Here is a 115,343-nt window from a genome sequence, read left to right as displayed (position 1 = left end):
CAGCTGCTCGGGGCGAACCTTGGACGGGCCACAGCCGAAGCGTCCGTCGGCGGGCAGGAGATCGGCGGGAATGATCGGCAATTCGGCCATGGAGTAGCGCGTCCTAGCGTCGATGGAATATGGCACTGGACAGGGTAGTCGGGTGCCATACCAGCTTCGACTACCGGATCAGGTCCCAGCCTTCGACGGACTCGGGAGACCGCGGTTCGGGGCCGGTATAAAGGGCAGCAGGTCGGACGAGCTTGCCCAGTCGCTTCTGCTCCAGGATGTGCGCGCACCAGCCCGCGGTCCGTCCACAGGTGAACATGGCGGGCATCATGTGCGCCGGCACCTCGGCGAAGTCGAGGATGACCGCGGCCCAGAACTCGACGTTGGTTTCGATAGCTCGATCGGGGCGGCGTTCGCGCAGTTCGGTCAGTGCCGCTTGCTCGAGCGCCGCGGCGACCTCGTAACGCGGTGCGTTCAGTCTCTTGGCCGTGGCGCGCAGAACACGGGCCCGAGGGTCCTCGGCGCGGTAGACGCGGTGCCCGAAGCCCATGAGCTTCTCTTTTCGGTCCAAGATTCCGGTGATGAGAGCGCGTGCGTCACCGGTTCTCTCGACCTCCTCGATCATCGGCAGGACGCGGGCGGGCGCGCCGCCGTGCAGGGGCCCGGACATCGCACCGATGGCACCGGACAGGCAGGCGGCGACGTCGGCTCCGGTGGAGGCGATGACGCGCGCGGTGAACGTCGAGGCGTTCATGCCGTGCTCGGCGGCCGAGACCCAGTACGCGTCGATGGCAGCCACGTGAGCGGGATCCGGTTCGCCCTTCCACCGGACCATGAACCGCTCGGTGACGGTTGCGGCCTGATCGATGCGCGTCTGCGGGACCGCGGGCTGATAGATGCCACGGGCGGACTGGGCGACATAGGACAGTGCCATCACCGACGCGCGGGCGAGGTTGTCGCGAGCGGTCGTGTCGTCGATGTCCAGGACGGGTTGGTAGCCCCAGATGGGAGCGAGCATCGCCAGGCCGGCTTGCACGTCGACACGAACGTCACCGGTGTGGATGGGCAGCGGGAAGGGTTCGGCCGGTGGTAGTCCTCGACCGAACTCGCCGTCGACGAGCAGGGCCCAGACATCACCGAAAGTGACGTTCTGCGCGACGAGTTCCTCGATGTCGACGCCGCGATACCGCAGTGCGCCACCGTCCTTGTCGGGCTCGGCGATGTCGGAGGTGAACGCGACGACACCTTCGAGGCCGGAGACGAAATCCTCGGGAACTTCTTGAACAGCCATGGCCTGTGGACTCCCTCGTCGCAACTGCACCCGGCTCTGCGCCGCATCCGGGCGTACTTCGTCAGAACGATAGTCGGGTTCTACGCGGGAGTAGCGTCTGGGCTTGTGTCTGCAGATGAACAGCGCCTGGCGAACATGCGGGTGGACTACGGAGCGCCCGAGGACCTCGACGTCGATGCCTTGGGCGGCGGGTGGTGTTCGCTGGCGCAGCAGTGGTTGTCCGACGCGATAGCCGCGAATCTGCCCGAGCCCAACGCCATCGTGTTGGGGACGGTCGACGAGGCAGGTAGACCCGCCACCCGCACCGTGTTGTGCAAGGACTTCGACGCATCCGGGGTGGTGTTCTACACCAACTACGACTCGGACAAGGGCCGTGCGCTCACCGCGACGCCGTATGCGTCGATCACGTTCCCGTGGATCGGAATTGCCCGCCAGCTCACCGTCCGCGGCCCGGTGGTCAAGGTCGATGCCGAGACCACCGAAGCGTATTGGCGTACGCGGCCCCGCGGCTCCCAGCTGGGGGCATGGGCGTCCGAACAGTCGCGCCCGATCGGCTCGCGGAAGGATCTGGCTGCGCGACTGGCCGAGGTCACCGCGACGTTCGACGGAATCGAGGTGCCGGTTCCGCCGAACTGGGGTGGCTTTCGCGTCGAACCGGAGACCGTCGAATTCTGGCAGGGCCGAACGAGCCGCATGCACAACCGAATTCGCCTGACGGTGGCAAGCGGTGTGATCGAGCGTCTGCAACCGTGAGCGGGTTGCGCGGCATTCTTGCCGACACGACTCCGCTGAAGACTCCGGCCTACAAGCGGTTGTGGTTGGCGAACATCGTCACCGTCATCGGGGCGCAGCTGTCCATCGTCGCTGTACCGCAACAGGTTTTCCAGATCACGCTGAGTTCGGCCTACGTGGGCCTCACCGGTGTCTTCGCGCTGGTGCCGCTCATCGTGTTCGGTCTGTGGGGCGGGGCGCTGGCCGATGTGATGGACCGACGCACCCTGTTGATGATCACCACCTGCGGCCTGATCGGAACGTCGGCGCTGTTCTGGTTGCAGGCGTTCCTCGACCTGAACAATGTGTGGATCATCCTGGTGCTGTTGGCTGTTCAGCAGGCATTCTTCGCGGTGAATCAGCCGACGCGCAGCGCGATTCTCCCGCGAATCCTGCCTGGCGAGCAGCTGCCCGCCGCGAACTCGCTGAACATGACGGTGATGAACTTCGGCGCCATCGCCGGACCGCTCAGCGCCGGCATTCTCATCTACTACATCGGGCTCGAGACCCTTTATCTCATCGACACCATCGCACTGTTCGCCACTCTGTGGGCAGTGATCCGGCTGCCGGGGATTCCGCCTGCGAAGTCGGGTCAGCGCGCCGGATTGCGTTCGGTGTTCGACGGTTTCGCCTACCTCGCGACGCAGAAGGTGTTGCTGGCCTCGTTCGTCGTCGACATCATCGCGATGGTGTTCGGGATGCCCCGCGCGCTCTTCCCACAGATCGCGCACGAGAGCTTCGGCGATCCGGCGTCGGGCGGTCCGGTGTTGGGCATGCTGTTCGCAGCGATGTCCGCGGGCGCTGTGGTCGGTGGAGTGTTCTCCGGCTGGCTGCCCCGAGTGCGCAGGCAGGGCCTGGCGGTGCTGATCTGCATCGTCGTGTGGGGCGTGGCGATGATCGGCTTCGGTCTGGCCGTCGGCGCGGCCACCGACGGGGCCACCACCTTCGCCCTGTGGTTCGCACTGGCGTTCCTGGCCCTCGGCGGCGGAGCCGACATGATCTCCGCGGCCTTCCGCAGCACGATGCTGCAGCAGGTCGCCACCGACGAGATGCGCGGTCGCCTGCAGGGTGTCTTCATCGTCGTGGTCGCCGGTGGCCCGCGCGTCGGGGATGTACTGCACGGCGCAGCGGCCGCATCCGTCGGTACGGCGGCCGCAGCGGCGGGCGGTGGAGTGCTGGTCGTCATCGGGGTCTCGATCGCCGCGCTGGCACTTCCGGCGTTCATCCGCTACCGAGTGGGTGCGGTGGTAAAGAATGGCTCTCATGGCTGACGCGCAGACGTATTCGTTGACGAGCGGCAAGTATCGGGCAGACATCGCTGCCGTCGGAGCGGGCCTTCGGGCGCTCGAGTACGACGGCGCACCGCTCACCGAGACGTGGGAGGCGGGCTCGAAGCCGCCGCTGTCGGCGGGACTGGTGTTGGCCCCGTGGCCCAACAGGACGGCCGACGGCACGTTCACCTTCGAAGGCGTCGAGCATCGGTTGGAGATCACCGAGCCCGCTCGAAACAACGCCAGTCACGGATTCGTCCGACGCGTGGCGTGGACTCTCGTGGAGCACACCGACAGTCGCGTCGAGCAGAGTGTGGACATCGGTACGCATCAGGGTTGGCCGTTCTCGGTGACCGTCACCGTGGTGCACGAGCTGTCGGCGGACGGTCTCAACGTCACCGCGTCGGCGAAGAACACCGGTGATTCGCCCGCGCCCTACGGGATGGGTTTTCACACATTCGTCAGGGTGGGGGACGTGCCGCTCGACGAGTGCACGCTCGAGCTCTCGGCCGGGACGCGACTGCCGCTGGACTCGGTTCGTAATCTGCCCGTGGGCAATTCGGTGCCGACGGCCGATACCGAGTACGACTTCCGGCAGCCGCGAACGCTGCAGGGCGTGCAGCTGGACACTCCGTTCAGCGCGTCGCTTCCGGAGGCCGACGGCCGCGCGAACCATGTTCTTCGTGGCCCCGACGGCACCGCGACCGTGCTGTGGACCGACAGCAGCTTCGGTTGGGTTCAGGTGTTCACTGCCGATCCCGCCAACGATCAGGCCTATCCCGAGCGGGGACGGGCGTTGGCGATCGAGCCGATGACGTGCCCGCCCGATGCGTTGAATTCCGAAATCGATCTGATCGTGCTGGATCCGGGGCAACCCTGGTCCGGCACCTGGGGAATGAGGTACGAGAAGTGACCATTCTGGTGTGCGGCGAGGCGTTGGTCGATCTGGTCCCGGTGCACGAGGGGCCGCTGCTCTCGCCCAAACTCGGCGGCGGCCCGTTCAATGTCGCCGTCGCGATAGGTCGACTGGGTTCGCCCGTCGCATATCTCTCGCGGATCTCTCGCGACCCGTTCGGCGAGCAGATCCTGGCGAGTCTGCGCGACGCGGGAGTGGACACCACATGGGTGCAGCGCGGCGACGAGCCGACGACGTTGGCGATGACCACCCTCGCCGAGGACGGCAGCGCCGAGTACTCGTTCTACGCCGACGGCACGGCCGACCGCCTCGTCGCCGATCCCGGCGATCTGCCCGACGAGATCAGCGTGCTCTCGTTCGGCACACTGTCGCTGCTCTACGAGCCGGGCGCGTCGATGTACGCGGGCCTGCTGCACCGGGCCCGGGCGGCGGGCAAGCTCACGATGCTCGACCCGAACATCCGGCCGGCTGCGATCGACAGCACCAGCGGCGATATCACCGCCGACGGATTCCGTGACCGCTTCCGCTCGTGGTTGCCCAGCATCGACATTCTCAAGGTGTCCGAAGACGACGCGTACTGGTTGGGGCTCGGAACACAGGGCACCACCGTCGACGACTGGCTCGCGGCGGGGGTCACCGCAGTGGTCATGACTCGTGGCGGCGACGGAATTTCCGTGTTCACGGCACCCGCGGAGGCGTCGGGTACGGGAATTGTCACAGCCGAGGAGATCTCGGTGCCGGGTGTCGCGGTCGACGTCGTCGATACGATCGGCGCAGGTGACACGGTGCATGGTGCTCTACTGAGCTTTTTGCAGAAGGAGAGCATTATCACATCGAACGCGGTGAAAGAGATGAGCAAGCAAGATTGGCAAGAAGCGCTCGATTTCGCCGCAAAAGCAGCGGCAATCACGGTTTCTCGACCCGGTGCCGACCCTCCCTGGGCGTCCGAGGCGTCGAGAGACTAGTTTCACTATCGACGTTAGAACTGTCCGCTTCAAGTACGTGTCCGTTACACGAGTTCGAGAGGGACCATTCGTGCCCGCTGAGAATGATGCCAAAGCCACCCTCACCTATCCCGGTGGCGAGTACTCCATGTCGATTGCCGAGGCCTCCGAGGGCAACAACGGCATCGAGCTGGGAAAGTTGCTGGCCACCACCGGCTACACGACGTTGGACGGCGGGTTCGTCAACACCGCGTCGACCAAGTCGGCCATCACCTACATCGACGGTGACGCAGGCATCCTGCGCTACCGCGGTTACCCGATCGAACAGCTCGCGGGCAAGTCGTCGTTCATCGAGGTCAGCTACCTGCTGATCTACGGTGAGCTGCCGTCCGAGGATCAGCTCGAGAAGTTCACCGACAAGATCCGTCGGCACACTCTGCTGCACGAGGACCTCAAGCGGTTCTTCGACGGCTTCCCCCGTAACGCGCACCCGATGCCGGTGCTGTCGAGCGCCGTCAACGCGCTGTCTGCGTACTACCAGGATTCGCTCGACCCCAACGACCCGGAGCAGGTCGAACTCTCGACCATCCGCTTGCTGGCCAAGCTGCCGACCATCGCGGCGTACGCCTACAAGAAGTCCGTCGGTCAGCCGTTCCTGTACCCGGACAACTCCAAGAGCCTGGTCGAGAACTTCCTGCGTCTGACGTTCGGCTTCCCGGCCGAGCCGTACGAGGTCGATCCCGAGATCGTCAAGGCACTGGACATGCTGCTCATCCTGCATGCCGACCACGAGCAGAACTGCTCGACGTCGACGGTCCGCCTCGTCGGATCCTCGCAGGCCAACCTGTTCACCTCGATCTCCGGCGGCATCAACGCGCTGTGGGGCCCGCTGCACGGCGGTGCCAACCAGGCCGTGCTCGAGATGCTGGACAAGATCAAGGCCGAGGGCGGCGACGCTTCCGAGTTCCTGCGTCGCGTCAAGAACAAGGAAGACGGCGTCAAGCTCATGGGCTTCGGACACCGTGTGTACAAGAACTTCGACCCGCGCGCGACGCTGGTCAAGGAAACTGCGCACACGATCCTCGGCAAGCTGGGCAACGGCGACGAGCTGCTCGAGATTGCGCTCAAGCTCGAGGAGACCGCGCTCACCGACGATTACTTCGTCGAGCGCAAGCTCTACCCCAACGTCGACTTCTACACCGGTCTGATCTACCGCGCGATGGGCTTCCCGCCGCGCATGTTCACGGTGTTGTTCGCGATGGGTCGCCTCCCGGGCTGGATCGCGCACTGGCGCGAGCAGAACGAGGACACGACCGGCAAGATCGGCCGTCCGCGTCAGATCTACACCGGCTACACCGAGCGCGACTACCAGGACGTCAGCTCGCGCTAGATCTCGCTGTACCCAACGCCGCCGACTCCCATCAGGGTCCGGCGGCGTTGTCGTTTCTTGCGAACTCGAAGTTAGGGACGAGATTCGGTCGAATTCCGTCCATAACTTCGAGTTCGCGGCCCCGTCAGGCGTCGAAGTGCTTGCGGTTCTTCAACACCGGCAGAGTTTTGCGCACGGCGTCGACCAACTCGGTGTGGATGTCGATGGTCAGCATTCCTGGCGTCGTGTCGAGTTGACCGAGAATCTCGCCGGTGGGGGAGCAGACGATGCTGTGCCCGACGCCCAATGGCGCATTACCCACGGCAGCAGCGGGTTCGGCTTGATCGCAGGCTGCGATGAAGGTGGTCGAATCCAGGGCACGGGCGCGAGCGAGCAGGGTCCACTGATCGACTTTGCCGTCCCCCGATCCCCACGATGCCGGAACCACAACGAGTTCCGCGCCGAGGTCGCCGAGTTTCTGGAACAGCGAGGGGAAGCGGATGTCGTAGCAGGTGGCGAAGCCGACTCGAACTCCGGCGATGTCGACCACGAGAGGCTCCGAACCCGGTGCGACGGTATCGGATTCGGCGAATCCGAAGGCGTCGAACAGGTGAATCTTGTCGTAGCTCGCGTCGATTCCGGGGCCGGTGACGAGCAGGGTGTTCGTCACCCTGTCTTCTGCAGCGGGCGTGAACATTCCGGCGACGACGGTGATGCCGGCGGCGGACGCGATGTCACGCACCGCGTTCGCCCAGTCGCCGTCGAGGGGCTCGGCGAACTTGCGTATCGGCCCGCCGAAACACCGCATGGTCGCCTCCGGAAACACCACGAGGTCCGAGCCGGCGTGTGCCGCGGCACGGGCATGAGTGTCGATGAGTTCGAGGTTCTCGGCGGGGTGTTCGCCACTGGTGATCTGGGCGAGACTGACGCGGATCGTGTCGCTCATGCACTACATCGTATGCCCCGAGCTGCAGATGGTCCTGACCAGCGGATACGTGTCTTTTTCGGGTGCCAGCGCCCGTCGGCACCCGTCTACGACGTAGAGTCGAAGTGCTCAACGTCCAGACCATATCCATTCAGAGCACAACAGCCGGCGTCGGCGGGCCGGCGCAACCGCAGGAGACTTCAGTGACGAAGCCAGTAATCGAATTTCAGGCCGGACCCCCACCCGTGGACCTGGTGACGGTCGACCTCGTCGAGGGTGACGGCGCAGAAGCAGTGGCTGGAGGAAACGTCGAGGTGCACTACGTCGGCGTCGAGTTCGACTCGGGCGAAGAGTTCGACTCGTCCTGGAACCGTGGCGAATCCATCCAGTTCCCGCTGCGCGGACTCATCCAGGGCTGGCAGGACGGCATTCCCGGAATGAAGGTCGGCGGACGCCGTCAGCTCACCATTCCGCCGGAGCTCGCCTACGGCCCCGCAGGCGCAGGTCACCGCCTGTCCGGCAAGACGCTCGTGTTCGTGATCGATCTGCTCGACGTCAAATAACGGCGTTGCGTACCCGCTCGGCTTCGCGGGTTGCCGAGGCATTGGCAGTTCCCCCTCGGGAACCCGCGAGCTTGGCGTGAATGTGCTCGGCCACGGTGACCGGTTCGTACCGGGCCACGTCGCCGGGCTCGATGCAGGACGGCAGTGGCGCGATCACCGCGTCGAGGTTGCCGTCGTGGAAGAAGGCGGCCGAACGCCTGCGCTGGCTCGTCCCGTCGGTGATCGGCGGACGCACTCGATGCAGCGTCGACATCCAGCGATCGTTGGTCAGTCGGGCCGTCAGATCGCCCAGGTTCACCAGCATCGCTCCCTCGACGGGTTGCACGTCGTGCCACCGTCGGTCCGTGCCGAGAACCTGCAGACCGGGCACACGATCGGCCCACAACACCGTCACCAAGCCGTAGTCGGTGTGCTCGCTCATCCCCGTGAGCTCGGTGTCCGGCACATGCAAGCCGGGTTCGAGCGCGTAGTTGTTCATCCGCAGAGTGTCCAGCGATCGATCGGTGATGTCGGGGAACATGTTCGGTGATACCCCGAGTGCATCGGCGAACACGCTGGTCAGCGTCCGGGCTACGCGTGCTGCCTCGGCGAAATACTCTTCGACGGCGCGCTGGAACCCCTCAGAGTGGGGCCAGATGTTCGGCTCGCCCGTCCCGACGTTGAAGGCCTCGAACCAGTCGTTCATGCCCGTCGCCGATTCGACTCCCAGGCTCAGGCTCAGCGATTCGCTCTTGGGGGCGGTGTACCCGCGATTGCGTTCGGGTGGGCAGATGTAGGCCCGCTTAGCCGCCGAGTCGAGCCCGAAGAACGAATCCATCGCCGACGCGAGTCCGGCCACGGTGTCCTCGGGAACGCCGTGCCCGAGGATCTGCATGAATCCGACTGTGCTGCAGGCGTAATCGACGTCAGCTGCGAGGCTGCGCCGGCCGGTCCCGTCGGCCGCCGAGGTGGAATCACCGAAAACGTACGGCGAGATGTCGATGGTGGGGACGAAGAAATCCGACGACGTGTGCATGGGGTACATGATCGTCGGTTCGGATGGACCCGTAGGTTTCTCCCGCGTAAAGACTGCCGTACTTCAGCTGTCCTGCAGCTCCAGCACCAATCGGGCTCCGCCCAGCGGACTGTCGGTGAACCAGGCCCGCCCGCCGTGCAATTGGGCTTGCTGAGCCACCAGTGCCAGGCCGAGCCCGGAGCCGCCCTTGGCTGCTCGGGTGCCGCGCTCGAACCGGCCGAACACCGTCTCGCGTTCGTCGAGGGGAACGCCGGATCCGTTGTCGTCGATCAGGACACGTACCGTCGTACCCTCGCGCTCGGCGGTGATGACGATCGACGTCGCGTTGCCGTGCCGAACGGCGTTGCCGATCACGTTGTCGACGGCCAGTCGAAGGCCGGTCGGCAGTGCGCGCATCGTGATCTCGGAGTCGGCGGCATACTCCACGCGTATGTCGAGTCCCGGATGCAGTCGTTGCGCATCCTGGGCTGCGACGTCGCAGATGTCGATGATGTCGGTCTCGACTCTGTCGCCCTCACTGGACAATTCGCCCGAGGCCAGTCGTTCCAGGGCGGTCAGCGTGGTCTCCACTCGCCCCTGCGTCCGCTCGAGATCTCCCAGAATTTCCTGCTGCTGCGCAGGCTCGAGGTCGAGTGTTCGAAGCACCTCGATGTCGGTGCGCATCGCAGTCAGTGGGGTCCGCAGCTCGTGGGCGGAGACGGCCGCGAAGTCGCGTGCGGTGTCGAGCGCGGCGTTGGTGCGGTCCTGTGCCTCGTTCAGTCTGGTCAGCATGCCGCCGATCGCGACTGCGAGCGCATCGGCTTCGGTGACACCGGTGCGGGTTTCGGGTGCGGTCGGAGGTTGCGCGCTGACCTGCCGGGTCAACGTCACCAACGGTCTGACGGCTCTACCGCCGAAGAGCCAGCCCAGTCCGGTGGACACCGCGATCGCGGCCAGACCGAGCAGGATCACCTGCTTCTGTTGCTCGTCGGTGACCTGTTGCGCTTCGATGGCCGGCACGCCGATGGAAATCGAGATGGACGACACCGCTGTCGATACGGCGGTGTAGACCCGGAAGCGTTGCCCGTCGACGTCCACGGTCTGCGACCCGGTGTCGAGCGCGGGCAGCCGTGTCGGTGTGGACGCGACGACGATGTCGCCGCTGCGGATGGTGACGGCGAACGCGCCGGAGAGCTGATCGAGGAAGGCCTCGAGTGTCGTCGACGTCGGGACCAGCACCTGAGATGCCGTCGTCAACCGCTCGTCGAGCTGATTGACGTTGTTGCGCGAGATGGCGACCGAGGTGACCACCGAGAGCGCGGCGACCACGAGGGTGGCGCCGAGGGTCGTGGCGGCGGCCACTCGGGCGCGCAGCGAGAAGCTCATGCGGCGTCCCGGACGACGAAGCCGACGCCGCGGACCGTGTGCAGGATGCGCGGCGACCCGTCGGCCTCTAGTTTGCGTCGCAGATATCCGACGAACACGTCGACGACGTTGGTGTCGGCGACGAAGTCGTAGCCCCAGACCAGTTCGAGCAGTCGTTCACGCGTGAGAACGACGCCCTTGTTGCGGGCCAGGATGGCCAGCAACTCGAATTCTCGCTTGGTCAGGTCGATGTCGGCTCCGCCGCGGTGGACGCGATAGCCGGGGATGTCGACCACCAGGGTTCCGACGGCGACGGCGGAGTTCGGTGCGCCCGAATCTGCTACCGGCACAACCGGACCGGTGCCGCGTCGACGCAGCATGGCTCGGATCCGTGCGACGAGCTCGGCCAACACGAACGGCTTGGTGAGGTAGTCGTCGGCACCGGATTCGAGTCCGGCGATGCGATCGTCCACCGAACTGCGGGCGCTGAGAACACAGATCGGAATGTCGTTTCCCATGGCACGCAACGCGGTCACCACGCTGGCACCGTCGAGCACCGGCATGTTGATGTCGAGCACGATGGCGTCGGGCACCGACCGCGACACCACGCCGAGCGCCTCCGCGCCGTCCGATGCGGTGATGACGGTGAACCCGGACAGGCGCAGTCCGCGTTGCAGCGACGACAACACGTCTGCGTCGTCGTCGACGACGAGAACGGTGGCGGGGGTGCTCGGCGATTCGGTCACCGGACCAATGCTATGCAACCCAGCTGTCGACGGTGGTGCGGCGTTCCTCGGGCGTCTTGGCGAAGAAGTCCTCGAGGGCACTGCGGCGGCCGGTGTCGGCGTCGAGTGACCAGGCGAGAGCGGGTGCCTTGGCGTAGAGCTGCTCGTAGTACTTCTCGAACGTGCAGGTGCTGTCGATCAGGGAGAGGGCACCGGGGAAGGGGCGGGTGTTCGTCATGATGTTCTCCTTGTCTGTTCGGTATAACCCAAGGTAGAGGTCGTTGTTGCGGCCTTGGTGAGTCGTCGTTGGCGGTTCTCTGAGAATCGAACGGTCAAGGGCGGGGATTGCTCGGAGCGGGGGTGGGTAAGACTGGAAGCATGTCGATCGTCTGGTTTCGCCGTGATCTCCGTCTGGGGGATCTGCCCACAATCACCGCCGCTGCCGAGTCGGGAGATCCGGTGCTCGGGCTCTTCGTGCTCGACGACCGTCTGCTGAAGCCGTCCGGCGGGCCGCGTAAGGACTTCCTGTTCCGCTCGCTCGAAGCTCTCGACGAGCAACTCGGCGGACGGCTGATGGTCGTGCACGGTGACCCCGAGACGGTGGTCCCGAAGGTGGCGAAGGCGATCGGGGCCGAGGACGTACACATCAGTGCCGACTACGGCCCGTACGGGCGCGAGCGAGACAAGCGGGTGGGCGAGAAGGTGACCCTGGTCGAGACCGGGTCACCGTATGCGGTCGCCCCCGGGCGGATCGTCAAGAACGACGGGGAACCGTACAAGGTGTTCACGCCGTACTCACGCCAGTGGATGGAACACGGGTGGCGCGGTCCAGCGGACACCTCGGCCGACTCCGCCGACTGGATCGACCCGGACGAGGTGAAAGGCGTTCGGCGCGTGAAGATTCCCTCCGAGAATGAGGCGTCCGACGCGGCAGCGGGTGAGGCGGCCGCCTCGAAGCAGTGGAAGGAGTTCCTCGACGAGGTTTCTGCGTACGACGACGAACGCAACCGTCCCGACCTCGACTCGACGAGTCGGATGTCGGTACATCTGAAGTACGGCACCATTCACCCGCGAACGATGTTGGCCGACCTGGGAAAGCTCCGCAACGAGGGCGCGGCGTCGTATCGCCGACAGATCTGCTGGCGAGACTTCTACGGCGACATCCTCTTTCAGCGTCCCGACAGTGCGCGTGAGAACTACGTCAAGAAGTTCGATGCGATCGAACTGGACTCGGGCAAGCATGCCGACGAGTTGTTCGACGCCTGGTGCAAGGGGGAGACGGGCTTCCCGATCGTCGATGCCGGTATGCGGCAGCTGAACTCCGAGAAGTGGATGCACAATCGGGTCCGGATGATTGTCGCGTCGTTCCTGGTCAAGGATCTGCATCTGCCGTGGTGGCGGGGCGCGCGATACTTCATGCAGCATCTCGTGGACGGAGATCTGGCCAGCAATCAGCACGGCTGGCAGTGGACCGCGGGAACGGGGACCGACGCGTCGCCGTACTTCCGAGTGTTCAATCCCATCACCCAGGGCGAGAAATTCGATCCCACCGGCGAGTACGTGCGGCGTTGGGTGCCGGAACTACGCGGTGAAGAAGGAAAAGCCGTGCACACGTTGAAGTTCGGCCGGCCCAAGGAGTACCCGGAGCCGATCGTCGACCACAAGCACGAGCGGGAAGTGGCGATCGCGCGGTTCAAGGCCTTGTAAGAGCTCAACGCTCGAACGGAGCCTGCGGAGTGACCCCTATCTTCTGCGGGACAACCCGACTCCCACCAGGCAGATCACTCCGCCGACCACGGCGAGGTAGTGCGGAACCTCGCCCAGCAGCAGCCAGGCCAGAACGATCGTGATCGGTGGGACCGCGTACGTGGTGATCCCGAGCTTGCCCGCGTTCATTCGCGTCAACGCGTAGGCCCAGGTGCTGAAGGCCAGTGCAGTCGGGACGAGACCGAGGTAGATCAATCCGCCTGTGGCACCGGCAGAAGCGGACCCGAGGTCGTCGAGCAGAGCCGGTGCGAACGGCAGCGTGCAGACCACGCCGATGGTGCATGCCATCCACGTGACCTGAAGTCCGGGGATGGTGCGCAGCACGGGCTTCTGGCTGAGCACCCCGATCGCGTAGGTCACCGCGGATACCAGACACAGTGCGATGCCGAGGAAGTCGGCGTCGGTCTTGGTCGTGGACGTGGTGGTCACCGCCGTGACGACGCCTACCATGACCGCTCCGGCGAACGCGATACCTGCGCCGATCACCAGCCCCCTCGGGAAGCCTTCGCCCAGAAGCAGACCCGCGAACAATGCGACCAGAATCGGACCGATCTGAATGATCATCGACGTCGTACCGGCATCGACGCGTTGCTCGGCGGCATTGAGGGCGACGTTGTAGATGCCGAACCAGAACACGCCGATACTGACGATCTGCAGCCACTGCGTGCGGTTGGGCTTGACCCATTGTCTTTTGGCCAGAACTATCGCGCCGAGTGCCACAGATCCGATCAGCAACCGGCCGAGCGCGAGCGGGCCTGCCCCGAAGGATTCGCCGACACCACGGATGGCCACGAATGCCGATGCCCACGAGATCACCGTGATGGTGACGGCTCCGAGCGCAAGCCAATCGACGGCTGGACGTGTGTCGAGATCTGTCATGAGCACGACGCTATCGCGCGCGAACGACCCCTGGCGCGCGGATTTCGGCCATCGTTGCTCGAATTAGCGTCTCGCTACCTGCCGAGCAACTTCTCCAGCGCATCGAGTACCGCCGGATCCTCGATGGTCGACGGCACGCCGTATTCCTCACCGGCGACGATCTGCCGCATCGTCTTCCGTAGGATCTTCCCCGAGCGGGTCTTCGGCAGCGCGCCGACGATCGTCACGTCGCGGAACGTCGCGAGTGCGCCGATCTGATCGCGCACCATGGCCACCAGTTCGGTACGCAGCTGCTCCTCGGTGATGGTCTCCCCGGCCTTGAGCACCACGTAGCCGCTGGGGCGCTGGCCCTTGAGGTCGTCGTGGATCCCGATGACTGCGCATTCGGCAACCGCGGGGTGACCGGCCAGTACCGCCTCCATCGATCCGGTGGAGAGGCGGTGTCCGGCCACGTTGATGACGTCGTCGCTGCGGCCGAGGACGTAGACGTAGCCATCGGCGTCGATGTACCCGGAATCTCCGGTCAGGTAGTAGCCCGGGAAGGTGTCCAGATACGAACGCTGGAAACGTGATTCGTCGTGCCACAGTCCCACCAGGGCCCCCGGTGGCAGTGGCAGCTTCACGACGATGTTGCCCTCGGTGCCGGCCTCGACCGGGTTGCCCGAGGCGTCGAGGATGCCGACCTGGAACCCGGGAACCGGTACCGTCGGCGATCCCGATTTGATCGGAAGTGGTTCGAGGCCGCGAAGATTGGCGCAGATAGCCCAGCCGGTTTCGGTTTGCCACCAGTGATCGACCACGGGGCGGTCCAGTGTTCGCGAAATCCACTCGTAGGTATCGGGATCGAGGCGCTCACCCGCGACGAACAGTGTCTGCAGGGACTTCACGTCGTACTTATCGAGCTCGGCGGCGTGCGGGTCCACCTTGCGGATGGCACGCAATGCCGTCGGCGCGGTGAACAACGCGCGGACGCCGTGATCCTGGATCACCCGCCAGAATGCGCCCGCATCGGGAGTTCCGACGGGCTTGCCCTCGTAGAGAACCGTTGTGGCACCTGCGAACAGCGGTCCGTAGACGATGTACGAGTGCCCGACGACCCAGCCGACATCGGACGCCGTCCACATCACCTGACCGGCACCCACGTCGTAGATGTTGCGCATCGACCACGTCAACGCGACGGCATGACCGCCGTTGTCACGCACCACACCCTTGGGCTTTCCGGTCGTGCCCGAGGTGTAGAGGATGTACAGCGGATCCGTTGCCTGCACCGAAACCGGTTGGGCTGCGGTGGCGTCGGCGATGAGGGTGTCCCAGTCCAGCCAGTCGTGGCTGCCGGGGACGCCGTCGCGGGTTTTCACGATCACTGCGGGTTGTTTCGCTGTCGTCAGCGTCAGAGCCCGCTTCACCAAGGGGAGGTATTCGATGACGCGGCCCGGCTCGAACCCGCCGCTGGCGGTGATCAGCAGGACCGGCTCGGCGTCGTCGATTCTCGCCGCGAGCTCCTTGGCCGCGAAACCGCCGAATACCACCGAGTGCACTGCGCCGAGCCTGGCGCACGCGAGCATGGCGATGACGGCCTCGGGAATCATCGGTAGGTAGATCACCACGCGGTCGCCTGAGGAGACGCCGTTGAAGCTGAGCACCCCGGCGAAACGAGCGACCTGATCGAGCAGTTCGGCGTACGTGTAGCTGCGGGTGACTCCGAGCATCGCCGAGTCGTAGATCAGCGCGGTCCGATCGCCGAGCCCGGCGTCGACGTGTCGGTCGAGTGCGTTGAAACAGGTGTTCAGTCGGGCCCCGGGAAACCACTGCGAGCCGTCGAACGCGGTGGTGGGAGGCGTGTCCCAGTCGACTCCTGCCGCGGCATCGAGCCAGAACTGCTCACGGTTGTCGACACTGTCGTCGAAGGCCTGCAGATACTCGCCACTCATGTCACCGAGCCTAGTTGGGCGCGTGCTGCCGTTTCGGGTTATCGACAACGGGGCGCGTGCGTAGCGTCCGGAGTATTTCGCGGCCGCCGTAGAACGCCGCGCTGGCCGCGAACATGCCAGCCACCAACAGCAGCCATCGCATCGCGTACGGCTCTTGCGTCTGACCCGTGGCGGCCTCGTACGTCTCGCTCCCGTGGGCGAAGATCCCCGGTGCGAAGAGCAGCAGGCTCAGTCCCGCACCGAGCGCAGGGATGCGAACCGCGTTGACGAACCTGCCGAGTCGAGCAACCAGAGTTCTGTCGAGCACGGCGTACAGCGGAAACAGGATCGCATCGTGAACTACGGCCGCGCCGACGAACCAGAGCCCGATGGACTGCCACCACGCGTCGGTGTTCCACAGGGCCGGAAAGCCGATCGTCAGGACCACCGCGCCGGACAGGGCGAGACAGAAGGCCGTGACCGCGAGATGCATCGGGCCTGCGCCGTACCTCGCCCGAAACGTACTCATGCTCCCTCCCCGAAGAATTCGACGGATTCGATCCATTTGGTGGCATGCACTCCGGGTATCGCCGGCATCATGATCCGAGCGGGATAGCCATGATCGAGGGACAGGTCGGCCCCGTTCACCTTCAGTGCGAGAAGCGAATCGGGATGCATCATCTGGTGTCCCCCGAAGGTGACTCGGTTGAACGACCCGACGGGTTCGAGCGAGCGCACCTCACCGGTATCGGCGGTATCGATGCCCACGAGCACTGCCAAATCGCGCAGCGGAACACCGGTCCACGTCTGTACCGTCGACCAGCCTTCGACGCAGGAGATCGGGAGTTCGACGGTATGCAGGTTCATCTGCTCGAGTTGAGCTCGACTGAGTACTACCTCGGTACCGCCGGCCATCACGGTCAGCCGCCACGCATCCGACGTCATCGCCTCGGTGACGCCCGCGGACTGCGCGGTGCGGTTGATCTGGAAGTCGTTGGGTCCGTCGCCGTACGAACGCCCTCGGGGGAGCAGGAGTGCCGCCCCTCGCAGTGGTCCGCCCGTGGTCTGCCCGACGCTGAGGACTGCGACGAACAACGCGCTGCCGCCCACCAGAGTGAGGGCTCCGCGTCTGCTGATCGTCGCCGGAGCGGCATCGGTTGCAGCAAGGCCTGATTCATCGTCGGCGTCGGGCACCGTGTCGGCCACCTTGATGCGCATCAGTTCCAGGAACGGTCGGGTTCGGAGCGCCGTCACCATTGTCGGAAATTTCAGCACCACGTGGGCGACGAAGCCGGCGACGAACACCCAGGCTCCCCAGTAGTGCGCGGTGTAGAAACTGAATCCGAAGATGTAGTCGTACTGAATGTTCAGCACACCGGTGATGATCTCGAAGAGAATGCCGCCGACCAACGCCAGCAACGACAGCCGCTCGAGCAGGTGCGCAACACTGCGTACCGGTGGCATCTCGATCAGCTTTGGAATCACCGACCACAGCTTGGCCAGCACTATCGGCACCATGACGAGCCCGAGTCCCACATGGAGGCCCTGGGTGAGCCGGTAGAGCCAGGCGGGTTCTGTCGGCCAGTCGAACGCCGGTATCCGTAGCCACCCGACGTCGCCCGGCATGGCCTGGCCGAACTGAGGACCGTAGGCGGCCCAGGAAATGAATCCGGTGATCGTCACGATCGGCAGAACGACGAGCAGGACGGATGCGAGGACCGACGTGAACCAGACGCCGCGGATCGGGCTTCGGAACGTGGGAATTCGTTGCATTCTGGTTCCCGTCTCCAACTTTGTACCCAGTAGTACAAACTGTGAGTTCGAGGTTAGCGCACCGGGGGTCCTTCCGCCAGGGTTCGTCCGGCGCCGGTTCTCAGGTTGCGCGCCTACGCAATGTGGCAACTGCTGCGTCCAGCGTGTCGCGCAGCGGTCGCACATCGCCCGCGATGCGGGCGATCAGCATGCCGCCTTGCAGTGAGGCGATCAAGGTGGCGGCCGCGGCGGCCGGATCGGTCGCGACGTCGAGTTCGCCTCGGTCGATCATGCGCCGAAGTCCCTGCTCCAGCGGTTGCTCCCAGCGCCGGAACGCGGCATGAAGGCTGGGAACGAACGCTGCATCGTTCTTCAGTTCTGCAGCAAGTGAGCCGAGGGGACACGAGAACGGCCCACCTGGTTGTTCGTGATTTCGAACGATCTCAGCGGCCCAGGCGTCGATGTCGTCGAGGCTGTCGATATGGGCCAGGCGTGGCTGGGCGGCGAGGACGCGCTCGAGCTGACGTGCGATAACGGCCTCGACCAGGTCCGACTTGTCGGAAAAGTAGTGGTACAGCTGCGACTTCCCGGTCTCGGAGGCAGCGAGGACGTCGTCGAGAGTGGTTCCCGCTACACCGTGGTCGTACATCATCGATGCTGCGGCGTCGACGATCGCAGCTCTGGTTCGCCTGCCCTTGGCCGTTCTCGGCAGCTCCTTGCTCACGGGTCCTCGGCTCCTCGGTCGATGCTGTGAACAGCGAGTTCGGTGAACACTCGGCCGTTCGACTCGATTGTTCGGCGGACTCGAAGGCCCGCAGTCACCGCCAGCGCGTACAGCGCACTCGCGCCGACGCTGGCCCAAGTGAACCATTCGCCCACCGAATCGCCGGTCTCCCATCGAACCATTCGGTTCCGATCGTCCACCTCGGACGTGGGCTCGACTTCCACGATGGCGGTCCCGCTCTCGTGCAGCAGTCTTCGTACGGTCGTCAACAGTGCGGCAGGATCGCCGCCGATGCCGATGTTCCCGTCCGCGAGTAGTACGTGGGACCACTGGCCTGCACCCGGTATCGCAGAGAAGATGTCGCGCTGCATCGCGAGCCCGCCGCGATGGTTGGTCATCTCCACGGCTACCGAGGACGTGTCGACCCCCAGTGCGGGAACGCCGGCTCGGGTGAGCGCTTCGGTCAAACGCCCTGGTCCACAGCCGAGATCGAGGGTGGGGCCGGTGCAGAAGGCAATGGAGGCTTCGTCCGCTCGGATGTCTTCGACCGTCGAATGGGTTCCGCCCATCCAGCGCGCGATCGGCAGTTCGGTGCGGCGGCCGTCGTAGTCGGAGATCCACGAGGGTAGGCCTGCTCGGCCGCGTCGATAGACGTCGTCTGCAATCACCCGGTCGAATGTACCAGCGAGTACAGGGTGCGGCTTGGCATCAATTTTCGATGCATTGCCGTCAAGATTGCGTCAACACCTCTGCCCGACGCCTCCGCGCGACGCAAGACTACTTCTCATGACACTTCTCGACATGCTTCCGTCCCTCGGTGCCGCATACGTTTCGCGGTGCGATCCAGCGCTCTGGCCTGCAGAGACGCACTGCGTCTGCGGCCGCATCACCGTCGACGGCGTCGCGCTGGAGGATCTGGCCGATGCGCAGGGCACTCCGGTGCAGTGGGGCTCGATTCTGGTCACTCGGGTGCGTTCGGTGATCGCGGGCGAGGTGGGCGTCGACGCCGAGTTCGCAGATCTGCTGCAGGCTGTGGTGGTCAATCGGCATTCGGTGGGTGCTGTGGTCAAGGTCGATGTGCACAGCCCAGGGCGCAGTTGCGTGAGTCCGGTCGAGTTGCCGGCCGACCTGCGTGCCGGTGATGTGCTGGCGCTCGTGACCTCGCAGGTGCACGAAAACTCGTAGTGGGGGGTCGAGGTTCCGCTCACGACGTGACTCCCAGCTTTCGGTAGCGGCCGAGTCTGGACCGCGTCCTGCTGGCAGCGTCGACGGTCGACAGCGCGTGTAATTCTCGGACAATGGCATCGGCGATGCGACCGGAAAATGCGGCCGGCTCGTCGGCGGCGTCGGGGAGTTCGGGGACGATCGCGTCGACGATGCCGTCGCGCAGCAGGTCGACCGAGCGGATGCCTTGCGCCTCGGCCATATCCGGCGCGTGAGCGGTGTCCCGGTGCACGATGGCACTGGCACCCTCGGGCGGAAGCGGTGCGAGCCAGGCATTCTGGGCACACAGCACGCGATCGGCTGGCAGCAGTGCGAGCGCTCCTCCGCCGGTGCCCTGGCCGAGCAGCACCGACACCGTCGGGGTATCGATGGTCACCAGGTCGGAGATCGAGCGCGCGATCTCGGGTGCCAGACCGCCCTCCTCGGCTTCTTTGGACAGCGCAGCGCCGAAGGTGTCGATCACCAGCACCAGCGGGATGCGAAGTTCCTCGGCCAGGCGCATGCCGCGTCGTGCCTCTCGCAATGCTGCCGGACCCATGGTGGCGGTGGCGGTGCTGCTGCTTCGGTCGTTGCCGAACAGGACACAGGAGATCCCTCGGATTCGGCACAGCGACAACAGAATCGACGTGTCGGCCTCGCCCTGACCGGTGCCGCTGAGTGGAACGTGCTCGCTGGCAGCGTGTTCGATGAGTTGCCGAATTCCGGGGCGATCCGCGCGACGCGACGACTGCACCGAATGCCACGCCGACTGCTCCGGTATCTCGGTCGACTCATCGACCGTGAGATCGGGCCACACGGTGGCGTCGACTATCACTCGAAGCGCGCGAACCAGCAAGTGGCGCAGTTGATCGACCGGCACCACACCGTCGATCACGCCGTGCTGGTAGAGGTTCTCGGCGGTCTGGACGCCCTCGGGAAATGGCTTGTCGTACAACGCCTGATAGACGCGTGGTCCGAGGAACCCGATGAGGGCTCCGGGTTCGGCGACCGTGACGTGAGCGAGCGATCCCCAGGATGCGAACACGCCGCCGGTGGTCGGATTGCGGAGGTACACCAGGTACGGCAGGTGCGCCGCCTTGTGCGCTGTGACGGCCGAGGCGATCTTGACCATCTGCACGAAGGCCAACGTTCCCTCCTGCATACGCGTGCCGCCGGAGGTGGGGGAGGCGATCAGCGGCAGCTTCTCGGCCGTGGCGCGTTCGATCGCGGAGGTGATGCGCTCGGCCGCGGCAACGCCGATCGATCCGGCGAGAAAGGCGAACTCGCAGGCGATGATCACCACGCGTCGACCCTCGATGGTGCCCTCGCCCGTCAGCACCGACTCGTCGACGCCGCTCTTCTCCCGAGCCTTGGTCAGGTCCCTCAGATAGGACTCCCCAGGATTGACGTCCACCGGCGTGGCGTCCCAGGACACGAACGATCCGCCGTCGAGAACGGAATCGAGAATCTCGGCGGCGGACGTCCGTGGGTTCATGGAAGAACCCTAGCGAGCAAACGCTTCCTTCCACGAGACGGTCTTGCCGATCCGAAGAATGGAACGCTGGTAGATCTTCGCCGCGCCCATGGCCAGGATTGCTGTGGTGATGACCATCAGGACTGCCGAGCCGACGATCTGCACTGGCGAGGTGACCCCGGCCGCGATACGCAGCGGCATCATGATCGCGGAGAACGGAGGAATCCAGCTCAGAGTGTTGGCGAGGGTGCTCTCCGGATCACTGACGGAATAGAAGGCCGCGAAGAACATCGCCATGATCAGGATGAGTAGCGGCATGGTGGTCGAGTTGACGTCCTCCTGCCGCGAGACCATCGAGCCGCCCGCCGCGTAGAGCACCGCGAAGAAGGCAAAGCCCAAGATGAACCAGGCCAACGTGGCAGCGAAGACACTGACGGCGGCACCGGTGACGGTGAGGACGCCTGTGCCCAATCCTGCACCCACACCGGCTATTCCGTACAAGGCAAGCTGCAGGATGCCGACCGCGCCGATACCGAGGATCTTTCCCCAGAGCAACTGCAGGGGGCGGACGGTGGAGAGCAGCAGTTCGACCACGCGAGACGACTTTTCTTCGACGACGCCCATCGCGACGTACATGCCGAAGCCGATGATCTGGGCGTAGAGCAGGAACACTGCGGACAACGCCAGAGCTGTCCTCTGGCCGGCCTCGGGATCCGGCGGATCGATAGCGTCGACGGTGACTCTTGCGGCACTTGTCGCTACCCCGAGCTCGTTCTGATCGACACCCTGTTGCGCCAGTGCGAGATTGGTTGCCTGCGTTGCAACACTGCCTTCGACGACGGCGCGCAACGTGCCGGTCAGGTCGGACTCGGTGACGGCGGTGTAAGCACCGTCGGTTCCGTCCGGAACCAACGCCACGTCGAGATCTCCCGATTCGACGCCGCTGCGTGCGGCCGCCGCGTCGGCGATCTCGCGCACCTCGACCGGAGACCCGACGGCGTCGCCGGTCGCTTCCACGACGGCCGCTATGGACTGGTCTCCGGCGATGCCGACGACGTCACGCTCTTCGTCACCGCTGCCGGAGAAGATCGAGAACGCGATGATGCCGCCGACGATGACGGCCAGGATGATCACGTTGCTGATGACGAAGCTCTTCTTCATCACCTGAACGGTGAACTCGCGCTTGGCTATCAAGGACACTGCGCTGAAGGAGTTCAGTTGGGAGCTCATGCCACTACCGCCTCTCGGAACAGGTCGCTCAGGGAAGGTTTCTGGATGGAGAATTCGTGTACCGGACCGGTTGCCAGTGCGGCCCGCAGGATCTCCTGATCGTCGGCCCCGGGTGCCAAGCCCAGGACGGTGACGCCGTCACTGTGGCCGAGCGTGCTCACCCCGGCGATGCCCGACGCCCATCCGGGGGCAGCGTTCGGTGCATGGACGCGTAGTTGCGCATCTCCCGAACCGCGTAGCTCGTCGACCGTCCCGACGGCCTTCATCGAGCCGGCGGCGATGATGCCGACGCGGTCGCACAGGCGTTGCACCAGATCGAGCTGGTGGCTCGAGAACACCACCGGCACTCCGGCAGCGGCCTTTTCGCGCAGTACCTCGCTCATCACGTCGACGGCAATCGGGTCGAGTCCGGAGAACGGCTCGTCCAGAACCAGAACTGCGGGGTCGTGCACCAGCGCGGCCGCCAACTGCACGCGCTGCTGGTTGCCCAGGCTCAGTGCGTCGACGGTGTCGTTGACGCGCTGATCGATACCGAGACGTTCGGTCCAGCGGATCACGGCTGCCTTCGCGTCCTTGGACGACAGGCCGTGCAGCTCGGCCATGTACGCAAGTTGCGGACCGACTTTCATCTTGGGGTAGAGGCCGCGCTCCTCGGGCATGTAGCCGATGGTGCGACGGACGTCGAGGTCGACGGGCTTGCCGCCCAACAGAACCTGGCCGGAATCTGCCGACAGGACTCCCAGCGCGATGCGCATCGTGGTGGTCTTGCCCGCGCCGTTGCTGCCGACGAAGCCGAACAGCTCGCCCGGGCGGACGTCGAAGCTGAGGTTGTCGAGGGCGATCTTGTCGCCGTACCTCTTGGAGACGGAGTCGATCGTGAGGGTGCTCATGGTGCCCTTTCGGTCTCTGTTTCGGGATCGAAATCTTCGGTGTCTTCGAGTTCGGGGTCGGGAGTGATCCAGGCGAGAATGACTGCGGGTGCGCACCCGCCGGCCAGCAGCGCAGCGAGAGTCCACAAACCTCCGGCGTAAGCGAGGTTCTCGTTGTCGTACGCTCCCGACAGCACGATCAGGACCAGGATTGCCACCATCACCAGCGCCTGGCTGACCGTGAGGCCGATCGAGCGTGCTTCGTTGCGCTGCTGCACTTCCCATTCGTCGAGTGCGCCCACCGGTGCATCGCTGTGGCGACGGGACACTGTTTGCAGCATCGTCCACGTGACGAGAAACAGCACGGTGGCCGGGATCCATGCGATCGGTGCCCACCTGGAGAACAGTGACCAAACCGCAATCACCAACAGGGTGAGCAAGGACGCCATCAGCAAGACTGCGAGTATGCGTCGACGTTTCTGCGTGCGCCAATTCGGAAGCCAGTGACGGGTTTTCGCGTCGTTCTCCATGAAGCGCCGCGTGCGATGCGCCTGGTAGCGGGTGAGGATGTCGGAGCTGGGCGTGTTCATCGATCCTTCTCCCTTCGGAAGAGTTCGGCCGAGAGTGGTCCGAGTTCGGTGCGCGAGAACACTGCTTCGATCGGCAGATCGAAGACGTCGCAGATGCGCATCGCGAGGTCGAGGCTCGGGTAGTGGTCGCCTCGTTCGAGGGCGCCCACTGTCTGGGGATTCACTTCGACGAGTTCGGCCAGTTGCGCGCGGCTCATCTTTCGTTCTGCCCGCAGAACACCCACCCTGTTGAAGATCGGGAGCGCGGTACCGCGCTTGACTGGGCTCATGACAATGAAGTGTTGTATAAACCCAACGATCTGTCAACGGGTAATAACGGATTGCTTGAGCCGGCTACGTTTCCTGTTGCTCCCGGGCGTCGGCGACGATGGCGCGCATGGTCGTCAGAAACTCGTCGATCGTCGCCCGCTGCTCGGGTGTGAAGCGTGCGAGTTCGTCGACGGCCCGACCGATGACGGGGCCGAAGAAGCTCGTGCCGAGTTCGGCTGCATGTGCGGTGACACGTAGCAGGACTCTCCGGCGATCGGCTGGGTCGGATTCACGTGATACCAACTTGCGCTTGGCTATTCGATCGACCAGGGCGGTGACCGACGCGGATTCCAGGCCCAGCTGTCCGCCGAGCCAGCCGGGTGTGGCGCGCGTCCCGGCTCGGTCCGCATCCAGTAGGCAGATCAGCGCGCGGATGTCTGTCGGGTGAAGTGAGTGCTTCTGGGCGAAGTCTGCGCCGAGGAGATCGAGCTCGACGGTCAGTGCTCGCAGCTGATGCACGGCGGCGACAGGTTCGGTCATGTGCTGATCCCTCGGGAGATGCTGGACGAGAAGTCTCTCCATTGTCTATTATCTCGACCATCGAGAGAATAGAGGGTTGCAGTGACGCTGGAAAAATTCTTCTCCGCCTACGACCGAGTGCTGCAGCAGTGGCCGGCTGATACCCAGGCCATCGACGTGAATACGGTGCACGGCACCACACGAATCAACGCCTGCGGACCCGTCGACGGCCCGGCTCTGGTCCTGTTGCCCGGGGCCGGTGCGACGTCGACCGTGTGGTTCGCCAACGTTGCGGCGCTCTCGCAGCGATATCGGGTGTACGCGGTCGACCTCATGGGCGACGTCGGGCGCAGCGTTCCAGGCAAACAGTCCATCGACTCGGTGGACGAGCTGCTGAATTGGTTGACGGCGGTGCTGGATGAGCTCGATCAGCCCACCGCGGCGCTCTGCGGACATTCCTACGGCGCAATGATCGCTCTGGCCTACGCCCTGCGCAACGAAAGCCGCGTCGACGCGCTCACCTTGCTCGATCCCAACGCCTGCTTCGGCTCCATGAGTCCGCGGTACCTGCTGCATGCCCTGCCGATCCTGCTCGCTCCCAACGCGAAACGGCAGCGGCGCTTCGTAGCGTGGGAGACCGATGGCCTGGCTTTGGATTCCGACTGGCTCGACGTGCTCGCGCTCGGTGCCGCACATTTCCCGACGGCGAAGACCATCGTTCCGAAGCGGCCGAAGCCTGCTGCGTTCGAGAACTTCGATGTGCACACCACCGTGGTCCTGGCCGGGAAGGGGAAGGTGCACAACGCCGCTGGCATCGAAGCGGCTGTGCATGCCGTTCTGCCGAGTGCGAGGACGGTGATACTCGAGAACGCCACGCACCACGGGCTGCCGATGAATCCCGCCGCCGAGGTGAACGAAATTCTGCTTAGTTGAGATGAATCGGGTGCAGCTGACCGCGCTGACCGCGGTCAGCTGCACCCGATTTCGACCCCGCGACTACAGTTCCGACAGCTGTCCGTCGGCCATGGTCCAGTGGCGAGTGCTGCGGACCGTGTCGAGCATTCTGCGGTCGTGGGTCACCAGCAGCAGTGTGCCCTCGAAGTTCTCCATCGCGCGTTCGAGTTGTTCGATGGCAGGTAGGTCGAGGTGGTTGGTCGGCTCGTCGAGCACCAGCAGATTGACTCCGCGGGCCTGCAGCAGTGCGAGTGCCGCTCGGGTTCGTTCACCGGGCGAGAGGGAGGATGCAGGCCGCAGTGCATCGTCGCCGCGTAGACCGAACTTGGCCAGCAGGGTGCGGACTTCGGCGTCCGGCCACTCAGGGACTGCGGCACTGAGGGCGTCGGACACTGTGCCCTCGCCGACGAAATATGCTCGCGCCTGGTCGATTTCACCGACGGCGACTCCGGAACCGAGAGAGGCCGTGCCCTCGTCCGGGCTGAGCCTGCCCAGCAGAACCGACAGCAACGTCGTCTTGCCGGAGCCGTTTGGCCCCGTGATCAGAATTCGATCGCCCCAGTCGATCTGCGTCGTCACCGGGCCGAACGTGAACCCGGATCGCCGTACGAGAGCACCGTCCAACACCGAGACGACGGTGCCGCTACGGGGAGCCGCGGCGATCTCCATCCGCAGTTCCCACTCCTTGCGGGGCTCTTCCACCACCTCGAGGCGCTCGATGCGGCGCTGTGTCTGACGGGCTTTCGCGGCCTGCTTCTCGGTCGATTCGGCGCGCGTCTTGCGGGCGATCTTGTCGTTGTCGGTGGCCTTGCGTCGCGCATTACGTACCCCCGACTCCATCCAGTTCCGCTGCATCTGCGCCCGAGACTCCAACGCGGACTTGGTGTCTGCGAACTCGTCGTACTTCTCCCTGGCATGCTGGCGCGCGATTTCCCGCTCCGCCAGATACGACTGATAGCTGCCGTCGTACACATCGATGCGCCGCTGCGCCCGATCGAGCTCGACGACACCCGTCACCGTCCGCGCCAGAAACTCACGATCGTGACTGACGACGACGATCGCCGCCCGCGTGGCGACGACGAACTGCTCCAGTTGCTCGAGGCCTGCCAGGTCGAGATCGTTGGTGGGCTCGTCGAGCAGCAGGATGTCGTAGCGAGCGAGCAGAATCGCGGCGAGCCCGGCTCGGGCGGCCTGACCGCCCGACAGATCCGTCATCAGTGCCGATCCGTCGACCTCGAGACCGAGATCCGCGAGCACCTTCGCCGTTCGCTCCGCCAGATCGGCGCCGCCGAGGGCGAGCCATCGCTCCAGCGCCGGGGTGTAGAGGTCCTCGTCACTCGAACCGAGAGCCTCGGCGGCGGCGTTCATCGTGGACTCTGCCGCCGTGACCCCGGTGCGCCGACCGAGGAAATCCAGCACGGTCTCCCCGGCGATCCGCTCGGGCTCCTGAGCCAGATAGCCGACGGTCGCGTCGGGCGGACTGGTGTAGATCTCACCCTCGTGATCAGCCGTGCCGACCCCCGCGAGCAGCGTCAACAAGGTTGATTTACCTGCACCGTTGGCCCCGACGAGCCCGATCACATCACCCTCGGCCACCGTCAGATCGAGGCCGGAGAACAGGGTTCGATCGCCGTGAAATGCGGCGAGATCATCGATACGAAGCGTGGCAGTCACCGAACAAGTATCTCCGGCGGGATGGGAACAGATTCACCGTGCCGCCCGTTGCCATTCGTATGACGTATTCAGCCGAGACCAGTACTGTCCCGACCATCGTGCTCAACGACGGCACGTCCATTCCCCAGCTGGGGTTCGGTGTGTGGCAGGTGCCCGACGACGGTGCCCAGGCCGCAGTGACCGAGGCATTGAAGGTCGGCTACCGCAGCATCGACACCGCCAAGGTGTACGAGAACGAAACCGGCACCGGCCGGGCCATCGCAGAATCCGGCATCGCCCGTGACGAGCTGTTCGTGACCACCAAGCTGTGGAACGACGACCAGGGCTACGACTCCACCTTGAAGGCATTCGACGCCAGCATGGATCGCCTCGGGCTCGAGTACCTCGACCTGTACCTCATTCACTGGCAGCAGCTCGACCGCGACAAGTACATCGACACCTTCAAGGCGTTCCAGAAGCTCAAGGCAGACGGCCGCATCGGTTCCATCGGTGTCTCGAACTTCACCATCCCCACCCTGGAGAAGCTGATCGACGCCGTCGGCGAGACGCCGTCGGTCAACCAGATCGAGCTGCATCCGCGGCTGATCCAGGAAGAGCTGCGCGCGTTCCACACCTCGAAGGGCATCGCCACCGAGGCCTGGAGCCCACTGGGATCGGGCACCATCCTCGACGAGCCGGTGTTCGCGAAGATCGCCGACGCACACGGTGTCACCCCGGCCCAGGTCATCCTGCGCTGGCACATCCAGCTCGGCAACGTGGTGATCCCCAAGTCGGTGACCCCGAAGCGCATCGCCAGCAACTTCGACGTGTTCGGCTTCGAGCTCAGCAACGACGAAATTCAGCAGATCAACGCGCTGGACTCCGCAGACGGCCGCACCGGCCCGGACCCGGACAAGTTCAGCAGCTGATGTGAGCGGAACTTCGTAGCGGGCTACGAAGTCCGGAGTAGAGCCTGCGGAACGACCACAGGCACAGCGCTCACATATGGGGCCTAGTCTGTACCCATGTCCGATTCGCTCGACGGCAAGACCGTTGCCCTCACCGCCGAGCGGCGTGCAGACGAATTGGCCACCATGCTCGAACGCCGCGGCGCGAACATCGTTCACGCCGCGGCGATTCACGTTCTGCCTCTGATCGACGATTCCGAGTTGAAGTCCGCCACCGAGGGCATCGTCGAACGACCGCCGCAGATCGTGGTGATCAGCACCGGTATCGGTTTTCGGGGCTGGCTCGACGCGGCTGCCGACTGGGGTATTCGTGATGATCTCGTTGCCGCGCTGGGTCGTTCGCGAATCATTGCCCGAGGGCCCAAGGCGCGCGGTGCAATTCGCGGTGCGGGGCTGCGGGACGAGTGGTCCCCGGCCACCGAGGCCTCCCAGGAAGTGTCCGATCATCTCGAGGCCGAAGGTGTTGCCGGGGTGGACATCGCGGTTCAGCTGCACGGGGTGATCACCGAGTGGGAACCGACGATTCATCTCAACGACGCACTGAGCGAACTCGGGGCACACGTGCGGCCGGTTCCGGTGTATCGGTGGATCCGCCCCGTGGATCAGGCTCCGCTGATCGACCTGTTGGGGCAGATCATCGACCGTCGCGTGGATGCGGTCACGTTCACCAGCGCGCCCGCGGTGGCATCTCTGCTGTCGACCGCAAAGGACAACGGCCTGCTCGACGCCTTCCTCGACGCACTTCGCGGCCCTGTCGCCGCGATCTGCGTCGGGCCGGTGACGTCGGCGCCGTTGGATGCGTTGGGCGTTCCGACCTCCATGCCGAGCCGGGCGCGATTGGGTGCGCTCGCGAAGTTCGTCGCCGAGCAGCTCGGCTAATCCAGAGTCTCGAGCAGTTCCGTCACCGCGGCTCGCCCGGCTCGGTTCGCCCCGATCGTGCTGGCGGACGGCCCGTATCCCAGCAGGTGGACGCGATGGTTCGCGGCCACGCGGGTGGTGAGCCGGCCGTCCATGACGATTCCGCCGCCGTGCCCGCGCAGGCGCAGCGGAGCGAGGTGATCGAGGGCGCTGCGAAAGCCGGTGGCCCACAGAATCACATCGGCGTGCTGACTCGACCCGTCCTCCCACACCACCGAATCTTTCGTGATGGACGAGAACATCGGCTTCCGGTCGAGGGCGCCGCGGTGCTGAGCAGCAGCCAACGACGGCGTCAGCAGCAGTCCGGTCACCGAGACCACCGAACCGGGCGGCAGGCCCGCCCGCACCCGCTCCTCGACCATTGCGACGGCCTTGCGTCCGGCATCGTGATCGAACTCGCTGTCTCGGAACACCGGTGGTCGACGCGTCACCCAGGTCGTGGACGTGACCTGCGAAACCTCGTCGAGCAGTTGGACGGCCGAGATGCCGCCGCCCACCACGACGACGTGCTTGCCCGCGAACTCGTCGGCAGTCCGGTAATCCTTGGTGTGCAGTTGCCTGCCAGCGAACGTCTCGGCTCCGTCGTAGTGCGGAACGAACGGCTTCTCCCACGTCCCGGTCGCATTGATCAGTCCCTCGGCCATGACGACGGTCTCGCCGGCCTCGACCCGGAACAAGGGTTCGCGGTCGCACACGACGGTCACCGTGACGGGGCGTCGAACATGCAGTTCGAAGCGTTCCTCGTACTCGCGGTAGTAGCGGGGGACGGCATCGGCTGCCGCGACGCTCTCGGCGGGCTCGTCTCCGAGCGTGTCCGCAAAGGCCATACCGGGCAGGTCGTGCACCCCGTTGACAGCGCTCAACGTCAGCGAGGGCCAGCAGAACTGCCATGCGCCGCCCGGGCCGGGGGAGCGGTCCAGCATCACGAACCCCTCACCGGCGGTCAGGCCCGCGCGATGCAGGTGATAGCCGGCCGAGAGTCCGGCCTGGCCGGCGCCGATGACGGCGACCCGAGTGTCGATCATGGAGACCAGTAGATCAGGCCCCGCACTGTCAATTCCCGTACCGGTCGGTAACCTCTGCTCTCGTGATCGGACTCTCTCGTGACGGCGACGTCGTCACCATCGAACTGCAGCGCCCGGATCGACGGAACGCGTTGAACTCCGAGCTGTGCCTTGCGGTGCATCGCGGCGTCGAACAGGCCGAGCGTGACGGCGCGCGGGTCGTGGTCATCACCGGCCAGGGAACCAGCTTCTGCGCGGGCGCGGATCTGACCGGCGATGCGTTTCCCGAGCATTTCGGTCAGATCCTCGAGGAGATGCTGACGGCAATCGAACGTGTCTCGATTCCGGTCGTGGCTGCGATCAACGGCCCAGCCGTGGGGGCAGGCACCCAGTTGGCGATCGCCTGCGATCTGCGGGTCGTTGCGCCGGGCAGCTTCTTCGAGATTCCGTCGACGAGGCTCGGTATCGCGGTGAGCAACTGGACCATCCGGCGCTTGGCCGCGCTCGCCGGCGGCGGCGTCGCACGCACGATTCTGATCGGCGGGGAACGGGTGCACGCCGATCAGGCGCATGCGTGCGGGCTGGCCAACAAACTCGGCGACGTCGACGCGGCGACGCAATGGGCGCAGGCGATCACCGAGCTCGCTCCGTTGGCGCTGCGTCACCTCAAGCTCGTCTTCAACGACGATGGAGCACATGATGTTCCGACGCCGGAGCAGACCGCAGCATTCGAGGCCGCGTGGAGCAGTGAGGACATGAAGGAAGCGCGCCGCGCACGGGCAGAGAAGCGCACGCCGAAGTTCGTGGGCAGGTGATCGACGGCGGGGGTCTTTTCGGTAGGAAGAGACAACCCGCGCGTGTCGTTTACGAACCATTGGGACTTCGAAAGTCGTTCTGTCCCTTATGAGTCGATGCGTCGCATCGTTGTTCGGATCGACCCCGTTCGTTCATCTTCGGTTCGCCTGACCCGCTTGTTCCACCCATAGTTTTTCGCTGCTCGCATCGAGTGATGGACACGACGAAAGACTGAGGAACATGAAGCTGACTCGATTCGCGGCAACGTCCGCATTGGTCATTGCAGCGATGACGACCGCCATGGGAACTGCCTACGCCGATCCGGCTCCGGCGCTCGCCGCTCCGGTCGGTTGGAACGTCACCCAGGCCGGCAACCAGGTCATCGTCGACACGTCGGCGGGCACCCTGAGCAACGAAGACAACCACCTCGTCGTCCGCGACGCCAACGGTGCGCTGGTCGATTCCGTGCCACTGGCCATCGCCGTCGACGGATACTCGCACCCTGTCGCCGCCGTCATCGACGGAAACCACGCCACCTTGACCGCCGATGCCTCGCCTGCCGCGGCAACCCCGGTCTCCGCCTCTCTTCCGGGTCTGCAGCAGGTCGACCTGCCCGCCGCAGTCTCCGGCGTCAAGGACAACATCAGCCTCTCCGCATCGGTCGGCGGATTCCTCGGAGCCGCAACCGGTCTGGTCACCGGCTGCTTTCTCGGAGCCATCGCTGCCGGTACCGTCTCCGCACCTGCACTGCTGCTCTTCGGTGCCGCACCGGTGGCCGGATGCGTCGGCGGCGCACTGCTTCTGGGCTCTGGTGCATCGCTCGCCGGTACCGCCATCGGCGGTCTCGGTGCCATCGCAGGCAACGCAGGGCAGTTCATCCAGCTCCTCAACGCTCCCCCCGCCGTCAAGAAGTAATTCTCTTACAGCAGTGCTGTGGCCCGCATCGGATTCCGGTGCGGGCCACGGTCGTCGGCACGTTCCGAGTTGCTAGCGAGCCAGCGCGAGATCTCCCACGTGTGCACGTCGAGCGGCCGTCACGAGTTCGACGATGGCCTCGGCCACCTCGTGGGCTCGTTCCAGAATCACCATGTGCCCGGCCTGCGCGACGCGTACCAGGCGAGCGTCGGGCAGATGTGCGGCAAGGGTTTCCGAGTGTCGCATGGGTGTCATCATGTCGTCGGAGCCGCAGAGGACGAGGGTGGGAATCGAGGCGAGAGCGGCCAGGCCGGCCACCTCGTCGAGCCCTCGGAACGCCCCGAGGAAGCCGGCCATCGTCACGATGGACGTCTCACCCAGCATCGCCGTCGCCAGCGTCACCACCCTCGGACTGACTCTTCGGGATCCGCATCCCGCTGTCCTGACGATGGGTGCACAGACGCCGCGACTGAGTCTCTTGGCACCCGACATCAGCCGAGGGGCCCGTCGAACAGCGGCCTGGAATACCGACACCGCGGGATGCGCGAGGCAACTGCCGAGTCCGTCGTCGGTGATCCCGCCCGCCGACGTCGCGATCAAACCGACTCCGATCAGGCGCGTGCCGATGGCCTCCGGGTTCTGGCGGGCGTAGGACAGCGCCGTCATTCCCCCCATCGAATGGCCGACGACGACGAACGGTCCCGACGGAACCACTGCGCGGATCACGTCGGCCAGGTCCTCGCCGAGTCGGTCGATGGTGCAACTCTCCGACGCGGCCGGACTCGATTCGCCGTGCCCGCGGTGGTCGTACATCACGATCCGCACGTCGTCTCCCCAGGTGTGCTCGACCTGTCGACGCAGGTCGGTCCACGACTGCATCCGCAGGCAGTGTCCGTGCACGAACACCGCGGTCAGCGGCGCATTCGGATGCCCGAACTCGCGAACCGCCAGCGCGGTGCCGTCGCCGGCAGCGACGGTGCTGCGGCGACCGACCTGATGGGTCTGCTCGCTGATGATCATGGGGCGCTCCGCGGGTGTGAGTGTCACGTGCTGCGACGACGGTGTTGCCCGGTACTTCGCTTCCTCGACACGCCGTGTTACCTGAATCACAATTTTCTGTCGGTGTGGTACCCGCTCGGACCAAGCCGGGTGGGAATCGGCACCGAAGTACTGGTGAGCGTTCAGGAGAGGACGCGCGTTGCCAGTGAGGAGATCGGCCATGGGTTTCGGCATGGACAGGCTCGAGGATGTTGTGCCCCGCGCCGTAGCGGGAGATCGACTCGCCCTCGAACAGGTGCTGGTGCTGATCCAGCCACCGGTTCGCCGATACTGCTCCGCCCGGATCGGAAATCTCGACGTCGCCGCGGACGATGTGGTGCAGGAGGTCTGCCTCGCACTGGTCACCGCCATTCCCAAGTACCGCGACATGGGCAAGCCCTTCATGGCATTCGTGTACGGGATCGCCGCGCACAAGCTGGCCGACGCCGGTCGCAAATCGGTTCTGCGGCAGTCGTTCTCGATCGACGAGATGCCCGAGGAGCAATCCACCGATGCCGGGCCGGAACAGCTCGCGCTCGGCGACGAACTGCGTAGCCACACCCAGGCATTGATGGACACCCTGCCGACGAAGTACCGCAAGATCATTCTGATGCGAGTCGTGTGGGGCATGACGGCACCACAAACCGGTGAAGCACTCGGAATGACGGCCGGAGCCGTGCGAGTGGCCCAGCATCGGGCGATGAACATGCTTCGCGCCGAGCTGTCGAACTTCTCGCTGCTGGCGGCGCGCGCAGTCGCCTGACGTTCCCGCCGCGACGCGTATCGCGCCGGATGTCCGAATCGTCGGAGTGAGTAACAGTAGCTACATCTTTCCAAGACACCCCGGCAACGTGGCGGTTCTACGTTGTTGACCCATGACCGCCGTACAGCCAGCGCCGACAGACACCGCGCTCAAAGAGACGCTCGAGGACTACACGCTGCGCTTTGCGCCGCGTAGCTACCGAAAATGGGGAACCGGTGTTGTCGCGACGTCCGCACTCGGCGGAATCGCGTACCTCGCGGACTTCGCCATCGGTGCCAACATCGGAATCTCGTACGGAACCGGCAACGCACTCTGGGGAATCCTGGTGTTCGCCGTCGTGATCTTCCTGACCGGGCTCCCACTCGCCTACTATGCCGCCCGCTACAACATCGATCTCGATTTGATCACGCGCGGAAGCGGATTCGGCTACTACGGGTCGGTGGTCACCAACGTCATCTTTGCGACGTTCACGTTCATCTTCTTCGCGCTCGAAGGTTCGATCATGGCGCAGGGACTCGAACTCGGCTTGGGCATCCCGTTGCCCATCGGGTACGCGGTGTCCACGATCATGGTGATTCCTCTGGTCATCTACGGCATGAAAGCCCTTGCCAAGCTCCAGGTCTGGACCACCCCGCTGTGGCTGGTGCTGATGGTGCTCCCGTTCGTATATCTGGTGATCAGCAATCCTGATTCGGTCGGGGAGTTCCTCGCCTACGGCGGTCAGGACGGTGCCGACGGTAAGGGCGTCAACATCGGATCGGTGATGCTCGCGGCGGGCGTGTGTCTGTCGTTGATCGCGCAGATCGCCGAGCAGATCGACTACCTGCGGTTCATGCCGCCCAAGACTCCCGAGAACTCCCGACGCTGGTGGACTGCAGTGCTTCTCGCGGGACCGGGCTGGGTCATCTTCGGTGCACTCAAGCAGGTCGTCGGTCTCTTCCTTGCCGTGTACCTGATCGCCAACGTCGTCGACGGTTCGACCATCGCCAACGAGCCTGTGCACCAGTTCCTGGAAATCTACGAGAACTTCATGCCGGGCTGGCTCGCGATGACCCTCGCGGTGATCCTGGTCGTCATCAGCCAGATCAAGATCAACGTCACCAACGCATACTCCGGGTCGCTGGCGTGGACCAACTCCTACACCCGCCTCACCAAGACGTATCCCGGACGCATGGTGTTCGTGCTGTTCAACCTTGCCATCGCACTTATCCTGATGGAAGCCAACATGTTCGACTTCCTCAACAGCATCCTCGGCTTCTACGCCAACTGCGGTATCGCGTGGATTGCCGTGGTGGCGTCGACATCGTATTCAACAAGTACATCCTGAAGCTCTCGCCCAAGGTGCCCGAGTTCCGACGCGGCATGCTCTACAACATCAATCCGGTCGGCTTCGGGTCGATGGCGGCGTCGGCGATCCTGTCGATCCTCGTCTTCTTCGGGGCATTCGGATCTGCGATCAAACCGTATTCGCCCATCGTGGCTCTCGTTCTCGCACTGGTTCTTCCGCCCATTCTGGCGGTGGCAACCAAGGGCAGGTACTACCTGCGACGCACGGACGACGGTATCGATCTGCCGATGTTCGACGAGCACGGCAACCCGTCCGACGCGCTCGTGATGTGCCACGTCAGCGGCATGGAATTCGAGCGACCCGACATGATCGCGTCCAACGTGCCCGGGCCGAACGGAGAGAAGCAGTACATCAGTTCACTCTCGCTCAGCACCGACAAGACGGGGGAGCACATCCTGCCTCCGCAGTAAGTGCGGCTGCGCCGCAGTGGTGTGATTATGTGCCGCCCAGGGCACATAATCACACCACTGCCGCAGGCACTCAGATGGTCCGCGTCAACCGATCCGCCAGCAATCGGGAGAACTTCGCCGGGTCCTTGAGCTCGGTGCCCTCGGCGAGAAGTGCCGTCGCATAGAGCAATTCGGCGGTCTCGGCGAGGTGCGGATCGTCACTGCGATCCTCGCGGGCCTTCTTCAGTCCCGTCACCAGATCGTGGGTCGGGTTGAGTTCGAGGATGCGCTTGGAGGTCGGAACGAACTGTCCCGACGCCTTGTACATCTTCTCTAGCTGCGGGGAGAAGCTGAACTCGTCGCCGACGACGCAAGCCGGTGACGTCGTCAGACGCGTCGACAGGCGCACCTCCTTGACGTCCTCACCGAGTGTCTCGGTCAGCCACGTGAGTAGGTCCGCGAACTCCTTGTCCTGCTCCTCGCGCTTGGCCTCGGACTCCTTCTTCTCCTCTTCGGTGTCGAGGTCCACCTCGCCCTTGGCGATGGACTGGAACGACTTTCCGTCGAAGTCGGTCACGTTGCCGACCCACACCTCGTCGACGGAATCGGTGAGGAGAAGCACCTCGAGGCCGCGGGCCTTGAAGGCCTCCATGTGCGGCGAGCTCTCGATCTGCTGACGGGATTCGCCCGTCATGTAGTAGATCTGCTGCTGGCCGTCCTTCATCCGGTCCACGTACTCGGCGAGGGTGGTCACGCCCTCCTCGGAGTTGGTGGACGCGAACGACGCGATGCCCAAGAGGGTTTCGCGGTTGTCGCTGTCGGAGATCAGGCCCTCCTTGAGGACCGTTCCGAACTGCGACCACAGCGTCTTGTACTTGTCGGGCTGCTCGCTCTGCAGTTCCTTGACCGTGGAGAGCACCTTCTTGGTGAGGCGTCGACGGATCGCGCGGATCTGTCGGTCCTGCTGCAGGATCTCACGAGAGACGTTGAGCGAGAGGTCCGCTGCGTCGACGACACCCTTGACGAAACGCAGGTACTCGGGCAGCAGTTCCTGCGAGTCGTCCATGATGAACACGCGCTTGACGTACAGGTGCACGCCCGCCTTGCTCTCGCGCATGAACAGGTCGAACGGTGCCTGCGACGGAATGAACAGCAGCGCTTGGTATTCGAACGTTCCCTCGGCCTTGAACGGGATGACCTCGAGCGGCTCGTCCCAGGCGTGGCTGACGTGCTTGTAGAACTCCTTGTACTCCTCCTCGGACACCTCGTCCTTGGAGCGGGTCCACAGCGCCTTCTGCGAGTTGATCGTCTCCGTCTCGATCGTGACGGTGTCCTCGCCGCCTTCCTCTTCACTCTCGACGCGCTTCTCGACGTCGATGCGAATGGGCCAGGCGATGAAGTCGGAGTACTTCTTGACCAGTTCCTTGATCTTGCGCTCGGACGCGTAGTCGTGGAGGTGGTCCTCTTCGTCGGCGGGCTTGAGTGCCAGCGTCACCGACGAGCCCTGCGGGGCGTCGTCGACGTCGGTGATCTCGTAGGTGCCCTCGCCGGTGGACTCCCAGCGGGTAGCCGTGCTCTCGCCGGCCTTGCGGGTGAGCAGCGTGACCTTCTCGGCCACCATGAACGTGGAGTAGAAGCCGATGCCGAACTGGCCGATCAGCTCCTCGGAAGCAGCTGCATCCTTGGCTTCCTTGAGCTTCTTGCGGACCTCGGCGGTGCCGGACTTGGCGAGCGTGCCGATGAGGTCGATGACCTCCGAACGCGACATGCCGATGCCGTTGTCGCGGATGGTCAGCGTGCGGGCTGCGGCGTCGATGTCGATCTCGATGTGCAGATCCGAGACGTCGACGTCCAGGTCCTTGTTGCGGTACGACTCCAGGCGCAGCTTGTCCAACGCGTCCGAGGAGTTGGAGATCAGTTCACGGAGAAAGCTGTCCTTGTTGGAGTAGATGGAGTGCACCATCAGATCCAGGAGCTGACGCGTCTCCGCCTGGAATTCGAGCTGTTCGGTACTCAATGTCTCCCCTTCTAGCAGCAAAACCGACGCGAATATTCTACGGCAAGGCTACGGGTGAGCTGCGAAGACGTCGACGCCGCCTACTCTGGGGCCCGTGACGAAGACGAAGTTCGTACTGGGAGCCACCGCAATGCTGAGCGGTGCATGGTTGGCGCGTGCGACGTGGGGCCTGCCGTCGGCGATCGGTGCCAGACGTGTGCACATCACTCCCTACGCGGCCGGGTCGCCGCGCTATCGCGATCGCCGATTCCACAACTCCGACCCGAGTTCGAGTTACGTGCCGGGTCGCGGCGAGAAGGGACAGCAGAACATGTTCGTCTCGCTCGTCACCGAACGAGGCAAGGGCAAGCCGCAACGGCCGATTCCGCTGGCCCCGCCGATCGCTCCGGTGGATGCGGGTGAGCTCGCGGTCACCTGGTACGGACATTCGAGTGTGCTCGTGGAGGTCGACGGCTATCGCGTCCTCGCCGATCCCGTGTGGAGCAATCGCGTCTCGCCGTCCTCGGTGGTGGGGCCCGCGCGCCTGCATCCGACGCCGGTCGAGCTGACCGATCTGCCGCAGGTCGACGCCATCGTCATCTCCCACGACCACTACGACCACCTGGACAAGGCGACGGTGCAGAAGCTGGCCGCCGCGCAGTCGGCCCCGTTCGTCGTGCCGCTCGGCATCGGTGCTCACCTGCGCAAGTGGCGGGTGCCCGAGGACCGCATCATCGAACTGGACTGGGACGAGCAGACGAACATCGGGGGCCTCACCGTCACGTGCACCGAGGCTCGGCACTTCTCCGGCCGCGGTCTGACCCGGGACTCGACGCAGTGGGCGTCCTGGGCGTTCGCCGGTCCGGTTCGACGCGTCTTCTTCGGCGGCGACACCGGCTACACACCGAAGTTCGCCGAGATCGGCAGAAACTACGGACCCTTCGATCTGACGCTGCTGCCCGTCGGGGCCTACGACGTGCGGTGGCCGGACATCCACATGAATCCCGAGGAAGCGGTCACGGCGCACATCGATCTGACGGCGTCGGGCATCTTCGTCCCGATTCACTGGGCGACGTTCAACCTCGCTTTCCACCCCTGGTCCGAGCCGATAGTGCGACTGCACGCCGCCGCCCAGGACGTCGGAGTTCAGGTGGCGGTGCCGATGCCGGGGCAACGAATAGACGGCACACGAACGCTGCACGACGATCGTTGGTGGGCTCGGCTGGGCTGATCGGACCGGGTTTAAGCTGCACGCATGTCTATCGAGGCCGATGCGCAGCGTGACACCGGGCTGACCGAGGCGGACGTCGCCAGGCTCAGGGCCGAGGGTAAGTCGAACGACGTTCCGGCCCGAGCTTCTCGGTCGGTTCGCGACATCGTCCGCGGCAACGTGTTCACCCGGATCAACGCCATTCTCGGTGTGTTGTTGATCATCGTGCTCTCCACGGGGTCGGTGATCGACGGCATGTTCGGGCTGTTGATCGTCGCGAACAGTGGCATCGGCATCGTGCAGGAGATTCGCGCGAAGCGCACATTGGATCGGTTGGCCATCGTCGGGCAGAACAAGCCCCAGGTGCGACGCGACGGCACCTCGAAGCAGATCCCGCCCGACGAGGTCGTGCTCGGCGACATCGTCGAACTCGGACCAGGGGATCAGATCGTCGTCGACGGTGAGGTGATCGAGACCGAGAGCCTCGAGATCGACGAGTCGTTGCTCACCGGCGAGGCCGACACGGTGCACAAACTTCAGGCGGCGCAGGTGCTTTCGGGCAGTTTCGTCGTTTCGGGCAGTGGTGCGTATCGCGCGACGAAGGTGGGGCGCGACGCCTACGCAGCCAAGCTCGCCGAGGAGGCCAGCAAGTTCACGCTGGTCAAGTCCGAACTGCGCAGCGGTATCGACAAGATCCTCAAATTCATCACGTACCTGATGATTCCGGCCGGTGCGCTGATCATCTACAACCAATTGTTCTCCAGCGGGCAGGCTTTGGGTCCTGCGCTCAACGGCATGGTCGCCGCGCTCGTTCCGATGGTCCCCGAGGGCCTGGTGCTGATGACGTCGATCGCGTTCGCGGTGGGCGTGGTCCGGCTCGGTCAACGGCAGTGCCTGGTGCAGGAGCTGCCTGCGATCGAAGGCCTCGCCCGGGTCGACGTGGTGTGTGCGGACAAGACCGGCACCCTCACCGAGAACGGCATGCGGCTGTCCGAGTTGGTGCTGATCGACAGCCGCGATTCCGATTCGGTCACACAGGCTCTCGCGTCCCTGGCCCACGACGACCCGCGGCCGAACGCCAGTGTGCAGGCCGTCGGCGAGGCATATCCGGACGCGCCCGGGTGGACGCAGACGGCGGTGGCCCCGTTCTCCTCGGCCAAGAAGTGGAGCGGACTGTCCTACGGCGAGCACGGGCACTGGCTGCTCGGTGCCCCGGACGTGCTGCTCGACGCCTCCTCCGACATCGCTCGTCGCGCCGAAGAGGCCGGCTCGCGTGGCCTACGGGTGTTGCTTCTCGCCAGCTCCGACGCTGCCGTCGACGACGCGAACGCGCCCGGTGTCGTCACCCCGCGTGCACTGGTGATTCTCGAGCAGAAGGTGCGCGAGGATGCCCGAGAGACGCTGGAGTACTTTGCAAGCCAGCACGTCGAGGTCAAGGTCATCTCCGGCGACAATGCCGTCTCGGTCGGCGCAGTTGCCGGTTCACTCGGCCTACCCGGCGGCGACGCCCCGATCGATGCGCGTGATCTGCCCGAGGACTCCGAGAAGCTGGCCGACGCTCTGGCACACTCCACCACGTTCGGCCGCGTCCGGCCCGATCAGAAGCGGGCGATGGTGGGCGCGTTGCAGTCTCGCGGTCACACGGTCGCGATGACCGGCGACGGCGTCAACGACGTGCTCGCGCTCAAGGACGCCGATATCGGCGTCTCGATGGGCTCGGGAAGTGCGGCTACGCGAGCCGTCGCGCAGATCGTGTTGTTGGACAACAAGTTCGCCACGCTGCCCTACGTCGTGGGGGAGGGGCGACGCGTCATCGGCAACATCGAACGTGTCTCCAATCTGTTCCTCACCAAGACGGTGTACTCGGTACTGCTGGCGTTCCTCATCGGGCTCTCGGGCGTGGCATCGCAGATCTTCCACTTCGAGCCGATTCCTTATCCGTTCCTGCCACGGCACGTGACGATCGCGGCGTGGTTCACCATCGGCATCCCCGCGTTCGTTCTCTCGCTCGCGCCCAACAACGAGCGGGCGCGCAGTGGATTCGTCTCGCGGGTGATGCGGCTGGCCGTCCCGTCCGGTCTGATCGTCGGCTCGTGCACGTTCGTCTCCTACCTGCTGGTCTACGCCGGCCCGAACGCCACCGAGACCCAGGTGACGCAGGCCAGTACCACCGCGTTGATCACCCTGATCATGATCGCGCTGTGGGTGTTGGCCGTCGTCGCGCGACCCTACAACTGGTGGAAGATCCTGCTGCTCGGTGGGTCGGTCGGTGGCTACCTGCTGCTGTTCGCGATCCCGTTCTGCCGCACCTTCTTCAAGCTCGATCCGTCCAACGTCGGAGCCACCAGCAGTGCATTGATCATCGGCGGTATCGGCATCGCGCTCGTCGAGGTTGCCCATCGATTCGGATCGGCTCTACGCAACAGACAGTACAAAACGTAAGCTGCCAGGTGTTCGATCACTCTAGCGACAGGAGAGAGTCATGGGCTTCGCAGACAATTTGAAGGGCATGGTCGACAAGGGCAAGGACCTTGCGGCCGAGAACTCGGACAAGATCGACGACGTCGTGGAGAAGGCGGGGGACTTCATCGACAGCAAGACCGACGGCAAGTACTCCGACAAGGTCGACAAGGTTCAGGACGCAGTCAAGAAGGCAATTCCGGACAAGTAGGACCTTCCGGTCTCCTCGCGTCGATGATCGTGGCCGTCGGTCGTACCCCAGGGTGCGGCTGACGGCACAATCGTCGGGGTGGACGGACCGATTCTTCTTCTCGTAGTCATCTTCGCGATCTCGGTCGCTGGTTTCGCCAGGCGCATCGATCTGCAGGTCCCGCTCGTCCTGGTCACCGTAGGATCCATCGCCTCGTTCGTTCCCGGAGTGCCGCACGTCAGCCTGTCGCCGCAGCTGATCCTCGGCGTGGTGCTCCCGCCGCTGCTGTACTCCGCCGCGTTGGATTTCTCGTTCGTCAGTTTCCGGCGCAATCTCGGCCAGATTCTCCGACTCGGTCTGATCATGGTGATCGTGACGACGCTCGCCGTCGGCTGGTTCGCCAATCTGTTGATCCCAGAGCTCACTCGCGGCGCGGCCCTGGTGCTCGGTGCCGTCGTCGCCCCGCCCGACGCGGTGTCCGCGATCGCCGTCGGCCGCAAGCTCGGTCTGCCCGCGCGGATGATGGCCATCCTCACCGGCGAGTCCCTGGTGAACGACGCGGCCGCGCTGACTCTGTTCACCCTGGCCGTCGCGTCGGTGACGGGCAGTCGGATCGAATTGGGCTCACCGGTGCTGTTCTTTCTGTACGAGATCGTGGGCGGCGTGCTGGTGGGGTTGGTCCTGGCTCGCATCGTGCGCTTCGTCCGCAATCGCATCGCGGACTCGGCGCTGGAAACCGTGCTCGGTCTGGTGCTGCCGTTCACGGCCTATCTGGCGGCCGAGGAGCTGCATGCCTCCGGTGTGCTGGCCGTCGTCACCGCCGGTTTCGTGTTGGGCCGCGTCACCGCCGACGTCTCGGTCTCCACTCGGGTTCAGGAACGGCAGGTGTGGCCGACGCTGGATCTTCTGCTCGAAGCATTCGTGTTCGCCTACATGGGTTTACAGCTGAAGTTCGTCATCGAGGAGGTGCAGCGTGAGGGGCTGCCGGTCCACCACGTGTTCGCCTATGCCCTGCTGGTTCTCGTGGTCGTCATGGCCGTTCGGCCGGCGTGGATCTTCGTCAATTCCGGTCGAAACGTGTTGTTTCGCAAGCTGTTCCGGCGATCATCGCCGGGCGAGGCGGGTCTGACGTGGCAGCAGAACCTGGTACTCTCGTGGGCGGGTATGCGTGGGGTGGTCACGCTCGCTGCGGCGGCCGGTGTACCGCTGACCACGGTGCTCGGCGACGAATTCCCCGGGCGCGCAGTGATTCAGGCCGTGGCCTTCGTCGTCGCCGTCGGTACGTTGCTGCTGCAGGGTCTGACGCTTCCACTGTTGATCCGCCGCCTCGACGTCGCCGATCCACTCGAGCAGCAGCGCAACGACAATCAGCGGCTGCTCTCGCAGGCCATTGCCCGTACGGCGGCAGAGGACTACCTCCAGCGCGCGGCGAAGGAGGGAATTGCCGGAGTGGACAGCGAGCGCGTCGACGAGGTGATCGAGCGCGTCCGACGCTCGGTGCGCGCTCGGTTGGATGCCGACGAGACCGAGGATCGCGAGAAGCGGATCGCGGCGGCCGGGGCGTTGTTCGATTCGCTGCGGCACAACGTCCTGGTCGCGCAGCGGGCGGCGCTCATCGCGGCCCGCGACTCGGGGGAGTTGGAGGACGAAGCTCTGCGGGCAGTGTTGAATGGCTTGGACGTGGAAGAAATTGCGGCGCAGGCTCGCATCGCACGACGTACACCGTAGGAGCGCAGAGACAGTGAGGTCGACCGGACTGGTGGCCGCCGCGGCACTGGTGTTCGCCCTTGCCGCATGCAGCACTCCCACCGCCGAACCCGACGCCCCCGCCCCTGCTCCAGTCGCGGCACCCGAAGGCCTCGAACGCGGTGAGATCGTCTCGTCGACGCTGCTCGGGCAAGTCGACATCGGTGTCGCCTACCTCGGCGGGACCGCCACGAAAATCGTCTACCGCACCACCGACGGAGTCACCGGGGGCGGCACCGAGGCCTCGGGAACGGTGTTCGTGCCCAAGGGGTCTGCGCCGCCGGGAGGCTGGCCGATCGTCTCCGTCGGGCACGGAACCACCGGTGTCACCGACGAGTGTGCGCCCTCGCTGTACCCGAACCTGTTGGGCACCATCGGCCTGGTGACCCCGTTCCTCGAACGCGGGACTGTGGTCGTGGTGACGGACTACCAGGGACTCGGGACACCGGGAGATCCCGCCTACCTCGACCGGGACGCCGCAGCGTACGACGTCATCGACGCAGTGCGCGCGGCCCGCAACGTGGTTCCCGACGTCGGCACCAGGTGGGGCGCAGTGGGTACCTCCCAAGGCGGACAAGCGGTCTGGGCCGCTGCTGAGCGCAGCGGCGACTACGGCGACGGTCTGCAACTGGTCGGTGCCGCGGCGCTCTCGCCCACGGCCGATCTGACGCGATTCTTCGCACCCGAGACCGAGCAGACCGTGTCGCGTCAACTGATGGTGCCGTATCTCTACGCGGGTCTGCGCGCCGTGGATCCGAGTGCCGAACGCTCGGACTACATCCGCGGCACGTTCGCCGACAACGTGACCGCACTGACCGCCTGCAGTGACCTGCTCGGTTTCTCCAAGGCCGACGCCGGGGCCGTCCTCGATCCGGCGGATGCCCTCCCGGGCACCGAGGAGGCATCGGATCGGATGACGCAGTGGCTCGAATCGGTTGCGGTACCGACTTCTCGCACCGAAGTACCGCTGTTCGTCCTGGTCGGCGAACGCGACGATCTCATCGACCCCCAGTGGACCAGGGACGCGGTGGCCGAGGCCTGCGCGCTGGGCGACGACGTCGAGTTTCGCTCCGAACCGGAGCAGGGCCATGCCGAACTGGCCGCCAACGGCATCGGAGTCGACTGGCTCGTCGAACGCTTCCTGAACGTGCCCACCTCGACCACGTGCGCGCGATGACCGCGGCACTGGCGTCGTTGGCGGTGATCGTGGCCGTGATTGTCTCGGTCATCGCGGTGATCAGCCTGCGCGGTCGACGGGACCTCACCACACCTGCCGAGCGGGCCGTCCACGCCACCCTGCACACCGCCTCGCTGGCGGCCAAGCCGTTGCGCGACGGTCTCGACACTCGGTCGGCCGCCGCCGCCGCGCCGCATCTGCGGGTGCTGACCGGTGCGGACGCACTGGGCATCTGCGATCCCGACGGTTCACTGCTGGCCTGGGACGGCCCCTGGGACGAGTTGACACCGGCCTTCGTCGAGGCGGCGAAACGGGCGGTGGACGGGCAGCGGCGCGTGCTGGTGCGTCTGCCGCTCGGTTCGATCCACGAGGTCCGAGCGCTGGTGGTGCAGCCGTTGGTCGTCGACGAGTCTCCGGTGGTCGGGGTGTTGGGGGCAGCCGTCGTCGCCGAGCCCGGACCGGGCATGCTCGGGGCCATCGCGGAGGTCGCGCGCTACGCCTGCGGCCAGATCGAGCTCGCCGAACTCGACGCCTCCCGGGCGCGGTTGGACCGCGCCGAGGTGCGGGCGCTGCGCGCACAGATCAGCCCGCACTTCATCTACAACGCACTCGGCACGATCGCGTCGTTCGTGCGCACCGACCCGGATCGGGCGCGGGAGCTGGTGCTCGAGTTCGCCGACTTCACCCGTTACTCGTTCCGCAACGCAGGCGAGTTCACGGTGCTCGCGGACGAGCTACGCAACATCGATCGGTACCTGACGCTCGAACGCGCCCGCTTCGGTGATTCCCTGCAGGTCACGTTGCAGGTTGCGCCCGAGGTGTTGGGCGTCGCGCTGCCGTTTCTCGCGCTGCAGCCGCTCGTCGAGAACGCCGTCCGGCACGGCCTGTCCGGGAAGGCCGACGGCGGCCGCGTGACGATCATCGCCGCCGACGAGGGCACCGACGCGGTGATCAGTATCGAGGACGACGGTGTGGGGATGGATCCCGATGTGTTGCGCTCGGGAAGCCTGCACACCGAGGACGCAGCCCATGTCGGATTGGCGAACGTGGACGATCGGCTGCGGGCAGCCTTCGGAAACGATTACGGTCTCGTAGTGGACACCGCACCGGGCGCAGGCACCAAAGTGAGCATGCGTGTGCCCAAATTCAGGCCCGGTGTGCGAGCATGACGCAGCCTGGCAACGCCACCCCCGGCCGTGGGTTGATCGTCCTCGCCGTCGACGACGAGCGCCCGGCACTCGACGAACTCGCCTTTCTGCTGCGCCAGCAGGACACCGTCGCCGAGGTGTTCACAGCGCAGGACGCCACCACCGCACTGCGGCAGCTCCAACAGACCTCCGCGCAGCCAGTGGACGCGGTCTTCCTCGACATCAACATGCCCGGGCTCGACGGGCTCGAACTGGCCGGCATCCTGTCGGCGTTCGCGCGGCCACCGGCCGTCGTGTTCGTCACCGCCCACGACGACCGGGCACTGGCCGCCTTCGATCTCGGTGCCGTCGACTACCTGCTCAAGCCGTTGCGAGAGGATCGACTCACCGAGGCGCTGCGTCGAGTGCTGCTCGCGCGGCGTCGCCCCGCGGAGTCCGCGGATCCCGCGGCCGACGAGGTCATCCCCGTCGAACTCGGTGGAACCACCACCTTGGTGCACCGGTCGTCGGTCGCGTGGGTGGAGGCCGACGGCGACTACGCGAGATTGCACACCTCCAACGGCTCGCACCTGGTGCGGATCCCGATCTCGGCCCTCGAAAGCCGTTGGGCCGATGCCGGATTCCTCCGCGTGCACCGCTCCTACCTGGTCTCGCTGCGGTTGGTCACGGGGATTCGCAGCGTCGGTTCGGGTCTGGTGGTGTGTCTGCGGGCCAGCGGAAACCTCGCTGCCTGCGAACTGCCGGTGAGCCGACGGCACGCCAGAGAACTCAAGGACAGACTGGTCCGCGGTCCGCTGCAGTCGTGGTCGTCCAGGTGACAGGATGAGCCAGCCACACCGGCAGCGGGTGGTGCTCTCGCAACGCCGCGGCGCGCGGATGGTGCGCACCCGCGTCGAAGTGCAGGAGCAAACCGAGGTCGGCGACGCCCTGGTCCGTAGCCTGGTGCGCGCGCAGCTGTTGCTGTCGGTGCGCCTGGCGGTGATGACGCTGTCGATTCTGTTCGCAATTCCGTTGCTGGGCATGCTGCTTGCACGTTTCACCGACGCCACCCTGTTCGGTATCGGGTTCCCGTGGCTGGTGCTGGGGGTGGCGATTTATCCGTTGCTGTTCGGGGTCGGCTGGGCGTACGTGCGCCGAGCCGAGCGCAACGAGGCCGAGTTCGTCGGCCTGGTCGAGGACTAGGCGTCGGTGAACGGGTCCATTCCCGTCGCGACGGTGATCGCGCTGCTCTTCGCAGCCGCGGCCACCGTCGGCATCGGCATCTACGGAGTTCGGTTGGCGCGCACCACCTCGGACTTCCTGGTGGCGTCACGCTCCGTCGGTCCGCGGTGGAATGCCGCCGCAATCAGCGGCGAATACCTCTCTGCTGCATCGTTTCTCGGTGTCGCAGGGCTGATCGCGAAATACGGTGCCGATGCCCTGTGGTACCCCGTCGGCTTCACCGCGGGCTACCTGGGCCTGCTGTTGTTCGTCGCCGCACCGCTGCGCAGGAGCGGCGCGTACACGGTGCCCGATTTCGTCGAGTTCAGGCTCGGCGCACCGTGGTTGCGCACCCTGGCGATGCTGGTCGTGGTGGTCATCTGCGCGCTCTATCTGGTGCCCCAATTCCAGGGTGCCGGCCTGACTCTGAACATTCTGCTGGGGGTGCCGGGGTGGGTCGGTGCTCTGGCGGTCGGGTTGATCGTCATTGCGAACGTCGTCGGCGGCGGGATGCGTTCCATCACCTTCGTGCAGGCGTTCCAGTACTGGCTCAAACTGACGGCGATTGCCATTCCCGCATTGGTCCTGGCCGTGCACTTCTTCGCCGACGACCGAAGCGTCGGCAGCCCGGCCCCACCGACCGTGACCGAACAGACCGTCGTCGACATCACCACCGATGTTCTCGTGCAGGTGGATTCGCCGATCGTCGTCGCCGTGAGGGGAACGCTCGACGACGAGAGCGTCGACGGGCGAGTCCTGCTGGACGCAGGCGAACACCGACTGGGCTCGGGCACGTCGCTGACGCTCGACGCCGGATCGCCCGTTCCCGTCGTCGCGGGGGCACCGACGACCGACCGGGCATGGGCGATGCCGGGCGGGGGACTGGGTGGGCAGCACCCGCTGTATCAGGTGTATTCGCTGATTCTGGCCACGTTCCTGGGAACCCTGGGCTTGCCGCACGTGCTGGTGCGGTTCTACACCAACCCGGACGGTAGAGCGGCGAGACTTACCTCGCTCACCGTGTTGGCGTTGCTCGGCATGTTCTACCTGTTCCCGACGGTCCTCGGCGTTTTCGCCCGGCTGTACGTGCCGCAGTTGCTGATCACCGGAGCATCGGACGCCGCCGTCCTGCTGTTGCCCGGCTCGGTACTGTCCGGAATTCCGGGCCAGCTGCTCGCCGCACTGGTGGCCGCAGGTGCCATTGCAGCCTTCCTGTCGACGTCCTCGGGCCTGCTGGTCAGCATCGCAGGCGTGCTCAGTACCGACGTCCTCTCGGGCAAGGTCCGAGACTTCCGCGTCGCGGCGATACTCGCCGGGGCAGTACCGCTGGCATTGTCCATCGGCGTTGTCTCACTCGACCTCTCGCGCACCGTCGGGCTCGTCTTCGCGGTTGCGGCCTCGACCCTGTGTCCACTACTGGTGCTGGGCATCTGGTGGCGGGGACTCACCGCAGCGGGAGCGGCAACCGGACTGCTCCTCGGTGGGGGCATCTCACTGGTCGCCGCATCGATCTCCGTCGTCACCCCCATCTCCGACGGCGTCCTCGGCGGTTGGGCGGCAGCGATTCTCGGCTACCCCGCCGCCGTCAGCGTCCCCGTCGCCTTCGCCTCGATGATCGCCGTCAGCCTCGCCACCAGAAAAACGGTGCCGTCGGACATCTCCCGCATCTTCGCGCGACTGCATCTCCCCGAAGGCCTCGACATGGGCAAAGATCGCGAGCGCGAACTGTAGCTGCGTCTTCGGGTCGTTCCGCAGGCTCCACTCCACTCGTTGGGTCATTCCGCAGGCTCCACTCCACTCGTTGGGTCATTCCGCAGGCTCCACTCCACTCGTTGGGTCATTCCGCAGGCTCCACTCCCGCCGCCGCCGCTCGACTGCCATTCTCGACCGCTCGGCGCACACTCCCGCAGCCCATCGTGTGATCGACACCACCTCCTGATTTTGTGACCTGACTCTCATTAATGTTCCGAGTCAGCTACAGCTCACATCTACTTCAGGAGTCCAAGGTGACCGCACCGGAAACCAGTTCGCCACCGGACGCGCAAGCGTTCGTCGACATGCAGGCCAGTCCCGAGTTCCAGGAACTCCGACGTCGTCTGCGTAGCTTCGTGTTCCCGATGGCCGGGTTCTTCCTGGTCTGGTACGTCATCTACGTGCTACTGAGCACCTACGCGGTGGACTTCATGTCCACCAAGGTGTGGGGCAACATCAACGTCGGTCTGCTGCTCGGCCTCGGCCAGTTCGTCACGACGTTCGCTATCACCGGCATCTACGTGAAGTTCGCCAACCGTGAACTCGATCCTCGCGCCGCAGCCTTGCGTGCCGAGATGGAAGCCTCTCAGGGAGCCAAGTCGTGAACGTATTAGCTCAGGCCACCGACACCACAGTCGGTGAACCACTCGTCAACATCGCGATCTTCGGTGCGTTCGTCCTCGTGACGATGTTCGTCGTCATCCGCGCATCCAAGAAGAATGCGACCTCCGCGGATTTCTTCACCGCAGGTGGCGGCTTCTCCGGACCGCAGAACGGCGTCGCCATCGCCGGTGACTACCTCTCGGCGGCCAGCTTTCTCGGTATCGCCGGTGCCATCGCCGTCTACGGCTACGACGGCTTCCTGTACTCCATCGGCTTCCTCGTCGCCTGGCTCGTCGCGTTGCTCCTCGTCGCCGAATTGCTCAGGAACACCGGCAAATTCACCATGGCGGACGTGCTGAGCTTCCGGCTCAAGCAGGGTCCGGTTCGTACCGCGGCCGCACTGTCCACGCTGACGGTCTCGCTGTTCTACCTGCTGGCGCAGATGGCCGGTGCCGGCGGACTCGTCGCACTGCTGCTCGATATCTCCGACCGCACCGGACAGTCCATCGTCATCGCCATCGTCGGCGTGCTGATGATCGCGTACGTGCTCATCGGCGGCATGAAGGGCACCACCTGGGTGCAGATCATCAAGGCCGTTCTGCTCATCACCGGCGCAGCGTTCATGACCGTCCTGGTTCTCGCCAAGTTCGGCATGAACTTCTCCGAACTGCTCGGCAGCGCTCAGGCGATGGTGGCCGGATCGGCCGACGATGTCGTGGCGGCCCGTGACGTCATCGAGCCCGGTGCCCAGTACGGCGGCAGTGCCACCTCGAAGATCAACTTCCTCTCGCTCGGTCTCGCACTCGTCCTCGGTACCGCGGGTCTGCCGCACGTGCTGATGCGCTTCTACACCGTGCCCACCGCCAAGGAAGCTCGCCGCAGCGTCGTGTGGGCCATCGCGCTCATCGGTGCGTTCTACCTGTTCACCCTCGTCCTCGGCTACGGAGCCGCAGCGATCGTCGGACCCGACCGCATCCTGGCCTCGGCCGGTGGTCAGAACTCCGCTGCTCCGCTGTTGGCCTTCGAGCTCGGCGGCGTGATTCTGCTCGGCATCATCTCGGCGGTCGCCTTCGCGACGATCCTCGCCGTGGTCGCCGGACTGACGATCACCGCCTCGGCGTCGTTCGCCCACGACATCTACGGCAGCGTCATCAAGAAGGGCAAGGTCGACGACAAGAAGCAGGTCAAGGTCTCCCGCATCACCGCCGTCGTCATCGGTGTGCTCGCCATCGGCCTCGGCATCCTCGCCAACGGTCAGAACATCGCGTTCCTGGTGGCACTCGCTTTCGCCGTCGCTGCAGCCGCGAACCTGCCGACCATCCTGTATTCGCTGTTCTGGCGTCGCTTCACCACCACCGGCGCACTGTTCAGCATGTACGGCGGTCTGATCTCGACCATCGTGCTGATCGTCTTCTCCCCGGCCGTCTCCGGATCGCCGACGTCGATGATCCCCGGCTCGGACTTCGCCTGGTTCCCGCTCTCCAACCCCGGCATCGTCTCGATCCCGCTGGCATTCATCCTCGGCATCGTCGGAACGCTGATCTCGAAGGACACCGAGAGCACCGACAAGCAGGCCGAGATGGAGGTTCGCTCCCTCACCGGTATCGGTGCGGAAAAGGCCAGCGCTCACTAGTCCATAGCAGTTCGATCGAAAATGTCCGTGTGAGCAAGGCCTCACACGGACATTTTTCGTTCAGCGGTTACCATCACTGCTGTGGCCAAGCTGAAGGTTTCCCTCGACGTCCCGCTGACCCCCGAACAGACGTGGGCGCACGCGTCCGATCTGTCCGGCTACGAGCAGTGGCTCTCCATCCACGAAGCGTGGCGCGGTGAGCTGCCCGAACAGCTGGCCGTCGGCACCACCCTTGACTCCATCGCCAGCGTGAAGGGCATGCGCAACCGGGTGTCCTGGAAGATCGAGTCCTACGACCCGCCCAAGAAGCTCGAGCTCAAGGGCAACGGCAAGGGCGGCGTCAAGATCGGCCTGAACCTGACCGTGAAATCCAAGGGTGACGGCTCCGAGATCACCATCGACGTCAATCTCGGCGGTGCACCACTGTTCGGTCCGATCGGCTCCGGCGTCGCGCGCGCTCTCAAGGGCGATATCGAGAACTCGCTGAAAACGTTCGTCAAAATCTACGGCTGACGGGGCAGAAGTGGAGCCTGTGGAACGACCGATGAAGTAGGAGCGCGCCATGCCAGGTAGACACAGTGCCCCGTCGTCCACCTCGAGCAGCCGAGGAATCGCCAAGTACGGCGTCGTCGCCGTAGTTCTGCTGCTCGTGGTCGGCGGCGGCGCGTTTTTCGCGCTGAAGGCCTTCGGGTCCGCCTGCGGCGACACGCAGTCCTACTCGCTGGCTGCGGATCCGGCGATCGCGCCGGTGCTGCAGCGGATCGTCGACAACACCTCGGCCGAGGATCTGGGTTGTGCCGGCGTCGAGGTCACCGCCACCGAGTCTGGTCAGGTCTCGGCCGCGGTGGCCAAAGGCGACGATGTTCCCTCGCTCTGGGTTCCGGATTCGTCACTGTGGATCGGTAAGACCGTGCGGTCCACAGCGTCGTTGATCGACCTGGCCAGTCAGTCGGTGGCAGGCAGCCCGGCTGTGCTCGCGGCCCGCAAGGACGAAGTGCCGTTCTTCGACACCTGGCTCACCGCATTGAAGCTCGAGGGTCTGCGCATCGGTAACCCGTTGGCCAACACCACATCCGACGCGGCCATCCTGGGCGCGGTCGCCGAAGCAGGATCGGACGAGACCGCCCTCGACGCGGTCTCGGCGGCGCTCGTTCCCATCGCTCAGGCTCAGGCCGCCACCCGCGGGGAGGCCGATCCGACGGTGCGGCTCGACGATCTCGTCGCCGACGGAGGCGTCGCGGTGGTCTCCGAGCAGGCCTTCCTGGCCTACCAGCAGGAGAAGATCGTCGAACTGGGCGCGACGGTGCCGCCGACGGGCACCATCTTTCTGAACTTTCCGCTGGCGGTGACCGAACCCGCAGGCGATCGACACGAGACCGCGAAGTCCGTCGGGACGGCACTGGCCACGGCCATCGAATCCGAACAGGGGCAGCAGGCTCTGTCCGAGGCCGGGTTCCGGTCCGCGGACATGGCCCCTCTCGATTCCGATCGTGGCATCGGGGATGTCACGGCCCTGACGATTGCCGATCAGCAGGCCGCCGAGTCGACGCTTCGGCAGTACCAGGTGTTGGCGCTTCCGTCGCGCACTCTCGTGATGGAGGATGTCTCCGGATCGATGAACTACAGCGCCGGGGCGAATTCACGTATCGCCATGACGGTGCAGGCCAGTGAGACCGGAAACCGGCTGTTCCCCGACAACGCGTCGATGGGATTGTGGGCGTTCTCGATCGGACTCGGTGGCGACTCTCAGGACTACCGAGAGTTGGCACCGATTCGGCGAATGGACGAACAGGTCGGCGACACCAGTCAGCGCGAGGTGCTGCTGCAGCAGATCCGCAGCCTTCCGTCCCTGGTCGGCGGTGGTACCGGGTTGTACGACACCACGTTGGCCGCGTTCCGTACCGTGCAGCAGGGCTACGACCCCGATGCCGTGAACAGCGTCATCATCCTCACCGACGGCACCAACGAGGACCCCGACAGCATCTCGCTCGACGAGCTGCTGTCGACCCTGCGCGCCGAGCAGGACCCGTCCAAGCCGGTCGTCATCGTCACCATCGGCATCACCGACGATGCAGATGCCGGTGTGCTGCAACAAATTTCGGCCGCTACGGGCGGTACGAGCTTCGTCGCACGAAATCCTGCGGAGATCCCCAACGTGTTCGTCAATGCGCTCAGAAGCCGCTCCGGTCGTTGAGAAGGCTACTATGCTGTGCGTCGCGTCACTTCTGAGTGTGCGTACGGTTGCTCTCGTCCTGTGAGCGCAACGGGGGCCGAGCAGGGGGTTTGCACAGATGTCGGGACGTCACAGCGGTAGTGCGCGCAGGTCCGGGTCGGCCGTCATCTGGGCGGTGGTCGCCCTGGTGGCCGTCGTCGTCGTGGTCGGTGGATTCTTCGGAGTGCAAGCGGTGCGCGCATCCGGTGCGAACTCCTGCGATTCCCTCGACACGGTCTCGCTCGCGGTGGACACCTCCATCGCCGAGCCGGTGCAGCGGATTCTCGCGCAGGCAGGCGAGGTCGAGCGCGGTTGCGTGAACTTCGAGGTGCGAGCAGAACGTCCCACCGATACCGCCACCGAAATCGCTGGAACCGACGACGGTCGCCCGGACCTGTGGATTCCGGATTCGACGCTATGGCTGCTCAAGACACTCCGCTCGACCGGAGCGCTACCCGAGCTGGCCAAGACCTCCGTCGCGAACACACTGCCGGTCCTGGTTTCGAAGTCCGATGCCGTGCCGGTGACCGATACCTGGCTCAGCGTGCTCCAGCTTCCCGGTCAACGCATCGGTGATCCACTGACCAGCAGCGCCTCGAATGCCGCGATCCTCGGCGCGCTGGCCGAATCCGAGGTGGCAATCTCCGACGCGAAGGCGGTGTCGGCCGCACTGGTGCCAATGGCCCAGGACTTCGGACGGATCGCGGACGCCCCACACGACACCCCGGATCTGGTGGCCCAGGTGGCCGCGGACGGTGGTACCAGTGTGGCCACCGAACAGGCACTGCTCGCCTACGAGGCCGACAATCCGGGATCGGCTCTGGCGGAGTCGGTTCCGCCGACCGGCAGCTACTTCCTCAACTACCCGCTCGCCGTGACCGCGCCTGCCGGCCCCGAGTACGACCGCGTCAAGCAGGCCGGAGCGGCCTTGGGCTCGGTTCTCGCCACCGCGTCGGCTGCCGACACCCTGGTCGCAGTCGGCTTCCGGACATCGAGTGGCACACCACTTCCCGACGGCCGAGGCGTCGGGTCCGTCGCGTCGCTCGAGATCAAGAACCCGCTGTCCATCGAAACGACGCTGCGGGATTGGGCCGTGCTCGCGCTACCGCTGCGCACCCTCGTCGTCGAGGACGTGTCGGGTTCCATGGCCGCGAAATCGGGTGACTCCACGCGTATCGCGCTGACCGTCGACGCGTCGATAGGTGCCAACTCGCTCTTCAGCGATCAGACGCAGATGGGGTTGTGGGCGTTCTCGATCGGACTCGGTGGTGGCAAGCAGGACTACCGTGAGCTGGTGCCGATGGGTGAGGCCGACGGTACGTTCAACGGAAAGTCGCAGCGCGACGCCATTCTCGATTCGATCCGGGGCCTCCCGGGTCTCGTCGGAGGCGGAACCGGGCTCTACGACACCACGTTGGCTGCGTTTCGGCGCGTCAAGGAGGGATACGACCCCAACTACGTCAACAGTGTCATCATCCTGACCGACGGAGCCAACGAAGACGAGGGCAGTATCTCCCTCGACCAACTGCTGGCGTCGCTGCAGCAGGAGCAGGATCCGGTGCGCCCCATCGTGATCATCACCGTCGGCGTCACCGGTGATGCAGATCCGGTTGCGCTGCAACAGATCTCGGCTGTAACCGGCGGAACGAGCTATGTTGCCGAGGATCCGCGAGACATCCCGGACGTGTTCGTCAAGGCCTTGAACTCGCGCACCGAACGTCTCGCGGGCGAGTAGGTCAGCTCCACAGGAAGCTGATCGCGATGGCTGCGGCGCACGCCAGAGTCACCACGGTCAGCGTCACCGCGTCGGAGGTCTTGAAACGCGCTTCGGTGGCGGTGATCATTCCGGTGCCTCCGCGGGCGGTGATGGCCCCACCCATTTCGTCGGCACGTCTGATGGCAACCGACATCACCGTCGTGACGATGTCGACCAGAGAATTGTCCGACGCGCTGTTGACGACCGGCTTGGGGCGCAGGCGTCGGGCAGCGTTGAGGGTGCGCATCTCTTCGATCAGCAGCGGAAGCGACCGCAGGCTCAGGGCCACGGCGATCGCCCACTCGTCGACGGGCAACTTCAGCTTCTTCAGCGGCGTGCCCAGTTTGGAGACCGCAGGGGCGATGTCGCTCATCGAGGTGGTCCAGCCGATCATCATCGATGCGCCGAGCAGGACGAAGATGAACAGCGTTGCGCGCAGATACACCAGCACTGCCGCGCCGCCGATCGGCAGGTTGATCAGGGCTCCGACGCCGAACAAGGCCCAGATCCACCACGGCGGACGCGGCAGTGCGGTGATCGGGACATGCGCGATGATCGCGGCGATGACCAACAGTGCGAACACGATTCCCAGGGCGGGCCACGTCGGTGCCACCACGAGAGTGATGCTCAGCAGCAGCACGACGACGAGTTTGGTGCCGGCCCACAGGCGGTGGATCGGTGAGAATCGCGGGACCTGACGCAGTACGACGGTGGTCACGAGTGCACGCTCCCCAGGATCGAATCGGAGACGATGTGGCCGTCGGCCATCGTGATGGTGCGGCTGCAGACGGTGTCCATGCCGTCCACGTCGTGCGAGATGACGACGATGGCGACGCCGCGATCGCGCAGTCCGGCGAGAACGCCGATGATGTCGTCGCGTCCGGGAGGGTCGAGCCCGGCCAGGGGTTCGTCGAGAACCAGCATCCGAGGCCGACGCGCAATCAGTCCGGCCAGCACCACGCGTCGCATCTGACCACCACTGAGCGAATCGATGTCGCGAGCGGCCAACGACCTGTCCAGGCCGACGGCATCCATCGCGGCCGATACTGTGGCAGAACCTGTTTCGGGACCGGCAGCGGCAGCGATGTCCTCGGAGACGGTGCGCCGCTGCAACTGCAGGCGAGAATGCTGGAACGCGAGCCCGACATCGCCGACGCGTGAGGTCATCGCTTTGCCGCCGAGCCGGGCGGTGCCACTGGTCGGGCACGTGAGGCCGGCCATGATCCAGGCAAGAGTGGATTTGCCCGAACCGTTGCCACCGAGAATCAACACACCCTCACCGCGTTTGACGGTGATGTCGACGCCGTTCAGCGCTGCCTGCGCCCACGGGGTGCGGCGGTTGTACGTGTGCTCGACGCCGCTCAGTTCGAGGAGACGTTCACTCGAATTGTCGTGCAGCGCAGCAGGATTCTCCGTTCGAGCGTGCATCCACGTCGTGTCGTGCTGCACCTGATAACCCTCGTGCAGATGCACGACGCGATCTGCTGCGACGGTCTCGGAGACGTGGTGGGTGACCAGCACGACCGACATCTCGTGCCTGCGAGGCAGTTCGGCGAGGAGCGAGACCAGATGTTCGCGCCCGGAGGCGTCGATCATCGCGGTTGCCTCGTCGGCGATGAGAAGCGCCGGACGGCGAGCGAGTGCTGCGGCGACGGCGAGTCGCTGCATTTCGCCACCGGACAGGGAGGCGGTGTCGCGCGATCCCATGCCGCCGAGGCCGACCTCGTCGAGCAGGGCCTCCACGTCGGGGCGTGAATCGCCGGGTGGCAGTCCCCACACCACGTCGTCGGCGACGCGGGTGCCGAGGATCTGACTTTCGGGGCGCTGCAGCACCACCGCCGTGCCGCCGTACCGTCCCAGACCGGTCGAGCCGGGCCTGTCCACAGTTCCCTCCGACGGTTCGAGACCGGCGAGGATCCGCGTCAGCGTCGATTTGCCGGAACCGTTGTGGCCGACGATCGCCACGAACTCACCGGTTTCGATGCGGAGGTCGACGCCGGTCAACGCGGACGTCGTGCTTCCCTGGTAGCGGAATCCGACTGCGGTGAGTGTCACCGGTAGCGGCCCGATCTCGTCGTCGGCGCTCGAGCCCAGAGGTTCGGGGGTGGGAATGGTGGAGAGGCGGTCGAGGATCGCGGTGAGGATGAGCCACGCGAACAGCGTTCCGGTGACGATGCCGAAGGCGATCGACCCGCCTACCCACCACCACCAGTTGTCGAGCACGGTCGTGGAGCCGGTGCGGATCACGTCGGCAACGCCTTGCAGTGCCGATGTGCGCTCGAGCAGTCGAGAAATGGCCTCGAAGGTGTTGCGGAGAGTCTCGAGGAACAGCTCGCGCAGCGGAACGAGAACGAGCAGCATCAGCACGGTCAATGCGCCGAGCGCCGGCCCGACGACCATCGAAGTGACGAGAACGCCGAACAGTCCTTGCTTCTTGCGCTTCGCCCGCCCGACCAGGCCGCCCAGAAGGGCAGCGCTGGCAACACTGATGGCGGTCTGGGTACCTGCCGCGACAAATCCGACGAGGGTGCCGGCGACCGCAGAGGTGACCAGTGCACGAGTCCGATACCGGAGCGCGACCACCGACATGGGAATCGCTGCGACGACCTGAAGGATCGTCGCCATCGGTACCAACACACCGATCACCGTCAACGCGACGGTGAAGCTGCTCATGACGGCAGAGGTCGCCATCTCCTGCGGACCGAGGGGACCGGACTTGGGCGTGCGCACGGGCTGGGTCAGCGGCTGCGCTGGCTTGTGGCCGGTCCTGCTGCGCGACGGCTGTGGCCGCCACCACCGCTACGCGGTTGACCGCCACTGCGGGGCTGTCCACCACTGCGAGCCGGGCCGCCGCGTCGCGCGTTGTTGCTGTTGCGAGGATTCGCGGTGCGAGCCGGTGCCTGCTCGGCCTTCGGTGCGGGCTGGACGTAGCGGGCCTGCTCGCCGACGAGATTCGCCACTGCGGGCGAGTCGGCGGTGACGCGGATGGGCGTGACCTTGATGTCGGCCTTGCGCAGCAGGACTGCGGTGTCCTTGCGCTGCTCGGGCAGGACGACGGTCACAACGTCTCCGGCGCTTCCCGCGCGTGCGGTGCGGCCGGAACGGTGCAGGTATGCCTTGTGCTCGGCCGGGGGATCGACGTGGACGACGAGCTGGACGTCGTCGACGTGGACGCCGCGGGCTGCGACGTCGGTGGCGACGAGAACGCGGGCCTGGCCGGAGGAGAACGCGGCGAGGTTGCGGTCACGTGCGGCCTGCGAGAGGTTGCCGTGCAGATCGACGGACGGGATTCCGGCGTCGGTGAGCTGCTTGGCGAGCTTGCGGGCCTGGTGCTTGGTGCGCATGAACAGGATGCGGCGTCCGGTGCCGGAGGCGAGCTGGTGGACGAGCTTCTTCTTGGCCTCGACGCCGTCGACCTCGAACACACTGTGTGTCATGGCCTCGACGTGCGACGTGGCCTCGTCGACGGAGTGTGTGATCTGGTTGTGCAGGAAGCGCTTGACCAGCTTGTCGACGCCGTTGTCCAGGGTCGCGGAGAACAGCATGCGCTGGCCCTTGTCCGGGGTGGCAGCGAGGATGCGGGTGACGACGGGCAGGAACCCGAGGTCGGCCATGTGGTCTGCCTCGTCGAGGACGGTGATCTGGACGCCGTCGAGGGTGAGGTGACGCTGCTTCATCAGGTCTTCGAGGCGACCGGGGCAGGCGACGACGATGTCGACTCCGCCCTTGAGTGCGGAGACCTGGCGGACCTGCGAGACGCCACCGAAGATCGTGGTGACCTTCAGCGAGTACGCGGAGGCGAGGGGTTCGATCGCGACGGCGATCTGAGTGGCGAGCTCACGCGTCGGCGCGAGGATCAGGCCGCGGGGGCGGCCGGGCTTGCGGTTACCGGGGAGCTGGCCGGCGAGGCGAGCGACCATCGGGATGGAGAAGGCGAGTGTCTTGCCGCTGCCGGTCTTTCCGCGTCCGAGCACGTCGCGTCCCTGCAGTGTGTCGGGGAGCGTATCGGCCTGGATGGGGAATGCTTCGGTCTTGCCCTGGCTCGCGAGTACATCCGCGATGGCCTGGGGTACACCGAGTGCAGAAAAAGTCTGTGGGGTCGTCATAGTGATGAAAAGTGCCTTTCGGGCAGGGTGTTGCACCTGCGGGCCTTCGGGCCGAGATGCAAGGTGGCGAGACTGCCGGTGGGCAGTTCCGATCGCCGTAAGAGAAGCCTGTGCAGGGTGCACATGGAGGTTCGGGAGCATTCCACGACGTCTGACGTGCAGCTACGCGCGTCGTTGACGAGTGTAACCGAGTTGTGGACAGCTCTGTTCCCGCCGTCGCTGATCACGCGGCGTCGAAGTCGAAGAGTCCTTCGAGTATCACGTTCTCGATCGTCGAGTTGTAGAGCTCGACCACCGGCATCGGCGGCGCACTCGAGTCGTAGGTGTGCCCGGTGGGTGAGATGAGTACGTAGCGGTGTCGCGCGTTGCGTTTGTCTCGTAAGGCCTCGGCCGTCCAGCCCTCGCCCTCTTTCGCGTAATTGCATGCGGCACAAAGGCCTGCGCCGTTCTCGGCGCTCGTTCTGCCGCCTGCGGAGTGTGGTCTGATGTGATCGTGGTGACGGATCGGTGCGTCGCACCACGGTGTGCGGCAGGTGCGATCCCGAAGATCGATGAGGCGTCCCAGCGCTGTCGGAAATGCGCGTGATGTGGACTCCACTGCCGTCAGTGCGCCGGACGTCGGATGCGCGTAGAGGCGGCGCAATGCGACGTGCGTCTCACTGTCGAGTGTGTCTCGGATGAGTTGCCGTGCGACGTCGGACGGAATGTCGCCATAGCCGTGCATGTATGCGGACGTGTCACCGCCGGCGAGGAGGGTGGAATCCGAGATCACGATGTCGACGGTCACCGGAGGACCCTGTGCTGCGGATGCGCCGGTGATGCGCTCGAATACGAGGTCGGCCATGATCTGGTCGCGGGTTCGTGTCTCACCGCCTGCATTGATGAGGGTGTCGGCGTCGCGTCGCAGTGTCGCCCACATGCAGACCGATTTCTCCATCGAGGTGAGTGCGGTGAAGAAGCCCATCGATTCGGGTGCGGGGCGGGTGCTGGTGCGGCGGGCGGCGTAGGCCTTGGCGCGTCGTTTCACCTGGGAGGCGGCGTCGAGTTCGTTGGCAAGTGCGCGGGCCCGGCCTTCGATGGAGCGGTCGCCGGCACCGGCCAGTGTGGCGGGGTCGGCGCACAGTCGTTCGTCGATGGTTCGGCGGTCGTCGACGGTGAGGCATGCGGTTTCGCGAGCGAGGATCATGGCGCGCCACTCGTTGAGTTCGCCGGCTCTCAGACGTGCGAGAGTGTGCGGCATTTCGTGCACCAGGGCGCGAGCAAGGTCGAGGTGGGTGCCGCCGCGGTTCGGTGATTCGCGTCGGGCCAGGCCGATCTGCGACGCAATACCGATGCGCCACTGCGGTTTCGGCTTACCGCGCTCGCGGCGTTCATTGCTGATGGTCGTCGCCACGGCGTCGGTCACCACGGCTTGAACTGCCACGCTGGCGCACTTGATCGTCTCGAGTGCCGAGATCAGATCGATGCCCGCTGCTGCGTCGAGATCGAACTCCGATGACTGAAGGCGCGCAACGAAGCGCAGCACTTCATCGGACGTGAGTGGTGAATCTTGTACGGCTGTGACCACGAGTTCCTCCCCAGTACTCGAATGCATGTTCGATAGTACGGGCGTTTTCAGGGTTGCGCAATAGGAGGGGGAGAATCGCGGAATCGTTTCGGTGGTGCCCTCGGCAGGATTCGAACCTGCGACCTACCCTTTAGGAGAGGGTTGCTCTATCCCCTGAGCTACGAAGGCTGGTGATTGTTCTCGTGATCCGAAGTCGTTGTGCAGCAACGGCTTTCGTTCCATCGAACAATCGGTTGCGGATGAGCTTGCTGCCACGGTGCACAGCCGGCCCACATCGCGCTCGCTAGTCTAGCGGCCAACCGTGTCGATCGTGAAGCAGGTTGCCGCTGGTCGTCACCGTCCCGGTCAGCGACGCGATCAGGTTCAGGTCGGTGCGGTGCTGGTGAGCGGTGAAATCGGCGATCGATTCGAGGCCGACGAAGCACTGGATATCGCGGGCGAAGGCGTCGAATGTCGTCGCCCTCCTCCTGCAAACGCGCGCGCAGTTGCCAGACGCACGCAAGATCGCCGTCGTATCGCTGTCTATTCCGCTCGCACCCTGACAAACGCGCGCGCGTTTGCGGATCCCGAAGCCCCGTCGGATCCCGAGGTCCCGCAATCCCGAGGCCCCGCAGCCGGAGCGCAGCCCCATCCCCACCACCTAATCCGCCGCGATAGCGTCCACGATGTTCAGTCGCGAGGCGTGCACGGCAGGCGGAGCCGAACCCAACAGCGACAGGCCGAGGGCGACGAGTCCGTACAGCAGCACCGACCAACTCGCGGTGTAGGCGACCGGAATTCCGATGCTGGCTCCGAGGATCAGGGTGCTCAGGTATTGCAGCCCCGCACCGATGATCAGGCCGAGGACACCACCGACGATGCCGACCGACAGTGCCTCGGCGAGCACCATCCGCGCCAGGGTTCCTCGGCCGCCGCCCATGGCGCGCAGTACCCCCAGTTCGCGTCGACGCTCGAGTACCGACAGTGTCAACGTGTTGAGCAATGCGACGGCAGCGACGAGCGCGACGATCCACTGCAACGCGATCGCCAATGCGCCGGACTGTCGGATGGCGGCACTCGTGCCCTCGAGAGCGGCAGCGCCGGTGTAGACGAAGGCCTCGGGTGGCAGCGCCGCACGAAGTGAATCCTGCACGGCGGCAACGTCTCCGTCGACACCGATCTCCAGGTAGGTCGCCCCGGGCCGGTCGTACCACCGCTGCATCGAATCCAACGAGATCGCCATGGTGCCGCCTGCGGCGTTGATGTAGTCGACCAGATCGAGCACCCGCACGTTCTGCACGCCGGTCGGCGTCGGCAGATCGATGGAGTCACCCTCGGAGACGCCCAACGTGGTGCCGAGCGCCTTCGAGAGCACCACTCCGTCGCCGGCCAGCACGCCGGATCGAATATCGTCCGATAGCGAGGCGAGAGTCACCGCATTGCTGCCGTCGGCGACGCCCTGGATGGATACCGTCTCGCCGTCGATCGTGGCATAAGCCCACTGCCCCTCGACGATGCGAGAGACCCCCGGTGTCGCCCGGACAGCGTCATCGACAGAGGCGGGAACGATCGGGCCCGACGGGATGGCGTCGGGCGAGGTCATCGACACGTACAGGTCGGTATCGGCCAAGGACGACAACGATTCGGCTGCCGAGTCGGTCATGTTGGTCAGCGAACCCGACACTCCCACACTGACTCCCACCGCGATCACGATCGTCATCACGGTCGCCCAGATACGCCGCGGGGCGCGCTCGATGGTGGCGGTCGCGAGGCGTCCGGCACCACCCCAGCGCCGGGGGACCGCTGCGGTGATCGACACGATCGGCCCCGTCGCGCCGACACACAGTGCGACGACGCCGAACATGAACAGCGCACCGGCCCCGAGGGTCAACTGCCCGTCGACGTTGACGGCGAACAGAAAGGATCCGGCGACGGCGAGTACGCCGAACACGGTCGCGGCCAGGTGAATCGCAGACCGGGTCCACCCGAGGTTTCTCCGCCGCCGACCGCGAGCGCCTCGATCGGCGAGATGCGGTACACCTGCACGGCGGCGACGGCCGAGGCACCGACACAGGCCAGCACGCATGCGACGATCGCCACCGGAATCGCGAATCCGGGCAGCACGTATTCGATCCGCGCATCGAATGCCTGCGAGAGGAACGGCGGCAGACTTTCGATCGCGATGCGGCCCATCGCGATTCCCAGCGGGACTCCGACTGCACCGCCGACGAGACCGACCAGTACGGACTCGAACAACAGGTCGCGGACGATATCGCCGCGGCGGCCACCGACTGCCCGGAGCAGAGAGATGGTGGGTCGACGCTTCGCGATAGCCATGTTCATGACGTTGAAGACGAGGAACGCCGCGACGACGAACGCGATGAGCGAGACCATCAGTGTCGCATTGCGAGTCAGGCTCATGGCCTGGTTCGCGCGGTCGGCCCGGAAGTCCGGATTCATCACCGACACCCGGCCCGCCAATGCGGCGTCCAGGTCGGTGCGCAGGGTATCGCCGCTACCGAGCACGAAGATCGAATCGAGCTGATCGGGGCGGTCGGTGAGCGTCTGAGCCGTCGGGATGAGCGCGACGGCGAACATGCCCCCGCCGATGCGCTGCGTACCCGGGCCGTCGACCACGCCGACCACCGCCGTCGGGACATCGTCGATGGTGACGGTGTCGCCCTGCGTCAGACCCGTTGCAGCTCCGACCAATACTCCGGCCGGATCGGTGAGCAATCCGGCCGCGTTGCCGACTGCGCCTTCCAGATCGGATTGCAGTGCCGTGATCGACGAGTCGACACCGAGAATCGTCAGGTCACCGACGTCGGACCGAACGGTGCTGCGCAGCAGTGGAACCGCCGTCTCGACGCCGGGAACAGCACGAACGGCGTCGAGTTCGCTCTCATCGAAGCCCGAGTCGGTGACACCGACGACCTCGTAGTTCGCGTTACCGGCGATCGACACCGCGAGACGCTCGACGGATCCGGTCAAGGATCCGTACGTGCCGAGGACGGCGATGAGCAACCCGGCCGCGACGGCGACGACGCCGGCCGAGACCAGCGAACGCACCCAGTGCATGCAAAGTTCCCGCAGGCTGATGACTCGAAATCTGCTGAGCGCGGTACCTATCACCGATCGAGGCCGGCCGTCGGGGTGTCGGTCTCGACGCGACCGTCGATCATGCTGACGATGCGATCGGTGGACCGTGCCGCCTCGAGGTCGTGGGTCGCCATCACCACTGCTCGACGCCCATCGCTGGCGTGCGCTACGTCGGCGAGGATCTCGAGGACGTTGTGGGAGGTCTTCGAATCGAGATTGCCGGTCGGTTCGTCGGCGATCAGCAGCGCCGGATCCATCATCAACGCCCGGGCGATCGCGATGCGCTGGATCTGACCGCCGGACAACTGTGCCGGACGGTGCTCGGATCGGTTCGAGAGTCCGACCATGTCGAGCAGACGCATCGCGTCGGACTTGGCCTTCTTGATGGGCGTGCCGTCGAGCAGCTTGGGAACGGCCACGTTCTCCCACGCGGACATCGTCGGCAGCAGGTTGAAGAACTGGAAGACGAACCCCACCTGGTGGCGTCGGAAATCGGATTGGGCGTTGTCGTCGAGGGTGGTGACCTCGACGTCGTCGAACCGGATGGAACCCGACGTGGGCGTGTCGAGTGCGCCGAGCATGTGCAGCAGCGTCGACTTACCAGCACCGGACGGCGCGACGAGCGAGACGAACTGGCCACCCTCGATCGTGAGATCGATACCGTCCAACGCGCGTACCGGTTGCTCGCCGGTGGGGTACTCCTTGACCACACCGGACAGCTCGAGCTTCAACTTCGCCATGCAACGATCCCCTGCTCCTCGAATACTTCCGACGCTACCTGCCGTCGGGTCGAGAAACCGGTCGGAGTTCTCAGATCACGCTGCGCCGCGCGAGGATTCGAGCCGTCGGGCCACCAGAGCGGCCTGCAGGTGTCGGATTCCCGAGGGACGGGTGGGGTCGAACCCGGTCAGCTGAGCGATCCGCTTGAGGCGGTAGTCGACGGTGTTGGTGTGCAGATGGAGCTGGCGAGCGGACCGCTGACGGTTCAGATCGTGCGAGATGTGGATCTCGAGGGTCTCGAGCAGCTCCGGTGACGAGTCGAGGGGCTCGAGGATCTGGGTCAGGTGGCGACGGCCGGGGCCGGGACGCGTGAGCTGGTACTCGAGCACCAGGTCGTCCATGCGGTACAGGCCGGACGGGCGGTGCAACTGGTGCGCCAACGACAGCAGTTCGTGTACCTGATCGGCTGCGGTGGGGATATCGGAAGTAGCGGCCTGCTCGGCGGTGACGGTGACGGGAACCTCGGCGGCGGTACCGATGCGATGCACCAGGGCCTCGACCCATTCGTCGTCGTGGTTGCCGGGAATGAGCACGGTGCCTCCCTCGGTGCTGAGCAGAGACAGGGGAGTGCGACCGCAGATCGTGGCCAGCTCGGCCTGGACGCGGCGCAGCTTTCTGCGGGCGGCGACGGTCTTCTGGATGTTGGGGTCGTTCTCGTCGGGGTGCGGCGGCACCGAGATGGCGAGTACGAGGTAGCTGTCGGCGAGTTCGATGCCGGATTGACGGGCCATCGAGACCGCGTTGTGGCCGCTGAGCAGCGAGGTCACCAGGGTGTGCGCTGCCGTGTGGTGCTCACTGGCCACCGCTTGGAGTTCCTCGACGTAGCTCTTGCTGGCCGCGATGGAGACCTTCTCCGACAGCAGCACGAACATCCGCGCGGCCTCGATCAGTTGAGCGGCGTCGCCCTCACCTGCCCTCTTGGACACGAGATTCCAGCCGATCTGGATGCCCTCGTGGTAGACGCTGAGGACGGACTCGAGGGGCACACCTTCGCGGGCCCACTGGCTGGCCTTGGCGCGAAGTTCGGCCAGGTCGGACTCGGCCGGAGCACGCCGTTCGTCGAGCATCTGCACGGCGATACTGATGCACTTGACGGTGAATTCGGTGACGTCGCCGTGGAGCTGCTCGCCCGGCAATGACCCGCAGGGGGTGTTGGCGGCGAAGTGCCCCACGAGGAGCCGCGCCACCGCGCGGAAGTCGCGAAGAGGAGCCGACGCAGGCTGACCCGCGACCATGATTCCGAGGCTAGTCCAGTTGTGAACGGTCACAGATCAACCCTTCGTGTTGGGTTCTTCAGGTCTTCGGAGAGCAAACTTACTTGCGCGTATCCATGCGCTTCCACGGCTCAATGTATGCAATCCCCGACGAAACCGCGGCGTTTTCGTACTTCAAGTTTGTTTCCTGGCCTCTAACAGGGTCGATCATAGGTTGTTATCAACGCGTGATCCACCATTTCGGCAAAACTCGTTGTGACCTATCTCGAGCGCGCGCCTCGAGCGCTTGCGACTTGCCCTAAACAATCGTCAAGCGGTTCACGACGGGAGGACGGCGGATCTACGTTGATCTCGGTCGGAGTGGGTGGACGGGCGTCGAAGGGGCGGGCATGCGCAGTGATATCGGGCAGTTCGCGGTTCTGCGAGAGCTGTTGCCGACCATCGAGGCGAATCTCGTTCGCCACCGCGCCGACGCCGTGCAGTGGGAACCGGCCGACTTCGTTCGGGCCGAGATGTACTGGGGTTCGCGTCCCTCGACCTTGACCGAAGCCGCCAAGGCAGCATTGGTGACCACTCTGCTTGTCGAACAGAACATTCCGCTGTACCGGCGGGATACTGCCATCTCCGAGATCGGGGTCTGGCCGTCGTGGCTCACGGAGTGGAGCGCCGAACGAACCCGGCACGCAGTGGCTGTCACCGACTACCTGGTGGCCACCCGCAGCGTCGATCCGATCGCCCTCGGTCGCGCACGAGCGCAGTGCATGACTGTGGGTTTCGACGCCCCGATGAACGGAGCACACCTGCTCCGGTCGCTGGCTCAGGTCGCCCTCGACGAGTCGGTCTCGAGTATCTGCCACCGCAACACCGCCGTTCAGTGCCACGATCCGGTCGCCGATCGCCTGCTCGGACGCATCGTCGCCGATCAGGACCTGCACGTCCGCTTCTTTTCCGACCTGGTCGCTGCGGCGTTGGAGGTTGCACCGTCGCTCACCGTCACGGCGATCACCGAGGTCGTCATGAACTTCCAGCTGCCGGGCACCAACCTGCCGGGGTTCGCTCGCAGCGCCATGCTCATCTCGCGGGACGGAATCTACGATCTACGTCGCCACCTCGATGAGGTCCTGCGTCCCCTGTTGGCGCAGTGGCGCATCTTCGAGCGCACCGATCTCGGTGCCGGAGCCCGCAGCCGCGACCAACTGGCCGACTATCTCGATCATCTCGACGCCCAGGACACCGCCACCGAGCTCAGCCGCACGCGAAGCCAGGAGTACGCAAACGCCTTGCGCGCCAGCTGACACCACATACCCCGGGGGGTCCGTGGGACCGGCGCCTCTTCGGTTCGATTCGAATCGAAGAGGCGCTTCGGCGGGACCCATCGACTAGCCTGAACTCCTATTCGTCATACGCCCGAGGCCTGGTTCTCGCGCAACGACCGGAGGCCCGAAACGTGACAGGCTCTCGACCGATCATCGTCGGCATCGACGGATCCGCCGCAGCGGACAAGGCCGTGATCTGGGCGGCGCTCTGTGCTCACCGACGCGATCGGCGATTGCACATCGTGACTGCCGTCGACATGCCAGGGGTTGTCGACCTGAGCGAATTCGCGGGCGAAGCAACCGAATTCGTGGCCACGGCCAAATCCAGATTGGTGGCGGCCGAAACTCTGGCGGCCCTGGTCGTCGACGATCCCGCCTTCGAGGTGACCTCGAGTGCCGTCGAGGGCGGTGTGATGGACGTTCTCATCGGCGTCTCGGCACAGGCCGAGATCCTGGTGATCGGGGCCAGCGAAACCGGCGCTGTCACACTCTCGTTGGCTGCGCACAGCGTCTCTCCGGTCGCGGTGGTGCGAGGCCGTGACATCGACGGTCGCCCGGTCGCCGAGGGGCCGGTCGTCGTCGGTATCGACGGCTCGGACGTCAACCAGGCTGCGGTCGAGTGGGCGTTCGTCGAAGCGTCGGCCCGTGAGGCCGTGTTGATCGCGGTGCACGTGTGGTCCGATGTCGATCTGACCCAGTCGTTCGGCCGTGCGCCCAAGGACTGGCAGGCCATCGCAGACGGTGAGGAGGCTCTGCTGGCAGAGAGCCTCGCCGGTTGGCAGGAGCGGTTCCCCGACGTCGAAGTGCAGCGCGTCGTCGCTCAGGACCGTCCGGTACGGGTTCTGAGTGGATTGTCCGAGACCGCAGCGTTGATCGTGGTGGGCAACCGGGGGCGCGGAGGATTCGGTGGAATGCTGTTGGGCTCCACGAGTTTCGCGCTCGTCAACACCGCGGACTGCCCGGTGCTGGTCGTGCGGAAAGCGCTCACATAGCGACGGTCAGCAGGAAGCTCACGTCTTCGAGGGCCTCGACGCTGTGGCGGGCGTCGGGGATGACGAGAAGGTCGCCGGTCGAGCCCTTCCAGGAGCGCTCACCGGAGATCAGTTCGAGCTTGCCGCTGAGAACCAGGACGGTCGACTCGCCGGAGAGGTCGTGTTCGGCCAGCTTGTTGCCGGCGGCCAGTGCCACGACCGTCTGTCGCAGGTGGCGTCGGTGACCGCCGTACACCGTCTGCGAACTGCGGCCACTCGACGCGCCGACTGCAAGCTTGAGCTGTTGGCGGGCAAGGGCGGTGAGTGACTTCTTGTCCATGATCGTCAGTATGACGCACCGCTCGCAGTCGCGACGGGGGAATCCTGAACGCGCTCAAGAAGGTTGGGTAGGCTTTCCGTACTCGACCCAACGGAATCGGGTTCCGTCGACCCGGCTGCTCTGCCACTCGCCTGCCGTCCCGACCCAGCCGTCGGGAATCTCGGGAGCCCTCGTATCGCCCTCGACGTCGAGGGCGACCTCCGTCACCTCCAGGTGGGTCGCGATATCCATTGCACTGCGATAGATTTCGCCGCCCCCCATGATCCACACCGCGCTCTCGCCCACCAGGGCCACGGCGTCGGAAACACTCGGTGCGTTCTCGGCACCGTCAGCGGTCCACGAGGAGTTGCGGGTGACCACGATGTTGCGACGGCCCGGCAGCGGACGGAACTTTGCAGGCAGTGAGTCCCATGTCTTACGGCCCATGATCACCGGATGCTCGGCCGTCTTCGACTTGAAGTGCGCCATGTCCTCGGGGATGTGCCATGGGATGGACCCGGCGTCCCCGATGACGCCCGCGGTGGTCTGGGCCCAGATCAGACCCACGAAGTGCGGTGCACTCACACCGCTACCGGTGCCTTGATCGCCGGGTGGTGCTGGTAGTCCACGATCTCGATGTCCTCGTAGGTGTAGTCGAAGATCGAATCCCGTTGCGCCAGTTTCAGAGTGGGGTAGGGGTACGCCTCGCGCGAGAGCTGCTCGGTGACCTGATCGCGGTGGTTGTCGTAGATGTGGCAATCGCCGCCGGTCCAGACGAACTCGCCGACCTCGAGGCCGGTCTGCGCCGCCACCATGTGCGTGAGCAGCGCGTAGCTGGCGATGTTGAACGGCACACCGAGAAACATGTCTGCACTGCGCTGGTAGAGCTGGCACGAGAGCTTGCCGTCGGCCACGTAGAACTGGAAGAACGCGTGGCACGGCGGCAACGCCATCCGCGGGATCTCGCCGACGTTCCAGGCCGAGACGATCATCCGCCGCGAATCCGGATCGGTCTTCAGGGTCTCGATGACCTGGCTGATCTGATCGATGTGCTCGCCCGACGGGGTGGGCCACGACCGCCACTGCACGCCGTAGACGGGGCCGAGCTCGCCGTCCGGAGCAGCCCACTCGTCCCAGATGCTCACGCCGTGCTCCTGCAGCCACGTGGCGTTCGAGTCCCCGCGCAGGAACCACAGCAACTCGTAGACGATGGACTTGAGATGGACCTTCTTGGTGGTGATCAACGGGAAGCCCGCTGCCAGATCGAAGCGCATCTGATGCCCGAACGCGCTGGTGGTGCCGGTTCCCGTGCGGTCGGATTTCGCCGTCCCGGTATCGAGGATGCGGCGTAGCAGATCTTCGTACGGAGTCGGAACCATCACGACGGTCATCGTAGCTGCATACTGGACACATGCCGGAATTACCCGAGGTGGAAGCCCTTGCCGGCTTTCTGCGCGAGCATGCCGTCGGTGCCGTGATCGGTCGAATCGACATCGCCGCGCTGAGCGTTCTCAAGACGTTCGATCCGCCGATCACCGAGCTGCAGGGCAAGGACGTCACCGATGCCGCCCGCTTCGGAAAGCACCTGGCGCTCCGGGCCGGTGACCTCTGGCTGATCACCCATCTCTCCCGCGGAGGATGGCTGCGGTGGGTGGACAACCCCAGCGTCGCACCGCCGAAGCCGGGCAAAGGACCCCTGGCGCTGCGGATCCACTTCTTCACCCCCGAGGGAGCGACGCCCGCCGTCGATCTCACCGAAGCGGGCACCAAGAAGCGGCTGGCGGTATGGGTGGTGCGCGACCCGCAACAGGTCGCGAGTATCGCCCGGCTCGGACCCGACGCCCTGACGGTCACCGAACTCGAATTCGCCGAGACTCTCGCCGGCACCACCGCGCGACTGAAGACCTCGTTGGTGGACCAGTCGCTGTTGGCCGGCATCGGCAATGCCTACTCGGACGAGATACTCCACGTCGCGAAGCTCTCGCCCTTCGCGTCGTCGAGCAAGCTCGACCCCGCATCCGTCGGCGCGCTCTATGCTGCGATGCGCTCGGTCCTGGCCGACGCGGTGGATCGCTCGGCCGGGCAGGATGCGGCGCGTCTGAAGGGGGAGAAGCGATCGGGGATGCGCGTGCACGCCAGAACCGGACTTCCTTGCCCGGTGTGCGGCGACCCGGTACGCGAAGTCGCCTACGTCGATCGCTCTTTTCAGTACTGCTCGACGTGCCAGACGGCCGGCAAGATTCTCGCCGACCGTCGCATGTCGCGACTGCTCAAGTGACGGGTTCGAGCTTCTGGCTGTCGTAGCCTCGGTAGCCTTCCCACGCCTTGCGCCGGTCGCTGCGCGGGTCCTTCTGTACCCGGGTGCGGGTGTCGAAGATCAATGTTCGACGCGAGTCCTCGTCGTACGCCGGCCACGACTCCAACGGTTTTCCGTTGGTGGCGAACGCAATCCAGTTGGACTGCACCTGTTCGGTGACCTCGGCGAATACCTTCCGTCCGCCGGTCAGTGTGAGCGCCTTGCCGAAGAGGGTCGCGTTGATGCCGAACACGGCGAACAGCTCGAAGCCGTGGGTGGCGTCGAAGCCGAGCACCTTCAGCGACCGTGGAGCGAAGTCGAAACGGTAGAAGTACGTGGGCGCATGACGCGAATGCCCTTCGGCCACTTCGAGAGACGGCTTCCAGAAGGTGAAGTCGCCACCGAAGTCGATGGCTGCCCGCTCACTGGGGTAGCCCCGGTAGCCTGAAGTGACCACCGCTTCGGCGTCGGGATCGGTGAGAGAGAACAGCTTGGTGATGCGCTCGGGGTTGGTGGGCAGTGCGTCGAGGAACTTCGGAAACAGCGTTCCCTCACGGGCATTGGTGCCGATGATCAGTGGGACGCGGTGCGCGGTTCCGTTCGCGTAGGCCTCGACCGGGCTGACCGGGAGGAAGTCCCCGTCGATCACCGGGCCGAACGGAAGCAGGCCGGGAGTGCGGTGCAACGTGGTGAGTCCCAGCTTGGTGCCCGCCCGTCCGAGCCGTAGTACCTCGGCGTTCTCGAGGGTCTCGGCAGCGTTCTCGGCGGTGCCGCCGAGGTAGCCGACGTACTCGCGTGCCCACTGATCGGCACGTTCCTTGGTGGCGGTCATGCCGGGGGCCGAGCTCTCGGAAATGGCCTGAGCGAAAAGACCTTTCGCAGTGGGAACCGTCATGAGAGTAGTGACGGCATTGCCGCCGGCGGATTCGCCGAAGATGGTGACGTTGTTCGGATCGCCACCGAAGTTCGCGATGTTGCGCTGCACCCATTCCAGGGCCGCAACCTGATCTCGCAACCCCAGGTTGGAGTCGAACGGCCGCTCGGGAGTGGAGAACTGGGACATGTCGAGGTAGCCCAGAGCGCCGAGTCGGTAGTTGACCGAGACGTAGATGATGCCGTCGCCGTCCTTCAGCGAGCGGCGCACCAGGGAACCGCCGCCGTACAGGGGAGTGGCCGACGTGCCGAGGGTGTAGGCACCACCGTGAATGAACACCATGACCGGACGCGGACTCGCGCTCGGTGTGCTCGGGGCCAGCACGTTGAGCGTCAGGCAGTCCTCGCTCGACGGTTGGTACTTGCCGATCGCGAGCATCGTGCCCCGCTTGTGCTGAACGGAGGCGTTACCCCACTCGGTGGCGTCGCGCACGCCCGACCACGGTTCGGTGGGTTGGGGCGCTCGGAACCGAAGCGGTCCGACGGGCGGGGCGGCGTAGGGAATGCCACGCCAGGTGGTGAGGTCGCCCACCGGCTTCCCCTCGATGATGCCGTCGGAGGTGGTCACGCGCGTCGTCACAGCCATGTCGCGAGTGTACTGATGGGTTCTTACCCGTGGGTAAGAACCGGCGGAGATCGGCACCGGGCAGACTCGAGTGCATGCCTTTCGAGTACCGCGCCGAGATCGTGCAGCTGCTGCGCTCGCCCACCCACGCCTACTTCGGTAGATCCAAGGACGGCCCTGCCGAGGTGGCGACCGACCTGCCGACCAGCGTCGAGATCGCGGCACACAAAGGCATCCGTGGAGATCGGTTCTTCGGGGTGAAGGCGCACACGGAAGCGGCGGTGAGCTTTCTTGCCGTGGAGGCATGGGAGGCGGTAGGAGATGTGCTCGGCGTCGAAGTGCCCGATCCGTCGGTGGCCAGGCGCAACGTCGTCGTGCGCGGACTCGAACTCGACCCGCTGCGAGGTCTGGAATTCGAGCTCGACTCCGGCGACGGCTGGATTCGGTTCCGTGGTGGCCGACCGGCCCATCCGTGCGCGTGGATGGACCGCATGGTGGTCGACGGCGCACGTAAGGCCCTGATCGGTCGCGGCGGACTGCGGGTCGAACCACTGTCCGACGGAATCCTGCGGGTCGGGGAACTCATGGTCCGCTCGCCCGTCGAACTCGACGCCTCGCGGGCCGCGCTGTCGGTCAGGCGCGCTCAGCCGATCTGACCTGGCCTTCCCTCGACTGTCGGGGTTCTTCGCCGCCTGCCTTCTTGCTCACGAAGCAAATGTGTGCCCATAATGTGGGTATTGGTGTGACGGATCACACCGAGCCGCACGCGATGGCGTCGGTCACTCTCGATCGGAAAGAACTGCCGATGTCCGACATGTGGATCGTGATCAACACCGTCGTCGCCGTGCTGGCGGTGGTGGTCTTCATCGTTCGTTTTCACTTCAACCCGGTGATCTCGCTGGTACTCGGGGCCGCGTACCTGGGACTGGCGACGAAGCTGGGAGTTTCGACCACCGTCGATACGATCACCGGCGGATTCGGTGAGATCATGGCCGAGGTCGGCCTGCTCATCGCGTTCGGTGTTCTGATGGGTTCGGTGCTGCAGGAGATGAGTGCCATTCAGCGTCTGGTCGGCACGTTGCTCAGAACCTTCGGTCCCAAACGGCTCCCGTACGCACTGTCGCTGACCATCGCGACTCTGCTGCAGTCCATCTTCCTCGACGTGCTGTTGGTGATCTCCGCCCCGCTCGCACGCAACCTCGCACCCAAGATCGGCAAGTACGGCACCGCACGGATGGCCACGGCGCTGGCGATCGCGCTCGAATGCGGCATCGTGTTCATGGTCCCCGGTGTCGCGACGCTCGCGCTGGCCGGACTGCTCGGGGTGCCGCTGGGCAAGATGATGATCTACGGACTGATCCTGATCGTGCCCGTCGTCGTGCTGTCGGTCGCCATCATGTCGTTCGTGTTCCGACACGGATGGTGGAACGAGGAGAAGGACGAGCAGCAGATCACCGTAGTCGAGCAGCCTGTGGTCCCGGAGCCTGCCGATTCCGACGACGAGCACCTCGAAACCGGAGGTGGTGTAGCCCAGAAGGTGCGCACCGAGAAGCAGACGTCGCTGCTGGTGTTGCTCTCGCCGCTGCTGCTCGCGCTCGTCCTCATCGCGATCGGTGCCGTTCTCGAAGTCGCCGAAATATCGGTTCCCGTAGTCGAATTCATCGCCAGCCCGGTCATCGCGCTCCTCATCGGCCTGGTGGGGACGTGCCTCATCGGTCGCTACCACGTCGGTCAGGCTCGGGTGGAGAAAGCTCTCGCCCGTGGCTTCGCCGAGAGCGGTCAGATCCTGATCCTCACCGGTGTCGGCGGATCGCTCGCGGCCGTCATCAACGAGGCAGGTCTCGGCGACATCCTCGGCCAGTACTTCACGGCCAGCACCGCAGCGCCGCTACTGATGGTGTGGGTCATCGCTGCCGCGCTGCACATCGCCGTCGGATCGGTGACGATCTCCGCCATCACCTCGGCCGGCATCCTCGCCCCGGTCGCTCCGCTGATCGGTCTCGACCCGGTGTTCATCGCGCTTGCTGCCGGTGCCGGATCGCTATTCGCCGTGCACGTCACCAGCAACACGTTCTGGCTGCTGCAGTCCTTGATGGGTCAGTCGACCCGGGGCACACTCAAGACGTGCTCGGTGGGCGTCTCGGTGGCATCGGTCATCGCCATCGCGTTGATCGTGCCGATGAGCTGGATCCTGCCAGCCCTGATTCTGCAAGTACCGAAAGGAACACGATGGCACTGCCGCTCAGCGGAGTTCGAGTTCTCGAGCTCGGCAACTACATCGCCGCCCCCACTGCGGCGCGCATGCTCGCCGACTTCGGTGCCGAGGTCATCAAGGTCGAACGGCCGGGAACCGGCGACGAGCTTCGCAACTGGCGGCTGTACTCCGGCACCACGTCGATGCTCTATCGCACGATCAACCGCAACAAGAAGTCGATCGTGCTCGACCTGCGTACCGAACAGGGCCGCAAGGACGTCGTCGACCTCGCAGCGAAGTGCGACATCGTGCTCGAGAACTTCCGGCCCGGCACACTGGAGAAATGGGGTATCTCCCCGGAAGTGCTCAGCGCAGCCAACCCCGAATTGATCATCACGCGCATCTCGGCCTTCGGCCAGACGGGCCCCATGTCGCAGCGACCCGGATTCGCTGCCGTCGCAGAGGCATACGGCGGCTTCCGCAATCTCGTGGGTGATCCGGATCGGCCGCCCGTCCGGGTAGGAGTGTCGATCGGAGACTCCATCGCCGGGCTGTACGCGGCGTTCGGATGCGTCATGGCCCTGTTTCAACGGCAGACCCAGCGCGCGGCGCAGGCACCGGACTTGTCGCTGGCACAGCGTTCCATCGATGTGGCGCTGAACGAATCGATTCTGTCGATGATGGAATCACTGATTCCGGACTACCTCGCCTACGGTGTCGAACGCGAGCGCACCGGCGGCCGGATGGAAGGCATCGCACCCTCGAACGCCTACCCGTGCAACGACGGTCATTCGATCATCATCGCCGGCAACGGCGACGCGATCTTCCAGCGCTACATGGAGACCATCGATCGTCCCGATCTGGGAGCCGACCCGGACCTGGTGTCCAACGCCGGCCGGTGGCGTCGACGCGACGAGTTGGACGCAGCCATCTCGGCCTGGACCGGATTGCATTCTCGCGAGCAGGCTTTGAAGATTCTCGACGCCGCCGGGGTGCCGTCGGGTCCGATCTACACCGCGGCGGACATCGTCGCCGACGAACAGTACGCCGCCCGCAACATGATTCAGCACTTCCCGGTCGACACCGGAGCCGACGAGCCCACCGACGTCGGCTTCGTCGGCGTCGTCCCGGTGATCGGTGACGCGTCCCTGCCGATTCGTTCGGTCGGACCGGATCTCGGCGAACACACCAGGGAAGTACTGTCGACTCTGCTCGGCCGCACCGACGAAGAGATGGGCCTCTAGATGTACCGATTCGCTCCCGCCGCCGAGCTTCGCGACGTCACGATGCGCGACGGCCTGCAGCTCACGGGCAAGATGCTCTCCACCGAACGAAAGCTCGAGATCATCAGGGCCCTCATCGAACTCGGCGTGCCTTCACTCGAAATCGGATCGATGGCGCGGGGCGACAAGGTGCCCCCGATGGCCAACACCCTCGAGGTGATCGGTGAGCTCACCGCCGCCGAACTCGCACGATGCTGGGTGTGGGTCGCCATTCCCCGTCACGTCGAGAAGGCCGCTGCCGCCGGGGCCCGCAATTTCCAGTACTGCTTCTCCGCGTCGGACTCGCACAATCAGGCCAACATCGGCCGTACCACCGAGGTGTCGCTGGCTGCGATGCCCGACGCCGTCGACATCACTCGATCGGTGGGAGGTGAAATCGAGCTGTGTATCGCGACCTCCTTCACCTGCCCATTCGAGGGGCAGGTGCAGCCGGACCGGGTCATCGAGATCGCCAACGACGAACGAGCAACCGGTGCAACGGATATCGTCATCTGCGACACCCTCGGGCAGGCGGTTCCGGTGCAGGTCTCGTCGCTGATCTCGCGGGTCCGCGCGGAAACCCCCGACCGCAGAGTGGTGTTCCACGGTCACGACACATGGGGCCTGGGCGTCGCGAACACTCTCGCCGCGATCTCTGCCGGAGCAACGATGGTCGACGGTTCGCTCGGCGGACTCGGCGGTTGCCCATTCGCTCCGGGGGCCAGCGGTAACACCTCGTCGGAGGACATCCTCTTCGCCACCCGGCCGGACTGGTTCGAGCCGAAAACGTTGGCGACCATGGTGGACCTGTCCGAGGAACTGCTCACCGAACTGGGCGAGCCCATGCGATCGAAAACCGTTCAGGGTGCACGGTCCGAGGCGCGTGCTTTCGAGTGGGTCGTATGAGCCGCATCCTCGTCACCACCGAGATCCCGGCACCGGGCATGGACATCCTGCGCGCCGCGGGCGACGTCGACCTGCGGGAGGTCGATCACGATCAGTTGGTCGACGCCTGCGCCTCGGGGGACTACTCCGTTGTCGTTTCCCAGTTGCGTGATCGGTTCGACGCGGCGCTGCTGGCCTCGGCATCCCTGGTCGGGATATCGAACTACGCCGTCGGATTCGACAACATCAACATCGGAGCCGCAACCGAACGCGGCATCACCGTCGCCAATACGCCCGGGGTGCTGACGGATTCGACCGCCGACATCGCGATGCTGCTCATCCTGTCCACGGCCCGCCGAGCCGTCGAGGCCGATGCGTTCGTCCGCTCCGGCTCGTTCACCGGGTGGGAGCCCGAACTGCTTCTCGGCAGCGATGTCTCGGGCCGGGTGCTGGGGCTGGCCGGCTTCGGCCGCATTGCCCGCGCCACCGCGCGTCGGGCACTGGGCTTCGGTATGACGGTCAAGTTCTGTCCGCGCCCACCCGGCGACCGTACGGTCTCCGAGAACGAGCTCGGCGAGTTCGACGGTCGCGTCGAGCACGCATCCTGGGACGAGATCGTCACGACCAGCGACTTTCTGTCCCTGCATGTTCCGCTGTCGGACTCCACCCACCATCTGGTGGACGCCACCGTACTCGGGGCGATGAAACCGTCGGCGATCGTGATCAACACCGCGCGAGGACCGGTGATCGACGAGGCCGCTCTGGTGACCGCGCTTCGCGAGGGGACCGTTGCCGCAGCAGGATTGGACGTCTACGAGCGCGAGCCATCTCTCGAGCCCGGCCTGGCGGATCTGCCCAACACGGTGCTACTCCCACATGTGGGGAGCGCGACGGTGTCGGTGCGTTCGGAGATGGCGCGGCTGTGCGCTACCAACGCAGCGGCGATGTTCGGCGGTTCGATGCCTCCGCATCCGGTGAATCCCGACGCCTGGTCTCACGCGGGATAGCGGCCGCCGAGGGTTCTCGTGATCCGCTCGGCGTGGGAGATCAGCAGATCCACCCAGTCCTCGCACTGCGACTGCGGCATCCGCAATGTAGGTCCGCTGATGGTGACGGCACCGACGGTGTCCGCGGCCGAATCGAACACCGGTGCGGACAGTCCCGACGCGCCGGTCTCGCGCTCGCCGGTGGTGATCGCGTAGCCGTCGGCTCTGGTCTGCGCCAACAGGGTTCGCATCGTCTCGGCTTCGGTCACCGTCTGCGCGGTCATCGATTCGAGTTCACGGGAGAGGACACGCTCGGCCAGCTCGTCGTCCCAGGCCAGCAGGACGCGGCTGGCCGATCCCGCGCTGAGCGGGATCACCTTGCCGACGTACATGTCCCGGCGCAATGCATGGCGGGTCTCGGCGATGGCGACACACACGCGGTAGTTCTGCTCCGGCCGAAAGAAACACGCGGTCTCGGTGGTCAGATCCCGCATGTCCTTGAGCACAGGGTTGACGACCGACAGCACGTCGAGGTCCTTGGTCGCCGTCGCCGCCCAGTAGGCCATCCGCACCCCGATGCGAATGCGATCGCCGCCCCGGTCCAGAAATCCTTGCTGCACAAGGTTGGTGACGAGGCGCTGCACCGTCGAGGTGGGCAGGCCGGTGGTCTGTTGGATCTCACCGAGCGTCATCGACGGACGGTCGAACGAGAAGGCGTCGAGAATCTCGGTGATCTTGCCCAGCACGAGAAGCGGTTGCTGCTTCGACGCGCTCTCGGTGGTCACCCGACCAATCTACTCGTCACACACGGCCGAGGAGGCGGTTGATCGGTGCTGTCAGCAACAGAACGAGCAGCGACCACAGGCCCAACGGCGTGAACGCCAGTCCGAGGGCGACCAGGATGAGAACCGAGGTGATCGCGCCGTTGCGCACGCTGCCGTGGCTCGGTGCGTCGTCGGCGACGATGTTCGGATGCCGGGAGACGATGACATCGGCAACGAACATCGCGATGACCGACACTGCGATGGTCGCGACATACAGCGGCGCCGCGCTCGCGTCGTACCCGCTCTTCTCGGCGATCAACTTGGTGGGGAACGGCAGGAACACGATCGCGAGCAACCAGACGAAGTTCACCCACATCAGACCGCGGGTGTAGCCGACCAGGTTGCGGAACACGCGATGATGGCTCAGCCACTGCGAGAAGATGATCAGAAAGCTGAGCACGAATGCGAACAGCTCGACGCCGTGATCACGCAGAATATCGACGAATTGTGCACTGTCGTCCGGTTCGGCCAGCTCCACCAAGGGAAGAATGAGCAGTGTTGCGGCAATGGCGACCACGGCGTCGCTGAAGTTGACCAGTCTCTCGAAACCCCGCTCGTATTCCATGCCGGCAATTGTGCCCGTTCGATTACTCAGCGACGAGATTCGAGCAGCCGAAGCCAGATTTCGCTGACCGTCGGGTACGACGGCACCGCATGCCACAGGTCGTCGAGCGAAACCTTGCCGACCACAGCCACAGTGGCCGCGTGGACCAGTTCTGCGACACCCGGACCGACGAAGGTCGCGCCGACTATCGTGTCGGCGGCGCGGTCGATCACCAGCTGTGCGCGCCCCGAGTAATCGTCCTGCTGCAGAGACGAACCCGCGACGGCGATGTCCTGCGCGACGATCTCGACGTCGATGCCCGCCGCCCTGGCCGTGGCCTCGGTCAGCCCGACGGAGGCCACCTCGAGCGGAGTGAACACCACTTGGGGAACCTGACGGTGATCCGCAGTTGCACGGAATCTCTTGCTGTCCAACGGCTTTCCCTCGGCCCTGGTGGCGATGACGTCGCCGGCCACCCGGCCCTGGTATTTGCCCATGTGCGTCAGCGGCGCTCGTCCGTTGACGTCGCCCACCGCGTAGAGCCACTCGTGGCCGGGAACGTTCAGATGATCGTCGACGTCGATGTAGCGCCCCTCCTCGAGTCCGAGAGTGGACAACCCGAGGTCCGCACTCGCCGGAGTGCGGCCCGCGGCGACGAGAATTTCGTCGACCGTGATCTCGGTGCCGTCGACGACGAGACCGACCGGGCCACCGTGGATCCGGCCGATGCCGGTGTCGGCCGGGTTCTCTCGGGACACGGACTCGAGGGAGGCGTCGAGCATGATCGTGGTGCCGCGCTTCTTCAGAGCCTCGGCGACGAGTTCGCCTGCGAACGGCTCGGAGCCGGCCAGCAGCGACGAGCCGCGCACGATCATCGTCACCTTCGCCCCGAGCGAGAGCAACCAGGTGGCCGCTTCCGTCGCGACGACGCCACCGCCGATGATCGCGATATGACCCGGGGTCTCGTGAATGTTGGTGGCATCGCGGGAGATCCACGGCCGGGCGTCGCGCAGGCCGGGTGTGTTCGGTACCGATGCAGTGGTTCCGGTGGCGAGAACGACTGCGTGCCGCGCGGTCAGCGTACGGCCGTCGACCTCGACGGTTTTCTCCCCGGTGAGGCGTCCGTGACCGCGGATGACGGAGATCCCTGCCGACTCTGCCCACGTCATCTGGGAGGAATCGTCGAGGCCGTGGGTGAAGGACTCTCGTCGGGCCAGGACGGCGTCGGCATCGAGGGGCTGATCGCCGACCAGTTCCTTGACCCCCGGCATGTTTCGTGCGGTGTCGAGAACCTCGCTGGGGCGCAGCAGCGCCTTGCTCGGCATGCACGCCCAGTACGAGCATTCGCCGCCGAGCAGTTCTTGCTCGACGATCACGGCGGTGCGGTCGCTGCCTGCAATCGCGTACTGCGCGGCATTCTCGCCGACCGGTCCACCGCCGATGACGATGACATCGAATTCCGAGCTTTCTGAGGCCATTGCTCCACAGTGACATAGGCTCGCCGCTTATGGCGACCACTCGGAACAAGATTCTGATCACCGGAGCGAGCTCGGGGCTCGGTGAGGAAATGGCGCGACGGTTCGCAGGCATGGGCCGGGATCTGGCGCTCTGCGCCCGGCGGGTCGAGCGGTTGGACGAACTTCGCGCCGAGTTGATGCACCACAACCCGAACATCACTGTGGTGGTCCGAGCCCTCGACGTCACCGATCACGATGCGGTGGGTGAGGTGTTCGGAAAATTGCGCGACGAACTGGGCGGCCTCGATCGCGTGATCGTCAATGCCGGGCTCGGTAAGGGCGCGAAGATCGGTACCGGGCGAGCTGACGCCAACCTGCAGACCGCCCGAACGAACTTCATCGGGGCGCTCTCGCAGGCCGAGGCCGCGCTGTCGATCTTCCGTGAGCAGAAACGCGGGCACCTGGTGTTCGTCTCGTCCATCAGCGCCGACCGGGGACTACCGGGGGCCAAGGCGACCTACTCGGCCAGCAAAGCCGCGGTGGCCTCGCTGGGTGAATCGTTGGCCACGGAGCTGTCGCGAACCGACATCGCCGTCACCACCCTGCTGCCCGGCTTCATCGCCACCGACATGTCCGCCAAAGCGGGCGACAGTGCCGCTCTCACAGCCACTCTGGACGAGGGAGTATCGGCGATGGTCGACGCGATCGAGAGCGAAACCCGCCGCGCCGCGCTACCCGGACTCAAGTGGCGGGGCATCGACGCGGCGCTGCGGTTCCTGCCGAACGTGCTGACGGATCGGATGGTCTGACTACTGCAAGTACCCCTCGACCCGGTCGACGCTGTTGGCGGTTGCGGTGTCGGGGTTCTTGCCTGCGTCGATGCGAGCCCGACGCTGGCGGAGCAGGTCCCAGCACTGGTCGAGGGCGTGCTCGAGCGATGCCAGTTGGGCCTTTTCTGTGTCCGGGTCGATGTCGCCCGACTGGGCCTCGGTGCGAAGCTTGTGCTCGGTGGCGATGAGCTGCTGGATCTTGGTGTGGATATCGTGCTCGTTCATGGCGACAACGGTAGACCTACCAGGGTTTCGCGGCCAGATTCCGCGTCGCCAGGGCTCGTTGCACGGCCGCGGTGAGCTCGGCCGTCGACCCGGCCAGAGCGTCGTCGGTGCACACGAGCGAGAGTGTGTAGTTGCCGTCCAGGCGGGAGAGGTAGGTCGACATCCTGATCGTCGACAGCGCGCCCGACGGGTTCGGATGGATCGCGCGGGTCGCGAGTCCGCACGATCGGTGGGAGCCCAGTGCGGTGACGCCGTCGGGAATGTCGCCGATGTTGGAGCACAACACTTCTCCGCGCCCCGGTGTCGACGTCAGCTTCGCGGCGACGCTGTGGGGGAGCAGCTGGACGATCTCGGGTGGATAGCCTGCGGGTGCTCCGACGGGCTTGCCGAACGCCGCCTTGCACGCTGCGCGGATGGCCGCGGGCGAGTCGTCTCCGCGGACGGCGACGGTGGCCATTCCGATCGCGTTGGCATCACCGGACCCGGTGCGAAAAGGAATGTCGACGGTCACCGCGGGCGACCCGAGTTCGCTCATCGTGGCGGCGACGACGGAGACGAACAGCGAATTTGCTGATCCGCCGACGCGTCGCGCAGCCGAATCCCACTCCGCAGCATCGATATCCACGATCACCGACTGCATCCTGCGTGCGTGGTGCGGTGCGATACCGCCGCTGTCGGCGGTGGTGAACGCCCGCAATTCTGCTCGGGCCTTCTTACTGACCCACAATCTCGCCGTCGCCGCGATGGATCGTAGGAGAACCGTGACGATCATCGAGATCGCGTCCTTCACATCCGAGCCCGGTTGCAGCACCGGCACCGGTGTCGATCCGGAGAATGCCTGTGCGGCAGCGTCGATGAGCTCGCGAGCATCGGCCAGCGCATGCGAACACACCAGAGACAGCACGGTGCCGCCGTGTGCAACGGGCGCGGCCGTCAACCGCCAGCCGGGCCCGTACTGCGGGTCGAGTCGAACGTCTGCCTGTGCATCGGCCCATCCGATGATGTCGTCGACCGCCTCGGTGCCGTACTCGAGCGGAAGCGATTCGATTGAGATGTCCCATCGAAGTCGTGCCCCGGGTGTACGGGGCTTGCCGACTCGACGGCCGAGTTGCCCGACGGCCATTTCGTCGTGGACCCTTCGGAGTTCCGCCGTGCTCACCGTCTCGGTGGTGCGCCAGATACCCTGCAGCGCAATGGGAATTCCGTAGCCGCGGTGGGTCCGGAGGAATATCTCGTCGATCACCGACAGTCGTGTGGATTTCACGGGCTCGCGGTGCCGTGTCGTCCCGCTCCCGACGCGAACCTGCTCGCGCCGCTGAGGGCGTCGGCGTTGATGGAGATGGCACCATGCCGGAATTCGTTCTTCAGGGCGGACTCCTCGTCGAGGCCGTCCTGTTCCAGCAGGGACAGTCGATCCTCACGCATACAGGTCTGCGGCAACAGCGCGAGTTCGGCAGCCAACGCCTCCGCTTCCGACCGGGCTCGGCCCACCGGGACCACCCTGGTGATCAGTCCGATGTTCAACGCCTCCTCGGCGTCGACGGCACGACCGGTGAGGATCATGTCCATCGCCCGGCCGGTACCGACGATGCGCGGCAATCGCACTGTGCCGCCGTCGATCAACGGAACGCCCCAGCGCCGGCAGAACACGCCGAACGTGGCGTCGTCCTCGGCGATGCGTAGGTCACACCACAGAGCGAGTTCCAGTCCGCCCGCGACGGCGTATCCCGACACTGCCGCGATGACGGGCTTGGACAACCGCATTCGCGTCGGGCCCATCGGGCCGTCCCCGTGTTCGGTCGCGTGATTCGAGCGCGGTGTGCCCAGGGCCTTGAGGTCTGCTCCCGAGCAGAAGGTGCCGCCCTCGCCCCACAGGACTGCCACCGAGGCGGATTCGTCGGCGTCGAACTCCTCGAACGCCTGGATCAACTCCTGGGCGGTGGGGCCGTCGACGGCATTGCGTGCCTCCGGGCGCGACAGGACGATGGTGGTGACGGGGCCTGATCGCTCGATCCGTACCGGCATGTCAGTGAACGTTACTCGAGTTCTCTTGCATGAAGCAATGAATCAGTGCTTCAATCCTTGCATGCCGTACCGAAGAACCCCTGCAGTGCAGGCCAGGCTCGATGCCGCACGCAAGAAACTCTTCGCCGCCGCCATCGAGGTCCTCTCGACGCAGGGGTACGCCGGCCTGTCGGTGGCGTCGGTCGCCGCGGCAGCAGGGGTGTCCTCCGGCAGCGTCTACACCCATTTCGAGGGGAAGTCGGATCTTGTGGTCGCGATCTTCCGCGAGGTCTGCAGTCGGGAGGTTGCCGCAGTGGTCACCGCGTGCGAGCACGGCAGCGCCGTCGAGCGAGTGACCGCAGTGGTGCAGACCTTCGCCGGACGCGCCCTGAAGAACCGGACGATGGCGTATGCCCTGCTGGCCGAACCGGTTGACCCGGCCGTCGACGCCGAGCGGTTGGTGTTCCGGCAGAAATTCACCGATGCCTTCGCCGACGCGATCGTGTCGGGCATCGAAGCCGGAGAGATCCCCGAGCAGGACGCGGCGATCTCGGCAGCGGCTCTGGTCGGTGCCGTCGGCGAAGTGATGGTCGGCCCGTTGTCCTCGCACGATTCGGTGGATCCAATACCCAGTCTTGTCGCATTGTCGTTGCGCGCGTTAGGAGTTCGAGATGGACACGCATGAGGTATTCAACCAGGCAATCGACCTGACGCCCTACGACACCTCCGCGGACCCGTCGTTGCTCGACGGTGTGGCGCGGGCAGGTGCAGGCTGGGCACTCGACGAGGTCCGCAGGCTCGGGACTCTCGCCGGTGGAGTGGCGGCCCAGGAGTGGGGCAGGCTCGCCAACGAGAACCCGCCCGTGTTGAAGACCCACGATCGGTACGGGCACCGCATCGACGAGGTCGAATTCCACCCGCACTGGCACGATCTGATGACCGTTGCCGTCGAGCACGGACTGCACGCCAGTCCGTGGGTCGACGACCGCGTCGGTGCACACGTTGCCCGCGCCGCAAAGTTCTACGTCTGGGGGCAGGCCGAGGCCGGGCACATGTGTCCCATTTCGATGACCTATGCCGTCGTTCCGGCGTTGCGGCACAATCCTTCTCTGGCTGCGCAGTACGAGCCGCTGCTGGCGTCGAGGGAATACGATTTCGGCCTGCGGACCCCGTCGAGCAAGCGCGGACTGATCGCAGGCATGTCGATGACGGAGAAGCAGGGCGGATCCGACGTACGCGCCAACACCACCACGGCCACACCGTCGTCGGACGGAACGTATTCGATCACCGGCCACAAGTGGTTCACCTCCGCGCCGATGTCGGACATGTTCCTCACCCTGGCGCAGGCACCGGGCGGGCTCTCGTGCTTCATGCTGCCGCGCGTCCTGCCCGACGGCACCCGCAACCGAATGATGCTGCAGCGCCTGAAGGACAAGCTCGGCAACAAGTCGAACGCATCCGGTGAGCTCGAATACCACGGGGCCACCGGCTGGCTCGTCGGCGAAGAGGGTCGCGGTGTGCGCACCATCATCGAGATGGTCAACATGACCAGGTTGGACTGCGTCATCGGGTCCGCGGCCGGAATTCGCAACGCCACCGTGCGCGCAGTCCATCATGCGCGTCATCGGTCTGCGTTCGGGGCCGCACTCGTCGATCAGCCTCTGATGCGAAACGTGCTGGCAGACTTGACTATCGAGTCCGAAGCCGCCACCGCCGCCATGATCCGCCTGGCGCAGGCCACCGACGGTTCGGCCCGCGGCGACGAGCAGGAGAGCGCACTACGCCGAATCGCGTTGGCCGTCACCAAGTACTGGGTCTGCAAACGAGCACCGGCCCACGCCGCCGAAGCACTCGAATGTCTCGGAGGCAACGGCTATGTCGAGGAATCGGGAATGCCTCGGTTGTTCCGCGAATCGCCGCTGATGTCGATCTGGGAAGGCTCCGGCAATGTCGCCGCACTCGATTCCCTCCGTGCACTGGCCCGCCAACCCGACAGCGTCGAGGCGTTCTTCGGTGAGATCGGCCAGGCGTCGGGCTCGGATTCTCGCCTCGACGACGCCATCGCCCGCGTCGGCAAGGAACTGTCCGACACCTCCGACATGGAATACCGGGCCAGGCGAGTCGTCGAACTGATGGCGCTGACCTTCCAGGGCGCGCAACTGGTGATGCACGGGAACCCCGCTGTGGCCGATGCCTTCTGCGCCAGTCGACTCGACCGAGACTGGGGCATCGCCTTCGGCACCCTGCCGACAGGAGTCGATACGGCGGCGGTGTTGACGCGGGTGTGATGCGGCGGATCGGCTCTGGGGGGATCGGCTCCCCATATTTGGATTAGTGACGCTGATCGGAGTCGGTTATCCGAAACTGGGGAGCTGATTGGGCACCAGCCGCTGGTCTCCGAACCACCCGGCCGGCGTAGGAAGGCCTGCCGCGCGGGCGAATGCCTGCTCGAAGCGGCGAAGTAGTGTTCGAGGATCGTCCAGGTCCCGCCAATTCCACCGCACGATCACCCACCCCAACTCGCGGAGCCGGTCCTCTCGATACTTTTCGTCGAGCAGTACCTGCTTGGAGTCGTACTTCGATTCGCCGTCGAACTCACCGATCACTTTGAACTCCCAGAACAGAAAGTCGACCCGTCCGACGAAGCGGCCCGCACCGTCGTACACCCATTGATTGAGCAGCGGAGTCGGCAGGGGGAGCGTCTCGAAGAGCACCCGACTTCGAGATTCGCCGACGCTCTCGCTGCGCCCGCTCATCAGTGACACCGCACGTCGGGCGGCGGAGATACCGGTGCGGAACCGTGCCGACTCCACCGCCGTCGACAGTGCGTCGGAATCGGTGTGGCCGGACCTCAGCGCGCTGTCGCCTACACACACGGACCGCTCGACGGTCGTGGTGCGCGCGATGTCGACGACGGTGCGGGCTGCCGTGGTGACCGGAAAGCCGTTGACAGTCGTCCGCTCGGTGGGTTCCAGCGTGGTGCCGTGGAGAATTCGGAGCGGGCGACGCTTGCTGGCGTAGTCGAGTCCGTGCGTCATGTGCACCCTGTCCAGCGGTAGCTGCCAGATGTCGAAGCCCCAGGCGATGGCCGCCGAGACGTGGCTGAGCACGTGGTCCGCGGGCGCGGATGTCAGATAAGACCGCGCCAGCAAGGAATGTCTTTCGGTCGGACTCGCTGATTGCAGAACCGCATGCGGCACGTAGAACCCCGGCCTCAGTACCGACAGTTCACCGGTGCGGCGAAGTCTCCGCAGGTCGTCGTCGGTCAAGCCGAACGCGAGCGCATCGGCCCGGGTGAACAGATCCGTCTGGGGTAAGTCCATGACTTCTTGGACGCGCCGGGTGTCGAAACGGATCCATCAGCAACGGAAAAGCTCCCCACTTTTGGATTTCCGACGCCGATCGGAGGCGGATATCCAAAAGTGGGGAGCTGATTCGCGACGGAGTGGCCCCTAGCTCGAACGACCCCGCTGCGAGCGGTACCAGCGCACCAGCGCATCGGTGGATGAATCCGATTGCGTGGCAGGGGCTTCGGTGTCGGTGAGTACCGGCGTCAGTTCGAGTGCCTGGGTCTTGCCGAGTTCGACGCCCCACTGATCGTAGGAGTCGACGCCCCAGATGACACCTTCGACGAACACCTGGTGCTCGTACAGGGCGATCAACTGCCCGACCACCGACGGCGTGAGCTTGGGGGCGAGAATCGAGGTGGACGGGCGGTTGCCGGGCATCACCTTGTGCGGCACCACATCTGCCGGAGTGTCCTCGGCGGCGATCTCCTCGGCCGTCTTGCCGAAGGCAAGCACCTTGGTCTGGGCGAAGAAGTTGCTCATCAGCAGATCGTGCATCGAGCCGGTGCCGTCGCGGGTGGGCAGATCGTCGGTGGGTTCGGCGAATCCGATGAAGTCCGCAGGAACCAAACGTGTTCCCTGGTGCAGCAATTGGTAGAAGGCGTGCTGGCCGTTGGTGCCCGGCTCGCCCCAGAAGATCTCGCCGGTCGGCGTGGTGACGGGGGAACCGTCGGCCTTGACGGACTTGCCGTTGGACTCCATCGTCAGCTGCTGCAGGTACGCCGCGAAACGGGAGAGGTCATTCGAATACGGCAGCACTGCACGGGTTTCCGCGCCGAAGAAGGAGCTGTACCACAGGCCGACGAGGCCGAGCAGAACCGGCGCGTTCTCGGCCAGCGGCGTCAACCGGAAGTGCTCGTCGATGCGATGGAAACCGTCGAGGAATTCGCCGAACGCTTCCTTGCCCACAACGGCCATGACCGACAACCCGATTGCCGAATCGACGGAGTAGCGTCCGCCCACCCAATCCCAGAAACCGAACATGTTGGCGGTGTCGATACCGAAATCCGCAACGCGCTCGGCGTTGGTGGACACGGCAACGAAGTGCTTGGCGACGGCGTCCTCACCGAGCGCGTCGACGAGCCAGCGCCGGGCCGCGGTGGCGTTCGTCAGCGTTTCGAGGGTGGAGAATGTCTTGGACGCGATGATGAACAGCGTCGACGCCGGGTCGAGTCCGTCGAGTGCACCGACCAGATCGGCGGGGTCGACGTTCGAGACGAACTTCGCGGAGATCCCGGCGTCGGCGTAGTGGCGGAGTGCGTTGTAGACCATGACCGGTCCGAGGTCGCTGCCGCCGATGCCGATGTTGACGACGGTGGCGATCTTCTCGCCGGTGGCACCGACCCATTCGCCCGAACGCACTCGATCGGTGAATTCGCCCATGGCCGTGAGGACTTCGTGTACATCGGCAACCACGTTCTGACCGTCGACGGTCAGGGAAGCGTCGGCCGGCAGACGCAGCGCAGTGTGCAGAACGGCGCGGTCCTCGGAAGTGTTGATGTGCTCGCCCGCGAACATGGCGTCGCGCTTGCCTTCGACATCGGCGGTACGGGCCAGTTCGACGAGCAACTCGACGGTCTCACTGGTGATGCGGTGCTTGCTGTAGTCGATGTGCAGGTCCGCGGCCTCGAGGGTGAACGTACGACCTCGGTCGGCGTCATCGGCGAACAGAGTTCGAAGATGAGTATCGGCAATCGCGGAATGGTGATCGGTCAGCTTCTGCCAGGCATCCGTGCCGGTGATATCGACGCTCATACGAGCCAACACTAATGCGGGGCGGCACCGCGCGCGCGTCGTTCTCGTTTGCGTCGGGCGCTGCGGAGGCATCATGGACGGTATGGACCAACGTGCATTGATCGATTCGATTCCGGCAAAACTGTGGATCGGCGGAAAGGCCGTCGACGCCGAAGGAGGTAAGACGTTCCCGGTGAACGATCCGGCCACCGGTCGGCCCCTGACGGAGGTGGCCGACGCATCGCCTGCCGACGCGATGAAGGCGCTCGACGCAGCCGCAGCGGCGCAGAAGAGCTGGGCGGCAACACCTGCCCGCGAGCGCAGTGAAATTCTTCGAGCGGCATTCGAGAAGGTCACCGAACGCGCCGACGACATCGCGCTGCTGATGACCCTGGAGATGGGTAAGGCCCTCGCCGAATCCAAGGCCGAGGTGAAGTACGGTGCCGAATTCTTCCGCTGGTTCGCCGAGGAGGCAGTACGCATCGGCGGTCGCTACACCCCGGCCCCGGCGGGCAATGGACGAATCCTCGTCACCAAGGCGCCGGTGGGGCCGGTACTGGCGATCACCCCGTGGAACTTCCCGTTGGCGATGGGCACCAGAAAGATCGGGCCCGCTCTGGCCGCCGGCTGCACTATCGTCGTCAAGCCCGCTCGTGAGACCCCGCTGACGATGCTGTTGCTGGCTCAGATCTTCGACGAGGTCGGTTTGCCCGAAGGTGTGCTCTCGGTGCTGACGACGTCGAAGTCCGGCGACGTCACCGGACCCCTCATCGAGGATCCGCGGATGCGCAAACTCACCTTCACCGGCTCGACGGGCGTCGGCAAGTCTCTCGTCCAGAAGTCCGCGACCCGGCTGCTGCGCACCTCGATGGAGCTCGGCGGCAACGCACCGTTCGTGGTGTTCGACGACGCGAACATCGACGACGCGGTGGACGGTGCGATGCTCGCCAAGATGCGCAACGGCGGCGAGGCCTGCACCGCGGCGAACCGATTGCACGTGCACAACAGCGTGCGCGAAGAGTTCACCAGCAAACTCGTGGCGAAGATGACCGAGATGAAGCTCGGCCCCGGCGTCGACCCCGATACCAAGCTCGGACCGCTGATCAACGCCGATCAGCTCGAGACCGTGCAGGAACTCGTCGACGACGCGGTGGCCAAGGGGGCGACAGTGGCGCTCGGGGGTACAGCGCCGGGCGGGGACGGCTACTTCTACCCGGCGACCGTCCTGACCGAGGTGCCTGCCGAGGCGAGAATCCTGAAGGAAGAGGTGTTCGGGCCGGTGGCTCCGATCGTCGGCTTCGACACCGAGCAGGAAGGTATCGACGCAGCCAACAACACCGAGTACGGCTTGGCGTCGTACATCTACACGGAGAGTCTCGATCGTGCGCTACGGGTGGCCGACGCCATCGACAGTGGCATGGTGGGCGTCAACCGCGGAGTGATCTCGGACGCGGCTGCGCCGTTCGGTGGGGTGAAGGAATCGGGATTCGGCCGCGAAGGCGGATCCGAGGGTATCGAGGAGTACCTCGAGACCAAGTACATCGCTCTGAAGTGAACGAACGCAGGTCGGGTGCGCACTCGGCGCGCCCGACCCGGGGGTGGAATCAGTGGCCGAGACGACCGCGGCCGAGACGGAGCAGGAGCATGGCCAGCGTGTGGCCTTCCTGGCCCAGGCTGCTGAAACGCTCCAGAACCTTCATCTCACGGCTGTGAACCAGGCGCGGTCCGCCGGAGGCCATGCGGGTGCGCCCGATGATCTGCGAGACCTCGGAACGACGTCGCACTGCGGCGAGGATCTCGGCATCGAGGCGGTCGATTTCCTGACGCAGGTCGTTGATCTCGGCTTCGCTGGTGGGCAATGCGGTCTCTGAGTCGATCTTCGTCGTCATGGCCATCGTCTCTCCTCGGGTCACATCTTGGATCGTTGCGTCGTCCGTCACCGTTACGCCTTTCGTATTCGGAACTGCATCGCCGATCGTTCGGTTCCCGTTTGGAACCGGGCGTTGCGTCTATCGACAGGCTCCTGCGCGCGCGGCCGAACAACGGCCGACCCGATGCAGGCGATGACGTACGGTTTTTTCGATCACCGATCCAGTGTGCCACGGGTCAACCCTCCTGAAAAGTCGTCGGTTCGGCCGACGACCACGGGATGTGGGTTTGTCGGTACGCGCCGGTAACCTGACCACACGATGAACACATTCCTCCAGGGCCTCCAGTCCCGACAGAACACCTCGTCCGACGCACTGCTGGAAGGGCTCAATCCTCAGCAGCGTGAGGCCGTTGTGCACACCGGATCTCCGCTGCTCATCGTGGCCGGAGCCGGGTCGGGCAAGACGGCGGTGCTGACGCGTCGCATCGCGTATCTGCTGGCCGAGCGAGGAGTGTCACCCGGCCAGGTGCTGGCCATCACGTTCACCAACAAGGCCGCTGCCGAGATGCGCGAGCGAGTCGCCGGACTCGTGGGACCGCGAGCGAACGCCATGTGGGTCTCGACGTTCCACTCGAGTTGCGTGCGGATTCTGCGCGCGCAGGCTGCGCTGCTGCCCGGTCTGAACTCGAACTTCTCCATCTACGACGCGGACGACTCGCGGCGGCTGCTGACGATGATCTCCAAGGATCTGCAGATCGACACCAAGAAGTTCTCGGCGCGGCTGCTCTCGACGGCGATCTCGAACCTGAAGAACGAGCTGATCGGACCCGACAAGGCGGCGGAGGATGCCGACGGTGATCCTGCCGAGCTGCCGCGGCTGGTGGCCAAGGTCTACGGCATCTACCAGCAGCGGCTGCGCGCGGCCAACGCCATGGACTTCGACGACCTCATCGGCGAGACGGTGGGCATTCTGCAGGCGTTCCCTCAGGTGGCCCAGTACTACCGACGCCGGTTCCGGCACGTTCTGGTCGACGAGTACCAGGACACCAACCACGCCCAGTACATGCTGGTCCGCGAACTGGTCGGTACCCCCGACGCCGACGGCGCACTCGAGGGCACCGTCGCGCCGGGCGAGCTCTGTGTGGTGGGCGATGCGGATCAGTCCATCTACGCCTTCCGTGGTGCCACGATCCGCAACATCGAGGAATTCGAGCGCGACTATCCCGACGCGCGGACCATCCTGCTCGAGCAGAACTACCGATCGACGCAGAACATCCTCTCGGCCGCCAACGCGGTGATCTCGCGCAACATCGGCCGACGCGAGAAGAAGCTGTGGACCGACACCGGCGAGGGCGAGTTGATCGTCGGTTACGTCGCCGACAACGAGCACGACGAGGCATCGTTCGTGGCCTCGGAGATCGACCGACTCGTCGACGGCGGAGACGTGCGCTTCGACGAGGTGGCCGTCTTCTACCGAACCAACAACTCCTCGCGTGCGCTCGAAGAGATCTTCATCCGACTCGGACTGCCGTACAAGGTCGTCGGCGGCGTCCGATTCTACGAGCGCAAGGAAGTACGTGACCTCGTCGCATACCTGCGCGTGCTGTCCAACGAGGACGACACCGTCAGCATGCGGCGCATCCTCAACACTCCGCGCCGGGGGATCGGCGACCGTGCCGAGGCCTGTGTCGCCGTGCACGCCGAGCAGCGCGACATCAGCTTCTCGCGCGCGTTGTACGACGCGGCCGCGGGCAAGGTGGCGTTGCTCAACTCGCGGCAGCAGAAGTTGATCGCGCAGTTCATGGAGTTGCTCGACGAACTACGTGCAGTGCTCACCGCGACCGACGGGGACGGCAACGACATCGCAGACATCGGCGATGTCGTCGAAGCCGTACTCGACCGCACCGGCTACCGCGCCGAACTCGAAGCCAGCAGTGATCCGCAGGACGGTGCTCGCCTCGACAACCTCAACGAACTCGTCAGCGTCGCACGGGAATTCACTTCCGAGGCGCGCAATCAGGCCGCAGTGGCGGCGGAAGCTCTCGAAACCGGGGACGACGAGAACGGCGACGAGGACGGTGGCGTCGACGGGTTGGCCGAGCCGGGCTCGCTCGCGGCGTTCCTCGAACGGGTATCGCTGGTGGCCGACACCGATCAGATCCCCGATTCGGGTACCGGCGTCGTCACCCTGATGACGCTGCACACCGCCAAAGGTCTGGAATTCCCGGTGGTCTTCGTTACGGGCTGGGAGGACGGCCAATTCCCGCACATGCGGGCGCTCGGCGACCCAAACGAACTGTCCGAGGAACGACGCCTGGCGTACGTGGGCATCACGCGGGCGCGGCAGCGGCTGTACCTCACGCGCGCCATCATGCGCTCGGCATGGGGCCAGCCCATCGCCAACCCGGAATCGCGCTTCCTGCAAGAAGTTCCGCAGCACCTGATCGACTGGCGACGCGAGGATCCGGGCACCGGGGGAGGCCGAGCCATCGGCGGGGGCAGATCCGGCAGTTACGGCTCGGGTGGAGGATACGGCTCCAACAGTTACGGCTCGAACAGTTACGGCTCGGGCAGCTACGGCGGGTCCTCGAATCGCGGTCAGAGTTCGACGCCGAGTTTCGGTGCCGCCAAGGGGCGCAACTCCAATCTCGTTCTCGCCGTGGGCGATCGAGTCAGCCACGACAAGTACGGCCTGGGCACGGTGCTGGAATCGACCGGTGCCGGAGTCAAGGCGATGGTGTTGATCGACTTCGGTTCGGCCGGCCGCGTGAAGATGATGCTCATCGGCGGTGTTCCGATGACCAAGCTCTGAGTCTTTCGGTACACGAAAAAGCCGGGCCCTGCGAAAGCGGGGTCCGGCTTGTTGTGCGATGAAGGAGAATTCAGTCCATTTCGGGTCCGAGGGAGATTCCTCGGGAAGCGAGCCACGGGAGCGGGTCGATCTTGACCTCGCCCGGAAGGTGGACCTCGAAGTGCAGGTGCGGGCCGGTGGAGAAGCCGCGGTTGCCCATGGTTGCGATCTGATCGCCCGCCATGACGTCCTGACCGACAGTGACGGTCGAGGTGTCGATGTGGCCGTAGACGGTGATCGTGCCGTCGGCGTGCTGCACGCGAACCCACATACCGAAGCCTGCGGCGGGACCGGAGTCGATCACCTTGCCGTCGGCGACGGCGTAGATCGGAGTTCCGATGGCGTTGGCAACGTCGACGCCGGCGTGCAGAACGCCCCAGCGGGTGCCGAAGTTGGAGGTGTAGGTGCCCTGCGCCGGGAGTGCGAACAGCGGCCTGCGAGCAGCGGCTTCGCGTGCGGCACGCTCTTCGCTGAACCGCTGTCCCTTGGCGAGCAGGTCGTTGAACTGGCTCAGATCCACCGGCGCAGCGATGCTGAGAATCTGCGGTGCCTCCGACGGCGTCGCGCTGGACGAGTCGGCTTCGATCTCGGTGGTCTGCGGAGTGGTGGTGGCCGCGACTGCTGAAGCGGCGGGTGCTTCACCTGCGGCGAGTGCGTACTCGGAGGTGGCGACTGCGGCGGGTGAGTCATCGTTGACGACGGCCTGGCCTGCCGCGACAACCGCACCCGCGGCGACTGCGAGAACTGCAGCCCGGCCCTTGAGTGCGGTGGGGGGAAGGGGAATGCGGTGTGCGCCGCCGCGACGGGCCACGGGGGTGGCGTCTGCGGTGGTGGCGAACGAGGTGACGACGGTCGGCGACTCGTCGGCTGCGATGTACGGAGTCTCGACGAACTTGGCCTCGGCGTACTGGGCCTCGGCGTATTGGTGCGTGGGGTAGGAGTACGCGTCGTACGCGCTGTTGTCGTCGGCAGGCTCGGAGATGGGCTCGTAGCTGTAGACCGTGGTCGCGTCTTCGGCCGTTGGTCGAGAGAACCGGCTTGACGTGAAGGACGCACGGTGTTGCTGCAAGACCTACAACCTCCGTTATCCGTGACCTGGCCGTTACTGAAAGACTCGGCAGACGGTAACGAAATGATTGCGGGGCGCGCAAGTTAACAGCCCAAACCGGGGGCATATGTGAGATGGCTCACAAGTCGACCAGCGGTTATGTCGTGACGAGCCACATTCGTAATCGGACACGAGAACCCGTGGACGGCACACGGCGACAGTAACGGTTCTCGCACCGATCGAGCCGATACCGTGATCCGAGTGCCGACTCCTACCTTCGACGACTCGTCCGCCCGTGGCTCCGAGCGAGCGGAACCACAACGGATCCGACCCCAGGAAGGGGAGTTCGGCCGAGCGGACGATCCGTCGCCCACCCCGCGCATCGCGCTCGCCGTCGTACTCGCTCTGATCGCTGCGGTCGCCGCGGTGGTGGCCCAGCTGATCGGCGTCGTCCGCAGCGTCGACGGTTCGCCGGTGGGTGACGGGGCAATGGTGGCCGCGATCCTGGCCGGTGCCGTCCCCGTCGTCGTGGTCATCGGAGCCGCGGTGTGCGTGGTGGGCAAACGCGTCGAGTTCGCTGCGGCGCTTCTGGCCGGGTACGGCGCAGTGGCACTCGGATTCACACTGCTCGACGTCGCCCTGTTGTCCGATCCCATCGACGCGAATCGGCTCGAGCTCTTCCGCCCGCTGAGCGCCGCGATGCTCGACGCCACCCCCGGCGCCTACGTTCTGCTCGTCGGTCACGCTGTGTCGGTTCTGGCGGGTGTTGCGGGGTGGTCTGCTGTGCACCGCGCCGGGCTCGGTGACGGGTACGGCCACTCGGTGTATTCCGAGCACGTGGGGCGCGCGGCGGCGGGGCGTGTCGGGCCGCTGCTCGCGGGGCTGCTCGGCGCGTTCGGTGTGCTGGCGGCGGTTGCGGCGTTCGCCTCGCTGTACCGCTCGTCCGATCCGGTGGTGATCGTGACGGCGGTGGTCGAGTCGCCGGTGTTCGTCGCGGTGGGCTCCGGAGTGGTCGGTATCGCGGCGCTCGTGGTGGCCGCATCTGCGCTGGCCGCACTGTCGCCGCAGGTGGCGTCGGGTGCGTCCGTCGGAGCCGGACTCGGCGTGCTCGGGTTCGCCGGGGTCGGTCTGCTCGCGGGACTCGGTACCGGTGACCGGGTGGATGCCGGACTCGGTGCGTACCTGGGAACGGTCGCAGGGCTCGGTCTGCTGGTCTGCGGCGCAGTGATCGCGCCCGTCGCGGCAGCGCGTGACCGTCGAGCGCTGGAGAGAGCGCAGCAGCGTGAGACGGGTACGCGAGGGGTCCGCGGTGTCGCCGGTCCCGGAACGACGAGGTGGCACGCCGCAGCCGGGACTGCAGGAGTGCTGTCCGGCGTGCTGTTCGTCGCCGGATCGTTGCTGCCGATTCTGGAGACCGACTCGGGGATCGCCGCGCCACAGATATTGGCCACTCGCGTGGTCTTGGTCGCCGGATTCGTGATGATTCTGGGTTCGGTGCCGCTGCTGTTCTCCGAGTTCGCCTCGGCTGCGCGGCCGTTCGTGTCGATGTTCTGGCTCGGCGCGGTGGCTGCTGCGGCCGCGGTTCTGCAGTCGGTGGTGCTCGCCGAGGACGTGGAGGGGGTGAGCACCGGCGTCGGCGCTCTGGCGATCATCGCGGGCGTCGTGGCGGCGGTGACGACCGGATTGCTGGCACTGTTCGCCGGATCGGCCGAGCGCGACGACGTCGACACGTCCCAGGACGCAGCGACCGACGGCCCGCTGCTGGGCACCGCCCTGCTCGGTGCCGTTCTGCTCGCCGTCGGATTGGCCCTGCCCCTGTATCGAGGCAGCGACCTGACGGCCGCGACGGTCACCGAGTTCCCGTGGGGCTGGGACACCTGGGGACAGATGCTGCTCGCCGTCGGAGTTGTTCTTGCCGCCGTCGTCGCGGCGCGAGCTCGGCCCGCGCGCGGCAGCGTCCTGCTCGGCGGGGCAGCCGTCGCCGGGATCGTGTATCTGGCGTCGTGGCCCCTGACATCTGCGCGTGCCACCGATCCGGAAATGGGCCCCGGCGTCGTGCCGTCGGTGGTCGGAATCGTCGTTCTCGCTGTCGCGGCGGCACTTTCGGCCCGCCGCACGGATCGGTGACGCCGATTGCACCGGCCTGGTAGCGGTGAGATAGGCCACATAGCATGCATGCGCCCGATGCGCCGTCGGGGCACCTGGATAAAGTCCATGCTCAGACCCGCTCACACCCCTGGAGCGGGCGTCAACGTAGACGAGACGGTGAGCTGATGGATCTCTTCGAATACCAGGCGAAGGAATTGTTCGCCAAGCATGGCGTACCCACCTCCGCCGGTCGTGTCACCGACACGGTCGCCGGAGCAACAGAGATTGCCGAAGAAATCGGCAAGCCAGTAATGGTCAAAGCACAGGTCAAGGTCGGCGGCCGCGGCAAGGCCGGTGGCGTCAAGTACTCCAAGGACGTCGCAGCAGCCACCGAGAACGCAGAAGCGATTCTCGGACTCGACATCAAGGGCCATGTCGTCAAGAAGCTTCTCGTTGCAGAGGCCTCCGACATCGCCGAGGAGTACTACATCTCCTTCCTGCTCGATCGCACCAACCGCACCTACCTCGCAATGTGTTCGGTCGAGGGTGGCGTCGAAATCGAGGTGACGGCGGAGGAGAACCCCGACGCACTCGCACGTATCCCGGTCGACGCCGTCAAGGGCGTCGATCTTGCTTTCGCTCGTGAAATCGCCGAAAAGGGCAAGCTTCCCGCCGAGGTGCTCGACGCCGCTGCGGTGACCATCCAGAAGCTGTGGGAGGTCTTCATCAACGAAGACGCTCTCCTGGTCGAGGTCAACCCGCTGGTTCGCACCCCGGACGATCAGATCCTCGCCCTCGACGGCAAGGTCACGCTCGACGCCAACGCCGACTTCCGTCAGGCCGGCCACGCCGAGTTCGAGGACAAGGACGCAGCCGATCCCCTCGAGGCCAAGGCCAAGGAGAACGACCTCAACTACGTCAAGCTCGACGGACAGGTCGGCATCATCGGAAACGGTGCCGGACTGGTCATGTCGACCCTCGACGTCGTCGCATACGCGGGCGAGGCACACGGCGGCGTCAAGCCCGCCAACTTCCTCGACATCGGCGGCGGCGCTTCGGCCGAGGTCATGGCCGCGGGCCTCGACGTCATCCTCGGTGACGAGCAGGTCAAGAGCGTGTTCGTCAACGTCTTCGGCGGAATCACCGCATGCGACGCAGTAGCCAACGGCATCGTCGGCGCACTGCAGAAGCTGGGCGACGACGCCAACAAGCCGCTGGTCGTCCGTCTCGACGGCAACAAGGTCGAAGAGGGCCGCAAGATTCTCGCCGACGCCGCGCACCCGCTGGTGACGCTCGCCGGAACCATGGACGAGGGCGCCGACAAGGCCGCCGAGCTGGCAGCGAAGTAGAGGAAACCATGTCAATTTTTCTGAACAAGGACAACAAGGTCATCGTCCAGGGCATCACCGGCGGCGAAGGCACCAAGCACACCGCCCTGATGCTCAAGGCCGGAACCCAGGTCGTCGGTGGCGTCAACGCACGTAAGGCCGGAACCACGGTCAAGCATGTCGACGCCGACGGCAACGACATCGAACTCCCGGTCTTCGCTTCGGTTTCCGAGGCCATGGAGAAGACCGGAGCCGACGTCTCCATCGCGTTCGTGCCGCCGGCATTCTCCAAGGACGCCATCGTCGAGGCCATCGACGCGGAGATCCCGCTGCTCGTCGTCATCACCGAGGGCATCCCCGTGCAGGACTCCGCGTACGCGTGGGCCTACAACGTGGAGAAGGGCAAGAAGACCCGCATCATCGGACCGAACTGCCCCGGAATCATCACCCCCGGTGAGGCTCTCGTCGGCATCACGCCCGCGAACATCTCGGGAACCGGCCCCATCGGCCTGGTCTCCAAGAGCGGCACGCTGACCTACCAGATGATGTTCGAGCTCCGCGACTTCGGATTCTCGACGGCCATCGGCATCGGCGGCGACCCCGTCATCGGAACCACCCACATCGACGCCATCGAGGCATTCGAAGCGGACCCCGAGACCAAGATCATCGTCATGATCGGTGAGATCGGTGGCGACGCAGAAGAGCGCGCAGCCGACTACATCAAGGCCAACGTGACCAAGCCGGTCGTCGGCTACGTCGCAGGCTTCACCGCTCCCGAGGGCAAGACCATGGGCCACGCCGGCGCCATCGTCTCCGGCTCGCTGGGAACGGCGCAGGCGAAGAAGGACGCACTAGAGGCCGCAGGCGTCAAGGTCGGCAAGACGCCGTCCGAGACCGCTGCCCTCGCGCGCGAAATCCTGGAATCGCTGTCCGTCAAGTAGGACTCGCTTCTGTGAAAAGCCCGCCACCGATGTCGGTGGCGGGCTTTTTCGTGCGCCCCCGGCTTCGCGTCAATGGACCACTGCATGCGTCTGGGCGGTGCAATGTCACATTCACGCGAAGGGGTCTAGATTGATCCGCGTGCACAGGATCTTCACCACAGCCTTCAGCTCGGTCTATCCGCACTACGTGAACAAGGCCGAGCGCAAAGGCCGGACGAAAGCCGAGGTCGACGAGATCATTCGATGGCTCACCGGTTTCGACCAGTCGGCCCTCGACCGTCATCTGCAGGCCGAAACGACGTTCGACGACTTCTTCGCGGCGGCGGACCTCAACTCGAACGCGGAGCTGATCACCGGAGTCGTCTGCGGCATCCGCGTCGAGAACGTCGAAGACCCCCTGATGCAGAAAATCCGCTACCTGGACAAGCTGATCGACGAACTCGCCAAGGGCAAGAAGATGGAAAAGATTCTGCGCGGATGACCCTTGCTCAGTAGATCGAATGAGTGAGAGTTGCGGTGTAGGTATCGGCGAGCAGATCACTGTTCGGCACCAAGATGTTCACCGTGGCCGTCCAACTGGTCAGACACGCCACGCCCCCACCGGTTTTCGCGTTGACGGCGGTAGCCGAGAGCGGCACGTTGCTGACGCCGGGGGATTTCACGAACAGAAGTAGACAGTTGGTCTCGGGAGCGGAGTAGGACGCGACCGGCGTGACCGTCCTCCCGGTGTTTTCGCCGCGGAACGGGGACAGGCTCACCGTGGAAGTCCAGTTGCCGAGTACGTTGACCACGCTCAGACTCATGTTCCCGGTCCATGGCACCCCAGGAGTCAACGCACCCTGCCCTGCTTGTGCGATCAGTCCGCTGTTCGCCTGAATGTTCAGCAAGCTCGCGGCGGGTGCTGCAGCCGCGCGAGCGGCAGCCTCAGGAGATGGGACGGCGCTGATCGAGGTGGTTGCGTCCGGAACCGACGTGGGCACCGCGGTTGTCGATGACGCGCCTGTCGGCTCGACGGTCGCGGTGGTCGTCGGCACTGTTGTGGTGGTCGGGACTGCCGTGGTCGTCGGGACTGTCATGGTCGTCGGGACTGCCGTGGTCGTCGGGACTGCAGTGGTGGTGGGGGTCGGTTCCATCGTCGGCAGGGCGGCTGCCGTCTCGGTGGGGGAAATCGTCGTCGGCACAGTCGACACGATCGGCACTTCGGTGGCTTCCGTCGGTGAGGGTGTGGTTGTGACGATCGGCTCGGAGGGTGCGCACTCGACCTTCGGCGTCGGCGTGGTTGTCGGTGCGATCGGGTCGGCTGGAACGGGGGTAGTCGTCGGTGTCGGGTCCGCCGCGCATGCCGTTGCGGCTGTGGGTATCTCGGGTGCGGGTTGTGCCGATACCGCCGGATGGGCGGTGGCCGCAAGGACCACCGCCAATCCGACTGCCATTGCCATACGTCGCATGTCAGGTGGTCCTTCGTTGCCGAATCGCCACGAGGAATGCTGCCGCGACGGCGATGATTCCCAACGCAACGGCCGCCCAGATCCACGCTGGAGTACCCGACTCGGACGAGGATCCTGCTGCGGCGACCGACCCCTGGTCGGGGAAAGTCAGTTCGACGTCCGATGTCTTGTTCACCAACCCGCTGGTGATGGTGATCGCCGCCTGCCACGGCCCTGCCGGGAGAGCTGCATCGAGTGTGAAGGTCACGTTCCCCGTCTGGCCCGGCGCGATGGAACCACCCGACCCCTTGACCGGCGTACTGGAAATCCCGCCGGGACCACCGGAGAGCTCGACCGTCCCGCTCGGATCGAGGGCGCGCCCGCCGGTGTTCGTCACTTCTGCACGTACCTCCGGTGCGCCCGAGTCGCTGCGTGCCGCGGTGACGCCGCCGATCTCCAGATCGGCCGGCGGACCGTTTCCGGGACCGACCGAGAGGTAGGTGCGGATTCCGGCTCGGCTGACGTTCTGGATACCCGTCCCTGTCGGTGCCGCGGCGGTCTGCGCCCATACGACGGCGTACTGCTCACCTTCGGGGGCGTCCGGTGGAACCGCGATGGTCACCACCGCTTCGGCTGCGGCGTTGGGAGCGAGCGTGATGTCCGTCGGTGCCACGGACATCCACGTCGTCAGTTCGTTGACGGCGCGGTCGTCACCCACTTCGAAGCCGCCGTCGTCCGCTCCGATCGAGGCGGCGGCGGGGTACAGCGTCACCGGTTGTTCTTGATCGCTGCTGTTGCTGACCTCGATGCGCCTGGTGATTGTGGTGCCAGGAGGCAGGTTGTCGATGATGTACGCCATCGCTCGTGGGTCGTCCTGTAGGGCTACCGGCGCTTCGAGCAGTCGTATTCCGACGCTGCCCACGGGTGCCGGTTCGGTTGGCTGTTGAGCGACAGCCGGAGCCTGGGCGACGAGCGCTGAAGCGAACGTCAGAAGAGCCAGAACTCCGACTGCCAATCCCCGATTCGGTGACATCTACAGATCATGCAACCGAATGTGTGACGGTGCCCGTGTAGGTACCGGCTACGACCTCGGAGGGCAGATCGACCTCGACGGTGCCGGTCCAGGTGGCGGTATTGGCGCCGATGACCGCGGTAGCGACGACGACTGCCGTTGTGGAGTCGATGGTCTGCGGTACCAGTACTCCGGCCACCGTCGAGATTCCCGTGCGTGCAGGCAGGAGCGGTGCCGAGTAGGTGACGGCCGTCGCGGGAATCGTTGCGGGGTCCGGTGAAGGCTTCTCGAAATCAGTGCTGAACGCCGACGCGGTCCAACCGTTGATACCGAGTCGCTGGTCGGAAACGACGACCGGCGTGATTCCTCCGCTTGCAACGTCCCCGGTGACCGTCAGCGCCTGGCTTGCGGGCGCGGTGATGTTGAGTGCGCCTCCGAGCACCGTGAAGGTCAGGACGGTGTCGGCGGCGTTGGAGACAGCAGGGGAGATGACGGCAACAGCGAGAGCACCGGCAGCGGCGACGGTGGCGAACAGTGACTTGCGCATAGGGGGCGTCCTAGGGGAGGGCGAGCGAATTTGCTCACCGGCTTGTGATGTGCAACACAATAAGCCTCGCCGGTAGTGACGCGTTACAAATTGCAGATAACTGTCACGGGGTCTTTTTCGGGGGTCGAAACGGACCTGAAACGTAGTTCTTAAAATCATGCTGAATCGAAGTGTGGTCATCGATCAGCCGTCGGACTTCACTGATCGTCATGACAACCACCGAGAACCGTGCCCTCACCAAGTCCTGGCCCGACGCCCCCACCACTGCAGCCGGATGGATTTCCCGCGCGGGTGAGGTGGCTCAACTCCTCGCAGTCGATGCCGTCGCTCGCGACAAGGGCCGCGAGATTCCCGCCGCCGAGGTGCAGCTGCTCAAGGACGCGGGCCTGGTCACCCTGCTCGGCCCCATCGAACATGGTGGCGCAGGCCAGGACTGGCCCACCGCGTACCAGGTCGTTCGCACCGTCGCGAAGGCCGACGGTTCCATCGGTCAACTGCTCGGCTACCACTTGCTGTGGTTCTGGGCCGCCCGGCTCGTCGGCACCCCCGAGCAGATCGAGGCCGTCGAGGCCGACGCCACCAAGAACAAGTGGTTCTTCGGCGGTGCCGTCAACCCTCGGGACAACGACGTCGCCGTCACCGACGAGGGCGACACCATCGTCTTCGACGGTTCCAAGACCTTCTCCACCGGCAGCCGCGTCTCCGACGTCACCGTGCTCGAAGGGGCACTCGAAGGCAGTACCGATCACGTGTTCGCGATCGTGCCCTCGAACATCGAAGGGCTGTCCTTCCATGACGACTGGGACAACATCGGCCAGCGGCAGACCGAGAGCGGCAGCGTCACCATCGACAAGGTTCGCGTCAGCTGGGCGAGCGCAGCAGGGTTCGTGGACAAAGCTTTTCAGCCGCGGGTCTACAACACCCTGAATGTCCCGACCATTCAGCTGGTGTTCGTCAACTTCTACCTCGGTATCGCCAGGGGCGCTCTCGAGGAGGCTGCGTCGTACACCAAGGGCAAAACCCGCGCGTGGCTGCACAGCACCGTGGACAAGGCCGTCGACGAGCCGTACATCATCGACATCTACGGCGATCTGACCTCCAAGCTCTGGGCCGTCGAAGCCCTCGCCGACGCAGTTGCGTTGGAAGGAAGAAAGATTCACGACAACGCCTGGAACGTCACCGCCGAAGAGCGCGGTGAGCACGAGGTGCGCGTCGCCGCGGTCAAGGCTCGCGCCACGGAGGTCTCGCTCGAGATCACCGGGGCGGTGTTCGAGGCGCTCGGCGCACGAGCGACGGCCAGCAAGTACGGCTTCGACCGCTTCTGGCGCAACGTGCGAACGCACACCCTGCACGATCCGGTCGCATACAAGCGACGCGAGGTCGGGCGCTGGGTTCTCACGGGCGAACTGCCCGAGCCGACCTGGTACTCGTAGTCCCGACCTCTGGCCCCGATCCGACCCCCGATTTCCGGATCAATGTGACATTCACGCCATCTGAGTGCGTGAATGTCACATTCATCCGCTGAAGGATGACGCACACATGAGCACCGAAAAAATCACCGACGCAATCAAATTCGCATACTGGGTACCGAACGTCTCGGGAGGCCTGGTCACCAGCACCATCGAGCAGCGCACCAGTTGGGATTACGAGTACAACAAGAAGCTGGCGCAGACGGCCGAGAACAACGGTTTCGAGTACGCCCTGAGTCAGGTTCGCTACGAAGCCAGCTACGGGGCCGAGTTCCAGCACGAGTCGACCAGCTTCTCGCTTGCGCTGCTGCTGGCCACCGAGCGGCTCAAAGTCATTGCCGCAGTTCATCCCGGGCTGTGGCAGCCGGCGGTCCTCGCCAAGCTCGGTGCCACAGCCGATCACCTCTCCAACGGCCGATTCGCCGTCAACGTCGTCAGTGGCTGGTTCAAGGACGAGTTCACCCATCTCGGTGAGCCATGGCTCGAGCACGACGAGAGATACCGTCGCAGTGCAGAATTCCTGCAGGTGCTGCGCAAGATCTGGACCGAGGACGACGTCGACTTCCGCGGTGACTTCTACCGGATCCACGACTTCACCCTCAAGCCGAAGCCGCTGAACACCCCCGAACGCCCGAACCCCGAACTGTTTCAGGGCGGCAATTCGTCTGCAGCGCAGGAGAATGCCGGACGGTACTCGGACTGGTACTTCAGCAACGGCAAAGATTTCGACGGCGTCACCGAACAACTCGACAATCTCCGACGCGTTGCACGTGATCACCGGCGTGAGGTCAAGTTCGGGCTCAACGGCTTCATCATCGCCCGAGACAGCGAGAAGGAAGCACGAGACACATTGCGCGAGATCATCGAGAAGGCGAACAAGCCCGCTGTCGAAGGTTTCAAGGGAGCGGTGCAACAGGCGGGCAATTCGACGGGCGACAAGAAGGGAATGTGGGCCGATTCGACGTTCGAGGACCTCGTTCAGTACAACGACGGCTTCAAGACCCAGTTGATCGGCACCCCGGAGCAGGTGGCCGAGCGAATCGTCGCCTACCGTCGCCGCGGCGTCGACCTGATTCTCGGCGGCTTCCTGCACTTCCAGGAGGAGATCGAGTACTTCGGGGCGAAGGTCCTGCCTCTGGTTCGGGAGCTCGAAGCTGCCGAGTCGAACGACCACGAGCTGGTTGCTTCCCGCTGACCTGGAGTTCCTCGAGCGGTCGGGTCCGTGCAGTAGCGTGAGTTCTCGGACCCGACCGACCTGGGGTACGGACAATCTCAGATGAGGAGACGCGATGACCTACTCGCCCGGCAGCCCTGAATCAGGGGGCTCCAACTCTGGTGGCTACGGCGGAGGTGGACCGTCCTACGGCCCGTCGTCCTCGCCGAATCAGCCGTCGTCCAACCCACAAGGTCATCCGGGCCAGAACCAGCCGTTTCATCAGCCGTCGGTGTCCAATCCCTTCGGCCCTCCGGTCCCCGGCACCTCGGCGCCGGGCCCGGGTTCCGCTGCACCGCAGTCGAAGTCGCCCGGATCAGCTCTGTCGAGTCTGCCGAAGATTCTCACGTTCGTGATTCTCGGGCTCGGCGTCGTGACCTTCCTACTCGGACTGCTCGACCTCGTCACCGCCGAGGTCACGTCGTCTCAGGAACTGCCGAGCAGCATCCAGACCTCGTTCAGCACCACCTTCTTCGCGTCCGGTGGTAGCGCGGTGTCGGTTGCTCTACTGCTGGCCGCGGGCTTGATCGCCGGTGCCTCGCTGCTGCAGAAGGACGCCAGGAATCAGGCCGTGGTGGCCGCCCTGGCGATCGCCGGTTGGCTGGTGCTGGTCTTCCAGTCCTTCAGCCTGCCCAGCGCGGAGGGCAACGAGTTCGCCAGCACCACCAGCTCCCTCGGTATCGGTGCGATCCTGGTGCTCGTCCTCGGCTTCGTCCAAGCAGCCGCCGCGGTGGCTGCACTGCTGCTCGATGCGGGCATCGTCAAGGCCCCGGCTCCCAAGCCCGCGGGCTACGGCAATCAGAACCAGCAGCCCGGATACGGCCAGCAGAACCCGTACAACGCGCCCACGACATCGTTCGGTGGACCGTCGCAACCACAGGCTTACGGCAATCCGCCGTCGTACGGTCAGCCCCAGGGAACCTCGTCCAACTTCGGTCAGGGTCTCAGCGGTCAGGCACCGAGCGGACAGTCGTCGGGGCAGCACTCCTACAACCCGGGTGGACAGCAGCCGTACGGACAGTCCGCCCCCAACACCCCGTCGCCCCAGGGCGGTTATGCACCGCCGCCGTACACCGGTCCGAGCGGCCCGGCCGCCGGGCAGGCCTACCCGCCGAACCAGTATCAGTACGGCCAGCCGTCCGGATACGGCCAGCCCCCGGCCAAGTCGGACGAGCCCGAATCGGGTGAACAGTCGACGCCGTACGGCGCGCCCACGCAGTCGTTCGGTGCCACTCCCGCCGAGGACGAGAAGAAGCGCGACTGATTCATTGCTTCATCACAGCTCGCTTCGCGGCGCGCCTGACCGGCGCGCCGCGAAGATGATGCGACTCTCGTTGCGATGAGCGATCTATTGAACCGAGAGACGCGACGCGCGGCCGCCCGGGCTCCCCGTGCGGGCACCGGACCGACGCCCGATCAGTCGCGCATGCTCGCTGCAGTGGCCTTCAAGACCTCCGGACTGGTCGTGGTCGTTGCGACGACCCTGGCTCTGGTCACCCTCGTCTCGGTCAACAGCGACCTCACCGGAACCCTCGGAGCGATCGCCGGGTCGTGGTTCGCCGTGCACCTGGTACCCCTGAGCATCGGCGGCACGTCCCTCGGCATCGCACCGCTCCTGCCGACACTCATGATCGGCTGGTCCGTCGCCCGCACCGTCCACCACGCCGTGGACTCCGACACCGAACGCCGCGTGGTTCGGTGGGTGTTCGCGGCGTCGATGGCCGGCCCGCTCGCCGTCACCGCCATTGCCCTGGCCGTCGCCAAGGACGCGTCCACCGTCATCGGACTGTCCAGCCCCAACGCACTCGTTGCCTTCTCCTGGGTCGCAGGCGTGCACGCGGCCGCATCCGGAACCGGTCTACTTCTCGCGCGCTGGGACTCACTGGTGGCCCGCCGCGGATTCCCGGACTGGGTGCGCGCGCTCGTTGCGCCCCTCGTGCGCGCGATATCGATCCTTGCTGCAGGCGGCGCGGCCGTCGTACTGCTCGCCCTGCTCGCCTCCTGGGAGACCGCGGGCGCACTGGTCGAAAGCGGACGCGATGTCGTCGGCATGCTCGGGCTGACTGTGCTGTCGGTGCTCTACCTTCCCAACGTCGTCATCGGTGCCCTCGCGGTGGCCACCGGTTCCACTGCCGGGTTCGGTGACGCGTCGGTCAGCTTGTTCTCGACGACGGGAGGGCCGCTCCCGCCGCTGCCGATCCTGGCCGTCCTTCCCGAAGGATCGGCCCAGACGATCTGGGTCGTGATGCTCGTCGTCCCGATCGGTGCCGGACTGCTGCTCGGCCGCGATTGCGCTATCCGCAGCGCCGACATTCAGGTCGCAGTGTCCTCCGTCTGGGTCGTGGCAGCCGCAACCGGTGTACTCGCAGCGCTGTTCGGCTACGCCGCAGGCGGAAACCTCGGCACCTTCGGCACCGTCGAAGTCACCGTGTGGAGTTTCGGGCTGCTGACATTCGCATGGCTGGCCGTCGCCGGGTCCGCCTCCGCGGCCCTCGTCGTGTGGCGTCGAGCAGAACCCGAGCCGGTCCAGGACGAGCCCGTTCCGACTCCCGTACCTGCCGCCGAGTTGGCGATCGAGGCCGCCCCATCCGAGCCCGAGGACGACGAACAGGTCGAACAGGTAGAGGAGGTCGTCGAGGCGGAGGTCGTGGACGAGGCCGTGGACGACGTCCCGGCCGAGATGCCCCCGGCCGAAGAACCGGATGCGACCGTCGAGGCCGCTACCGACGAACCGTTGGACGCCGAGATCGTCGCACCGCCCGGGATCGGGACGGACCTGCCCGGTAGGGCTCGAGGACGCAGCGACTAGGCTTTCCGCTGGCTCGAACGATCCGCCTCGATATTTCAGGAGTAGTGCGCTGACTGCCTTGCGTGAGACACCCGCGCGGGTCGTCGTCCTCGCATCGGGGACCGGCTCGCTCCTGCAGTCGCTCATAGCCGCGACTGCCACCGAGAACTATCCCGCCCGCATCGTCGCCGTTGGAGTCGATCGCGACTGCGATGCCGTCCGCCGTGCCGACGATGCCGCGATCCCGCACTTCCGTATTGCCCTGCGAGACTTCGCCGATCGATCGGCCTGGGACCACGCGCTCACCGATGCCGCCTCGAGCTTCGAGCCCGACCTGGTCGTCACCGCCGGTTTCATGAAGATCCTCGGCCCGCAATTCCTCGGGGCCTACACCGGACGCATCGTCAACACCCACCCCGCGCTCCTGCCGTCGTTCCCCGGTGCACATGCCGTGCGCGACGCACTCGACCACGGCGTCAAACTGACCGGTTCGACGGTTCATCTGGTCGATTCCGGCGTCGACACCGGGCCGATCCTGGCGCAGGAAGCCGTACCGGTACTCGACGGCGACGACGAATCCGCGTTGCACGAACGCATCAAGACTGTCGAGCGACGGTTGCTGGTCGACGTGATCGCAGCCGTGGCCGCCAAAGGTGTCACCTCCGATGGACGAAAGGCTCAGATAATCCGATGAGTGAACGTAAAGCAGTGCGCCGCGCGCTGGTCAGCGTCTACGACAAGACCGGACTGATCGAACTGGCCACCGGCTTGCACAGCGCAGGCGTCGCTCTGGTGTCCACCGGATCGACGGCGAGCAAGATCGCCGACGCCGGAATTCCGGTCACCAAGGTCGAGGACCTCACCGGATTTCCCGAGACCCTCGAGGGACGCGTCAAGACGCTGCATCCTCGCGTGCATGCCGGCGTGCTCGCCGACACCCGTAAGCCCGAACATCTTGCCCAGCTCGAGGAATTGGGCATCGAGGCGTTCGAGCTCGTCGTGGTGAACCTCTACCCGTTCACCGAGACCGTCGCCAGTGGGGCGACGCCGGACGAATGCGTCGAGCAGATCGACATCGGCGGACCGTCGATGGTGCGCGCCGCGGCCAAGAATCATCCGTCGGTGGCCGTCGTCGTCGACCCAGCGCGCTACGAGGACGTGCTCACGGCCGTCTCCGGTGGCGGATTCACCCTCGCCGAGCGCACGTCGCTCGCCGCACAGGCCTTTCAGCACACAGCCGCCTACGACGTCGCGGTGGCATCGTGGATGAGCAATGTGCTGACCCCCGACACCGAGACGGTGTTCCCGGAATGGATCGGCGGCACCTGGGACCGCTCGGCGGTGCTCCGCTACGGCGAGAACCCGCACCAGAAGGCGGCCCTGTACGTCGACTCGTCCGCAGCCGCAGGCATCGCGCAGGCCGAGCAGTTGCACGGTAAAGAGATGTCGTACAACAACTTCACCGATTCCGATGCAGCCTGGCGCGCGGCGTTCGATCACGCCGAGCCCACCGTCGCCATCATCAAGCACGCCAATCCGTGTGGCATCGCCGTCGGGAAGGACATCGCCGAGGCGCACCGCAAGGCCCACGCCTGCGATCCGGTGAGCGCATACGGCGGCGTCATCGCAGCCAACCGCGAAGTCACCGTCGAGATGGCCGAGCAGGTGGCCGAGATCTTCACCGAGGTCATCATCGCGCCGTCCTACGCCGACGGTGCACTCGGAGTGTTGCAGCGCAAGAAGAACATTCGCGTCCTGCTCGCGGTCGCACCGCCCACCTCGGGCGTCGAACTCAAGCCCATCTCCGGCGGCGCACTGCTGCAGCAGCGGGATGTGCTCGACGCGGACGGCGACACCCCCGCCAACTGGACCCTCGCCGCCGGCGAACCTGCCGACGAGCAGACCTTGAAGGATCTCGAATTCGCTTGGCGCGCAGGCAGAGCCGTGAAGTCCAACGCGATCCTACTCGCCCACGACGGTGCGTCGGTAGGCGTCGGAATGGGCCAGGTCAACCGCGTCGACGCCGCCCACCTCGCCGTGCAGCGAGCCGGGGATCGCGTCGTCGGTTCGGTCGCGTCCTCGGATGCGTTCTTCCCGTTCCCGGACGGCCTGCAGGTCCTCATGAGCGCAGGCGTCAAAGCCGTTGTGCAGCCCGGTGGTTCGGTACGCGACAACGAAGTGATCGCCGCGGCACAGGACGCGGGCGTGACCCTGTATCTGACGGGATCGCGGCACTTCGCTCACTGAGCCCTCCTGCCGAACTCGAAGTTATGGATGGATTTCCGGCGAAATCCGTCCATAACTTCGAGCTCGGCTAGACCTTGGCCCCGGCAGCACGCAGTTTGTCGCGAACTCGCGCTGCGACTTCCCACGGATCGGTGCGCAATTGCATCGCGCTCACTCGGATCACCGTCCAGCCGAGTGATTCGAGGAGGTGCTGGCGCTCGATGTCCCAGGCTCGCTGCCTGTCGTCGGACCAGTGTTGTTCGCCGTCGTATTCCACCGCGACCTTCCACCGTGCCCAGCCGATGTCGATGCGGGCGAACACCCTCCCGTCCGGACCCACCACCTCGATCTGAGTTTGCGGGCGAGGTAGGCCTGCCTCCATGAGAGCCAGTCTGGTGCGCGTCTCCTGTGGTGATTCCGCACCTGCGTCGACCACGGCGAGCACGGCCCGCAACTGAACGATGCCGCGGGCACCTCGATGGTTTTCTGCAAGCCGGGCGATGTCGTGAACGCCGACTCCGGTGGCGCGGCACAGCGCATCCAGCCGTGCCACGGCGGTTCCGAACGGTCTGCGTCGGCCGAGGTCGTATGCAGTTCTCGCCGCTGTGGTGACGACCAAGCCGTCGACACTCTCGACTTCTTCAGGCAGCAGCTCGTCGAAACCGATGCGAAGGCCGTCGAACTGCCTGCGATGTTCGGCCCAGAGGAGTTCGGCATCGTGGTCGGCCGAGATCCAGCCCGATCCGTGCACCGCCGCAGCGCTCAGACCTGACACCACTGCTCTTCCCCGGGAATACAACCATGCCGCTCTCGCTTTGGTGGGCGCGTCCAGAACGCTGTTCGGGTCGATGTAGACGTCGCGATAAATACGTCGAAAGTGGCCTCGCAGCTGCTGGCGGGTGACCAACCCGTTTGCCAGTGCCTCGGATCCGACGAACGGTGCGCTGTCCATCCACGCACTGTGGCACCGAATTCGCGCGGAAAGTGATGCGTGCGTTGGCTGTGGATGAACAAAATAGTTGTCCACAGTTATGCCGCTGTGATCGATCTCGGGCTGAGATGTGTATCGGCCGCCGAACTCGAAGTTATGGACGGAATCTGCCCGATTTCCGTCCAAAACTTCGAGTTCGGCGGAAGACTCCGTGGCGGCAATCGCCAAACGCTCGTAGCGTGGAGAAGTGACCTCTACCAAACCTGGCATCTCCACTCTCGGCGAACTCAAGGCATCCGGACATCGGCAGCGGTCGATCAAGGAAGAGTTGCGGGAGAATCTTCGGAAGGCATTGCGTGACGGCACCGATCCGTGGCCGGGGATCGTCGGATTCGGCTCGACGGTGTTGCCGCAGTTCGAGCGCGCGATTCTGGCCGGTCACGACGTGGTTCTGCTCGGCGAGCGTGGTCAGGGCAAGACGCGACTGCTGCGCACCCTGAATTTGTTGCTCGACGAGTGGGTGCCGGTGATCGCCGGAGCCGAACTCGGTGAGCATCCCTACGAGCCCATCACCCCTGCCAGCATCAGGAAGGCGAAAGAACTCGGCGACGACCTTCCCGTCGAGTGGCGGCATCGCAGCGAGCGGTATGCCGAGAAGCTCGCGACCCCGGATACCTCGGTGGCCGACCTCGTGGGCGACGTCGATCCGGTGAAGGTGGCCGAGGGCCGCAGCCTCGGCGACCCGGAAACCATCCACTTCGGACTGGTCCCGCGCAGCCACCGCGGCATCGTGGCGATCAACGAGCTCCCCGACCTCGCCGAGCGCATCCAGGTGTCGTTGCTCAACGTGATGGAGGAGCGCGACATCCAGGTCCGCGGCTACACCCTCCGTCTGCCACTTGACGTCATGTTGGTCGCGAGCGCGAACCCGGAGGACTACACCAACCGCGGACGCATCATCACCCCGCTCAAGGACCGCTTCGGAGCCGAGATCAGGACTCACTACCCCCTCGAACTCGACGCCGAGGTGGCCGTCATCGAGCAGGAAGCGGAGCTGCAGGCCGCAGTCCCGACCTACCTGCTCGAGGTGTTGGCCCGATTCACCCGACTGCTGCGCGAGTCGCCGTCGGTGGACCAGCGCTCCGGCGTTTCCGCCCGATTCGCGATCGCCGCAGCCGAAACCATCGCTGCCGCAGCCGTTCACCGCGCCGCGATCCTGGGGGAGGCCGAGCCCGTGGCCCGGCCGGTGGATCTCGGCACCATCATCGAGGTGCTGCGCGGCAAGGTCGAATTCGAATCCGGCGAAGAAGGACGCGAAATCGAGGTGCTCGAACACATGCTGCGCCGCGCGACTGCGGACACCGTCCGAGCACACCTCGGCGGCATCAACCTCGCAGCTCTGGTGACGGCAGTGGAGACCGGCGAACCGATCGTCACCGGCGACCGCATCACCGCCAAAGCGCTGCTCGACGAGCTGCCCGACGTCGAGGTCATCGGCGACATCCACGAGCGGCTGAACGCCACCTCGGACGGGGAGAAGGCGGCCGCCGTCGAACTCGCTCTCGAGGGCCTCTACCTCGCGCGTCGGATCTCCAAGGACCCCGACGACGACGGTCAGACGGTGTACAGCTGATGCGTCGCTCCAGATACGGGCGGTATCACGACGGGCCGGATCCCCTTGCGCCACCGGTGGATCTGCGCGAGGCGCTCGACGCGATCGGCGAGGACGTGCTCGAGGGCGCGTCACCGCGTCGGGCATTGCAGGAGATGCTGCGACGCGGGACGAAGAACATGCGCGGCCTGGACGACCTCGCCGCACAGGCCGCGAAGCGTCGACGAGATCTGTTGAAGAAGAACAATCTCGACGGCACGCTGCAGGAAGTGCGTGAGCTGCTGGACAAGGCTGTGCTCGAGGAGCGCAAGGCGCTGGCACGTGCCCTCGACGACGACGCGCGGTTCCAGGAGATGCAGATCGGCGATCTGTCTCCGTCCACTGCCCAAGCGGTGCAGGAGCTTTCGGACTACGACTGGCGCTCGTCGGAGGGTCGCGAGAACTACGAGAAGATCAAGGATCTGCTCGGACGCGAAATGCTCGATCAGCGTTTCGCGGGCATGAAGCAAGCTCTCGAAGGTGCCACCGAGGAAGATCGCCAGGCCATCAGCGACATGCTGAAGGACCTCAACGAATTGCTCGACGCCCACAACAAGGGCGAGGACACCGACGAGCAGTTCGAGAAGTTCATGGACAAGCACGGTCAGCATTTCCCGGAGAACCCCGAGAATGTCGACGAGTTGTTGGACTCCCTGGCACAGCGAGCCGCGGCCGCCCAACGGCTACGTAACTCTCTCACGCCCGAGCAGCGGGCCGAGCTGGATGCATTGGCACAGCAGGCGTTCGGCGACTCGAATCTGCTGAATCAGCTCGATCAACTCGATCAGAACCTACAGCAGGCCCGGCCCGGTGAGGATTGGGACGGCTCGCAGAACTTCCGCGGCGAGAACGGTATGGGCCTGGGCGACGGTACCGGAGCGCTCCAGGACATCGCCGATCTCGAGAACCTGGGAAATCAGCTCTCGCAGCAGTACAACGGTGCCGCACTGGACGACATCGACGCCGACGCCCTGCTGAAGCAACTCGGGCCCGAGGCGGCGGCCGATGCCAGAATGCTCGCCGAACTCGAAAAGGCTCTGCAGCAGCAGGGTTTCATGGACAAGGGTGCCGACGGGCAATGGCGTCTGTCACCCAAGGCGATGCGTCAGCTGGGGCAGTCCGCGCTCAAGGACGTCGCGGGAAAGCTGTCCCGACGCGGCGGCGAGCGAGACACCCGCAAGGCGGGTGCGATGGGGGAGCCCACTGGAGCGTCGCGAGCGTGGGAGTTCGGTGACACCGAGCCGTGGGATGTCACGCGGACGGTCAACAATGCGGTACTGCGCTCGGCGGCAACAGGATCGGGCTTCCCGGTGCAGTTGCAGGTGACCGATGTGGAGATCAGTGAGACCGAGACGCGAACGCAGGCTGCGGTGGCCCTGCTGGTCGACACGTCGTTCTCGATGGTGATGGACGGCCGCTGGGTGCCGATGAAGCGCACGGCGCTGGCGCTCAATCACCTGGTCAGCACCCGATTTCGCGGTGACGACCTGCAACTCATCGGATTCGGCAGGCACGCACAGACATTGACGGCATCCGAGCTGGCCGGGCTGGACGGGGCCTACGACCAGGGCACCAATCTGCACCACGCGCTGATGCTGGCAGTGCGGCATCTGCGGCGTCATCCCAATGCGCAACCGGTGGTGCTGATCGTCACCGACGGCGAGCCGACGGCGCACCTGGAACCGGACGGCCATGCGTTCTTCGACTATCCGCCGCACCCCAAGACTCTCGGTCTCACGGTTCGCGAACTCGATACCGTCGCGAAACTCGGTGCGCAGGTGACGATCTTCCGGCTCGGCGACGATCCGGGCCTCGCGCGGGTGGTCGACAAGATGGCCGAGCGCGTGGGCGGACGCGTCATCGCGCCGGATCTCGACGGACTCGGGGCCGCGGTGGTGACCGACTACCTCAAGCGTCGGCGATCCTGAATCACTTGTGGGCGGGTTTGATCTCCACCGACACTCCGCCCCAGAAGGCGAAACCGGTGATGATCACGCGCGGCGCGCCGGGGTGCGTCGCGCTGACGTGATCGAAGCCGCCCATGATGCCCATGCCGCGGACTTCGACGCTCACTCCGGGCGGCACGGTTACTTCGATGCCGCCCATGATGGCCACGCAGTTGATGGTGGTTTCCTCGGCGGTGAACGACGCGCGGCGTAGGTCGAGTTCGATCCCGCCCCAGAATGCGAACGCGTCGATGCGCGCGGCAGGGGTCCATTCGCCTTTTCGCACGGCACCGCTCATGATCGCGATCACGCGGTCGTTCGAGGAGCCACCGGACGGTGCGGCCGCGGGCGGAGGGGACAGCACCAGGTCGCCGGTCAGCAGGTCGAGTTCGCCGTAGGTCTTCGCCTGGTACACCGCAGCGGTGCGTTCGTCGTATTCGCGGACGGTGAGTTGGCCGTTCGCGAAAGCGTCGCTCAGCAACTGTGCAACGAGGTTCCTGTCCGCGTCGGCCGCACGAACCTGACTTCGATCTCGGTCGGGGAGATGATCGCTCACCGCCCGGACACTACCGGTGCCCGGGTCAGGCCGCATTCAGGATGGTGCGGCTCCCGAGCGGTGAAGCAAGCGTCATCTGCATGGTGGCGTAGACGGCAACCATGATGCAGGACTTGTCGGCGGCGTCGGGCCTGGTTCCGGTGCGCAGTTCGATGGTGACGGTGGTCTCGGTCTCGGTCACGGACGCGTCGGCTCCGTAGCACTCGGGAGTGCCGGTGACGAAGTGAACCGCGATGGTGTTGGGGGAGACCTGGCTCCAGGATTCGAACGGAGTGGTGGTGGCGCGGATGAGATCGGGGGTGGGCTCGAACATCGTGCCGACGTCGCCGACGGGCACTTCGTGGGGAACCGGAGGGGCGCTGGGTTGCTGAGCGAGACCGACCGGTGTGGTGGATCCGACCGTCGGCGTCGTCTCGTCGTCGCTGCCGGAGGCGGTGCTGCAGCCGACCAGCAGCAGGCACAACATGACTCCTGCAGCGAGAAACCTCATGTAGCCAAACTAGCGCTGTGAGCTGAGGAGAACCTTTGTGTTCGGCTCATGCGAGGAAGAATGTCACGAGTGCGATGACGGGGATCGAGACGAGCGTGGTCACGAACGCGGTGTCTCGGGCGAGCACCACCCCGCGCTGGTAGCGGCTGGCGAAGACGAACACGTTCTGGGCGGTGGGCAGTGCCGAGACGACGACGATGGCGAACAGATCGTGCCCCTCCAGACCGAAGACGAACTTGGCCATGAGGTAGCCGAGCAGGGGCTGCAGTGCCATTTTGAACACCGTGGCCAGGGCCACGTCCCGCCGTGGACTCATGCCCTTCTGCAGTACCCGGGCACCGTAGAGGGACAGGCCGAAGGCAAGCAGCGCGCCGGGGACCGATGCATTCCCGACGAGTTCGAACGGCTGCATCAATGCCTCGGGCAGCTCGAATCCGGTGATCGACAGCACCAGTCCCGCTGCGCCGGCCAGCACGATCGGATTCCGGAACGGCGTCGTGACAGTCTCGAGCAGGGAAACCTTGTCGACCTTCGTGGAGATGTCGAGAATCGTCACCGCGATCGGGGTGTAGATCATGATCTGGAACAGCAGCAGCGGAGCCACGAAGTTCGCGTCGCCGAGCACGAACACGGCAATGGGAATGCCCAGGTTCGCGGCATTGACGTACGAACTCGCCAGTGCACCGACGGTCGCGTCGGGCACGGTCCGTTTCAGCGCGAGCTTGGCTATGACGAAATAGATCGCTCCGACGAGCAGTGCAGTGGAACCGGCGACGGCCAATACGGGCGAGAGGATGACCGACAGGTCCGAGTTCGCCAGTGTGACGAACAGCAGCGCAGGCGTCGCGACGAAGAACACGAGTCGGCTCAGAACGAACTGGCCGTGTTCGCCGAGCACTTTCAGGTGGGCGAGGAGGTATCCCAGTGCGATGACGACGAAGATGACGGTGAAGCCCTCGAGGACGCCGGACATCTACGGACTGCTCATCTCTGGATCGGGAACGACAGAGAGGCCACGTAGCCGATGGCTACGTGGCCTCTCTGAGTGAAAGTCTGGATCAGCGGCTGGTGAACGGCAGCAATGCCATCTCACGAGCGTTCTTCACTGCGACAGCGACCTGGCGCTGCTGCTGCGGGGTGAGCCCGGTGACCCGACGGCTGCGGATCTTGCCGCGGTCCGAGATGAACTGACGAAGGAGGTTGATGTCCTTGTAGTCCACCGTGGTGACCTTGGCGGCGTTCAACGGGTTCTTCTTCGGTCGACGGCCTGCCTCTGCGCGGACCTTCTTCGACGGTGCTCTCTTGACTGCCATCTGAAACCTTTTCCCTTTACCAGCTCGACTTGTGGACGCCTGGCAGCTCCCCACGGTGAGCCATCTCGCGCATTTTCACGCGGGACAGCCCGAAT

The 115,343-nt window shown here is 65.3% G+C and carries 107 protein-coding genes, 1 tRNA gene and 2 pseudogenes (2 of these 110 running past the window's edge); 54 read left to right on the top strand and 56 right to left on the bottom strand.

Annotation, left to right across the window (positions count from 1 at the left end; translation table 11 throughout):
• Together serC and AYK61_RS10435 are read right to left on the bottom strand one after the other, a co-directional pair.
• Positions 1-90 carry the 5' end (the start) of a phosphoserine transaminase gene (gene serC, locus AYK61_RS10440; RefSeq protein ID WP_121870742.1) on the bottom strand. 1,032 nt of this gene lie to the left of the window's left edge, so 90 of the gene's 1,122 nt are visible here — the first part of the coding sequence; the start codon lies at positions 88-90; the stop codon falls past the left edge of the window.
• Between the two features lie 70 nt (positions 91-160).
• Positions 161-1,279 (bottom strand): citrate synthase 2, encoded by a 1,119-nt coding sequence (locus tag AYK61_RS10435; RefSeq protein WP_121870741.1) that lies wholly within the window; start codon positions 1,277-1,279, stop codon positions 161-163.
• Positions 1,280-1,414: 135 nt separating this feature from the next.
• Between AYK61_RS10435 and pdxH the strand changes: the two genes are divergently transcribed.
• From pdxH to AYK61_RS10410, 5 genes are all read left to right on the top strand, one after another.
• The gene (gene pdxH / locus AYK61_RS10430; protein WP_121872645.1) at positions 1,415-2,032 is read left to right on the top strand and encodes a pyridoxamine 5'-phosphate oxidase; all 618 of its coding nucleotides are present in this window, start codon (positions 1,415-1,417) and stop codon (positions 2,030-2,032) included.
• A complete protein-coding gene (locus tag AYK61_RS10425; RefSeq protein ID WP_121870740.1) occupies positions 2,029-3,321 on the top strand; it encodes an MFS transporter in 1,293 nt (430 codons plus the stop codon). The genes pdxH and AYK61_RS10425 overlap by 4 nt, the downstream gene beginning before the upstream one ends.
• Entirely contained in the window at positions 3,305-4,234 is a 930-nt protein-coding gene (locus AYK61_RS10420; protein ID WP_121870739.1) for an aldose 1-epimerase family protein, read from the top strand. The genes AYK61_RS10425 and AYK61_RS10420 overlap by 17 nt, the downstream gene beginning before the upstream one ends.
• Entirely contained in the window at positions 4,231-5,202 is a 972-nt protein-coding gene (locus AYK61_RS10415; protein ID WP_121870738.1) for a carbohydrate kinase, read from the top strand. The genes AYK61_RS10420 and AYK61_RS10415 overlap by 4 nt, the downstream gene beginning before the upstream one ends.
• A gap of 70 nt (positions 5,203-5,272) precedes the next feature.
• Positions 5,273-6,571 carry a citrate synthase gene (locus AYK61_RS10410; RefSeq protein WP_037191728.1) on the top strand — a complete coding sequence of 433 codons (1,299 nt, stop codon included), beginning with the start codon at positions 5,273-5,275 and terminating at the stop codon, positions 6,569-6,571.
• A gap of 124 nt (positions 6,572-6,695) precedes the next feature.
• On the opposite strand, the gene AYK61_RS10405 is transcribed toward AYK61_RS10410, so the two are convergent.
• Entirely contained in the window at positions 6,696-7,496 is an 801-nt protein-coding gene (locus tag AYK61_RS10405; RefSeq protein WP_121870737.1) for a carbon-nitrogen hydrolase family protein, read from the bottom strand.
• Positions 7,497-7,678: 182 nt separating this feature from the next.
• Here AYK61_RS10405 and AYK61_RS10400 point away from each other — a divergent pair, with 182 nt between their 5' ends.
• On the top strand, positions 7,679-8,038 hold the full coding sequence (locus AYK61_RS10400) for an FKBP-type peptidyl-prolyl cis-trans isomerase (protein ID WP_094612261.1): 360 nt from the start codon (positions 7,679-7,681) through the stop codon (positions 8,036-8,038).
• Here the strand turns inward: AYK61_RS10400 and AYK61_RS10395 are convergent.
• The 4 genes from AYK61_RS10395 to AYK61_RS10380 all read right to left on the bottom strand — a co-directional run bounded on the left by AYK61_RS10395 (position 8,031) and on the right by AYK61_RS10380 (position 11,360).
• On the bottom strand, positions 8,031-9,053 hold the full coding sequence (locus tag AYK61_RS10395) for an isopenicillin N synthase family oxygenase (protein WP_121870736.1): 1,023 nt from the start codon (positions 9,051-9,053) through the stop codon (positions 8,031-8,033). The genes AYK61_RS10400 and AYK61_RS10395 overlap by 8 nt on opposite strands.
• A gap of 63 nt (positions 9,054-9,116) precedes the next feature.
• Positions 9,117-10,418 carry a sensor histidine kinase KdpD gene (locus tag AYK61_RS10390; RefSeq protein WP_183130230.1) on the bottom strand — a complete coding sequence of 434 codons (1,302 nt, stop codon included), beginning with the start codon at positions 10,416-10,418 and terminating at the stop codon, positions 9,117-9,119.
• Positions 10,415-11,143 (bottom strand): response regulator transcription factor, encoded by a 729-nt coding sequence (locus AYK61_RS10385; protein WP_121870735.1) that lies wholly within the window; start codon positions 11,141-11,143, stop codon positions 10,415-10,417. Before AYK61_RS10385 ends, AYK61_RS10390 begins: the two co-directional genes overlap by 4 nt.
• Positions 11,144-11,153: 10 nt before the next feature.
• On the bottom strand, positions 11,154-11,360 hold the full coding sequence (locus AYK61_RS10380; protein ID WP_032395828.1) for a hypothetical protein: 207 nt from the start codon (positions 11,358-11,360) through the stop codon (positions 11,154-11,156).
• A gap of 140 nt (positions 11,361-11,500) precedes the next feature.
• On the opposite strand from AYK61_RS10380, the gene AYK61_RS10375 reads away from it, so the two are divergent.
• Positions 11,501-12,829, top strand: a complete 1,329-nt coding sequence (locus AYK61_RS10375) for a deoxyribodipyrimidine photo-lyase (protein WP_121872643.1) — start codon at positions 11,501-11,503, stop codon at positions 12,827-12,829.
• 36 nt (positions 12,830-12,865) lie between these two features.
• On the opposite strand, the gene AYK61_RS10370 is transcribed toward AYK61_RS10375, so the two are convergent.
• The 6 genes from AYK61_RS10370 to AYK61_RS10345 form a co-directional block, all read right to left on the bottom strand.
• The gene (locus AYK61_RS10370; RefSeq protein ID WP_121872642.1) at positions 12,866-13,768 is read right to left on the bottom strand and encodes a DMT family transporter; all 903 of its coding nucleotides are present in this window, start codon (positions 13,766-13,768) and stop codon (positions 12,866-12,868) included.
• 74 nt (positions 13,769-13,842) lie between these two features.
• On the bottom strand, positions 13,843-15,699 hold the full coding sequence (locus AYK61_RS10365) for a propionyl-CoA synthetase (RefSeq protein ID WP_121870734.1): 1,857 nt from the start codon (positions 15,697-15,699) through the stop codon (positions 13,843-13,845).
• 10 nt (positions 15,700-15,709) lie between these two features.
• On the bottom strand, positions 15,710-16,207 hold the full coding sequence (locus AYK61_RS10360) for a hypothetical protein (protein WP_121870733.1): 498 nt from the start codon (positions 16,205-16,207) through the stop codon (positions 15,710-15,712).
• Entirely contained in the window at positions 16,204-17,451 is a 1,248-nt protein-coding gene (locus tag AYK61_RS10355) for a molybdopterin-dependent oxidoreductase (RefSeq protein WP_121872641.1), read from the bottom strand. The genes AYK61_RS10360 and AYK61_RS10355 overlap by 4 nt, the downstream gene beginning before the upstream one ends.
• 100 nt (positions 17,452-17,551) lie before the next feature.
• Positions 17,552-18,154, bottom strand: coding sequence for a TetR/AcrR family transcriptional regulator (locus AYK61_RS10350; protein WP_183130478.1), 603 nt, complete (start codon positions 18,152-18,154; stop codon positions 17,552-17,554).
• Positions 18,151-18,822: a methyltransferase domain-containing protein gene (locus AYK61_RS10345; protein WP_237668989.1), complete on the bottom strand. Its 672-nt coding sequence runs from the start codon at positions 18,820-18,822 to the stop codon at positions 18,151-18,153. Before AYK61_RS10345 ends, AYK61_RS10350 begins: the two co-directional genes overlap by 4 nt.
• Before the next feature lie 118 nt (positions 18,823-18,940).
• Between AYK61_RS10345 and AYK61_RS10340 the strand changes: the two genes are divergently transcribed.
• Positions 18,941-19,339, top strand: a complete 399-nt coding sequence (locus AYK61_RS10340) for a hypothetical protein (protein ID WP_121870731.1) — start codon at positions 18,941-18,943, stop codon at positions 19,337-19,339.
• Positions 19,340-19,358: 19 nt separating this feature from the next.
• Here AYK61_RS10340 and AYK61_RS10335 read toward each other — a convergent pair whose 3' ends face one another.
• The 6 genes from AYK61_RS10335 to AYK61_RS10310 form a co-directional block, all read right to left on the bottom strand.
• A complete protein-coding gene (locus AYK61_RS10335; protein ID WP_121870730.1) occupies positions 19,359-20,852 on the bottom strand; it encodes a carboxyl transferase domain-containing protein in 1,494 nt (497 codons plus the stop codon).
• A 9-nt stretch (positions 20,853-20,861) separates the two neighbouring features.
• Complete coding sequence (locus tag AYK61_RS10330) at positions 20,862-22,061, bottom strand: ABC transporter permease (RefSeq protein ID WP_121870729.1); 1,200 nt, start codon at positions 22,059-22,061, stop codon at positions 20,862-20,864.
• The gene (locus tag AYK61_RS10325; protein WP_121870728.1) at positions 22,058-22,951 is read right to left on the bottom strand and encodes an ABC transporter ATP-binding protein; all 894 of its coding nucleotides are present in this window, start codon (positions 22,949-22,951) and stop codon (positions 22,058-22,060) included. The genes AYK61_RS10330 and AYK61_RS10325 overlap by 4 nt, the downstream gene beginning before the upstream one ends.
• A complete protein-coding gene (locus tag AYK61_RS10320) occupies positions 22,948-23,520 on the bottom strand; it encodes a hypothetical protein (protein ID WP_121870727.1) in 573 nt (190 codons plus the stop codon). Before AYK61_RS10320 ends, AYK61_RS10325 begins: the two co-directional genes overlap by 4 nt.
• A complete protein-coding gene (locus AYK61_RS10315; RefSeq protein WP_032372936.1) occupies positions 23,517-23,789 on the bottom strand; it encodes a helix-turn-helix transcriptional regulator in 273 nt (90 codons plus the stop codon). Before AYK61_RS10315 ends, AYK61_RS10320 begins: the two co-directional genes overlap by 4 nt.
• A 64-nt stretch (positions 23,790-23,853) precedes the next feature.
• A complete protein-coding gene (locus AYK61_RS10310) occupies positions 23,854-24,309 on the bottom strand; it encodes a MarR family winged helix-turn-helix transcriptional regulator (RefSeq protein WP_121872639.1) in 456 nt (151 codons plus the stop codon).
• An 81-nt stretch (positions 24,310-24,390) separates the two neighbouring features.
• Between AYK61_RS10310 and AYK61_RS10305 the strand changes: the two genes are divergently transcribed.
• Positions 24,391-25,221, top strand: a complete 831-nt coding sequence (locus AYK61_RS10305) for an alpha/beta fold hydrolase (protein ID WP_121870726.1) — start codon at positions 24,391-24,393, stop codon at positions 25,219-25,221.
• A 63-nt stretch (positions 25,222-25,284) separates the two neighbouring features.
• On the opposite strand, the gene AYK61_RS10300 is transcribed toward AYK61_RS10305, so the two are convergent.
• Entirely contained in the window at positions 25,285-26,916 is a 1,632-nt protein-coding gene (locus AYK61_RS10300) for an ABC-F family ATP-binding cassette domain-containing protein (protein WP_121870725.1), read from the bottom strand.
• A 59-nt stretch (positions 26,917-26,975) separates the two neighbouring features.
• On the opposite strand from AYK61_RS10300, the gene AYK61_RS10295 reads away from it, so the two are divergent.
• Positions 26,976-27,824, top strand: coding sequence for an aldo/keto reductase (locus tag AYK61_RS10295; protein WP_121872638.1), 849 nt, complete (start codon positions 26,976-26,978; stop codon positions 27,822-27,824).
• Between the two features lie 96 nt (positions 27,825-27,920).
• Positions 27,921-28,742, top strand: coding sequence for a uroporphyrinogen-III synthase (locus AYK61_RS10290; RefSeq protein WP_121870724.1), 822 nt, complete (start codon positions 27,921-27,923; stop codon positions 28,740-28,742).
• On the opposite strand, the gene AYK61_RS10285 is transcribed toward AYK61_RS10290, so the two are convergent.
• Positions 28,739-29,806, bottom strand: coding sequence for an NAD(P)-binding domain-containing protein (locus AYK61_RS10285; RefSeq protein WP_121870723.1), 1,068 nt, complete (start codon positions 29,804-29,806; stop codon positions 28,739-28,741). The genes AYK61_RS10290 and AYK61_RS10285 overlap by 4 nt on opposite strands.
• 62 nt (positions 29,807-29,868) lie before the next feature.
• Here AYK61_RS10285 and AYK61_RS10280 point away from each other — a divergent pair, with 62 nt between their 5' ends.
• Together AYK61_RS10280 and AYK61_RS10275 are read left to right on the top strand one after the other, a co-directional pair.
• Complete coding sequence (locus AYK61_RS10280) at positions 29,869-30,600, top strand: enoyl-CoA hydratase (RefSeq protein ID WP_121870722.1); 732 nt, start codon at positions 29,869-29,871, stop codon at positions 30,598-30,600.
• Between the two features lie 220 nt (positions 30,601-30,820).
• On the top strand, positions 30,821-31,495 hold the full coding sequence (locus AYK61_RS10275; RefSeq protein WP_121870721.1) for a hypothetical protein: 675 nt from the start codon (positions 30,821-30,823) through the stop codon (positions 31,493-31,495).
• A gap of 72 nt (positions 31,496-31,567) precedes the next feature.
• Here the strand turns inward: AYK61_RS10275 and AYK61_RS10270 are convergent, their stop codons facing one another.
• Positions 31,568-32,515: an alpha/beta fold hydrolase gene (locus AYK61_RS10270; RefSeq protein ID WP_183130428.1), complete on the bottom strand. Its 948-nt coding sequence runs from the start codon at positions 32,513-32,515 to the stop codon at positions 31,568-31,570.
• Positions 32,516-32,714: 199 nt separating this feature from the next.
• Here AYK61_RS10270 and shbA point away from each other — a divergent pair, with 199 nt between their 5' ends.
• Positions 32,715-33,296: an RNA polymerase sigma factor ShbA gene (gene shbA / locus AYK61_RS10265; protein ID WP_121870720.1), complete on the top strand. Its 582-nt coding sequence runs from the start codon at positions 32,715-32,717 to the stop codon at positions 33,294-33,296.
• Between the two features lie 112 nt (positions 33,297-33,408).
• Positions 33,409-35,054, top strand: a pseudogene (locus AYK61_RS10260) (purine-cytosine permease family protein).
• A gap of 70 nt (positions 35,055-35,124) precedes the next feature.
• Here the strand turns inward: AYK61_RS10260 and htpG are convergent.
• Entirely contained in the window at positions 35,125-37,050 is a 1,926-nt protein-coding gene (gene htpG / locus AYK61_RS10255; RefSeq protein WP_121870719.1) for a molecular chaperone HtpG, read from the bottom strand.
• A 130-nt stretch (positions 37,051-37,180) separates the two neighbouring features.
• Here htpG and AYK61_RS10250 point away from each other — a divergent pair, with 130 nt between their 5' ends.
• The 14 genes from AYK61_RS10250 (at position 37,181) to AYK61_RS10185 (ending at position 54,095) form a co-directional block, all read left to right on the top strand.
• Positions 37,181-38,260 carry an MBL fold metallo-hydrolase gene (locus AYK61_RS10250; protein ID WP_121872636.1) on the top strand — a complete coding sequence of 360 codons (1,080 nt, stop codon included), beginning with the start codon at positions 37,181-37,183 and terminating at the stop codon, positions 38,258-38,260.
• Positions 38,261-38,284: 24 nt separating this feature from the next.
• Positions 38,285-40,681: an HAD-IC family P-type ATPase gene (locus AYK61_RS10245; RefSeq protein ID WP_121870718.1), complete on the top strand. Its 2,397-nt coding sequence runs from the start codon at positions 38,285-38,287 to the stop codon at positions 40,679-40,681.
• 40 nt (positions 40,682-40,721) lie between these two features.
• On the top strand, positions 40,722-40,910 hold the full coding sequence (locus tag AYK61_RS10240; RefSeq protein ID WP_121870717.1) for an antitoxin: 189 nt from the start codon (positions 40,722-40,724) through the stop codon (positions 40,908-40,910).
• A gap of 78 nt (positions 40,911-40,988) precedes the next feature.
• Positions 40,989-42,617, top strand: a complete 1,629-nt coding sequence (locus AYK61_RS10235) for a Na+/H+ antiporter (protein ID WP_121870716.1) — start codon at positions 40,989-40,991, stop codon at positions 42,615-42,617.
• Positions 42,618-42,630: 13 nt separating this feature from the next.
• Positions 42,631-43,812 carry a lipase family protein gene (locus AYK61_RS10230; protein WP_121870715.1) on the top strand — a complete coding sequence of 394 codons (1,182 nt, stop codon included), beginning with the start codon at positions 42,631-42,633 and terminating at the stop codon, positions 43,810-43,812.
• Positions 43,809-44,981, top strand: coding sequence for a sensor histidine kinase (locus AYK61_RS10225; protein ID WP_121872635.1), 1,173 nt, complete (start codon positions 43,809-43,811; stop codon positions 44,979-44,981). Before AYK61_RS10230 ends, AYK61_RS10225 begins: the two co-directional genes overlap by 4 nt.
• A complete protein-coding gene (locus tag AYK61_RS10220; protein ID WP_121870714.1) occupies positions 44,978-45,778 on the top strand; it encodes a LytTR family DNA-binding domain-containing protein in 801 nt (266 codons plus the stop codon). Before AYK61_RS10225 ends, AYK61_RS10220 begins: the two co-directional genes overlap by 4 nt.
• Positions 45,779-45,782: 4 nt before the next feature.
• Positions 45,783-46,142, top strand: a complete 360-nt coding sequence (locus AYK61_RS10215) for a hypothetical protein (protein ID WP_121870713.1) — start codon at positions 45,783-45,785, stop codon at positions 46,140-46,142.
• A gap of 6 nt (positions 46,143-46,148) precedes the next feature.
• Entirely contained in the window at positions 46,149-47,891 is a 1,743-nt protein-coding gene (locus tag AYK61_RS10210; RefSeq protein WP_121870712.1) for a cation acetate symporter, read from the top strand.
• A gap of 326 nt (positions 47,892-48,217) precedes the next feature.
• Positions 48,218-48,517: a DUF485 domain-containing protein gene (locus AYK61_RS10205; protein WP_032378306.1), complete on the top strand. Its 300-nt coding sequence runs from the start codon at positions 48,218-48,220 to the stop codon at positions 48,515-48,517.
• A complete protein-coding gene (locus tag AYK61_RS10200; protein ID WP_121870711.1) occupies positions 48,514-50,148 on the top strand; it encodes a cation acetate symporter in 1,635 nt (544 codons plus the stop codon). Before AYK61_RS10205 ends, AYK61_RS10200 begins: the two co-directional genes overlap by 4 nt.
• An 81-nt stretch (positions 50,149-50,229) precedes the next feature.
• Entirely contained in the window at positions 50,230-50,661 is a 432-nt protein-coding gene (locus tag AYK61_RS10195; RefSeq protein WP_121870710.1) for an SRPBCC family protein, read from the top strand.
• A 49-nt stretch (positions 50,662-50,710) separates the two neighbouring features.
• On the top strand, positions 50,711-52,342 hold the full coding sequence (locus tag AYK61_RS10190; RefSeq protein ID WP_121870709.1) for a substrate-binding and VWA domain-containing protein: 1,632 nt from the start codon (positions 50,711-50,713) through the stop codon (positions 52,340-52,342).
• A 97-nt stretch (positions 52,343-52,439) separates the two neighbouring features.
• Complete coding sequence (locus AYK61_RS10185) at positions 52,440-54,095, top strand: VWA domain-containing protein (protein ID WP_121870708.1); 1,656 nt, start codon at positions 52,440-52,442, stop codon at positions 54,093-54,095.
• A gap of 1 nt (position 54,096) precedes the next feature.
• Here the strand turns inward: AYK61_RS10185 and AYK61_RS10180 are convergent, their stop codons facing one another.
• The 10 genes from AYK61_RS10180 to AYK61_RS10135 form a co-directional block, all read right to left on the bottom strand.
• Complete coding sequence (locus tag AYK61_RS10180) at positions 54,097-54,834, bottom strand: energy-coupling factor transporter transmembrane protein EcfT (RefSeq protein WP_121870707.1); 738 nt, start codon at positions 54,832-54,834, stop codon at positions 54,097-54,099.
• Positions 54,831-56,846, bottom strand: coding sequence for a DUF2232 domain-containing protein (locus AYK61_RS10175; RefSeq protein WP_259468003.1), 2,016 nt, complete (start codon positions 56,844-56,846; stop codon positions 54,831-54,833). Before AYK61_RS10175 ends, AYK61_RS10180 begins: the two co-directional genes overlap by 4 nt.
• A gap of 8 nt (positions 56,847-56,854) precedes the next feature.
• Positions 56,855-58,222 carry a DEAD/DEAH box helicase gene (locus AYK61_RS10170; RefSeq protein WP_121870706.1) on the bottom strand — a complete coding sequence of 456 codons (1,368 nt, stop codon included), beginning with the start codon at positions 58,220-58,222 and terminating at the stop codon, positions 56,855-56,857.
• Positions 58,223-58,445: 223 nt separating this feature from the next.
• Complete coding sequence (locus AYK61_RS10165) at positions 58,446-59,789, bottom strand: HNH endonuclease (protein ID WP_183130227.1); 1,344 nt, start codon at positions 59,787-59,789, stop codon at positions 58,446-58,448.
• A gap of 92 nt (positions 59,790-59,881) precedes the next feature.
• Positions 59,882-59,957: transfer RNA gene (locus AYK61_RS10160), tRNA-Arg, on the bottom strand.
• A gap of 115 nt (positions 59,958-60,072) precedes the next feature.
• Positions 60,073-60,420: a hypothetical protein gene (locus AYK61_RS10155; RefSeq protein ID WP_147458309.1), complete on the bottom strand. Its 348-nt coding sequence runs from the start codon at positions 60,418-60,420 to the stop codon at positions 60,073-60,075.
• 9 nt (positions 60,421-60,429) lie between these two features.
• Entirely contained in the window at positions 60,430-61,719 is a 1,290-nt protein-coding gene (locus AYK61_RS10150; RefSeq protein ID WP_183130226.1) for an ABC transporter permease, read from the bottom strand.
• On the bottom strand, positions 61,656-62,846 hold the full coding sequence (locus AYK61_RS10145; RefSeq protein ID WP_121870702.1) for an ABC transporter permease: 1,191 nt from the start codon (positions 62,844-62,846) through the stop codon (positions 61,656-61,658). The genes AYK61_RS10150 and AYK61_RS10145 overlap by 64 nt, the downstream gene beginning before the upstream one ends.
• Positions 62,847-62,896: 50 nt before the next feature.
• Positions 62,897-63,598, bottom strand: a complete 702-nt coding sequence (locus AYK61_RS10140; protein WP_121872633.1) for an ABC transporter ATP-binding protein — start codon at positions 63,596-63,598, stop codon at positions 62,897-62,899.
• An 84-nt stretch (positions 63,599-63,682) separates the two neighbouring features.
• Positions 63,683-64,882 carry a CdaR family transcriptional regulator gene (locus AYK61_RS10135; protein WP_259468002.1) on the bottom strand — a complete coding sequence of 400 codons (1,200 nt, stop codon included), beginning with the start codon at positions 64,880-64,882 and terminating at the stop codon, positions 63,683-63,685.
• Positions 64,883-65,250: 368 nt separating this feature from the next.
• Here AYK61_RS10135 and AYK61_RS10130 point away from each other — a divergent pair, with 368 nt between their 5' ends.
• Positions 65,251-66,156, top strand: a complete 906-nt coding sequence (locus AYK61_RS10130) for an acyl-ACP desaturase (protein ID WP_121870700.1) — start codon at positions 65,251-65,253, stop codon at positions 66,154-66,156.
• A gap of 152 nt (positions 66,157-66,308) precedes the next feature.
• Positions 66,309-67,169: a universal stress protein gene (locus AYK61_RS10125; protein ID WP_121870699.1), complete on the top strand. Its 861-nt coding sequence runs from the start codon at positions 66,309-66,311 to the stop codon at positions 67,167-67,169.
• On the opposite strand, the gene AYK61_RS10120 is transcribed toward AYK61_RS10125, so the two are convergent.
• The 3 genes from AYK61_RS10120 to AYK61_RS10110 are packed head-to-tail and all read right to left on the bottom strand — an operon-like array spanning position 67,162 to position 68,849.
• Positions 67,162-67,488: a cupin domain-containing protein gene (locus AYK61_RS10120; protein WP_032395790.1), complete on the bottom strand. Its 327-nt coding sequence runs from the start codon at positions 67,486-67,488 to the stop codon at positions 67,162-67,164. The two genes, AYK61_RS10125 and AYK61_RS10120, sit on opposite strands and share 8 nt — an antisense overlap.
• Positions 67,489-67,542: 54 nt before the next feature.
• Complete coding sequence (locus tag AYK61_RS10115) at positions 67,543-68,052, bottom strand: dihydrofolate reductase (protein ID WP_272913861.1); 510 nt, start codon at positions 68,050-68,052, stop codon at positions 67,543-67,545.
• Positions 68,049-68,849, bottom strand: coding sequence for a thymidylate synthase (locus tag AYK61_RS10110; protein ID WP_121872631.1), 801 nt, complete (start codon positions 68,847-68,849; stop codon positions 68,049-68,051). The genes AYK61_RS10115 and AYK61_RS10110 overlap by 4 nt, the downstream gene beginning before the upstream one ends.
• Positions 68,850-68,878: 29 nt before the next feature.
• Between AYK61_RS10110 and AYK61_RS10105 the strand changes: the two genes are divergently transcribed.
• The gene (locus AYK61_RS10105; RefSeq protein WP_121870698.1) at positions 68,879-69,745 is read left to right on the top strand and encodes a DNA-formamidopyrimidine glycosylase family protein; all 867 of its coding nucleotides are present in this window, start codon (positions 68,879-68,881) and stop codon (positions 69,743-69,745) included.
• On the opposite strand, the gene AYK61_RS10100 is transcribed toward AYK61_RS10105, so the two are convergent.
• Complete coding sequence (locus tag AYK61_RS10100; RefSeq protein WP_121870697.1) at positions 69,738-71,282, bottom strand: carboxylesterase/lipase family protein; 1,545 nt, start codon at positions 71,280-71,282, stop codon at positions 69,738-69,740. The genes AYK61_RS10105 and AYK61_RS10100 overlap by 8 nt on opposite strands.
• Before the next feature lie 74 nt (positions 71,283-71,356).
• Here AYK61_RS10100 and AYK61_RS10095 point away from each other — a divergent pair, with 74 nt between their 5' ends.
• From AYK61_RS10095 to AYK61_RS10075, 5 genes and pseudogenes are all read left to right on the top strand, one after another.
• Positions 71,357-71,917 carry a molybdenum cofactor biosysynthesis protein gene (locus tag AYK61_RS10095; protein ID WP_121870696.1) on the top strand — a complete coding sequence of 187 codons (561 nt, stop codon included), beginning with the start codon at positions 71,357-71,359 and terminating at the stop codon, positions 71,915-71,917.
• A gap of 149 nt (positions 71,918-72,066) precedes the next feature.
• Positions 72,067-73,455: pseudogene (locus AYK61_RS10090) on the top strand (GntP family permease); the annotation flags it as partial.
• 35 nt (positions 73,456-73,490) lie between these two features.
• Positions 73,491-74,699, top strand: coding sequence for a CaiB/BaiF CoA-transferase family protein (locus AYK61_RS10085; RefSeq protein ID WP_121870695.1), 1,209 nt, complete (start codon positions 73,491-73,493; stop codon positions 74,697-74,699).
• A complete protein-coding gene (locus AYK61_RS10080) occupies positions 74,700-75,623 on the top strand; it encodes a hydroxymethylglutaryl-CoA lyase (RefSeq protein WP_121870694.1) in 924 nt (307 codons plus the stop codon).
• Positions 75,620-76,609: a D-glycerate dehydrogenase gene (locus AYK61_RS10075; RefSeq protein ID WP_121870693.1), complete on the top strand. Its 990-nt coding sequence runs from the start codon at positions 75,620-75,622 to the stop codon at positions 76,607-76,609. Before AYK61_RS10080 ends, AYK61_RS10075 begins: the two co-directional genes overlap by 4 nt.
• On the opposite strand, the gene AYK61_RS10070 is transcribed toward AYK61_RS10075, so the two are convergent.
• The 3 genes from AYK61_RS10070 to AYK61_RS10060 are packed head-to-tail and all read right to left on the bottom strand — an operon-like array spanning position 76,597 to position 79,434.
• Positions 76,597-77,373 carry an IclR family transcriptional regulator gene (locus tag AYK61_RS10070; RefSeq protein WP_121870692.1) on the bottom strand — a complete coding sequence of 259 codons (777 nt, stop codon included), beginning with the start codon at positions 77,371-77,373 and terminating at the stop codon, positions 76,597-76,599. The two genes, AYK61_RS10075 and AYK61_RS10070, sit on opposite strands and share 13 nt — an antisense overlap.
• A gap of 16 nt (positions 77,374-77,389) precedes the next feature.
• The gene (locus AYK61_RS10065; RefSeq protein ID WP_121870691.1) at positions 77,390-77,977 is read right to left on the bottom strand and encodes a TMEM175 family protein; all 588 of its coding nucleotides are present in this window, start codon (positions 77,975-77,977) and stop codon (positions 77,390-77,392) included.
• 26 nt (positions 77,978-78,003) lie between these two features.
• Complete coding sequence (locus AYK61_RS10060; RefSeq protein WP_121870690.1) at positions 78,004-79,434, bottom strand: NAD(P)/FAD-dependent oxidoreductase; 1,431 nt, start codon at positions 79,432-79,434, stop codon at positions 78,004-78,006.
• A 29-nt stretch (positions 79,435-79,463) separates the two neighbouring features.
• Between AYK61_RS10060 and AYK61_RS10055 the strand changes: the two genes are divergently transcribed.
• Complete coding sequence (locus AYK61_RS10055) at positions 79,464-80,222, top strand: SDR family oxidoreductase (RefSeq protein WP_121870689.1); 759 nt, start codon at positions 79,464-79,466, stop codon at positions 80,220-80,222.
• Here the strand turns inward: AYK61_RS10055 and AYK61_RS10050 are convergent, their stop codons facing one another.
• From AYK61_RS10050 to AYK61_RS10040, 3 genes are read right to left on the bottom strand one after another with little or no spacing between them, the layout of a single operon-like run.
• Positions 80,223-80,468: a DUF2630 family protein gene (locus AYK61_RS10050; RefSeq protein ID WP_037191897.1), complete on the bottom strand. Its 246-nt coding sequence runs from the start codon at positions 80,466-80,468 to the stop codon at positions 80,223-80,225.
• Between the two features lie 16 nt (positions 80,469-80,484).
• Positions 80,485-81,732: a hypothetical protein gene (locus AYK61_RS10045; RefSeq protein WP_121870688.1), complete on the bottom strand. Its 1,248-nt coding sequence runs from the start codon at positions 81,730-81,732 to the stop codon at positions 80,485-80,487.
• Complete coding sequence (locus AYK61_RS10040; RefSeq protein ID WP_121870687.1) at positions 81,729-82,493, bottom strand: crotonase/enoyl-CoA hydratase family protein; 765 nt, start codon at positions 82,491-82,493, stop codon at positions 81,729-81,731. Before AYK61_RS10040 ends, AYK61_RS10045 begins: the two co-directional genes overlap by 4 nt.
• A 61-nt stretch (positions 82,494-82,554) precedes the next feature.
• Between AYK61_RS10040 and AYK61_RS10035 the strand changes: the two genes are divergently transcribed.
• Complete coding sequence (locus tag AYK61_RS10035; RefSeq protein ID WP_121872630.1) at positions 82,555-83,157, top strand: TetR/AcrR family transcriptional regulator; 603 nt, start codon at positions 82,555-82,557, stop codon at positions 83,155-83,157.
• Positions 83,144-84,760, top strand: a complete 1,617-nt coding sequence (locus AYK61_RS10030) for an acyl-CoA dehydrogenase family protein (RefSeq protein ID WP_121870686.1) — start codon at positions 83,144-83,146, stop codon at positions 84,758-84,760. Before AYK61_RS10035 ends, AYK61_RS10030 begins: the two co-directional genes overlap by 14 nt.
• A 66-nt stretch (positions 84,761-84,826) precedes the next feature.
• Here AYK61_RS10030 and AYK61_RS10025 read toward each other — a convergent pair whose 3' ends face one another.
• Both AYK61_RS10025 and pgi read right to left on the bottom strand, forming a co-directional pair.
• Positions 84,827-85,795: a type IV toxin-antitoxin system AbiEi family antitoxin domain-containing protein gene (locus tag AYK61_RS10025; RefSeq protein ID WP_121870685.1), complete on the bottom strand. Its 969-nt coding sequence runs from the start codon at positions 85,793-85,795 to the stop codon at positions 84,827-84,829.
• 129 nt (positions 85,796-85,924) lie between these two features.
• On the bottom strand, positions 85,925-87,574 hold the full coding sequence (gene pgi, locus AYK61_RS10020; protein WP_121872629.1) for a glucose-6-phosphate isomerase: 1,650 nt from the start codon (positions 87,572-87,574) through the stop codon (positions 85,925-85,927).
• Positions 87,575-87,656: 82 nt separating this feature from the next.
• Here pgi and AYK61_RS10015 point away from each other — a divergent pair, with 82 nt between their 5' ends.
• Positions 87,657-89,108, top strand: coding sequence for an NAD-dependent succinate-semialdehyde dehydrogenase (locus tag AYK61_RS10015; RefSeq protein WP_121872628.1), 1,452 nt, complete (start codon positions 87,657-87,659; stop codon positions 89,106-89,108).
• Between the two features lie 49 nt (positions 89,109-89,157).
• Here the strand turns inward: AYK61_RS10015 and AYK61_RS10010 are convergent, their stop codons facing one another.
• Positions 89,158-89,448 (bottom strand): chorismate mutase, encoded by a 291-nt coding sequence (locus AYK61_RS10010; RefSeq protein ID WP_032396247.1) that lies wholly within the window; start codon positions 89,446-89,448, stop codon positions 89,158-89,160.
• A gap of 294 nt (positions 89,449-89,742) precedes the next feature.
• Here AYK61_RS10010 and AYK61_RS10005 point away from each other — a divergent pair, with 294 nt between their 5' ends.
• Positions 89,743-92,235 carry a UvrD-helicase domain-containing protein gene (locus tag AYK61_RS10005; RefSeq protein ID WP_121870684.1) on the top strand — a complete coding sequence of 831 codons (2,493 nt, stop codon included), beginning with the start codon at positions 89,743-89,745 and terminating at the stop codon, positions 92,233-92,235.
• 70 nt (positions 92,236-92,305) lie between these two features.
• Here the strand turns inward: AYK61_RS10005 and AYK61_RS10000 are convergent, their stop codons facing one another.
• A complete protein-coding gene (locus tag AYK61_RS10000; protein ID WP_121870683.1) occupies positions 92,306-93,343 on the bottom strand; it encodes a M23 family metallopeptidase in 1,038 nt (345 codons plus the stop codon).
• Between the two features lie 240 nt (positions 93,344-93,583).
• On the opposite strand from AYK61_RS10000, the gene AYK61_RS09995 reads away from it, so the two are divergent.
• The 4 genes from AYK61_RS09995 (at position 93,584) to AYK61_RS09980 (ending at position 98,160) form a co-directional block, all read left to right on the top strand.
• Positions 93,584-95,449, top strand: coding sequence for a hypothetical protein (locus AYK61_RS09995; RefSeq protein ID WP_259468001.1), 1,866 nt, complete (start codon positions 93,584-93,586; stop codon positions 95,447-95,449).
• A 146-nt stretch (positions 95,450-95,595) separates the two neighbouring features.
• The gene (sucC, locus tag AYK61_RS09990) at positions 95,596-96,759 is read left to right on the top strand and encodes an ADP-forming succinate--CoA ligase subunit beta (RefSeq protein WP_121870682.1); all 1,164 of its coding nucleotides are present in this window, start codon (positions 95,596-95,598) and stop codon (positions 96,757-96,759) included.
• Between the two features lie 8 nt (positions 96,760-96,767).
• Positions 96,768-97,679: a succinate--CoA ligase subunit alpha gene (gene sucD, locus AYK61_RS09985; protein WP_121870681.1), complete on the top strand. Its 912-nt coding sequence runs from the start codon at positions 96,768-96,770 to the stop codon at positions 97,677-97,679.
• A gap of 139 nt (positions 97,680-97,818) precedes the next feature.
• On the top strand, positions 97,819-98,160 hold the full coding sequence (locus AYK61_RS09980; protein ID WP_121870680.1) for a DUF2200 domain-containing protein: 342 nt from the start codon (positions 97,819-97,821) through the stop codon (positions 98,158-98,160).
• 7 nt (positions 98,161-98,167) lie between these two features.
• On the opposite strand, the gene AYK61_RS27015 is transcribed toward AYK61_RS09980, so the two are convergent.
• Genes AYK61_RS27015 through AYK61_RS09960 form a run of 3 tightly spaced genes read right to left on the bottom strand, consistent with a single transcriptional unit; the run spans position 98,168 to position 100,665 of the window.
• Positions 98,168-99,127 carry a hypothetical protein gene (locus AYK61_RS27015; protein ID WP_147458308.1) on the bottom strand — a complete coding sequence of 320 codons (960 nt, stop codon included), beginning with the start codon at positions 99,125-99,127 and terminating at the stop codon, positions 98,168-98,170.
• A 1-nt stretch (position 99,128) separates the two neighbouring features.
• Complete coding sequence (locus AYK61_RS09965; RefSeq protein ID WP_121870677.1) at positions 99,129-100,139, bottom strand: hypothetical protein; 1,011 nt, start codon at positions 100,137-100,139, stop codon at positions 99,129-99,131.
• A gap of 7 nt (positions 100,140-100,146) precedes the next feature.
• Entirely contained in the window at positions 100,147-100,665 is a 519-nt protein-coding gene (locus AYK61_RS09960; RefSeq protein ID WP_121870676.1) for a hypothetical protein, read from the bottom strand.
• A gap of 209 nt (positions 100,666-100,874) precedes the next feature.
• On the opposite strand from AYK61_RS09960, the gene AYK61_RS09955 reads away from it, so the two are divergent.
• The 6 genes from AYK61_RS09955 (at position 100,875) to purH (ending at position 108,382) form a co-directional block, all read left to right on the top strand.
• Positions 100,875-102,098: an acyl-CoA dehydrogenase family protein gene (locus tag AYK61_RS09955; RefSeq protein WP_183130225.1), complete on the top strand. Its 1,224-nt coding sequence runs from the start codon at positions 100,875-100,877 to the stop codon at positions 102,096-102,098.
• 106 nt (positions 102,099-102,204) lie between these two features.
• Positions 102,205-103,329 carry a dimethylsulfone monooxygenase SfnG gene (sfnG, locus tag AYK61_RS09950; RefSeq protein ID WP_121872625.1) on the top strand — a complete coding sequence of 375 codons (1,125 nt, stop codon included), beginning with the start codon at positions 102,205-102,207 and terminating at the stop codon, positions 103,327-103,329.
• Between the two features lie 94 nt (positions 103,330-103,423).
• Positions 103,424-104,611: a DUF5336 domain-containing protein gene (locus AYK61_RS09945; RefSeq protein ID WP_121870675.1), complete on the top strand. Its 1,188-nt coding sequence runs from the start codon at positions 103,424-103,426 to the stop codon at positions 104,609-104,611.
• Between the two features lie 75 nt (positions 104,612-104,686).
• Positions 104,687-106,156, top strand: a complete 1,470-nt coding sequence (locus AYK61_RS09940) for a DUF6350 family protein (RefSeq protein ID WP_121870674.1) — start codon at positions 104,687-104,689, stop codon at positions 106,154-106,156.
• Between the two features lie 58 nt (positions 106,157-106,214).
• Positions 106,215-106,829, top strand: coding sequence for a phosphoribosylglycinamide formyltransferase (gene purN / locus AYK61_RS09935; RefSeq protein ID WP_128645542.1), 615 nt, complete (start codon positions 106,215-106,217; stop codon positions 106,827-106,829).
• Positions 106,826-108,382 carry a bifunctional phosphoribosylaminoimidazolecarboxamide formyltransferase/IMP cyclohydrolase gene (gene purH, locus AYK61_RS09930; protein ID WP_121870672.1) on the top strand — a complete coding sequence of 519 codons (1,557 nt, stop codon included), beginning with the start codon at positions 106,826-106,828 and terminating at the stop codon, positions 108,380-108,382. Before purN ends, purH begins: the two co-directional genes overlap by 4 nt.
• A gap of 67 nt (positions 108,383-108,449) precedes the next feature.
• Here purH and AYK61_RS09925 read toward each other — a convergent pair whose 3' ends face one another.
• Positions 108,450-109,313: a DUF559 domain-containing protein gene (locus AYK61_RS09925; protein WP_121870671.1), complete on the bottom strand. Its 864-nt coding sequence runs from the start codon at positions 109,311-109,313 to the stop codon at positions 108,450-108,452.
• Positions 109,314-109,539: 226 nt separating this feature from the next.
• Here AYK61_RS09925 and AYK61_RS09920 point away from each other — a divergent pair, with 226 nt between their 5' ends.
• Both AYK61_RS09920 and AYK61_RS09915 read left to right on the top strand, forming a co-directional pair.
• Positions 109,540-110,925, top strand: coding sequence for an ATP-binding protein (locus AYK61_RS09920; protein ID WP_121870670.1), 1,386 nt, complete (start codon positions 109,540-109,542; stop codon positions 110,923-110,925).
• Complete coding sequence (locus AYK61_RS09915) at positions 110,925-112,871, top strand: VWA domain-containing protein (protein ID WP_121870669.1); 1,947 nt, start codon at positions 110,925-110,927, stop codon at positions 112,869-112,871. The genes AYK61_RS09920 and AYK61_RS09915 overlap by 1 nt, the downstream gene beginning before the upstream one ends.
• 1 nt (position 112,872) lies before the next feature.
• On the opposite strand, the gene AYK61_RS09910 is transcribed toward AYK61_RS09915, so the two are convergent.
• The 5 genes from AYK61_RS09910 to rpsN all read right to left on the bottom strand — a co-directional run.
• Positions 112,873-113,445 (bottom strand): DUF1707 domain-containing protein, encoded by a 573-nt coding sequence (locus AYK61_RS09910; RefSeq protein ID WP_121870668.1) that lies wholly within the window; start codon positions 113,443-113,445, stop codon positions 112,873-112,875.
• A gap of 25 nt (positions 113,446-113,470) precedes the next feature.
• The gene (locus AYK61_RS09905) at positions 113,471-113,935 is read right to left on the bottom strand and encodes a hypothetical protein (protein ID WP_121870667.1); all 465 of its coding nucleotides are present in this window, start codon (positions 113,933-113,935) and stop codon (positions 113,471-113,473) included.
• Positions 113,936-113,981: 46 nt separating this feature from the next.
• The gene (locus AYK61_RS09900; RefSeq protein ID WP_121870666.1) at positions 113,982-114,908 is read right to left on the bottom strand and encodes an AEC family transporter; all 927 of its coding nucleotides are present in this window, start codon (positions 114,906-114,908) and stop codon (positions 113,982-113,984) included.
• A gap of 85 nt (positions 114,909-114,993) precedes the next feature.
• The gene (gene rpsR, locus AYK61_RS09895; protein ID WP_008719028.1) at positions 114,994-115,248 is read right to left on the bottom strand and encodes a 30S ribosomal protein S18; all 255 of its coding nucleotides are present in this window, start codon (positions 115,246-115,248) and stop codon (positions 114,994-114,996) included.
• 16 nt (positions 115,249-115,264) lie between these two features.
• Positions 115,265-115,343: the 3' portion of a 30S ribosomal protein S14 gene (gene rpsN, locus AYK61_RS09890; protein WP_121870665.1), read on the bottom strand. 227 nt of this gene lie beyond the right edge of the window; the window shows 79 of its 306 coding nt (coding positions 228-306); the start codon falls outside the window, past its right edge; its stop codon occupies positions 115,265-115,267.

The organism is Rhodococcus sp. SBT000017, assembly GCF_003688915.1.
Lineage (GTDB): Bacteria > Actinomycetota > Actinomycetes > Mycobacteriales > Mycobacteriaceae > Rhodococcoides.
This window is presented reverse-complemented; position numbering and strand designations above follow the sequence as displayed.

Bases quoted from the DNA above. Each gene is read 5' to 3' on its own strand.
- AYK61_RS10435 (WP_121870741.1), bottom strand. From the start codon at position 1,279: ATGGCTGTTCAAGAAGTTCCCGAGGATTTCGTCTCCGGCCTCGAAGGT.
- pdxH (WP_121872645.1), top strand. From the start codon at position 1,415: ATGCGGGTGGACTACGGAGCGCCCGAGGACCTCGACGTCGATGCCTTG.
- AYK61_RS10420 (WP_121870739.1), top strand. From the start codon at position 3,305: ATGGCTCTCATGGCTGACGCGCAGACGTATTCGTTGACGAGCGGCAAG.
- AYK61_RS10405 (WP_121870737.1), bottom strand. From the start codon at position 7,496: ATGAGCGACACGATCCGCGTCAGTCTCGCCCAGATCACCAGTGGCGAA.
- AYK61_RS10395 (WP_121870736.1), bottom strand. From the start codon at position 9,053: ATGCACACGTCGTCGGATTTCTTCGTCCCCACCATCGACATCTCGCCG.
- AYK61_RS10390 (WP_183130230.1), bottom strand. From the start codon at position 10,418: ATGAGCTTCTCGCTGCGCGCCCGAGTGGCCGCCGCCACGACCCTCGGC.
- AYK61_RS10380 (WP_032395828.1), bottom strand. From the start codon at position 11,360: ATGACGAACACCCGCCCCTTCCCCGGTGCCCTCTCCCTGATCGACAGC.
- AYK61_RS10375 (WP_121872643.1), top strand. From the start codon at position 11,501: ATGTCGATCGTCTGGTTTCGCCGTGATCTCCGTCTGGGGGATCTGCCC.
- AYK61_RS10370 (WP_121872642.1), bottom strand. From the start codon at position 13,768: ATGACAGATCTCGACACACGTCCAGCCGTCGATTGGCTTGCGCTCGGA.
- AYK61_RS10365 (WP_121870734.1), bottom strand. From the start codon at position 15,699: ATGAGTGGCGAGTATCTGCAGGCCTTCGACGACAGTGTCGACAACCGT.
- AYK61_RS10360 (WP_121870733.1), bottom strand. From the start codon at position 16,207: ATGAGTACGTTTCGGGCGAGGTACGGCGCAGGCCCGATGCATCTCGCG.
- AYK61_RS10355 (WP_121872641.1), bottom strand. From the start codon at position 17,451: ATGCAACGAATTCCCACGTTCCGAAGCCCGATCCGCGGCGTCTGGTTC.
- AYK61_RS10340 (WP_121870731.1), top strand. From the start codon at position 18,941: ATGACACTTCTCGACATGCTTCCGTCCCTCGGTGCCGCATACGTTTCG.
- AYK61_RS10335 (WP_121870730.1), bottom strand. From the start codon at position 20,852: ATGAACCCACGGACGTCCGCCGCCGAGATTCTCGATTCCGTTCTCGAC.
- AYK61_RS10330 (WP_121870729.1), bottom strand. From the start codon at position 22,061: ATGAGCTCCCAACTGAACTCCTTCAGCGCAGTGTCCTTGATAGCCAAG.
- AYK61_RS10325 (WP_121870728.1), bottom strand. From the start codon at position 22,951: ATGAGCACCCTCACGATCGACTCCGTCTCCAAGAGGTACGGCGACAAG.
- AYK61_RS10320 (WP_121870727.1), bottom strand. From the start codon at position 23,520: ATGAACACGCCCAGCTCCGACATCCTCACCCGCTACCAGGCGCATCGC.
- AYK61_RS10315 (WP_032372936.1), bottom strand. From the start codon at position 23,789: ATGAGCCCAGTCAAGCGCGGTACCGCGCTCCCGATCTTCAACAGGGTG.
- AYK61_RS10310 (WP_121872639.1), bottom strand. From the start codon at position 24,309: ATGACCGAACCTGTCGCCGCCGTGCATCAGCTGCGAGCACTGACCGTC.
- AYK61_RS10295 (WP_121872638.1), top strand. From the start codon at position 26,976: ATGACGTATTCAGCCGAGACCAGTACTGTCCCGACCATCGTGCTCAAC.
- AYK61_RS10290 (WP_121870724.1), top strand. From the start codon at position 27,921: ATGTCCGATTCGCTCGACGGCAAGACCGTTGCCCTCACCGCCGAGCGG.
- AYK61_RS10285 (WP_121870723.1), bottom strand. From the start codon at position 29,806: ATGATCGACACTCGGGTCGCCGTCATCGGCGCCGGCCAGGCCGGACTC.
- AYK61_RS10275 (WP_121870721.1), top strand. From the start codon at position 30,821: ATGAAGCTGACTCGATTCGCGGCAACGTCCGCATTGGTCATTGCAGCG.
- AYK61_RS10270 (WP_183130428.1), bottom strand. From the start codon at position 32,515: ATGATCATCAGCGAGCAGACCCATCAGGTCGGTCGCCGCAGCACCGTC.
- shbA (WP_121870720.1), top strand. From the start codon at position 32,715: ATGGGTTTCGGCATGGACAGGCTCGAGGATGTTGTGCCCCGCGCCGTA.
- AYK61_RS10250 (WP_121872636.1), top strand. From the start codon at position 37,181: ATGCTGAGCGGTGCATGGTTGGCGCGTGCGACGTGGGGCCTGCCGTCG.
- AYK61_RS10245 (WP_121870718.1), top strand. From the start codon at position 38,285: ATGTCTATCGAGGCCGATGCGCAGCGTGACACCGGGCTGACCGAGGCG.
- AYK61_RS10240 (WP_121870717.1), top strand. From the start codon at position 40,722: ATGGGCTTCGCAGACAATTTGAAGGGCATGGTCGACAAGGGCAAGGAC.
- AYK61_RS10225 (WP_121872635.1), top strand. From the start codon at position 43,809: ATGACCGCGGCACTGGCGTCGTTGGCGGTGATCGTGGCCGTGATTGTC.
- AYK61_RS10220 (WP_121870714.1), top strand. From the start codon at position 44,978: ATGACGCAGCCTGGCAACGCCACCCCCGGCCGTGGGTTGATCGTCCTC.
- AYK61_RS10215 (WP_121870713.1), top strand. From the start codon at position 45,783: ATGAGCCAGCCACACCGGCAGCGGGTGGTGCTCTCGCAACGCCGCGGC.
- AYK61_RS10205 (WP_032378306.1), top strand. From the start codon at position 48,218: ATGCAGGCCAGTCCCGAGTTCCAGGAACTCCGACGTCGTCTGCGTAGC.
- AYK61_RS10190 (WP_121870709.1), top strand. From the start codon at position 50,711: ATGCCAGGTAGACACAGTGCCCCGTCGTCCACCTCGAGCAGCCGAGGA.
- AYK61_RS10185 (WP_121870708.1), top strand. From the start codon at position 52,440: ATGTCGGGACGTCACAGCGGTAGTGCGCGCAGGTCCGGGTCGGCCGTC.
- AYK61_RS10170 (WP_121870706.1), bottom strand. From the start codon at position 58,222: ATGACGACCCCACAGACTTTTTCTGCACTCGGTGTACCCCAGGCCATC.
- AYK61_RS10155 (WP_147458309.1), bottom strand. From the start codon at position 60,420: ATGGGGCTGCGCTCCGGCTGCGGGGCCTCGGGATTGCGGGACCTCGGG.
- AYK61_RS10145 (WP_121870702.1), bottom strand. From the start codon at position 62,846: ATGCACTGGGTGCGTTCGCTGGTCTCGGCCGGCGTCGTCGCCGTCGCG.
- AYK61_RS10135 (WP_259468002.1), bottom strand. From the start codon at position 64,882: ATGGTCGCGGGTCAGCCTGCGTCGGCTCCTCTTCGCGACTTCCGCGCG.
- AYK61_RS10130 (WP_121870700.1), top strand. From the start codon at position 65,251: ATGCGCAGTGATATCGGGCAGTTCGCGGTTCTGCGAGAGCTGTTGCCG.
- AYK61_RS10120 (WP_032395790.1), bottom strand. From the start codon at position 67,488: ATGGACAAGAAGTCACTCACCGCCCTTGCCCGCCAACAGCTCAAGCTT.
- AYK61_RS10105 (WP_121870698.1), top strand. From the start codon at position 68,879: ATGCCGGAATTACCCGAGGTGGAAGCCCTTGCCGGCTTTCTGCGCGAG.
- AYK61_RS10100 (WP_121870697.1), bottom strand. From the start codon at position 71,282: ATGGCTGTGACGACGCGCGTGACCACCTCCGACGGCATCATCGAGGGG.
- AYK61_RS10095 (WP_121870696.1), top strand. From the start codon at position 71,357: ATGCCTTTCGAGTACCGCGCCGAGATCGTGCAGCTGCTGCGCTCGCCC.
- AYK61_RS10085 (WP_121870695.1), top strand. From the start codon at position 73,491: ATGGCACTGCCGCTCAGCGGAGTTCGAGTTCTCGAGCTCGGCAACTAC.
- AYK61_RS10080 (WP_121870694.1), top strand. From the start codon at position 74,700: ATGTACCGATTCGCTCCCGCCGCCGAGCTTCGCGACGTCACGATGCGC.
- AYK61_RS10075 (WP_121870693.1), top strand. From the start codon at position 75,620: ATGAGCCGCATCCTCGTCACCACCGAGATCCCGGCACCGGGCATGGAC.
- AYK61_RS10065 (WP_121870691.1), bottom strand. From the start codon at position 77,977: ATGGAATACGAGCGGGGTTTCGAGAGACTGGTCAACTTCAGCGACGCC.
- AYK61_RS10060 (WP_121870690.1), bottom strand. From the start codon at position 79,434: ATGGCCTCAGAAAGCTCGGAATTCGATGTCATCGTCATCGGCGGTGGA.
- AYK61_RS10055 (WP_121870689.1), top strand. From the start codon at position 79,464: ATGGCGACCACTCGGAACAAGATTCTGATCACCGGAGCGAGCTCGGGG.
- AYK61_RS10050 (WP_037191897.1), bottom strand. From the start codon at position 80,468: ATGAACGAGCACGATATCCACACCAAGATCCAGCAGCTCATCGCCACC.
- AYK61_RS10040 (WP_121870687.1), bottom strand. From the start codon at position 82,493: ATGCCGGTACGGATCGAGCGATCAGGCCCCGTCACCACCATCGTCCTG.
- AYK61_RS10035 (WP_121872630.1), top strand. From the start codon at position 82,555: ATGCCGTACCGAAGAACCCCTGCAGTGCAGGCCAGGCTCGATGCCGCA.
- AYK61_RS10030 (WP_121870686.1), top strand. From the start codon at position 83,144: ATGGACACGCATGAGGTATTCAACCAGGCAATCGACCTGACGCCCTAC.
- AYK61_RS10025 (WP_121870685.1), bottom strand. From the start codon at position 85,795: ATGGACTTACCCCAGACGGATCTGTTCACCCGGGCCGATGCGCTCGCG.
- pgi (WP_121872629.1), bottom strand. From the start codon at position 87,574: ATGAGCGTCGATATCACCGGCACGGATGCCTGGCAGAAGCTGACCGAT.
- AYK61_RS10015 (WP_121872628.1), top strand. From the start codon at position 87,657: ATGGACCAACGTGCATTGATCGATTCGATTCCGGCAAAACTGTGGATC.
- AYK61_RS10010 (WP_032396247.1), bottom strand. From the start codon at position 89,448: ATGGCCATGACGACGAAGATCGACTCAGAGACCGCATTGCCCACCAGC.
- AYK61_RS10005 (WP_121870684.1), top strand. From the start codon at position 89,743: ATGAACACATTCCTCCAGGGCCTCCAGTCCCGACAGAACACCTCGTCC.
- sucC (WP_121870682.1), top strand. From the start codon at position 95,596: ATGGATCTCTTCGAATACCAGGCGAAGGAATTGTTCGCCAAGCATGGC.
- sucD (WP_121870681.1), top strand. From the start codon at position 96,768: ATGTCAATTTTTCTGAACAAGGACAACAAGGTCATCGTCCAGGGCATC.
- AYK61_RS27015 (WP_147458308.1), bottom strand. From the start codon at position 99,127: ATGCGACGTATGGCAATGGCAGTCGGATTGGCGGTGGTCCTTGCGGCC.
- AYK61_RS09965 (WP_121870677.1), bottom strand. From the start codon at position 100,139: ATGTCACCGAATCGGGGATTGGCAGTCGGAGTTCTGGCTCTTCTGACG.
- AYK61_RS09960 (WP_121870676.1), bottom strand. From the start codon at position 100,665: ATGCGCAAGTCACTGTTCGCCACCGTCGCCGCTGCCGGTGCTCTCGCT.
- AYK61_RS09955 (WP_183130225.1), top strand. From the start codon at position 100,875: ATGACAACCACCGAGAACCGTGCCCTCACCAAGTCCTGGCCCGACGCC.
- sfnG (WP_121872625.1), top strand. From the start codon at position 102,205: ATGAGCACCGAAAAAATCACCGACGCAATCAAATTCGCATACTGGGTA.
- AYK61_RS09945 (WP_121870675.1), top strand. From the start codon at position 103,424: ATGACCTACTCGCCCGGCAGCCCTGAATCAGGGGGCTCCAACTCTGGT.
- AYK61_RS09940 (WP_121870674.1), top strand. From the start codon at position 104,687: ATGAGCGATCTATTGAACCGAGAGACGCGACGCGCGGCCGCCCGGGCT.
- purH (WP_121870672.1), top strand. From the start codon at position 106,826: ATGAGTGAACGTAAAGCAGTGCGCCGCGCGCTGGTCAGCGTCTACGAC.
- AYK61_RS09925 (WP_121870671.1), bottom strand. From the start codon at position 109,313: ATGGACAGCGCACCGTTCGTCGGATCCGAGGCACTGGCAAACGGGTTG.
- AYK61_RS09915 (WP_121870669.1), top strand. From the start codon at position 110,925: ATGCGTCGCTCCAGATACGGGCGGTATCACGACGGGCCGGATCCCCTT.
- AYK61_RS09905 (WP_121870667.1), bottom strand. From the start codon at position 113,935: ATGAGGTTTCTCGCTGCAGGAGTCATGTTGTGCCTGCTGCTGGTCGGC.
- AYK61_RS09900 (WP_121870666.1), bottom strand. From the start codon at position 114,908: ATGTCCGGCGTCCTCGAGGGCTTCACCGTCATCTTCGTCGTCATCGCA.
- rpsR (WP_008719028.1), bottom strand. From the start codon at position 115,248: ATGGCAGTCAAGAGAGCACCGTCGAAGAAGGTCCGCGCAGAGGCAGGC.